We start from the raw sequence: 115,343 nt of genomic DNA, 5'->3' as shown, positions 1-115,343 counted from the left end.
TACAAGTACAACGGTAAGGAACTACAGGAGACGGGGATGTATGATTATGGAGCAAGGTTCTATATGGCAGACATCGGGCGTTGGGGAGTAATCGACCCTTTAGCTGAAACTTCGAGAAGATTTAGTCCTTACAACTATGCTTTGAATAACCCAATTAGGTTTATCGACCCCGATGGTAGACAGGCAGAGGATAAAATTAAAATACTTAACAATGGTAATATAGAGAGAACAAAAGATAATAATGCTTATGACACTGTTACCAATGAAGATGAATCTAAGTCTATCCAAATTGCAAGAACAAATGTATCAGAATCAAACCCTACAGGAGACTCTCAAATAGGAGAATTGGAAAATGAAAAGATTTCAATTGCAGGAGTTGGACCTGATTTCGGCTATTTCCAAATAAATGATTATAATACTGCTACACAAGTTTTCGAATTTATAGCGGACAATACTTATGTAGAATTTGGGCAGGATAAATTTGATTTTTCTGATGGATTTTCTACAAATGTAATAAGTACAAATTACAATGAAACTAAACACGCAAGTGCAGCTGATGTTTTGGCTAATCATAACCTAAGCATGGGGTCTGGCACAATGCATATAACAAAAGATGGTGTGTATTCTGAAGCTGTTCACTCCCATCCGGGATTTGAATATAACCCTTCTGGATTTGGTGAAGGAAATTGGAACAAAGGAAATCCAACATTTGGCGTAGCATACAAAGATGCTGGTGATAAAGGTCGTTCAAAAAGCAATAATGCAATATCTAAGTATGTGTATAATACATGGCTAAAAAATAATGGTGCAAGTGGTGGGTATGTAAAATATAATTACAATGAAGCGGTATATACAGGAAAGAAAAAATAAATTAATTTAAATCTATGAAAAAAATACTTTTAATTACTCTTGTTTTCTTTTTTACATTTAATAAAAGTGCTATTAAGAAACAAGATTTACACAATATTATCAAAGGATATATAGAATATATTTCTAAAAAACGAAAAATTGATAATAAGAATGAAATATTAGCAGTAGCTTTTCACGACCAAACAAAAGAGAAAGGTGAATATTCAATTGACGTAGCTTTTTTTAAACCTGAATTTATGGAAGGTGTTCAATACAAAAATGTTTTTATCTTCGAGGGATATAAACTCATACTACCTGATAATGAATGCAAAAGCATAGAGAAAATGTTTAAAAAAACCAAATATGAAAATTTCAATAAAAAAAAGCAAACAGTAATTAATGATGATTTTAAAAATTGGCATATTGTTTTAAACAAAAAAGATGAAATAACTTTTTTATCACCAGTTCCGATTTCGGGGTGTATGAAGTCAATTTTAATGAATAGGAAATTAAAATTCTCAGATACATACGAAGATATTACATTTTCTAACCCACCTGCAGATTGTTCGGCACTTACACATTAAGATTCTATACTTTAATTACTTAGTGTAAAATTCTGAATATGATATAAAGCCACCAAATTCGGTGGCTTTTTCCCCGCTACCGCACGAATCCCTTCGTGTGAAAGTTATATTACCAATTCGATATCTATCATGTGTGGTATTGATATATTAATTCAGAATAATAAAGAATTTCTGTTGAAAATATAAAATCATTAAAAAAAGCAAAAGTTTTTAGGATTTCAATCTGATGTATTGAACTATAATTTTTTAACCACACGAAAGGATTCGTGCGGTAGGAGGGGAAACAGATCCTTCAAATCCTTCAACAGTAAAGCAAAGTATGAAATTTGATAATCTAATGAATTCTGAAACAAAAGCGGTGAAACCGTAACAAAGGAACAACTAAGCGAAATTAAAAAGAATGTTCCTATAACGACTAAAGTGGAAGTAGAAAATAATCAATTTGTATCACCTTTTAATCCATAATACCTATGAAAAAAATTATTTTGTTTTTAATTATATCCTTTTTTTGCCAATGTCAACAAAGATATAATTACACAGTAAATCAAGAAAATACAAACCCCAACTTGACAGAATTGCAGAAAAAACTGGATATAAATGGAAATTTTATTAATATATTTTTTGAAAATTATTTTGATAACGAAAAGGTTTCTATGAAATGTGATTCTAAAGAGATTTTTAGTAAAAATATAACAACTGATAATACTATAAATTTAGCAGATTATTATTCGCAGAAATCAACGTGTGAAAAATTACAAATTAATATAGGGCCTCAAAAAATTATTTTGGAAAAAAAAGATATTAAGAATCATAAGTATCTTTATATTAGAAAAAAGAGTGATAGTCTCAATTTAACTTTATCTAATACACCAAGAATATATTATTGATAATTGACTAAGTTATATTTCATGAACCTTATTAAATCATTGAAAATGGTTCACTTTTATCATGTTGCTTTTGCCCGATCTGATATTTTAAAATATCTAGCAATATCTTTTGGATACAGATTTATCATGAAAGAAGGAAATGTTGAAATACTTAAGGACGAGGAGGAATAATTCTCAATTTAAAACTAAATTTCATGTTTGATAAAATATCTATAGAAAACAAAAAACTTTCTAACTATATTACAAATATTGTTGGTATTAATAAAATAATTGATCGTCATTATGACAAAGAAAAAAAGAATTTTATCGATATTTTCACCTGTGATGATCCTCTTTATCCTAGAATAAAAATTTGTGGTACGATAGGAGTATCTGATCACCCCAATAAAATTGAAATGAATGATAATAGCTTTAAAGACATTCCAATAGAGCTTTTAATTGGTGGATACAGAGAATTCAGAATGTTGCCAAATATTCTATCCACAGCAGGATTTTATATTACTAATAATGGGTGGGAATGCCAACCAGGTTCAGTATTTATGAGAATTGTTGAAATGTACTTTGAGACTTCTGAAATGAAACATATTATGTTTACATCACCATTTTTATGGGAGGACAAATTACAACCACTAAAACTTGAAACGAAAACAGTACATTGGCTTTTGTGTATTCCTATTTCTGATAAAGAACTCGAATATAAAATGGAAAACGGTACATCTGCATTAGAAGATATATTTCAGGAAAAAGATATTGATATATTTGATATTAATAGAAAATCAGCTATTTAAGAGCTTTATTTTAGTAGCAAAATTCAAATTGCCACATGAATCCTTTTGTGTGGCATTTTTCTGAATTTATTGATTAAATAATTCAAAATCTTACTTCCTAATGATAATCCTTAAAAATTATGAAGCTTTTAATTTTACTTTCCTTTGTTCCATTATTACTTGCTAATCCAAAAGAAATTATTTCTGGAAACCTATCTTGCAAAGATTTTAAAACCGGAAAATTTGTATTAATAAGTAAGGAGACAAACAGAAAATATCTTATACACAGAACCAAAACTCTTCAGATAGAAGAAGTTTTTGATCTTTCAACAAAGAAAAAAATACAGAAGGATAGATATTATAGAATATTATGGAAGAGTGACTGTCAATTTATATTATTATTAGACCCTACCAAAAGCGAGCATGATGAAACAGACAAGTATATTAACTCCCATGGTGGGTATCTTTGTACAATCAAAAAGATAGAAGGAAAATGTGCTATTATTGAAACTCAATTTGAAGGAGATGTTTTCGCATCTGAAATATGCAAAACCCAATAAAAGATAAATTTACAAACGTGTTGTTTATTTAGAGTATTATTTTTAATACCCTAAATTTAATAAAAACACTTTGCCAATCAGGTAGGAAACATCAGAGTTGCGTATTATAAAGATGCTTCCGGTAACGTTAAAGTAGACAGAACCACCCATTTTTATCCTTTTGGAGCCATTTGAAAGATACAAATATGTTATCAAAAAAATCGCCGATTGGGAGATATTTTACACACTTGTTAATAAAGAAGGAGAATATGTAATATCTGAAATAGAAGGTAAAACACTGTTCCCACTATGGAGTGCAGAAGAGTTTGCAAAATTATGTATGATTTCTGGATGGGAAGATACAAAAATTAAAAAGTTAGATCTTGATGATTTAGAAAACCAAATAATTGATTTTATAGCAGATTCAAACCACTTGATTAATGTTTTTCCAGTATATGATAGAACGGGGTTTGTTGTGACTTTGGATGAATTTGCAAAAGATTTAAATGAGGAATTAAAGAACTATGAATAATTGACTTAAGAAAATTTAATTTAATATTAATGGTAAAGAAATATGAGAATTTATTAAAAGATGTTTGTTCTGGATTTAGGGTATTGAAACCAATACCCTAAATTTAGAAAAAATATAACACCGATCAGGTAGGAAACATCAGATTAGCGTATTATAAAGATGCTTCCGGAAACCTGAAAATAGACAGGACCAACCATTATTATCCATTTGGATTGGAGTTTGGCGGAGATTTAAGTACTGCTAATTCTATCTCTCCGAATTATACCTATTCCTCCCAAGGGCAGGAAAAGCAGAGAGAAACAGGCTGGAGCTCTTACCGATGGAGAAATTATGATGCTGCCATGGGAAGGTTCTTCAATGTTGACCCGCTGACGGAATCATATAATACGTGGTCTCCATATGCTTTCAGTGGAAACAGAGTAGTTGATGCAAGAGAATTGGAAGGTTTAGAACCACATGTATTATTTAATACTAGAGAAAATGCCGCTATAAATTTTGGACAGCAATATAATGGCAAATCAATTAAACAATATAGAGAATATGCTGCGATTATTTATTCTGAAAAAAAATCTGACGGAAAAATTTATTATGCATATAACAAACCAACAAGAGGAGGTAATGCAGGAGCTACACCCAACCACAAGGTACCAAGTGGAACTAAAGCCGCTGCCATTATACATTCACATGGAGGTTATGAGGTTAATTATAATAATAACAATTTTTCTGGTTCGAATGGAGATAAAGGTTATGCAGAATATTATAATTTAGATATTTTTGTTGCTACACCAAATGGTTCACTCAAATATTATGATGTTAGTTCAGATACAGAAAAAACGGTTACGACTAAATTACCAAGCGATCCGTCTGATCCAACAAGACAAAACAAAAAACCACCAATAGAAAACCCAAATCCTTCAACTGGAGATTATAAGCCTAAGCCTATTAAGATATTTCCAGAGTTAGAAACCTCAATGGAAGGATCAAAACTTAAATTAGATGGAGGATTAAAATCAATAGAGGATAGAAAAGCAAATACAGTTATAGATAGATCAAATAAAAAAAATTAATTAATTATGAGACATTATTTTTTAATAATATTCACAATCCTCCTTGTTTGTTGTAAAAATGGAGAGTTCAAAAAAAATCCAGAAGAGAGCACGGATTCTAATATTGCAATTTCTCTTGCAGAAGAAAAGTGGCTTAAGATTTATGGCAAATCAGTAAATGAACAAAAGCCATTTGTTGCAGAAAAAAAAAATGACAGTATTTGGAGTGTTCAAGGAACTCTGCCTAAAAACAAACTGGGAGGCGTAGCTTATGCGGAAGTAAATGTAAAAACCAAAAAGGTAGTTAGTTTTACTCATGGAAAATAAGTAGAATATTTCAAGTTTGGAGAACTATCAATAAATGCCTTAAGAGAGTTCTCCAAATTTAATATGAATAGTAAAGAAATGCGAGGACTTTTGTAATATATTTTGATAAGAATATGTTTTGTGGATTTAGGGTATTGTTTTCAATACCCTAAATTTTAATAAAGCACTTTTAGTGATGATTTAGGAAACATCAGATTAGCGTATTATAAAGATGCTTCCGGAAACCTGAAAATAGACAGGACCAACCATTATTATCCATTTGGATTGGAGTTTGGCGGAGATTTAAGTACTGCTAATTCTATCTCTCAGAATTATACCTATTCCTCCCAAGGGCAGGAAAAGCAGAGAGAAACAGGATGGAGTTCTTACAGATGGAGGAATTATGATGCTGCAATGGGAAGGTTCTTTAATGTAGACCCTTTAAGCGAAAAATATGCTTATCAGTCACATTATAATTTCTCTGAGAATAGAGTTGTTGATGGTAGAGAGCTGGAAGGATTAGAAAAAGTTCAAATAAATGAGGAAGAACCATTATTAGCTAGAACGAAAAATGGACTTAATACTTTTTTTAATGGTGTTTCCAATTTTCTTAATGAAAAACTAAATATAGGTAGAGAAACACAAATAAGTAAAAATCCTAGTATAAGTAAAGAACTCATACTGCAAAGGAATTCAGCAAAGGCTGCTGCACTCGGAGAAATGGGACGTGGTTTGTCTGAAACTATGAAAGGAAGCGCTTATGCTTTAGGCGAAGTATTAGACAAGGGAGGTGAGTATGTTTCTACTACTGCTATAACTGTTGCACCAGTTACTGAAGGGGCTTCATTATCCGTAGTAGGTCCAGCAGAAATTATATCTAATATCGGTTGGGGTATAAAGTTTGGAGTTGACTTAACTGATGAAAAATATTCAGATTTACTTATCGAAGGATCTAAAAAATTAATAAGTACAGGAATTGGTAAAGTTGGCAATGGATTATTAGACAAAACATTTAAAGCTAATCCTACAATGACTAAAACTGAGAAAGCTATACATGAAACTGTCGTTGGAGGGACAGCAACTGCTGTATCAAAATCAGCAGAAAAAGTAGTTGATGAAAAAACTAAAAAGAAGTGATTATGAAAAAAGCTAAATTTAATTCTATTATTTTTTATTACTTTTTAATAGCATTATTTGCTCTACTTTTAATATATAATACTTATATATTTTTTATGAGCCATGACTATTATATAATAATTCCAATAATTATACAAATCTTTTTATTGATATTGATTTTTATAAAATATGTGAAAATTAAACTAATATTAAAAATATGGACTATAATTTTTTTAATCATCGCTCCTACAATGCAGTTAATAGGAAAACTTCTAAAAGATGCTTCGTATGACTATCAACATATTAATGTAAACATTTACATTATTCCTAGTTTAATGCTTATAGCAGGATGCCTAATATTTTATTTTATAGTTACAACTATTGATAAGAAAAATTAATTTATTAATAATGAAACAAATGCAATAAATTAATTCTAAAAGAGGCAACCTTGTAGATTGCCTCTTTTACATTTAAGCAATTATACCGATCAGGTAGGAAACATCAGACTGCGTATTACAAAGATGCTTCCGGTAACCTGAAAATTGACAGGACTACGAACTATTATCCGTTTGGGCTAGAGTTTGGCGGAGATCTGAGCACTGCAAATTCAATATCTCCAAACTATAAGTATTCTACCCACGGAAAAGAGAAACAACAGGAGACCGGATGGAGTGACTTTGGAACCAGAATGTATATGTCAGATATTGGACGATGGGGAGTACCAGATCCATTAAGTGAAAAATTTGCTGGAGTTTCAACTTATAATTATGTGTTAAATAACCCACTTCGATATGTTGATCCTGATGGTAATGCACCAGTTGATTGGATCAGGCAAACCGTTAATGGAAAATCAACTTGGACTTATAATGCAAATGTAAAAACAACATCACAGGCTTTAGCTGCTGGTTATAAAAATGTTGAAGGAGTTTATTCTTCTGCTAGGATTTCTAGCAACGGTTTTCAAGGTTCAGGATATGGTGGTTATGGCTTCACATTGAATTCAAACGGTTCAGTCACCAATCTTTTAAGTGGGACAAATGTTTATAATACCTTTGTTACAGATGCTGGTACAACTGTCAATGCTCCAGAATTTACATCTATTGGACAATGGAATAAGGATTTTATAGAAACTTTAGCGGGATCAGATAATTTTTTTGCAAAGCTTGGCTACAATATGATCAATGATGCGTATGTTACTGCTCAAGTTTTTGATGGTGGACTATTGGAACGACCTGAATGGGCAAATCCCTTGGGTGGAAACTATGGAAATTTGGATGGAACTCCAAATTATAATCAGGCAAATGGATTTGCAAATACTCTTGCTACAGCTTTTTCTTTTGCTAGAGGGGCAAAACCTGTAACGGAGGCTGTGACTCAAAGCTTGAATTTTGGGAAATTAAATGCAGCACAATTTTCCAGTACCTTCAAAGGAACTATTGTCTCAAGGGCTGCCCCAGCTACAAGAGGATTATTAAATAGATATTTAAATAAAGGAACAGGATTATTAAACGGACAAATGAAAAGCGGAACAAAGGCGGCTACAGCAGTAAAAGTTGTTGGCGGTTTGTTTAAACCAGAAGAAGAAAAAAAATCAAATTAATATGGAAATATTTGAAATTTTAATTAAAGGAATAATTATCAATTTTTTCGGTGTAAATACTAGATATTATTTCTTTAAGTTTTTTAATAAGGATTTAAAGAAGAAAGATTTTGAGAATAATCAAGAAGATATAGGTGGTGCTTTTTCTCAAGGATTTTATAATTTTTTTGTAGGTATGATAGTAGGTGGTATTTTCTTTTTTAGTATAGCTTATATCATGTATAAGTTAGGAATTTTATAAAAAACAGATTATACTTCAGATTTGTTAGTTTCTAATAAAGTAATTTAATAAACAGGTGATCTAATTGATTGCCTGTTTTATAAAATTAGTAGAAAAAATATATTTACAACTATACCGATCAGGTAGGAAACATCAGACTGGCGTATTATAAAGATGCTTCCGGTAACCTGAAAATTGACAGGACTACGAACTATTATCCTTTTGGGCTAGAGTTTGGCGGAAATCTAAGCACTTCCAATTCAATATCTCCAAGCTATAGATACTCTTCTCAGGGACAGGAAAACCAGATGGATACCAGATGGAGTTCTTACCGTTGGAGGAATTATGATGCTGCTATGGGAAGGTTCTTCAATGTAGATCCGTTGGCAGAAACCTATAATACTTGGTCTCCATATGCTTTCAGTAGAAACAGAGTTGTTGATGCGAGAGAATTGGAAGGTTTAGAACCCCACGTGTTATTTAATACAAGAGAGAATGCAGCAGCAAATTTTGGAGAACAATATAATGGAAAGTCGATATTAGATAAACGTGAAATAGGAGCATTAATTTATTTTAAGACACCATTGATAGATCGAAAACAATTACCACGTCACCAATAATTTATTTAAAATGAAATATTATACTTTTATATTATTAGTTTCTCTTTATAGTTGTGAACAGAGAATATCTAACAAAGGAGAAAAGACTATAACCGATAAAGAAATTGCCATTTCCATAGCGGAAACAAAATGGAAGGAAGTTTATGGTAAATCAGAAATAAATAAACAAAAACCGTTTGTCGCAGAAAAGAAAAATGACAGTATTTGGATTGTGCATGGAAATTTTCCAACACCACCGGTAATAGGTGGTGTTGCCTATGCAGAAATAAATGTAAAAACAAAAGAAGTGGTTAAATATACCCACGGAGAATAAAATTAATAATCTTTGGGATTTAAAAAGAGATACTTAGAGTAAAAATATAAGTTTGAAATATTGAAGCTTATAGCAGGTCTTTTCGTAAATAAAAATATGATAACATACAAAGGAATTCAAATAAATGTAGTAGATAATCTTTATGTGGAAACAAAAGAATTAGATTCTTATATTTCTAAAGAAATTAGAGTTACCATTGGTAGTAATCAACCTGAAGACTATGTAGATGTTATTAAATACATTATCGACTATATTGTAGATAGTAAACCAATTATTTCTAAAAATCAAAATATCGGCTATTATTCCTGGCTTTTACAATTCAGATTGGATGAAGATAATTGTTATGATCTGTATGAAGCAAACTCTGATGGTAGTGATTTTAATAAAGGTTGTGATACAGCAATTTCAGTTGTTAGACAGCAAAGTGAAATGTGTTTACAACATGATCTTATTCCTCTCTTTCCAAACTTCAATCAGTCAGTTGTTATTTCAGATGGAGTTTACGAAGGAAAAGATATTGAAGGAATCAGATATGATTCGCCTCAGGACGAAAGTGGTTGGTATCTTATCACAGACGACTATAACGACGATATTAAATCATTGAAAATGGTTCACTTTTATCATGTTGCCTTTGCCCGACCTGATATTTTAAAATATCTAGCAATACCTTTTGGATACAGATTTATCATGAAAGAAGGAAATGTTGAAATACTTAAAAACGAAGAGGAATAATTGTCTATTGAAATAATATTATTCAAAGATAATTTTACAAATATGCTGCTTATTAGGGTATTGCTTTTAATACCCTAAATTTAGAAAAAATATAACACCGATCAGGTAGGAAACATCAGACTGGCGTATTACAAAGAATTTAATATCTTTTTGGAGTAAAGCTGAATCTGAATATTATGTGGCTAATTCGTAAAAGTAGGCTCATTTTTATAAATATAAATTTAAACAAATGTTTAGATTTGCTTTGTGCTCTGAAACTGACCATTTGATCTTGAAATTTTCCATCATTCTCTTTAAATCAGTTATTTTCTAATTTTATGACCATAAATTCAGACTGTTGTAAATATTTCATTAAATTCGGTCAACAAAACTGCTTTTATGATACAACTTCCTTTATCAAAACTTTCCAATGTAGGAACTACTATTTTCAGTCAGATGACTCAACTTGCCAATGAAAATGAGGCGATCAACCTGTCTCAGGGGTTTCCTGATTTTATGCCCAATTCAGAATTATTAAATCATGTAGATCATTTTATTAAAAAAGGCTTCAATCAGTATGCTCCGCTTGGAGGCATGATTGGTTTAAAGGAAGAAATTGCACGAAAAATTGAAAACAGCCATCAGGCAATATACCATCCGGATTCTGAAATAACAGTTACGGCTGGCGGTACCCAGGCAATTTTCACTGCTATTGCCTCTTTTATTAAAAAAGATGATGAAGTGATTATTTTTGAACCGGCCTATGATTGCTACGAACCTACTGTAGAACTTTTCAGAGGTATTGTAAAACGATTTGAAATGAAAGCCCCGGATTATGAAATTAACTGGGCTGAAGTAAAAAATCTTGTCAGTGAAAAAACCAGGATGATCATTCTTAACAACCCCAATAATCCTTCAGGAAAAATCCTGAAAGAAAATGATATACAGGAACTTATCAAACTGGTAAAAGGAACTTCTATCCTTATCTTGAGTGATGAAGTGTATGAAAATATTGTTTTTGATGGGAAACAGCATTTAAGTATCTGTAAATATCCTGAATTGAAAGAAAGAAGCCTTCTTGTGGCCTCTTTTGGAAAACTTTTCCATGTTACCGGATGGAAAGTAGGCTATTGTGCAGCACCAAAAATCTTAACGGAAGAATTCAGAAAAGTACATCAGTTCAATGTTTTTTGTGTAAATACTCCCATTCAGCTTGCCCTGGCAGAATACATGAAAAATGATGAACATTACACTCACCTGAATCAGTTTTTTCAGGAAAAAAGAGACTTTCTGAGAACAGGCCTTGAAGGCACTTCATTTGAACTCCTTGATTGTGAAGGAACTTATTTTCAGGCGGTAAAATATAATAAAATTTCCGATAAAAATGATTTTGATTTTGCTTCAGAACTTACCATCAATCATAAGGTAGCCAGTGTTCCTTTCTCTTCATTTTATAAAAACAAACTGAATGAGAATGTCATCAGGCTCTGCTTTGCCAAGAAACAGGAGACATTAGAAAGGGCGATTGAGAATTTATCTAAAATATAATTTTAGGAGTAAAGCAAATATCAATAACCTTGGCGGCTCATTCTGAGCCGCCAAGGTTATTTTAGTTATAATAAATGTTATAAAAACATTCCTCCTGAAACTTCAATTCTTTGTCCATTGATCCATCTTGCATCTTCCGTACACAGAAAGGCAACTACTCCACCAATATCATCCGGAAGACCTACTCTTCCCAGTGCTGTAGCACCAGCTACCATGGCATTGATCTCTTCATTATCCCTTACCCTTCCGCCGCCAAAATCTGTTTCAATAGCTCCCGGAGCCACAACATTGGCTTTGATTTTTCTTGATCCCAATTCTTTCGCCATATATTTCGTAAGCATTTCTACTCCTGCTTTGATTGATCCGTAAACAGAAGATCCCGGTGTTGCAAATCTTGCCAGACCGGAAGAAATATTAATAATACCTCCTCCGTCATTAATAAATGGCAGTAATTTTTGAGTCAGGAAAAACACTCCTTTAAAGTGAATATCCACCACGTCATCCAACTGTTCCTCCGTAACTTCTGTAATGGGAGAATATAAGGCTGTTCCTGCATTATTGATCAGGTAATCAATATGAGTACTTCCTGTGTTCTGCTGTAAATGATCTGTTACGTTTTTCACAAATGCATCAAAGCTTTTAATGTCTTTTGTATCAAGCTGAAATGCAACAGCATGCCTTCCCAGTGATTTGATCTCATGGACAACAGCTTCTGCTTCTTCCCTGTTGCTTCTGTAAGTAATAATTACATCCAATCCTTTTTGAGCAATTTTAAGTGCTGAATTTCTCCCTAATCCACGGCTTCCTCCGGTTACCAGTGCAGTATTTGTTTTTGTGTTCATTGTATTTTGATTATTTTGATGGTACAAAGTTGGGATATTTTCAGACTGAAGTATTTGCTTGAATCAATCTGAAATTTGCAAAATTCAAATCAGGAACGAAATTCCAACGGAGTAAAAGTGGTTTTCCTTTTAAAGAAATTGGAAAAATGGGCTATCTCTTCAAATCCCAGAGCGTAAGATATTTCTGAAACATTCCATTTCGTCTGTTTTAAAAGTATTTTAGCTTCCTGAATAATCCGGTCAGAAATAAATTCTGTGGTTGTCTTTCCGGTGCTTTCTTTTAATCTTTTATTTAGATAATTCACATGAACTGCCAGCCTGTCTGCATAATCTTTTGCCGTTTTCAGTTGCAGCCTCTGTTCCCATGATTCAATAGGAAACTGTCTTTCAAGCAGCTCTATAAATAAAGAAACCACTCTCATAGAGGAATTATTGGATGCTGATATTTTGGATGCCGGCTGTAATTTCTGCCCATAATGAATCAGCTCCAGAACATAGTTTCTGATGAGATCATATTTAAACACATAATCTGAATCGATTTCTTTTTTTATCTTTTTAAAAAGTCCTTCAACCTCTTCTGCAAGTTCATCATTAATTTCAAAGACAGGAACGCCACCCGGCTGAAAAATAGGAAGATCTTCGAGATTGTAGTATGATTTATCTTTGATGAAAAAATCTCCGGTAAATACACAGAAACTTCCTGACTGATCGGGATCTTCAGAAACCCAGTGATAAGGAACTTTAGGGTTTGCAAATAACAGAGCGTTCTGTTGTATTGAAATGACTTTATCTGCATATTCTGCCCTGTTTCTTCCTTTTATAAAGCTTATTTTATAGTATTTCCTCCTGTTATAAGGCATCTCAGAAGTAGTCTTTGCCCTTTCTATTGTTTGGGCAATATCAAAAACATTAAAGTGACCAATGTCTTTGTGAAGTCCTTTTGGGAAAATACTTTCAAGATCTTTGCCCAGTTTGGCAGCCATCTCTTTATAAAAATCTTCCAGTGAGGTATGTGCTGCTTTTTCCATGGCAGATAATTTGTAAAATTCAAATATACAAACTTATCAACCAATCTTCTTTGAAATGAGTCCAGATTGTTTGGCGAAGCAAAAAAGTCTTTTTAAATCTCAAAAATAAAACCTTATTAATTTATTGAAAAATTCAGTGCATTTACCAATTATAGTTAATATTCATCATCAATATCATAATAAAATATTTAAAAAATTCTCCATTTTTTTCTAACGACAGTGATATACTTCATTTATTTTTATTACTTTCGTTAAAACTAACCCATTAAAAATCAAACCAATGGAAAACAAAAATTTAAATCACGGAAAAAAACTGAACAAAAAACAGTTGAGAGTAATTACCGGAGGAAAAGAAATGTGTCTGCTTCCAGACCTTACTTGTAAGAAATATTCTTTTGCCTGTGCAGAATTACAATGCCAGCCTGGTATTGAATTGTAAAAGCAAAAAAACTAAACCATAAAAACTTTAACGAATGAAAAATCAACATTTAAACAATGGTAAAAAACTGAATAAAAAAGAGTTGAAGACCATTAAAGGTGGTGTAATGATATGTAGTATACAAAATGGAACGATATGTACACAAATTCATCCTTCATGCTATGAGCCGCAGTGCCGAAGCGGGCAGGCAGAGTTAAGATGTACTGATATAGTTGGCAACTGTGTAGTTTTCTCCCCATCTTGTATGGAATCAAAATGCAGATTCGATACAGGTATTTAATTGTAAGATAAAACAACAAAGACTGCTCTCTGATTTCAGGGAGCATTTTTTATGCAGCGTATTTTTTCTGAATTTTAATTACACAATATAAATTCAACCCGATTTATATAAAAGCAAAAAACGCTCCCAAATACATGGAAGCGCTTTTTAATATAACTAACTTTAATACTTTTTCTTATACGTTGAATCTGAAGTGCATAATGTCGCCATCCTGCACGATATATTCTTTACCTTCTACAGAAAGTTTTCCGGCCTCTTTTACCTTTACTTCAGAACCGTAATTGACATAATCGTTATACTTGATTACTTCGGCACGGATAAATCCTTTTTCAAAGTCTGTGTGGATTACTCCTGCAGCTTGTGGAGCAGTCCATCCCTGTCCGATAGTCCAGGCTCTTACTTCTTTTACCCCAGCTGTAAAATACGTCTGAAGTTTCAAAAGATCATACGCTTTTCTGATCAAACGGTTAACACCAGGTTCTGTAAGCCCTAGCTCATCAAGGAAAATTTCTCTTTCTTCGAAAGTTTCAAGCTCGTTGATATCTGCTTCAATCTGAGCGGCTAATACTACTACTTCAGCACCTTCACCTTTAGCCATTTCTTCAATCTTAGCGATCCACTCATTTCCGTTTTTGATAGAGTTTTCATCTACGTTACAAACGTAAAGAACAGGCTTATTGGTCAACAATTGAACTTCTCCGATAATTGATTTTGTAAAATCATCAGTCGGAAATTCTCTCGCATTTTTACCATCTTCAAGAAATTTCTGTAAATTCTGAAGGGTTTCGTAAGTAAGAATATCTTCTTTCTTCCCTGATTTGATGAATTTTTTAGCTTTTTCCACTGCTTTCCCTACAGTTTCAAGGTCTTTCAGCTGAAGCTCTATATCAATAATTTCTTTATCTCTTAACGGATCTACGGAACCTTCTACGTGAACGATATTTCCATTGTCAAAACATCTTAAAACGTGAATAATCGCTTCACACTCGCGGATATTAGCCAGGAACTGGTTCCCCAATCCTTCTCCTTTGCTGGCTCCTTTTACAAGACCTGCAATATCAACAATCTCAACTACAGCGGGTAAAACTCTCTCTGGTTTTACGATTTTCTCCAGTTCAAACAATCTCTGATCCGGTACAGAAACCGTTCCAAGGTTCGGTTCAATAGTACAGAAAGGATAGTTTGCTGATTGAGCCTTTGCATTGCTCAGACAGTTAAAAAGAGTTGATTTACCTACATTCGGTAAGCCTACGATTCCACATTTCATATTGTAAAATTCAAAGTTTAAGGTTTAGGGGCAATCCAAGGTATTCTCAACTTTAAACATTGAACTCAGAACCTTGAATTACGAGTGTGCAAAGATAGTGATTTTTGAGGGAGTTTCATAATAAAAAAATCTGCCAGTATTCTGACAGATTTTCAAAAGGTTTAGTTTCACCAGGTGTTCTTACGGATTAGCTCCTGTTGCATTCTGAGCAAGCGGAACATCATTGGGTGCTTCCTGTAAAGTTTTATCTAAAGTAAATAAAGATTCATCAGTAGCTCTGTCGCCTCCTGCAATTTTTAATTTATCTATTAAATTCTGTGCTAATGTTTCTTCTTCAATCTGTTCCTGTACAAACCATTGCATAAAATTCCACGTTGCCCAGTCCTTTTCTTCCATAGACAAATCCACAATTTTATAAATGGCAGTGGTATTATCTACTTCATGTTTAAAAACACCATCAAAGCATGCTGTAAGTGTTTTAGGATCAGCTGGAGGAGCCGGAATAGCCGTTACTTTTGGTTTACCTCCTCTGTTTAAAATATATTCCATAAATTTAATGGAGTGATTTCTCTCTTCCTGGGCGTGTCGGTACAGAAAATTAGCAATCCCCTGATAGCCTTTATCATCGGCCCAGATTCCATAAGATAAAAAAATGTGTGATGCATGAATTTCCTTGTTCATCTGGTCACTAAGTGCTTTTTCCATGTTGGTGGAAAGTCTTTTAGTATTCATAATGTTATATTTTGGTGATTATGGGATTACTTATGCAAAAATGATTCCGACACAGTTTTCAACTTACTCAAAAATACACATTTCACTTAAAAACATAACTGGTTTTCAGTATTTTAAATTAATAATTTATAGTTATTCTAAAATAAAACCCGGTTCCAAGACAGAACCGGGTTTTAAATTTGTAATTGAGATTGCTTCACCTAAAGGTTCGCAATGACCAATTTAGAATGGATAGTATCCCAACTATTTAATCTTTCTTGCTGTATAATCACTCTCATTTCCTAATCTGTCGATGGCTTTGATGGCAACGGCATTCAATCTTTTCCCGTCTTTAGATTTGGGAATATCTTTTGAAAGCGTATCCAATGTCAGAATTTCTGTTTGCCATACTCCGTTGTACTGAGTGAAAAGTACCCATAAAAATACATCGGCTGTATTTTTGGTACTCCAGCTTGTCTGAGCAAAGCTTCCGTTATCAGCAATAAATAAGGTAGGAGTTTGTAACGGAACAGTTTTAATCCATGGAGATTTGGGAACTAATGCTTTTTCACGGTATGGTCCGCTTTTCAAAGCAGGCAGCATATTAGGATTTTTGGTAAGTCCGGCAATGCTCCAGTGAATTTCTCCGGCATCATTTTTAAGAATATTTCTGGAAATAGCAATCTGGTTTTTGATTTCAGCCGGACGGTCTGAAACTTTAATCTCAACAGTATTCAATCCCGGCCACAAGTGACGGTTCATTGTATTTTCAGACTGCCACCAGCTTAACAAGGCTTCAAAGCTTTGCCCTTTGGAATCTACCGGCCAGTACAGCTGTGGTGAGAAATAATCTACCCAGCCTTTATTTAACCAAAGTTTAGCATCTGCATACAGTTCGTCATACTGAGAAGACCCTACAATTCCTGCAGGATATCCGGGTTTCCAGATTCCAAACGGGCTAATCCCGAATCTTACATTATTTTTTTCTGCATGAATTTCTTTATAGATACGTTCTACAAATTTATTCACATTATCTCTTCTCCAATCTGCTCTGGATAAAGTACCTCCGTTGCTTACATAGGCACTCCAGCTTGCATTATCCGGAAAATCCGCACCTTTATTATAGGTAGCATACGGGTAGAAATAATCGTCGAAATGCACAGCATCAATATCGTATCTTTTTACAATATCTTTCACTACATTGGAAACATGGCCTTGTGTTTTCGGATTAGCGGGATCAAACCAGTACATTCCATTCTTTAGTCTTACAACAATATCGGACAGTTTGTTGGCCATTGACAGCTTATTTACTGCTCCACCGTTGGTATGATGGGCACGGTAAGGGTTTAACCAGACATGAAGTTCCAAGCCTCTTTTATGAGCTTCTTCGATCCAGAACTGTAGCGGATCATAATTTGGAGATGGAGCCATTCCTGTTTCTCCGGTCAGGAAATAAGACCATGGTTCGATATTACTTGTATAAAGTGCATCTGCAGAAGGTCTGATCTGGAAAATAGCCGCATTGAAATTATTATCTTTCAGCATATCAAGCATACTGATTGCTTCTGCCTTCTGCTGATCTACTGTAAGGTCATTTCTCGAAGGCCAGTTGATATTGGCTACACTGGCAATCCATGCTCCGCGGAATTCTCTTTTGATTTCGGGAAGATTGGTTCTGAAGTTTTCGTCAGTTGAGGCGGCAGTTCCTGTTGTCGGTTTTACAGCTACCGGATTTACTTTTGGTGGAGTTGTATTGTTGGTAGGTTTTGTCGGATTCTTCGTGGAAGGTGTTTTTACAACATTGTTCTGAACGGAACATGAGGTAGTGTAAGATGCAAAAACGCCCAATAAAACGATAAGTTTTAATTTTTTCATTCTCATAGTCACAAAACTGCTTTAAAAATTTACTTTTATTTTTCAGAGATTATTATGCCAAAATAAGCAATTAATGGGTAGGTATAGAAAAAAAGCCTCGAAAATCGAGGCTTTGATTTTATGTATAAGATTTTGATTATGCTTTTGCAGATCTTTCTACTCTTTTTCTTTCTTCTTCAGAAAGGATTTTCTTTCTCATTCTGATGAAGTTCGGAGTTACCTCAATCGCTTCATCACCCTGGATGTATTCCATACATTCTTCCAGAGAGAATAAGATTTTCGGAGCAACACCTGTATCTTTATCTTTTCCTGAAGCTCTCATGTTGTTCAGCTGTTTTGCTTCTACGATATTTACTACAAGGTCTCCAGGTTTGTTTTGTTCACCGATGATCATTCCTGTGTAGATTTCCTCACCCGGATCTACGAAGAACTTACCTCTATCCTGTAGTTTAGCAATAGAATATTCTGTAGCAGGACCTGTAGTTTTGCTGATCAGAACTCCATTGTTTCTTCCAGGAATAGCACCTTTGAAAGGCTTGTACTCTGTGAAACGGTGTGCCATGATAGCTTCACCAGCAGTAGCTGTTAACATCTGAGAACGTAATCCGATTAAACCTCTTGAAGGAATTTCGAACTCCATGTGCTGCATTTCACCTTTAGTTTCCATGATGTGAAGGTCACCTTTTCTCTGCGTTGCCAGGTCGATAACTCTTGAAGCAAATTCTTCAGGAACGTCAACAACCAAAGATTCATAAGGCTCACATTTCTCACCGTCTATTTCTTTGAAGATAACCTGTGGCTGACCAATTGTCATTTCATATCCTTCTCTTCTCATTGTTTCAATCAAAACTGATAAGTGAAGAATACCTCTACCGAATACAAGGAATGTATTGGCATCGTCAGTCTGCTGAACTCTTAATGCAAGGTTTTTCTCTAATTCTTTTGTTAATCTTTCTTTAAGGTGGTTAGAAGTAACATATTTACCGTCTTTACCGAAGAAAGGTGAGTTGTTGATAGAGAACGTCATGTTTAGCGTAGGCTCGTCAATTGCTGTTCTTTCCAATGGCTCAGGGTTTTCAAGATCAACGAAAGAATCACCAATCTGGAAAGCATCGAAACCTACTACAGCACAGATATCTCCTGCTTTTACTTCAGTTACTTTTTTCTTTCCTAATCCTTCGAAAACGTAAAGTTCTTTTACTTTTCCTTTTACGATTTTACCTTCTGCCTGAGCAAGACCAATCCATTGAGATTCTTTGATCTCACCTCTTGTAACCTTCCCGATTGCAATTCTTCCTAAGAAAGAAGAGAAGTCAAGAGAAGTAATCTGCATCTGAAGATTTCCTTCTGTTACTTTCGGTTCAGGAACATATTGTAAAATACCGTCTAATAGTGGTAAGATATCTTCAGTCTGCTCTAATGAAGTGTTGAACCATCCTTGTTTTGAAGATCCATAGAACGTAGGGAAATCCAATTGTTCTTCTGTAGCTTCAAGGTTGAAGAACAGGTCAAATACTTTATCGTGAACTTCGTCCGGACGACAGTTTGGTTTATCTACTTTGTTGATAACCACTAATGGTCTCAATCCTAATTCCAAAGCTTTCTGAAGTACGAATCTCGTTTGTGGCATTGGTCCTTCGAACGCATCCACCAACAAAATAACTCCATCAGCCATTTTCAATACTCTTTCTACTTCTCCACCAAAATCGGCGTGACCCGGAGTATCAATTACGTTAATTTTTGTGTCTTTATAAGTAACAGAAATATTCTTGGATAAGATAGTGATCCCTCTTTCTCTTTCAAGATCGTTGTTATCCATAATTAACTCCCCACTCTCCTGATTTTCTCTGAAAATGTTGGTAGCGTGAATGATCTTGTCAACCAAAGTCGTCTTTCCGTGGTCAACGTGTGCGATAATCGCAATATTTCTAATGTTTTGCATAAAAGATTTTTACGGGTGCAAAAGTAGTGATTTTTAATGAAAAAATATTTAGTTATCAAAATATTTAATAATTTGTTCAAAATACTTATTTACAAGACAATAAAAAAAGAGTGTTCAAAAAACACTCTTTATCCTATCTATATGCAGATCTGTACTTCGCATGGATCTACTGCAGGTGGTTCTCCGCATATAATATCAAACTCACCGCAATTACTGGAGAATCCGGTTCCCCAACCCATCTTACAGCACATGTATCGGCATCTTTATATCTTACCATTCCTTTAATAATTCCTCTTTGTAACAATTTCAATTTCAGTTCTGGAGATTTTTTTGAGATGTTTCATGTTGTTTGTTATTAGCATGATAAAAATATAACACCAAACGTAATATTAAAACATTTAACATTTTTAATATCAATGCCTTATCAATCGATAAAAAAACACCAGATTAATTAAAACCACAAGAACGAATTTCATTAGAAAGGACTTTTTGGAAACTTTGTGATTAAAAAGAATCATTCCGGAAGCAGCTCCTAAAATTCCGCCTAAAATTGAGAGTAATAAAAGAGTATTTTCTGAAATTCTCCACTGATGTTTTTGGGCTTGCCATTTATCAAAACCAAAGACACCAAATGTAATAAGGTTCATTATCAACAGAAAAGGAATCATTCTAAAATTAATTTACTGCAAAAGTAAAGCTTAATTTGTACATGGAACAACTCTAAAATTTATACTTATTTATCATGTTGCAGTTTTATCAGAATAAGATTTTTTTAAATTTGTCCTTCTTAAAAACAATTCAATGACGGTACAGGATCTTGCAGGAAGCTATTCAATTGAAGGAAGTAATCAGGAAGAGTCTTCCCATTCATCTTATCATGGAATATTAACCTTAACTATTGATGAAAACAACCGTATTATTGCCCAATGGATGATTGGCGACCATCAGCAAAATGGAACAGGATTTTACAAAGACCAGATTTTAGTGATTAATTTCAACTACAAAGGAGAAGATGATAAAATCTATAAAGGAGTTGCTGTTTACCGCTGCCTCAGCAAAGACGTTCTGGATGGATTCTGGTCTGAGAAACATGGCAATCCTTTGTATCTTGGAAGTGAATTTTGTGTAAGAATTCAGAATTCTAAGATTATCAATTAATTTTTTTATCTACTTGAGCAAAAAATCTAAAATAAAAAAGAGCTGCCTTCATGAAGACAGCTCTTGTTGTTATTAAAGTTTAAATAACTTATTTTTTAGCTTTTACGTCGATAGCAATCTCGATATCTTTGCTGATCATCCATTCTGCCGGATCTGCTTCAGAAGTACCGAATTTAAGTCCCCAATCTGCTCTGTTCACAGTAAACTTAGCCTGAATAGCTGCTGAATTTTCAGCTACCTCTACTTTCGCAGGGAAAGTAACATTCATTGTTTTTCCTGATAAAGTAAGGTTTCCGCTTACCGTTTTATTAGCTCCTGCTACAGCATCTTTTGGTGCTTCTTTCAAATCTGTAACACTTGTAATTTTGAAATCTGAAGTAGGGTTTTTCGCTACATCAAAGAAATCAGGATTTTTAAGGTGAGCTTCAAGATCAGCCGGCTTTTTATCTTTTTCTGTTACTGAAGCCGGGTCTACTTTAATAGAATTCATATCAATAATAAAATTTCCTGCTGCAACCTGACCTGCATCAACACTGATGTCTCCAGACTTTACCGTAAGTGTTCCCCAACGAGGTGCCATCCCTCCTTTGTGGAAAGCTTTCCAGTTCACTACTGAAGCTACTGTATCCACTGCCAGTATTTCACCTTTGCTTTCAGCTACTGTCTGCTCCTGAGCTGTCGCTGCAGACTCTGCTGATTTTTCTTTATTACATGATGCTAAAAGCAATCCTACTCCTACTAATGCAATTACGCTAATTTTTTTCATATTGAACTGTTTTAAAAAAGTTTATTGAAATTTTGTTGTTTTCGCGTACAAAAATAGAAAAACCTACTTGGAGATCCCTTAACATACATCAAGAAATGTGGTATTTTTATTATTTGTAATGATAAAAGCCATTTGCGGATATTCTTATCTTCGTGATGAGTCACACCTAGAAAAGTCGAAACCTCAGTTGTACGAAGGTTGTGAATTGCTTTCAAAAATTATTATCTTCGTGATGAGTCACAGCCCTGCTTTGTGTTTCCGAATTGCCTTATTGGTTGTGAATTGCTTTCAAAAATTATTATCTTCGTGATGAGTCACAGCTTCAGCAGCTGTAAACTTCATCCAGTCTTGGTTGTGAATTGCTTTCAAAAATTATTATCTTCGTGATGAGTCACAGCGAACTTAATAAAGCTTTACAAGAAGGAACTGTTGTGAATTGCTTTCAAAAATTATTATCTTCGTGATGAGTCACAGCAGAATAGAAATTTAAATACTCTTATGGAGGGTTGTGAATTGCTTTCAAAAATTATTATCTTCGTGATGAGTCACAGCAATAGCATGATAATGAGGGCGATAAGTCTGGTTGTGAATTGCTTTCAAAAATTATTATCTTCGTGATGAGTCACAGCTATATTAACTTTCGCAAGTTAAAGGGTAGGGTTGTGAATTGCTTTCAAAAATTATTATCTTCGTGATGAGTCACAGCCCTCAATTATACAAATCTTGCAACAATTAGGTTGTGAATTGCTTTCAAAAATTATTATCTTCGTGATGAGTCACAGCTTTGAATATAAAAACCAAAAGACCACCGGAGTTGTGAATTGCTTTCAAAAATTATTATCTTCGTGATGAGTCACAGCTATTTTTCATAATGTTTTAATTTGCTACTAGTTGTGAATTGCTTTCAAAAATTATTATCTTCGTGATGAGTCACAGCCTATAATAACGAATACTAGTGCATCTTCTCGTTGTGAATTGCTTTCAAAAATTATTATCTTCGTGATGAGTCACAGCAGCCTCCGATTTTAACAAATAGTCTTGAAGGTTGTGAATTGCTTTCAAAAATTATTATCTTCGTGATGAGTCACAGCTGCCTTATTTTTTCCTTGTTTTTCTCCCTGGTTGTGAATTGCTTTCAAAAATTATTATCTTCGTGATGAGTCACAGCTATTACGTCGGATACAAATCAAGTGGTATAGTTGTGAATTGCTTTCAAAAATTATTATCTTCGTGATGAGTCACAGCTTGCATCATCGATAATGCTGCCACCTTTTAGTTGTGAATTGCTTTCAAAAATTATTATCTTCGTGATGAGTCACAGCCATAGTATGGTGTAAGCCTCACGCTTATCGTTGTGAATTGCTTTCAAAAATTATTATCTTCGTGATGAGTCACAGCAGTATTCTAATAAGTAAACACACTGCTGTAGTTGTGAATTGCTTTCAAAAATTATTATCTTCGTGATGAGTCACAGCGATTTGATTGTGAGGAGCTTTAGGATCGTAGTTGTGAATTGCTTTCAAAAATTATTATCTTCGTGATGAGTCACAGCTTGGTGTGAAAACACCTGGCAGGATGCCAAGTTGTGAATTGCTTTCAAAAATTATTATCTTCGTGATGAGTCACAGCTTGGGAAGAAAATATTGCAACGTGGGAAGCGTTGTGAATTGCTTTCAAAAATTATTATCTTCGTGATGAGTCACAGCTTTAAAATTTCAGTTTGTTGTTCTTCTGAAGTTGTGAATTGCTTTCAAAAATTATTATCTTCGTGATGAGTCACAGCAACTCTCTTTAATAAATCATCAGAGAAAGAGTTGTGAATTGCTTTCAAAAATTATTATCTTCGTGATGAGTCACAGCGGTTTTATGAAATTATTGATTGGAGATGTGGTTGTGAATTGCTTTCAAAAATTATTATCTTCGTGATGAGTCACAGCGATCTGACTCATATGTCATTATCCTATTTGGTTGTGAATTGCTTTCAAAAATTATTATCTTCGTGATGAGTCACAGCAAAGGTTATTCCAAAGTTTGAAATAAAGCAGTTGTGAATTGCTTTCAAAAATTATTATCTTCGTGATGAGTCACAGCTCTAATTAAAAAACCCCCAGTAAAATAAGCGTTGTGAATTGCTTTCAAAAATTATTATCTTCGTGATGAGTCACAGCTGGTGTCAGATCATCAGATGCAAGGCTTCAGTTGTGAATTGCTTTCAAAAATTATTATCTTCGTGATGAGTCACAGCTGAATGGGTAGAGGATGAAGACAACAATAAGTTGTGAATTGCTTTCAAAAATTATTATCTTCGTGATGAGTCACAGCTTTACCTCTAATATAGTGAAAATTTGTTACGTTGTGAATTGCTTTCAAAAATTATTATCTTCGTGATGAGTCACAGCCATCAAATCTCACATTAGGAAATCCCCCTGGTTGTGAATTGCTTTCAAAAATTATTATCTTCGTGATGAGTCACAGCTAGCAGTTCCAATTACATTTCCCCACAACCGTTGTGAATTGCTTTCAAAAATTATTATCTTCGTGATGAGTCACAGCCACGTTCTTCAACTGGATTTGGTCGCATTCGTTGTGAATTGCTTTCAAAAATTATTATCTTCGTGATGAGTCACAGCCTCAAAAAAATAATCTACTGAAAATCAGTAGATTATTTTTGTATTTAGAATTTAAAATTTAGAATAATTCGAGTTGCTGAAAGGTAGGGGGCGGTTCTTCTTTATTTCTGGCAAAAAAGATCTCGATGTCTCCAAACTGTTTATCCGTAATGCACATAATAGCAACTTTTCCGGCTTTCGGCAACATAAATTTCACTCTTTTGATATGTACTTCTGCATTTTCACGGCTTGGACAGTGGCGTACATACATCGAAAACTGAAATAACGTAAAGCCATCATCAATTAATGCCTTCCGAAAGCGGTTTGCATCTTTCATATTCGCTTTCGTTTCGGTCGGGAGGTCATATAATACTAAAACCCACATAATTCGGTATGCATTAAACCTTTCGGCATTCATAGCAGTTGAGGATAAGAGATTAGCCGTTTTTCTCCTGTATAGCATTTGTAAAGTGACGAAGCCGTTGTTTTTACAGCAACCAGCAATGGCCTTGTTTTATCATCTATGCTCACATCTTTGGTTGCAATCTGCAGGATATGTGCTTTAAATTCTTTCGACAGTTCTTCCGTATCAGGATGAATTTTCAGCCACTGCATCACCAGTAAATCAACAAATGGACGGTAAGGTTCCATCAAATCGTCTGCAAGACAGTACGGATTGTATTTATTTTTATGAAAAATACCAAGAACAGGCAGCAATCCAGTTTCCACAATAGCTCTGGCGACAATACTTCTAAGAACCGCATACCCGAAATTAAAGAACTGATTGGGTGAATCTCCAAAACGCTGTCTCAGAAAATCCAGACTGATGAGATATTTCCAGTAATGCTGCGCCGCAATCCCCTCCATATTCGTTATATCGCCGGACTTTACGTTTCTCTGATATTCAATCATCGGTTCGTAATAATTCCCCAGTTTCATCAGAACATTTTTCTGATTTTCAATTTTACATTCCACCGTCTGTTTCCAGAGCTGCTTTTTCAGTGGTTCACTGGCTTCCAGCTGATCTTTTACCCGATCGGAATGTTCGGTATGTCCGTACAGCGGAAGCATTATTCCGTGCGGTAAATGATGGGCATCACAACTCACCACCACGACATTATTGCCCATCATTTTCTGAATCAGATGGTGCGAAATAGTAATCTGATAATGATCCAGCATCAATAATCCCAAATCTTCCACAGGGACACTCCCCTTTTCCGTTTTGGTTTCCGGGCAGAGGATTTTCATCTGCTCGTCTTTGAGTTTAAGATAAGCGGGATTGCCGATGTAGATGGAGCGGGTGATCATATTAGAAATTCCATTTTATTGTACCATCAATATACATCTCAAAATCTCTTCCTTCTATTGCAAAATTCCATTGTCCTTGACTTAGTCTTAGAAAAATTTGCTTTTCATCAAAATTAATAAATGAATATTCTGGATTATCTTTTTTGAGTTCTGTATCAATTCCTGCAGCCAAATGGTGTTTAAATTTTATTCTTCCATCTTTTTCAAACTGATACATTCTGAACATTCTATTAGATAATTCCTCTTTTTTCAAATCTTTTAATTCGTATATACTTTCTTTATAAAACAAGACTTTATCACCGCTTTTTAAAACTGAATAAAGAGGTAAATATGTTTTATTTTTCCCTTTTCCTGTTTCAAAATTTGAAAACTCCGGCTCGGTAAAAAGATTTTGAACATTTTTTAATTTAAGTTCCGCTATGTCTACTATAGAAAGAATTCTCATTGCTTTACCGGAATCACTTTTGTAAAACAGACAATACGTGTTCTCACCATTAGTCGCTAATGTAGATTTTTTGTAGTCTTTATCTGAGACAAAACTGTGATTATGAACTTTAATTGCCGTAGCATATTTTAATCCATTTTCGAAACAGCGTATTGTTCTGATTCTATTAACTTTATTACCTTTTTTATCAAGCATATAAACACCTTCTGTCAAAGCTGTTTTAAAATCTGTTTCTTCAGCTTGTCTTTTAATTATTTTAAACAAATCTTTATCAACAATTGCTTTTTCAACTTCTTCAAGGCTTTTGAATCCTGAAGAATTAGCATCTTTTTTATAAACCAGGGGTTTTCTGACAGCTAAATAAATTTCATCTTTAAGAATCATTTTTTTATTTTCATCAAACAAAATCTTATTATCTTCATCTCTTACAGGCTGTTTGATAGCTCCATAAAAGGTCTCTCCGTGCAGCTGTCCACGAATTGTATCACCTTTTGCAACTCGTTTTTTCCTGTTTCCTGATTTGTCTATATCATAAACTATTTTTCCTCTTTTTCTTATTATTTTAGATGTTTGAGTAATAGTTCGGCTATCCGTAAGGTTATTAATTAAAACCTTATCTTTTAGCTCCAAAATATAATTTTCAGAAAAGTTATCCCAATCCATAGGAAGTTCGTGATAGGTTTTGCCTGTTCTGTTATCAATTTCGTTTTGATAAGCTTTAATAATTCTTTCTCTATGAAAAGCATTTGGAATTAATGTAAGAATTGCGGCATCCTGAGCGTGATGACTGTGTATGCTTCTATCCTTTTTAGAATCTTTTGACTGTACTTTATAAACTTTCTTAAAGATATCAGTAACTCCACCTTTTTCCACAGAAACTCTTTTAAACAGAGTTTTAAAATATGGCAAAGCGTACTTGGTGATAATCTGAGTATCTCTCAACTGATTGTTTCTCCATCCTGCTTTATATTCTGTAATCGTAAAAGTGGCTAATTTGCCTTTTAAATAATCCAAATCCATTTTTATGGTATGATACTTTACAATACAAGAATCTTTGTACTCTTTTGTACTTGCATAGGAAGCCTTCTTTTTCCATTCATCAAATAGTTTTTCAAGCTCCTCAACCTTCTTCCAGGTAACTATTTTCTCTGTTTTACCTTTTAACTCTTTATATTCCACTTTTCTTTCTCCAAAAAGAAATTCGATATTCCTTAGTATCGGATTATAGCTTTCACCATTTATAACCTGTTCAGTATCATAATTAACTAATTGTGTTGGGAACTTTTTTCCTTTTTGTAAACGATTATAAGCCGAGTCAGCAATAGTGAGATTTTTCAATTCGTTATCGAAACTGATACTGGCAGGAATCGTATGCTCAAAATCATATTTGTTACCCATAATTAAATCAGAAAAAGAAATTGGTTTACCAGTATAAAGACAAATCTTATTTTGTTCGTGCCATAATCTGATTTTACGGACTAATGTATCTTCATCGATAAGATTAACATTAGGAAATTCTTCACGATAAACTGCCAATTCCTTTCTGTAAGTATCATTTTCTTTCTCCCTTTCCTTCTGCCAAATTTCAATGGCCTTTCTTTTATTTTTATCATTAAGCTCTCTGGCAATCTCAATCACCACTTTTGTATCTTCATCTATCTTTCCTGTCTGTAAAAGATAATTCACCAAATTTTTCAATTTATGGAGAGACTTCAATGCCATAGGATTTTTAAATCCATTACTTAATGGCTCCGGATTTCCTAATAATTTAATTTCCCGACCTTCAAACTCTGCATCAGGATTTCTTGTTAAGAAACCGCTTCTGTTTTTTTCTTTAACATAATATTTTTTCTTTCCTACCAAATATTCTAAATAATTTTCAGCTACCGCATAATTTTCCTGTTCAGACGGATGCCAAAGATATTTTTTCATCTCGTCTGAAACATGATAAGTTTCTTTTAAAAAATTAAATATCTTTTCATCAATTCTTTCAGGCTGTACAAAAAGGTTCTTTTTTTCAAAAAGTGATTTCTTTAGAAATTCAAGATATTTTGCTGAAACATAATCAATGATATTACCTTTAGTTTCTTCATCCAGTTTATCCCAGCTTTCCTGTCCGTAATTGTCAATAATACTTTTTAAAATAAGCTTGTTTTCAGTACTATCCAAATCTCTTTCATCGTTAATATAGTAGCGGTTTTCATCATTAACCATTTCTGATATCAAACTATTGACAATTGCCGCATTTTTTCTGTTCGCTGAATCCTGATTTAAAATCTGAGAAATCTCTTCAGAAAAATGATTAATCAATGTTTCTGAAATTTCATTTGCTCCAAGCATTCTATATAAATTAGCCATATATACTGCGTGGCTGTATAAGAAACCTTTTTGTAAATAGGGAAGAATTTTCTTAATCGCGGAAAGGCTTAAAGTTGCGAAGCCTTGTTGTAATTTGATTTTAGAAAATTTATTTGCTTTTTCTTCATCTAAATTCAGCTTTTCTAAAGCAAATTTCTTAAGATTTTCTTGTCCGTCAAAAGTCATTAGGACATGCCAAACATCTTCAAAAGTATATTCGGTATGAGATTTTTTGACAGGCTGTGAGCTTCTTTCTCCGTTGATATCCCATTTTAGTAGGTCTTTCCAGTCTTCTCCAAAAACATCCTGAAATTGTTTAAGTAATTTTACAGAAAGAACTTTAGTTTTTTCTTGATGCTTTGATGTCCTTTTAGCACCGTCTTTCTTTAGCTGCTTATCAATTTCAGTTAGTTCAAAATCAGGTTTTGATTTATAAAATAGTGGATAAATTTTAGTTTGAATGTACTCCTGTTTATTTTCATCTACAGGTGGAATAATATTTAAGTTATTAATAAAAACCCAGGTTCTATATTCCTCATACAGCGGATGGCTTACAGCCACCCGCTTTTTTCCCTTTTCATAAATACAGTTTCCAATTAATCCTTTCTGTGTTCTTAAAGGACGTTGCCAGATGATGGCTTTCCATAGTTTAGAATAGTCATCCTTAGAAATATCGTGTAAATCACAAATCCATTTTAATTCTACTTCACTGTCTTTTCTTAAGTTATATCTTTGTCTTATTCTTCCTCCGAAGTCTTTTTGATAATGATACAGTGCAGCGCCTAAAGTTTTATGTTTATCTAAATATTCCTCAATATCATTTCTTCCTTTTGTTCCGTTCTTATCACTTCCGGTTAACATCGTCTTAGCTTCTTCCTCATCTCTTCCTTTGAAACCTCTTCTTTGAACAAGCTGATAAAAAACTCTTCCTAAAATTTGAGGATCATTTGTAAATACATCTTTATATTGCGGATTGCCTGCGAAGGCTCTGAAAACGTAATAACTCTCGTTTTTGTCTTTTCCAAACAAATGAAAGTCCGGTAAACCGTCACCATCAAAATCAAATCTTATCCAATTCAGGAATTCTTCGGATTGAGGATACTCTCTTTTCTTTCCTTTTCTGTACGTTTTCCAATTATTAAAATTTTCGATAGGCAGAGGACACATATTTCTTTCAATAAGAAATTGCAAAATTCCAAACTTTCTGTATTTTTCCGCCTGATAATTCCTTCTTTTACCTCTGCTCTCTGTTCTTTTCTGAACTTTAGGAAACTCGTTACCTTTTTCTGAAGCAACACCTTTCTCAAAAGTAATAACTCCAAAATCTTCTATCTGATTGCCTTCTAAGTCTAAATTTCTAATTGCCCATCCAGAACTGTTACTTCCAAGATCAACTCCTAATATTTTACTCATGATGATTAGTTTTGATATTTTATAAAAATAAATAGAAAAATAATAAAATTTATACGGTTTCCCATAAAACCAGATTAAAAAAACTTTTCTATATTTGTATTAATAATTTTGAAAAGCAATTCACAATAAGGCTAAAAGCCGAAGAAAATCTTTAATCCTGCGTACTCCGTGGGATTTTTATTTTACTAGATATTTAAAAAAGCAATTCACAATAAGGATTATTCCGTTGTGAAAACATTCAAGGCGGGGCAACTCGCCTTTTTTCGTTTTAAAATGCTATTTTAGCTATCCGAAAACAGAACAATGACGACCGTAGAATTTATCCAGAGACATCTCAATATTTCCGAAAAGAGCATCAACAATACGTTACAACTATTATCTGAAGATTGTACCATTCCTTTTATTTCCCGTTATCGAAAAGATAAAACCGGAAACCTTGATGAAATTCAGATCGAACAGATCTCAAAGATCAGTAAGCAATTTGAAGACATTGTCAAGAGAAAGGAATCTATTTTAAAATCAATAGAAGAACAGAATGCATTGACTCCTGAACTGCAACAGAGAATAGAAGAAAGCTTTGATATCCAGGAGCTGGAAGACCTTTATCTGCCTTTCAAAAAGCGTAAAAAAACCAAAGCGGATGCTGCCAAGGAAAAAGGGCTGGAACCTTTAGCCAAAATCATCATGAGCCAAAAAAATAACGATCTGCAGTTTTTGGCTTCAAAATATATTAACAATGAAGTTAATTCAGAAGAAGAAGCACTACAGGGAGCGAGAGACATTATGGCAGAATGGATCAATGAAAACATGTATGTCCGCAAGAACCTTCGCAGACTATTTCAACGCAAAGCAGTAATTACCTCCAAGGTGGTAAAAGCTAAAAAAGATGAGGAAGAAGCACAGAAATTCTCCCAATATTTTGAGTGGGAAGAAAGCCTTGGCAGAACACCTTCTCACAGGCTTCTGGCCATGCTGAGAGCAGAAGCAGAAGGTTTTGTAAAAACAAATGTAGGCATAGACAAAGAAGAGGCTATTGATTTTATTGAAAAGGCTATTATCAAATCCAATAACGAAAGTTCAGAGCAGATTGCACTGGCAATAAAAGACAGCTACAAAAGACTTCTGGAACCTGCGATTTCCAATGAAGCCCTACAGGAAGCCAAAGAAAAAGCAGACCAAAAAGCGATTGAAATTTTCTCTGAGAACTTAAGCCAGCTCCTTCTTGCCCCACCTTTAGGAGAAAAAAGGATTCTGGCAATAGATCCCGGCTACCGAAGCGGATGTAAGGTAGTGTGCCTGGATGAAAAGGGAGACTTACTGCACAACGAAACCCTCTACCCTCACGCTCCACAGAATGAAAGCGGAATGGCTATGAAAAAAATCCGGTCCATGGTCAATGCTTATAATATTGAAGCTATTTCTATTGGTAATGGAACAGCAAGCCGTGAAACAGAATTCTTTATCAAAAAAATTGCATTTGATAAACCTTTGCAGGTTTTTGTAGTCTCAGAGGCTGGAGCATCAGTCTATTCTGCAAGTAAAATTGCAAGAGATGAGTTTCCTTCGTATGACGTAACGGTACGCGGAGCAGTTTCCATCGGAAGAAGACTTTCTGATCCTCTGGCTGAATTAGTAAAGATTGATGCCAAATCTATTGGTGTTGGACAATATCAGCATGATGTAGATCAGACTCAACTGAAAAATGAGCTGGATTCTACGGTGATGAAATGTGTAAACTCTGTGGGAATTAATTTAAATACCGCCAGTAAGTCACTTTTAAGCTATGTTTCAGGAATCGGAGAGAAAATGGCAGAAAACATTGTGAATTACCGTACTGAAAACGGCGCATTTGAAGACAGAAAACAGCTTAAAAAAGTTCCAAGACTTGGAGAAAAAGCCTTCCAGCAAGCCGCTGCTTTTGTAAGAATATCTAATGCACAAAACCCGTTGGACAACTCTGCTGTACACCCCGAAGCTTATGGAATTGTTGAGAAAATGGCAAAAGATTTAGGTATTAAAACCAATGAACTGATAGCCAACAAAGAAAAAATAGCCTTGGTAAAACCAGAAAACTACATTACAGGCGAAATAGGAATTTTAGGAATTAAAGATATTTTAAAAGAACTTGAGAAGCCAGGACTGGACCCAAGAAAGGCGGCAAAAGTATTTGAGTTCGATCCGAATGTTAAAAGCATCAAAGATCTAAAAGCAGGGATGATCCTTCCAGGAATTGTCAATAATATTACCGCTTTTGGGTGTTTTGTAGATCTTGGAATTAAAGAAAGCGGACTGGTTCATATTTCCCAGCTTAAAGACGGTTTTGTACCCGATGTCAATGAAGTGGTAAAACTTCATCAGCATGTTCGCGTAAAGGTAACGGAAGTGGATGAAGCAAGAAAAAGAGTGCAGCTGAGCATGATTTTGTAGTTTTTAACCGTTATATATTTACATTAATCCAACAACTATCATTTTGAAAACAAAAAATCTAATCTTCGATCTGGATGGAACATTATGGGATTCCAGAGCTACGATCATCAAAATATGGAATGAAATATTGGGTAAACATCAGCTGATCAAAAAAGCCCTGAAACCTGAAGATATGGATCAGTATATGGGATTATTAGCGCACGATATTATAAAAGATATTGTTCCCGGTATTTCGGATCTGCAAGCCAGGAAAATCCTTTCTGAAATTGTAGCAGAAGAAAATAAAACACTTCACCAGGAAGGCGGAATCTTATATGATGGTGTGGAAGAAACTTTAAAGAGTCTGTCCAGAACCTGTTCCCTTTTCATCGTAAGCAACTGTCAGGATGGGTATATTGAATCATTTTTAGAGTATTATCAATTCAATGATCTGTTTGTTGATTTTGAGTCTCACGGACGAACCCAAAAAAATAAATCTGAAAACATACAGCTTCTCATGGAAAGAAATCAATTATCCATTGAAAACTCAGTATACATTGGCGATACTCAAACCGATTATGATTCAGCTAATTCCAATGGATTACCATTCATTTTCTGTAAATATGGTTTTGGAAAGCTCACCAATCCCTTGTATGAACTAACAATTACTAACTTTTCAGAGCTGAAACTTCAAATTTCTGACATTACAAAGTAAAAAGCTTCTCTTTAAGGAAGCTTTTTATTTTCAAACAACTTATTCCTAAAAGTCCCGTCAAAATCTCCAAAATACTATTTGGAACTTAGACCTTGTAAAAAAAAGTAAATATCCACGTCGGATGGAATATTTAATTTTTTTCGTAATCTGTTTTTCTTTGTTTGTACTGATCTGTGCTGCATAAAACTATATTGAGCGATTTCTTTAGAAGAAAAACCCAGGTGTATCATGGCACAAAAAGAAAGTTCGTTTATTGACAGCTTTGAATTAATTTCAAAAAGCCTTTCAATTAACCCAGGATAAACACTTTGATATTCATTAAAAAATAAAGGATCATTTTTCTTGGCTAAAGATATCAGCCTTTCATCATTAGCAGACATTTTTTTTATTAAAAATTCTGTCTCTAATTCTTTCTTCTCTATTATTCTATGTTTTCTCGCAATTCTTTTACGATAGAAAAAATACACAATTACAATAGTACCTAATAATGCAAAAACGATTATATTGTATATAATGATGGAATGCTGTTTTTCTATATCATCTTTCTCCTTTTCCTGGGTCATTTTATCAACAGAAGTATTTATTGATTCATCCCAAACCTTTTCCAGACTATCATTTAATTTAGTATATTTCTCCAGATAATACTTTTCTTTTGAGCCGTTGTTTAATTCTTTATAGGTCTTAGCAATAGCTTGGTATAATACGGGAACCTGATAAATTCTTTGGGTTTTTTTGAGTATTTCTACTGATTTAATATAATAATCTAAAGCCGAAGTATAATCCTGTCTTTCAAATAAAAAATTCCCATAATAGAAATAAGTAAGAGCTCTCTGAGGATCCCAGTACTCTCTTTGTTTTAAAAGAGAAAACGCTCTGTTAAAATACATTTGTGCCGAATCCTCATTTTTAGCAAAAAGCAGATAGTGATTAGCAATCGTGGAATTGATAACCGGTGTAGGTTTTATCTCTAAAGCTTTATGTAAATAGATTAACGAAGAATCAATTGAATTGGTTTCTCTTAAAAAGTCAGCCCTGTTTGCATAAACCACCGATAAAATTTCTCGATCGCGCTTATTCTTTATTTGTTTACCATAATAAATTGATTTTGAATTATACTTAATTGCTTTTTTATAAAGACCTATCACATAATTGGCCTGACCGTACTCCTGATATAATTTTGTATGCACATAATAATCATCAACTCCTTCTAGATTTTCTTCAGCAATATGCAGATATTGGAATGCTTTCTCATACATTCCAACGGTAGCATAAATATTCCCCAAATTAATATATGAAAGTACCTCTCCTTTTACATAATCCTGCTTTTTACTGATATTGCAAAATTTATTATTAAGGTTAATCAATTCTTTCTTTCTACCGCTTACCCTTAAATCCTCATTAACTTTTATCAGCATACTATCTATATATTGAGGAGTATAGGTCTGAGAATAGAGTAAATTAAAAAATGGAAGGTATATCAGGCATATTAGGATGCTTAGCAATATTTTCGAAAATTGATTAAGCTTTAGTGTTGGCATAGTAAATTTTATAATAAGTTTCTAAAGTGACAAAAAGTGACATCAATACTTAATACATAAAAACAACTTAACAGGATATGTATAATAAATTTTTCAATCCAATTACACATTGCAATTCCGCTTCCATAAAATTATAAAAAAACACCTATACAATTGAAAAATTTTCACTAATTTTAGTTAAAACAAAAAACTTTGCTACTACAAATACAATATACCAATCAATTAATCAATTAAAACATCACAAATAATAGTACTAAAACAATAACAAATTAAAAAATCACAGAATTTGATTTATAAGGAATAAGTTCATTGAATTACTATAGAACCCTAATAAAACCTAATGTTTCTCAATCAAAAAAAAATTTCATTACCCAGATGTCCTATTATTAAAGTAAAAAAATCGATGATGTACTTTTGATGTATAAATAATTTTACATAGCTGTAATATTAAATATAAATTCAAATTAAGAAAATTTATTGACACATTGGGTATATAAAAACAAAAGCACCTCATTGGATTGAGAATTTAGCTAAGGTTTATCTCTTACAACAAAATAGATTTTTAATATTTTAATAACAAAATCAGTTTTCATTTTTGATTTTATAGAGATCTATACTACTGATCAAAGTTGCTACTCCCGTTTTTCGGGAGTTTTTTTGATCCTACATGTATGATAGAAAATGATGTACTTATGTTGTATGGCTATTTTAGTATAAGAAAATAATCAGTGCTAAATTTGAACAAAAATGATAAAAAATGTTATCTGTTATTATCTCAATCTCAAGTAGGAATTAATATCATCTGTCTGCTGTGTAGTGAAAACATTCACGATAAATTCAGACGCTTTTTTATCATCAACCCAATGAAAACAAGTCCCAAGACTTTACTTTTTTTGCGAGAATAAATTTTAATCATATAATACTTTTTATTTTGAACTTTAAAAAAATACATATTGGTAGTACTATTAAAGCTAAGTTTCAAGAAGAAGCATTGGACATGCAGAGAGTATGTAATTTTATGAAATGTACCGAATCTGAAATTGAACAAATGTTCCTTGAAGAAGATCTTACAACTGACAAATTATTGAGGTGGAGCAAACTGTTAGAATATGATTTTTTCCGAGCCTACTCACAGCATCTCATACTCTTTTCTCCTCCGAAAAAGGAAATTCCTGCTAATGCTTCTCATAAAAAAAGATCTTCCTTGCCTGAGTTTAGGAAAAATATCTACACTAAGGAAATCATAGAATTTATCCTGGAACAAATTGAAACCGGAAAAAAAACGAAGCTAGAAATAATAAATGATTATAAAATCCCAAAAACTACACTATATAAATGGATAGCAAAATATACAGATAAAAATAGTTGAGATATCCATTTATATTTTGTATAGTTATAATTAGTTTTATTGTGAAACACTCTATTTTAAAATAATATTCAATAAATATTTGAAAAATAGAGTGTTTTTTTAGTTAGAAGTTAAAATAAAACTATGGAACACTATAATCCGCTATTTTGGCCATTTTAATAGGAAAATAGGTGTTAATTCCGATTTGGGAAGAATAGTATAAGGAACAAAAAATGCTTGTAATAGGTTACTTTTTAATAATGCATCTTTTATTTTATAAAATTTTTATACAGATCTATAACACCACATGCTTTTATAATAAATATACATTGAAGATACTTCATTAAAAAACAGCCTCTACAAAACTCTAGACCCCAGTACATATCTATTTCAAAGAAGTCATTACTCCTACCTTGATTTATTATTCTCCACCCAATCATCAGAGAGATTTTTAAAGAAAAGATACAGATCAACATCTGAAGAAATATTTATTTTTTTCCTAAGCCTGTACTTTTTATTCTGAACAGACCGATGTTCCACAAAAGTATATTGTGCAATCTCTTTTGATGTAAATCCCAACAATATCATTGCACAAAAAGTTAAATCAGATTTTGACAAATTAGAATTTATTGCAAGCATCTTTTTAACAAAGTCCGGATATGCTTCCTGAAATTTATTGAGAAAACCAGGATCATTTTTTTTAGCCAGATTAATGATACAATCGTAGGAATTATTGAGTTTTTCTTTTAAAATATCCGTTTCAAATTCCTTCTGCTTTATGATGTCTTTATTCTTTTGATCATGAATATAGACAAAGAGCAAAATGACAACAAGACAAAAAATTACAATATTATAAAATAAAAATATATTCTTTTTTGAGATATTTTCAGATTCATTTTCTCCTATAATTTTATCAATTGAAGTATTTACACTTTCATTGCTTATCCTGCTTAAACTATCTTTTAGTTGGGTATACTTTTCAAGATATTCTTTTTCTTTCTCTTCATCATTTAAAACCCCATAGGTACTCGATATTGCACTGTATAGCAAAGGAATGTTATACACCCTCTTGGTTCTTTCCAGAATAGCAGCAGACTTTTTATAATACAGCAATGCTTTTTCATGCTCTTTCATTTTACTAAGAAAATTACCGTAATAGTAATAGGTCTGCCCTCTTTGAATATTCCAGTAATTCATTTTCTGCAGTAATTCCAATGCATTATTCAAATAATACGAAGACGAATCTGTATTCCTTTTATAAACCATATAATAATCCGCTATCAATGAATTGATTACCGGGCTTGATTTTATTTTTAATGCTCTGTGCAAATAAATCAGTGACGAGTCATCCCTGTGAGTATTATGTAGAAAATCTGCCCTATTTGCATAAATACCTGATAATATTTCCTTTTCGTTATCACTGGAAATCAGCTTACCGTAATAAATAGACAGTGCGTTGTATTTTAAAGCTTTTATGTACAAACCAATAGCATAATTAACCTGTCCGTATTCCTGGTAAAGTTTTGCAGATAAATAAGCATTATTGATTTTTTTAATTTTTTTTTCAGCCTTCTGCAAATAATAAAAAGAATTTTTATAGTCACCTACAGTTGCATACATATTAGCAATATTGATATACCCTAAAATCTCTCCTTTTAGATACTTTTGATTTTTCGAAATAATAATGTATTTTTCATTTAAACAAATTAATTCCTCTTTTTGGCCTCTTATTCTAAATTTTTCAGACTTAGTTATTAATGCGCTATCTATTTGCCCTGGAGTATAATTTTGTGAATATAAGACAGTGAAAATAGACAGACAGGAAAATACCATTATTAAAGATTGAAATATTCTTTTTATGCCCACTCTGATCATATTGTATATTCAATTACTGTTCTGTCGATATTACGTTGAATCGATATGGAAATAATTCCAGTCATTATTCTTTTATTTTATGATTTTTTTTGAATTTGGTTTTTGAATGATAATAATCGTGTTGGGAATAGTCATAAAACTATGCTGAACTCCTTCGATCACTTTGTAATGCTGCACTATATTCCATTCGTTTTCCTGAAGACTTCTGTACGTACAGTAGAACCATTGAAAGTAAATCTGAGTTCTACTCTTACATTAGAGGATTAATTACTGTATCGTTGGTAGTGTCGAAATTTCCGTAGTTCAGTTCTATCCATACTTTACCATCAAAGAAAAAGTGAACTGAGAAAGTTACATTCACTGTTTGAACAGTAACAAAAACTTCTCTTTCGGAAGAGGTATATTTTATTTTAAGCTGAGCTCTCGTAATTCTTGGTGCAATAATACTGTCTGGTATAGTTAATTGCATTGGACCTCTACTATATCTAGAGTAATTTTAAGACCAGAAGTACTAATCCCGACTTGGGAATATATACCCTACAGATATATTACCAGCAAGGTTAATACATTTTTTCTCCATCCTTTTTTTGTTTTGCCGCAAAAGTATAAAATAAGCATTGCGATCCACCAAATAACATATACATCAAAAATACAACACAATGAAACACGCATATTTTCAAGTAAATAACTCTGTTTTGACTTTTGGGAAGTAATTAACTCGTATGGGTAGCAGATTTCTGTATTTTTTACCATTCAACAAAAGCTGTATACATGATGTATCCAAAACATTGGAGTATATAGAATAGAAAATATACTTTTACATGAAAACACAAACTACATACTTTTTATTAGCTAGCAAATCGTTTAGTTGATATTAAGACCAAGTACTAGAGCCGTAAGTGGTATTAAAGGATACATCTGTTGTAAAGTTCAAAAGCAGTTTACTTTATTATCTTCAGATATTGAAAGCATTCTTATGATTGTTTGAGAAACCTTCTTTAATTAATTTAAGAACTCTGGTATTTATTTTCATTCAAATACAGTTCATTAAAAAGGAACTATAAATTGATAAAATCTACATCATTATATTACAATTATATTACAAATGGATCATCACAAAAAATCTCCCTCAATGACACCTGATTATAAAAAAATTTACAGTGATATTGTCGATCTGAAACATCCGGAAAAGAAGCATGAATGCGCAAGGATTTTAGCCAAGAAAAACCTCTCAGCGTTTGATGTGATAGAAATTAATAGAATCATATTTAATTATAACCAGAACCTTAAGGTTAATCAGTCCCACCGTTCTTACAATAAAGAAACGATCTACAAAATTCTTGAATATCAAAAAAAGAATTGCCTTAATAATACAAGGCTTGCTTTACATTTTAAGCTGAGTCGTAATACCGTAGCAAAATGGAAAAGTTTATTCAGTATTTAATCAATTCACATGAAGGATAACAGAATTTTATCTCTTTCCTATTTAGTTTCAGAGGAGAAGAAACATTCTAATTCTTAGAAAATTCATAATTAAAAATGCCGTTATTGGCTAAACATATATTATTTAATTATAAATAAATGGTTTAGCCAATAACGGCAAAAAAGAATAAGATATCAGAATATCACATTTATTCTTTTATTGTTTTGAATCAAGAAAACTATTTATAGTCCTTAGAGCTTCTTCTAGGCTCTTTTAGTTCAGGCCATTTTACAGTCTCTCCTTTTTCATCCTGAGGCATTGCTCTTTTTTCTCTGTTGCTGAATTCAGGATCTTCGGATGCCATGTAAGCTAATGCTGCGGTTAAAATTACATTATTTTTCACCTCATCAAAAACGATTTTGTCATAAGTATCTTTCGTTGTATGCCATGTATATCCAAAATAGCCCCAGTTCAGAGAACCTAAAGATATTCCGGGTACTCCTGCTGCCACGAAAGAAGCATGATCAGAGCCGCCACCTCCAGGCATTCCTGGAAAATCAGTTTTAATATGACTTCTTACCGCTTTTGGAACCCCATCCAGCCATCTTCCTACATAGTCATAAGCTTTTACAAATCCTTGTCCGCTGATGTTGACAACACGTCCTGTTCCGTTATCCTGATTAAAAGCAGCTTGTACTCCTTTAATGATCTGAGGATTATCTGCCACAAAACCTCTAGAACCATTGAGCCCCTGTTCTTCACTTCCCCAAAGTCCGATTACAATTGTTCTCTTGTTATCAGGATAATATTTCTTCAGAATTCTCATGGTCTCCAGCATCGTGATCGTTCCTGTTCCGTTATCTGTAGCTCCCTGAGCTCCGTCCCATGAGTCAAGATGAGCGGAAAGAATCACATATTCATCAGGCTTTTCTTTTCCTTTGATCATTCCAATTGTATTGAAACTTTTAGCCTCAGGAAGTACTTTTGACTGAGCATCAATTTTAATTTTAGGCTGAGTTCCTTTTTCTGCCATTCTATAAAGCATTCCATAGTCTTCCAAATCAATGTCGATCATTGGAATTTTGGTTGTTTTCGCACCAAATATTCTGTTAGCTCCCATAATACCAGTCCAGTTTGAAATGGCAATACCTGCCGCTCCTGCTTTTTCCAATGCTTCGGGAAGCGTGTTATTATCATACCCGATATTCTTTATATATGCTGCAAAATCTTTGGCAGCCTGATCTTTTTCAGCTTTAAGCTTTTCATACAATTCTGGCGTTGCAAATTCTTTGATCTGCTCATCAGAACGTCCGATTTTCTGGTATTGTGCCATCAGCACAATTTTTCCTTTCACCGATGGTAGCCATTGATCCAATTCAGCTTTAGAAGATACTTTCGGAAGAATAATCACTTCTGCCTCAATCGCTTTTTTGGTAGCCGGACTCCACGCCAGCTGTGTTGCAGAAAGGGATTTTATGCGTGGATAGGTCATATCAACATGAGTAGTTCCTCTCTGCCATCCTTTCCATGTTCCGAATTGCTGAAGATTCGCATCTACTCCCCAGGAGCGAAGTTTATTGGCACTCCATTCATTTGCTGCCAGCATTTCGGGAGTCCCTACAAGGCGGGGGCCTATCCCATCCAACAGTTCAGAGGCCAGGTTTTCCAGCTGGGAATTATTATTAACTTCATCTACAAAACTTTTTACGACAGGGCTAAGCCTTTCTTTTGGGTCAACCTTTACCTGAGCCCATGAAAACTGAGCAGCCAGCACTACTGCAGGCACTGCAAAAAATCTATTTATCCTCATAATATATATTGATTGGTTTAAAGATAAAAGAAATCAGGGAGATGATGAAAAATTAAACCTAAAAAAGAGGCTTTTCAATTATTTTTATCAATATTTTATTCAAAAACAACAATAAAAATTCATCAATAACTATAATCTACAAAAAAGGTCATCAATCCGACAGCCTTTATGATTTTTAGAAGTGGCAATTCACTTTCTGTAAGAATAACCTATTTCAAAGAAAATACCATTGAAATCAGTATATAAAAAAACCGGCTTCAAAAGCCGGCTAAAGGTGAATTATTTCTTAGCTTCTTCTACAGAAACTTTTCTGAATTCTTTGAACAATTTGCTTAGTTCTAAAGCTGCTTTACGAGCTCTTGTACCAGCTGCTTTGTTTCCTTTTTCCGCTTGTTGGTTTGCCTCAGTTGTGAACGCTTCAAATTCTGCGTTGATTTTTTCAATTAGTTCTTTCATTTATTTAAAAATTTAGGGTGCAAATATAGGTTTTATGGTGATTCCAGCCTAATTGTGTCGAAAAAAAATAGCGGATTCAATGATTTTTTTTTGTCTTTTTCAAATTCAATTTAATTTTTAAAATAAAATCAAATTATTATAGAATATAAGCCGTGTAATTGGATTTCATACAATGCGTGAGTTGAGTTCTAAGTAAGTCATTAAAAATCAACACCAATCGATAAGATTATGATAATTCTGTATTACAATATTCTTATATACATCACTTGATTTTATACAATTCTTCTTAATAACTTTATAACTCTTAACGCTTTAAAATTGCAGCTCTATTCTATTTCTATCAGTATTTTATACTAAAAATTTAATGATACAGGATATTTTAAACAAATAATTTCTGTGCCAGTGGTATTTTCACCAACTGTATCCTTTTTGGATGAATTAATCCTTATATTTTTAAATAAAAAAGATCCCATGGATATCATTTCAAAATTTACAGTAGGTTCTGAAGAGGGAATTTCTGATCTTATTCCTATTATTGATTCTTCTCTTTATGCATTACAAAAAGAATGTAAAAGCCGGACCTTTTCAACTGCCGTCTCATTATTTTGGAACTGGAGATTAATAAAGGTTAATCAAGCCACTTTTTAACCATAGATGGTATAGATATTTGCATATATAATAGTGTACATCATTTTTTAGTCTTGCAACTATTGAGGAAGGCTATCATCCTAATTTCTATTATCTCATTTAAAATTATTTTGAGTGAATAATACTTTACCTATCTTTGATTTTTATAATTTCTACTTATGAGTGATCAGCTGGAAACGATAGAAGATTATTACAGACGCATCCGTAAAGATCAGATCAAGATATTTGATTCTGAGGATTTTGAAACCGGAAAATCCCATTTTAATATTTCCATGCGGAGATACTGCAGCTTTAAAAGTCCTTACAACCGTCGTGATTATTATAAAATAAGCTTTATCATTGGAAAAGGAACTATTCATTATGGCGCACATCAGTTGTTTATAGATGGTCCTGCTTTATTTTTCCCTTCTCCAAGCATTCCTTATTCATGGGAGTGCGAAAGTGATTTTCAGGAAGGGTATTTCTGTTTGTTCAACCAGGAGTTTTTTAATGGAAATTCAGAATTTAATCTGTTTAAAAAAACTTCCATGTTCAAAGAATGGAGCAAACCTGTTGTTTTTCTCAATGAAGAACAGACCCAGCTGGCCACTTTGTATTTTGATCAGATCTACAGAATGAATAATTCTACGTATCCTTTCCGTTGCAGCAGTATCAAAAGCAATCTTGCCTCTGTAATGCATCTGGCACTGGAAAACCGTATGGAAGATATCAATCCTAATGAGCTTCCCGCCAATGTACGTCTGTATAAATTATTCGATGAATTGCTCAACAAACAGTTTCCTCTGGACTCTCCTGCTTATCCGCTGGCCTTAAAAACACCTTCTGATTTTGCCGCACATCTAAACGTACATGTCAATCATCTGAACTCGTCCGTAAAATCTGTAACCAATCTTACAACCACACAGATTATTAAAGAAAAAATGTTTGAAGAGTCTAAAAATCTGCTGAAGTATACCAATTGGGATATTGCCCAGATAGGCTATACTTTAGGGTTTGATCAGCCTGCTCATTTTAATAATTTTTTTAAAAAGCATGCCCGGACTTCGCCCTTAAAATTTAAGAATCTCTCTTAATATTTGATTTTTGTAATTTTTACTTTGTCTTTTAAAATTCACTTTTATATTTCCTGACTTATTTTTGCAATGTAAAAAATGAATGAATATGTTGAGAGAAGCATCTGAGCAACGAATCAGATTAATTACCATTATGGCTTTCGTGTCTATCCCGCTTTCCGGGTTTGTCACGGATATTTATTTACCATCGTTCCCTTCTATGGCCAAAGAAATGATGGTTTCGGAAAAAGATATTCAGATTACCCTAACGTCATATCTGTTGAGCTACGGGATTTCCCAATTGTTTGTAGGGGGAATTCTTGATAGCATTGGTCGTTACCGTCCCAAATTGATAGCATTATTTCTGTTGATTCTGACCAGTATTTTAATAACGATGACAAACAGTATTTTACTGATCTGTCTGCTTCGTATTCTTCAGGGAACTGCAGTTTCAGTACTTGTTGTGGCTACGCGTGCTATCTTTGTGGATATTTATGATGCGGAAAGGGTAAAGCATTATCTGAGCTACTTCACCATTGTATGGTCCTGCGGTCCTATTCTGGCTCCTTTCCTTGGAGGATATCTTGAGAAAATCTTTAACTGGCATGCGAATTTTTATTTTTTGGCCGCTTATGCAGGATTTTTGTTTCTTTTTGAGTGGTTTTTTAGTGAAGAGAGTCTTCCCCAGAAAAAGAAGCTGGATCTTTCAGAGAATATAAGTCTTTACAAAATGATGTTGAAAAACAGGATTTTCATGTTGGGGATTTTCATTTTAGGACTGAGCTACTCTATCGTAATGTTATTCAATATTACCGGACCATTTATCATTGAAAACACTTTTCATTTTACTCCGGTAGTGATTGGCTACTGTACCCTGATCTTAGGATTCTCCTGGATGATCGGAGGATTTATAGGAAAACGCAGACTCACTTTGGATTTTAAACCAAGAATTCTCCAGCCTATACTTTTACAGCTGATTCTGATTGCAGCGTTGATCACCACCAGCTATTTTGCAGAAAGCCTTTTCATTATGATTCCTTTTGCCTTTTTCATTCATATCTGTTCCGGAATTTTATTTACCTCTTTTTTTACGACAAGTATGCTTTACTTTCCTAAAAATGCAGGAACAGCCGGAGGTTTAATGGGTGGATTGGTATATGTGATCACTTCGGTAACCAGTTTTATTATTTCTGTAAGTGGCACTGTAACTGATCAAATGGGGCTGTCCTGGCGATATCTGATCATTGCATGTTTCCTTTTGGGAATTATCCTTATTATGTATCAGACTGTAAAAAAAGAAAAAGCAGGGAATTAATCTCTGCTTTTTTTATTTCTGTTTTACCCATTCATCAATGCCTTTTCTTATTCCATTCCATCATCATCCTACAATGCTGATTTCTATAGGTTTAATTGGCTGTTTTATCTTTTTGACAGAATATTTCACCCTCAATTAGTTTTAATTAAAACTAATTTTCCGTATATTTGATAGGAGAAGTTTACTACAAGACCTATTAAGATAAAACTTATCCTATACAATCATTATTATCAAAATATAATGTCTGCAAAACAAAATAACATATCAGAACTGGCCCTGGAACTTGGTCTGGCGATGAGCGAAATGAAAAGCCGTCTCCGGCAGAAAATACAGAACAGCATTAATGAATATGATCCGGATCTTTCTTTTGAACTGATCGAAATTCTGGGATTACTTTCACGAAATGACGGAATCAATCAGCAGGAAATAGGAAATAAAGTGAGTAAAGACAAATCAAGCATTACGTATCTCATCAACAGCCTTGTAAAAAGAGATTTGGTGGAAAGAACAGCTGATAAGAATGACAGGAGAAATAAACAGATCTTTTTGACTCCTAAGGGTAAACAGATTGTAGAAACAGTTTATCCCTGGGCATTGAATCTTTATAAAAAAGCTGTTGACGGTATTGATGAGGCAGAGGTCAGCAAAGCACTGCTTTTGGTAAAAAAAATGACAGCCAATCTGGAAGAATAAGCATTAAAAGATGATACAAAATGAGAACAATTCTTGTACCTGTTGATTTTACATCAACTACGGAAAATGCAGTAAGCGTTGCCGCAGACTGGGCAAAAACCTACGAATATCAAAATATTATCCTACTCAAAACAGCGGGAGAATCTGAGTTTGATTATCTGCACATCGCAGAAGGACATTCATTTGTGAATGAAGAAAGTGTGAACAACCTGTTACAAAGGACTGAATTGTTATTTGATCAGCTAGCGGATATCATCGCTGAAAAATCAACTGAAATAAAGGTTTCCAGGGTATTGAGTGATTGGACACTGACAAGGAGTATCAATGAGCTTTTAAAAAACCAGCCTTCTGTAGAGCTGATTATTCTGGGAAGTGATGATCAGACTTCTTTCACTGAGAGTTTTGTTTCTGAGAATATTATCAGTATTGCCAGAACAAGTCCTGTGAAAACATTAATTGTTCCTAACAGTTACCATTATTCGCCTATTAAGAATATATTTATTCCCTGTGATATTAAGGGTATTAAAAGACTAGAAAGACTGTTCCATCACAAATCTGTTATTCATAAACAAGATGTTCGTCTTTCATTTTTAAACATCAAGACCTCCGAAAAAGAGGATAAGAACCAGAAAAAAGAACTTGAAGATTATATACGTGAACATCTAACGGAAATTCCAAGCAGTATCCATTATTCTCATGATGAAAATATTATACAAGGTATCTTAAACTTTGCGGCATCTGACAAATCAGATCTTATTATTGCGCTCCCCGGTAAACACAGCTTTTTGTATTATCTTGCAAGCAGAAGTATTTCCGAAGGAATTTACCAAAATACCTGCCAGCCTGTTTTAATTTTAAAATAATCAGAAAACTGAAAATAAATTACCAAAAGCTAATAATAAATTTTTGTACTTTCAATTTTAACCATCTTCTGCACTTCCATTTTCTTGACATACCGGATCACTGTCTCCACCCGAAGACCGGTTAAGGTTGCTATTTGCTGCCTGGTGTAGGGAATCAGAAATGAATAGGCTTCTTCAAATCCGAAATACTTTTTAATATGATCAAAAAGCTTCATGAGTTTTATAATAGGATCCGAAATTGCCAGAAAGCTGGAAATCATATACCTGAAATGCATTCTGTCCGCTATATATTTATTAATTTCAAGTAGTAATTCAGGATTTACCAGTAGTATTTCGAGAAGTTTGGTTCTGGAAATTCTAATAATTTCACAGCTGGTAACCGCAATAGCATTGATGGCATAATGATGATCGGTAAATAAATAGCTTTCACCAATGCAATGTCCATCAAAAGGAAGTCCATGAACAAATTCTTTTCCATCTTCCAAAAACGTATTCAGTTTTACTGTACCTTGTCTGATCTGGAAATAATATTTTGCTGCGACACCTTCCTGAAAAATGGCATCTCCTGCCTCATAACTTTCCAGAGTGGCTCCGTGGGAAAATAATAATTCTTCGCTTATGACCATTTTCTTATTATTAATTTGAGTAAAAATATTTAAAGTGTAAGCAATACTGTAACTTATCAAATACCAACAAACAGTATTTTCTAATGTCAACACTACTCTTCTGCTCTGATATCAGGCTGTAATTTTCTTTTTATGCTTTGCTCCCCAATCTGCCAGTGCTGCAATAACATCTTTCAATGACTTGCTATATTCCGTGGGAACATATTCTACCAGAACCGGCTTCTGATCTGCAGTAACGGTTCTTTCTACCAAATGATTAACCTCCAGCTTTTTCAATTCACTGGATAATACTCTTGCTGAAATTCCACTGATGGTTCTCTGCAGTTCATTGAAGCGTGTATGGCCGCCCAGAATAGCAATCATTACCCGGATGGTCCATCTGCCTCCCAAAACATACAAAGCATCCTCTGTAGCAGACAGATGGGTACTGCATTGCGGCCTTGAATACACTATTTTTTCTTCTTCCATTGTCTTTGTTTTCACAAATTACTAACCTAAATGTTATTACTAACCTTTTAGTAACTACTATCTTTTTATTAGTAAATATAAATAATTTTAAAACATCAATTTATTATTATTTTTAAGGATATTAATTTCCCGATATTGAAATCCGGTTCTATATTCACTACCACACTATTTAAATTAATTCTAAACTAAGTGAAAATAAAACCTCTTGAAACTACTTTACGTAAAGGTTTTATTACAAAAAATTAAAATCAAATAAAAACAAATTACGTAGAAATACTGAATCGTATCTGATGGGATCTGATTAATTTCGGATAAACAAAATTGATAACTATGGATCGCTTGAAATACATTCAATCATTTCTGAAAAAGAGGTGGTATCTGAAAAATTGGCAGCTGTAGATCAATTGGCTTGATCATCTTCCGATAAAGGGAGTTGAAGATATCTAACCCAAATTTTTTTACGAAATGAATATTATTAACAAAATTCTCAACGTCGACGATTATTATTTCGACGTGTTTATGTCTATCTCGGAAGCGCTTACCGGATTTACGGTGAACGAACTTCAGTCAACGGGGCTTGCAGAAACTTATTATACCTATGTTTTAAAAAGCCTGGAAGCCGCAACTTTCGTGGAATTCCTTACCGTTTCTAAAAATATTCTTGAAAATTCTTCCGGTGAAGAGGGATTAAAAAAAGCCATTCAATCTGAAATTATCAGCAACCCGGGAATGAATGACATTTCTGGAAAAGTAATTACCATGTGGTATCTGGGAACCTGGGAAGGGGCCTATATCAATGATCTTTCTTATAAGGAAGGTCTTGTATGGAATCTGATGCACTCCCACCCTCCGGGAGCCAAACAGCCAGGATATAAATCATGGAATATTAAACCCGTAAACACCCACTCATGAGCCAGATTAATAACAAAAAAGATGTGATCATCGTAGGAACGGGGATCGCAGGATCATTGATCGCAAAGCTATTGTCCGATCATGTATTTGACGTAACCAAAGGAAAAATGGTCCATCGTGCAGATGCCGGAAAATCGGATAATGTCAAAGAAATATCAATACTCATGTATGAGGCGGGGCTGGAAGCAGGTATTGAATTAGATTCCGTATCCTCAATGACCACTTATAATGAATATATCCGTACTTTTTACAGAGAGGAAGCCAAAGTTCCCAATTCTCCTTATCCAAATTTAAAGCAAGCCCCTTCTCCAAATGTTCTCGATATGGAACATATTGTTCAGCCATATCCCGATAAAAAAGGCTATCTGGTACAATTTGGGCCTATGCCATTCGCAAGTGATGCGATAAGAGTAGGAGGCGGAACTACGCTTCACTGGCTGGGAACTACTCCAAGAATGCTTCCCAACGATTTCAGGCTTACTGAAAAATACGGCATTACTATTCCAAAGCCGGATTCTGATGAAAAAACTCCTGTCGACTGGCCGATAAGCTATGAAGAATTAAGACCCTACTATGAGATGGCGGAATTTGAAATCGGAGTTTCCGGAGATGTTTCCAGACAAGAATATCCTATTGATGAGAATATGGAAGAGTATTACGGAAATTATGTATTCCCGATGGAAGAAATTCCTCAGAGTTATATGGATCATAAGATTATTGAGGGACTTAAAGGCACCAGCGTGAAACTAAGTTCCGGAGAGATTCCTTTAATGATGGTACCTTCTCCACAGGGAAGAAATTCTATTCCGAATCCAAAATACGGAAAAACAAAGATCATCAAAGCCGAACCAAAAGATTCAGGATATCAACTGGTTCTAGATAGTTCTGAAAAAGAAGAATACAAAGCTCTTGGTTCTGTATGGAATCCTTACATGGGAGAACGTTGTGAAGGAAACGCCTCATGTGTTCCTATCTGTCCGGTTCAGGCGAAGTACAATGCCTTAAAAACATTGAAAAAGGCTTTATATAAGATGAATGATAATGATAACCTGAGCCGTAATCCATACATGCAGATTCAGGCACAGAGTGTGGTTTACAGGCTAAGCATTGACCCAAATGATAAAGATAAAATCTCCAAGGTTCATTTAAGAAGATATACTTCAAAAGAGAAAACAGATTTTATTGAAGAATCCGTTGATACCTCAGATGCTATTGTGATTTTGGCTGCTAACGCTTTTGAAAATCCAAAAATTCTACTGAACTCCAAATATACCGTTAACAACATTGTAAAAACAGCCGCTAACAGCAGTGACCAGGTAGGAAGAAACCTGATGGATCATATGGTAATGCTGACATGGGGACTTTTCCCTGAACCTGTTTATCCTTACAGAGGCCCTGGTTCTACCACAAACATTTCGTCTTTCCGCGATGGAAATTTCAGAGGTGAATTTTCAGCATGGATTTCTCCGCTTGACAATTGGGGATGGGGCTGGCCCGCATTTTCTCCAGGTTCTGACGTGGCCTACTTTATCAAACAAAACCGTTTTGGGACAGAATTAAGAAAACTGCTCACTGACAGACTTTCAAAGCAGGTATTATTTCATTTTGAAATTGAACAGCTCCCGAATCCAAACAATAGGGTAACCATTAATGATGAGTATCTGGATGTGCTTGGAATTCCACGACCTGTTATTCATTATGAACTGACAGAGTACGAAATGAAAGCAATGGAGCAGGCAAAAGATGCTTCGGATCAAATGTTTAAAAGATTAAACATTGAGGATTTCACAAAATATACAGAGGAAGACAAAAACTCTGTGATATACAATAAGAAAAGATATTCTTACAACGGAGCCGGCCATATCGTAGGAACTCACAGAATGGGTTCTAAAGCTGAAGATTCTGTAACCAACAGCTATTGCAAAACCTGGGATCATCCGAATTTATACGTCGTAGGAGCAGGAAATATGACCACGCTGGGAACTTCAAACCCTACTTTAACATTATCAGCATTCACGATCCGTTCGGTGGAATCTATCCTTGCTGATCTTGAAATTCTACTAAAAAAATAACAATATGAGACAAAGACTTATCAATAAAACAGCACAGCCGCAGGAAACGTTATTAACCGCAGGAAGAATGGCAGCAAGAAGCGCCGTTGTTACTGAAGGTGTTTCATTATCTTCTTTATTATTTGATTCAACATTGAGCAAAGAAGACTGGATAGAGGGATTAAAACATCAAAGCAAAACACTGACTAATCTTTTATTGAATGATCAGATTGAAGATTTTAATGCCTATCTGGAAGCTCAGTTCGGTTCATTAACTCCGGAATTAAAAAAAGGGGTAACAGAAATTGATTATAAACCGGTTTTACAAGACCTATTGCAAACGGCCATTCTTATTGAACATTCTACCATTCCTCCTTACCTTACGGCTTTATACTCAATCAAGGATGGAACTAATGCTCTGGCTTCACAAATTATCAGAAGTGTGGCTGTAGAAGAAATGCTTCACCTGATTATGGTTTGTAATGTTCTGAACGCTATTGACATCCAGCCTTCCGTTAATAAACAGGAGAACTACCCTACCTATCCGATGAAATTACCAATGAATGTGGATTTCTATGTAGGGCTGGAAACATTCTCAAGCAACAGTATTGCTACATTTATTGCAATTGAAAGCCCAAGTCAGCCTTTGGTAAAAGCTCCCAAATATGATCACGAAACCGATTCTTCCGCATTATATTCTCAAAGGGCAGCATTACAGGAAAACAACTTCTGGACTCTTGAAAATATGAAAGGTTTCATCATGGAAAATGTACACACCATCGGTGAATACTATGATGTTCTATTCTTCTATATTGTTATCTTCCAAATCATTGCTTACTACAAAGCGCACGGAACCCTACCGACGAATTTTGAAGAATTAAATACAGGTGGAATTTTTACAGGAGATTCAAAAAAGCAGATCCGTCCGGAACAATATTATGGAAGCGGAGGGAAATTACACTCTGTAGAGGCTTTGGCCGGAGTCATTGCTGTTTTCCAGGAAATCAAAGGGCAAGGTGAAGGTGCTGATGACTCTATTTTTGATGTAGATCCGTCCCAGTTTGAAGAAGGGGTTGAGCTGGCACATTATTTCAGGTTTAAAGAAGTTTTCCATGAGCATTTCTATCTGGGAGGAAACTATGAGCCTTTCATGGATGAAAACGGGATGATGCCTGTAACAACGCCGCCTACAGGAAAAGATCTTCCGGTAGACTGGAACGAAGCCTATCCTATGAAACCTAATCCGAAGATGGAAGACTATGTAAAAAACAAAGAATTACATGCACAGGCTGTTGAGTTTAATAAAACCTACAGACGTTTATTAGACGCTATACAAAGTGCTGTAGAAGGAAATCAGAGAGAACTGGAGAAATCTGTTATGTACATGTATGCTTTGAAAGAACAGGCTGTTAATCTGATGAAACAACCATTAGATGCGCAGACTAATGCCGGGCCAACATTCGAATACATCAATCTATAACCATAAAAACGATATATCATGCTTAAAAGAAAAAAAGAAAGTCCGGAAGCGGGAGGAGAACAGTTATTCCGCAAAATGCCGGGTCAGAAGGAAGTTAATCTGGCTGAATTAATGGATGGATATTCAAAACTTCTTATTGATGATCCGGTGAGACCTTTCAGAGAAGACAATCTGCAGGCCATTGAAAATAATGTAGATTATGGAGTTCTGGCTGCACTGGATGGTACCTGGGTAAGCTATAATGTCAATTACAATAAAGATATTCCAAAACCATCATTAGCAAGCGGAATACATACCACCATTATGCCTTCCCCCGGAACCAATTCAGGAACGATACCCGGAAAATTCGCTTTTGACAGTGAAGAATATATTGAGAAACTGACATTTTCCATCGTTCCCGGAGGAGTACGTAACCGTGGCGGAGCCAGTGAACTTTTCTGCGGAGCAGTTAAATACGAACAAAGCATTAAAAGTGTTAATGCTATACCAGGACAGGATGGTCTGAAATATACACCCATCCACGAAGAAAACGGAATGTACCTATGGCTGAGTGATGTCTATAATCATGTAGCAACGAAAGAATCTATTGAAAGAGACCGTGGTATTCATGCCGTTTCAACAGAAGATGCCAAATACGGATATACCGGCGAGTACAGAGATGAGCCTTTGTTAAGGATAACACCGGACGGAGATGCCAACCCACAATATATTCTTCAAAGCCAGCTGCAACCGGGACAGCTTTATTATGAAATTATTCCGGCCCAGGAAATAAAGCCTGGAGCAGGGCTTGATGGTCCTTATTTTATTCCGGACTACTCTATCTCCCGAAGCGGAGTTATTCCTCATGGAAGTACCATTACTTTGCTTGGAGATATCATCCCTCAGAATAAAGATAAAAAAACGTACTATTTAATTGAAGGTTCTCCTCAGTTCCCTTATGGTAAAGAAGCATGGGAAACCAATCATCTTTCGATTTCACGTACAATGGGAAATGCAGGAGTAACGCCAGAAGAAATCATTGACCTTGATAAACCTGCACCGGATTGGGTTCATCAAACACTGGATGACAAGAATGATCCGGGTTCAAACAAGATTTATACCCAGAGAATACTGGCTGATGATTTATATCCTTACTCTGTGCGCCCTGATCTGAGACTTAGGGACACATTAAGAGGTCAGAAAGTCAGTAATTATGTTCATGTGAGAATGTCTTCCAAAATGAAAACCGGAGCACAGGGAGGAGTTCTGAATGTTCCTTTCGTAAACCGTTTTGTTCCTACTGTTGAGGTGGATATGGATATGTGGATAGAGACTGTGATTGAAGATGGAAAAGAGATTCTTCAGCTTCAGTATGAGCAGATCGTATTCTTTGAATTTGATTTCGGAAACGATGGAGGTACTACAAGCTGGCCTCACATCCAGGTAAACACCCTTCGTAAGATACAGGATATTCCTGAAGAGCAGAGAAAGGTAATTGAAGAGCAGTTCTTTACTAGTGATGGAAATTCTGTTACAGCTTCAGGCTGTCCTTATCATAAAGGATAGAATACTCATCAATAACATAACAAGGGGCAATGATTTGCCCCTTGTTATGTTATTTACGATTTATCTTTATTAAAGGATTAAAGGTTATCATAAGTCTGGTCTACCATAAAGGATATCGCTTTTTTGATTTTTTCGCGTCCTTCAGGAGTGTTGATATCTATCCCACAGAAAATACTTCCGTTCAGAGATGAAAACATATTGAGATAATACAATCCTGAAACCATGATGGCCATAATAGAACGGTAGGTATCCATTTTATCCTTGAAATGAGACTCCATTAATAAATTGAAGATATATTCTCCGTTTTCTTCCTGGGTGTCTATAAGTTTTTTCAATGACTTTCTGGGTTCGGATATGGTCCATAACAAGAGCTTCTGAGCTTCTTTATTGGTGTACACATAATCAAACTGGGAAAGCAGCATATGCTCAATAAATTCTCTTCCGCCATCTTCAAGATTCGGCTTCATTTTTTCTACTTCTTCACTGGTTGCTTTCACCCAAAAATCTTGTGTACGGACATATTCGTCCATCAGGCCATCCATTCCTCCAAAATAGGTGTAGATCATCTTCTTATCCACCCCGGCAGTAGCAGCAATATCATTAATCTTCAACCCCGCATGTCCCTTCGTTTTCAGTATTTTTCCAACAGCATCCAAAAACTTCTTTTTGCTGCGTTCCTTATTCCTAATACTACCTGATGCTGACTTTCTTTCCATGATTAAACATTCAATATACAAGTTTAAGAAATTTTTTTATCATTTTAAACACCAACAAGTGTCTAATTTAATCTATTTGTACAAACTAAAACCATTATATATAAAAACACTATCGAAGTTAAAAAATTAAAAACTATTCAGATTGCATCGTTAGTTCCCTCAGTTTAAAATATTTCGAACATCAACGACTGAGGTAAAAAACAACCAGCAGTATCATTTTTCCATATTGATACTATTTTTTCATCTCAAAAAATGGAATGATATTAAATAAAATACTTTTTTATATCTATTTTTTATCACTTATTCTTTTTAGGAAGCACACACTTACTATAAAATAGAAATTCTGTTGTATTTTACAGGTTAAACCTATTGAAAAATATTAATTAATAGAAGTTCTTACTCTTATAACAAAAAATAATATACTGAAATTCAAATAATTAAATAAAATTAAGAAAAATTTTATCATTTTACACACTCCACAGTGTCTTATTTTATATATTTGTACAAACTAAAACCAACTATATATTTTAAAACACTATTAGGTTGAAAAATAAGACAATCAAATTGTATTATTGAGTTCCCATACTTTAAGACAATTTCAAACACGAAACAACTAAGGTAGAAACACAACTTATAGACAGACCATTAGATTTCTAATGGTTTTGTTTTTTACAGGAAGTTCAATTTTCAAAATTAAGAATTATAGAGGTTTTCGTAGGTATGATGCAACATGAAAGTAATGGCTTTTTTGATCTTATCTCTTCCTTTAGGCGTGTTGACATCTATTCCACAGAAAATGCTTCCATTAAGAGAGGAAAACATATTCAGGTAATGAAGTCCTGAAACCATAATGGCCACAATAGAGCGTACATCTTCAGCATTATCTTTAAAATGTGAATCCATCAAAAATTTAAAAATATACTCTCCGTTTTTTTCCTGGGTTTCTGTAAGTTTTTTTAAAGATTTGCGGGGTTCCGATAAGCGCCAAAGAAGGAATTTTTGCGCTTCTTTACTGGAATAAACATAGTCAAATTGAGATAAAAGCATTTCTTCCATGAAAGACTTCCCTCCATCATCCAATTTGAGCTTTATTTTTTCAATCTCTTCAATGTTTACTTTGCTCCAGTAATCCTGTGACCGGATGTACTCATCAATCAAACCGTGTATCCATCCAAAATAAGAATAAATCATTTTCTTATCCACCCCGGCGGTAGCAGCAATACTATTCACGTTCAAAGCAGTATATCCTTTTGTTCTCAGTATTTTTCCAACCGCGTCCAAAAATTTTTTTTTACTGCGTTCCTTGTTCCGGATACTTCCTGCAACAGACTTTCTTTCCATGGTAAACTTTCAAACCTACAAGTTTATGATTTTTTTTCATTTTAGACACTTTTTAGTGTCTAAATTTATATATTTGCAGAAACTAATAACCATTTTATATAAACAGACAATCAGAGTTGTGAGGTTGAGAGAGCAGATTGTACCGTTAGTTCCCGGAGTATAAATATTGTAATATTCTATTACTGAGGTAAAACATTACTCCCGCAGCATCATTATCATATAATGGTGCTGCTTTTATTAATAAGCACGCTTTTTTACCCATTACACATAATAAATTCTTTATTTCTTGGTTGTAGATTTACTTAAACCTAATTTTCAGAATTTTGTTATTCTCTTACAACACCCTATTAGAAAGGATTTTTTTCACGTTTTAAAAAATTTTTATTTTTTTTCCGATTTTAGACACTACCTAGTGTCTTATTTTGTATCTTTGCTCCAAACTAATAACCATTTTATATAGAAACACTATTTGAGTTGGAAAAATTAAAAGTTTCGAACAAAAAACAACTAAGGTAAAAACACTAAATGCAGCAGCGTCATGAATTTTCTAATGATGCTGTTTTCATTTAGCATGCTTTATTTTCGTTTTAATCTACAGAAAATTGTATGTACCGGGAATCCGGTACCAGAATAGTTGATATGAAGAGAGACTGTCCAAGGACAGTCTCTTATTTTTAAAGATTGAAATGTATTAACCTCTGGCCTTTTCGTCTGTAAAAAACTGAAATCCGTCCTTCTTCTCAATAAGCTGCATTGGATACAATGAAGGATTATATTCACCATTCAATACTTCATTCAGTGCATGTTTTTTGGATTCACCAAATGCAATAGCCAGAATATTACCAGCATTGTTGATTATTGGTGCAGTCAATGTGATTCTGAACATTTCCTGAGACTTAAGATAATAGGCAGATACCCATTTTTCTTTTTCATTTAGCACTTCTTCCCCTGGAAATAATGAGGCTGTATGGCCATCATCTCCCATTCCCAGCAGGATAAAATCAAAAACACCATCATCACCAAGAATGGTTCTGATCTGCTGCTCATAAGCTTTTGCATAATCTTCAGGAGCTATTCCTTCAGCATACATAGGAAAGATATGGTTTTGATCTATCGGAACCTGGCTGAGCAGTGTCTCCTCCGTCATCCGGAAGTTGCTTTTATCATCATTTAAAGGAACCCAACGTTCATCAACCCAAAAAAAGTAGACTTTATTCCATTCAATCTGTTCTTTATATTCCGGTGTTGCCAAAAGTTTGAAAATGGCTTTGGGAGAAGAACCTCCACTTAATGCTACCACAAAACGGCCATTTTTCAGAATAGATTTTTTTGAAAGGTCAACAAATGCATCTGCAGCCTTTGTGTACAGTTTTTCCAGATCGTCAAATACTGTAATATTCATTTTCTGTTTTTTTAAATTTATATTGTTTTATACCCAGCTGTGTCCCTGTCTTTCTACCAAAGCATTAACGTCTTCCGGCCCCCAGCTTCCCGCTTTGTAATTGGGGAAAGAAAGATCTTTATCATTTTCCCAGGCTTCCTGTATGGTTGTGACAACATCCCATGCTTCTTCCACCTGGTCGGAACGCATAAATAAGGTAAGATCTCCTAAAAGAGCATCCTGCAGCAAAGTTTCATAAGCTTCCGGAGTATCTTCTTTACAGGCAAAATTATCGAAAATCATTTCCGCAGGTTTCAAATCCAGCGTCAGTCCCGGTTTTTTGGTCATGAACTGTAATCTGATATCCATCATGGGCTGAATATTAATAATCAGCCTGTTAGCAGATAAATGATGCGGACTGTCTGAGAACGTTGAGTGAGGAAGCGGTTTAAACTGAATGGTAATATAAGAATGCTTTTCTTTCATTTTCTTTCCGGTACGGACATAAAAAGGAACATCCTGCCATCTTTCGTTATCCAGATAAAATTTAATCGCTGCAAAAGTTTCTGTATTGGAATCCGAAGCAATTCCGTCTTCCTGACGATAGCCTTTCACTTCCACTCCATTGATAGTTCCTTTTCCATACTGGCCTCTTACTGCATAATGTTCAACCTGGTCGGAAGATATTCTACGGATAGATTTCAGAACGTCAACTTTTCGGTCTCTGATTTCACCGGACTGTAATGAAGCCGGTGGTTCCATAGCCACCATACACAGAATCTGCAACAGGTGGTTCTGAATCATATCCCTTAACGCTCCTGTCTGTTCGTAAAAAGTTCCTCTTGTCTCTACCCCCACTTCTTCCGCTACTGTAATCTGTACTGATTCTATGTATTTATGATCCCACAAAGGTTCAAAAATAGAATTTCCAAATCTGAATGCTAATATATTCTGTACGGTTTCTTTCCCCAGATAGTGGTCGATACGATAGACCTGTTCTTCTTCAAAAGTTTTAGCCAAAAGGCTGTTCAATTCAATCGCCGACTGTTTATTATGTCCAAAAGGTTTTTCAATAATAATACGGTCTTTCTTAGGATCAGAAGCCAATGAAGTCGTTTTGATATGATTGGATATGGTAGCAATAAAATTAGGCCCGATGGATAAGTAAAACAACCTGTTTGCTCTTACCCCATATACGGAATCAAAATCCTGTAATTTCTGCTGTAAATTGTGATAAGAGCTTTCTTCATCCAGCTGATGCTGAAAATAAGTAATATGAGCCTGAAAACCAGCCCAGTCTTCAGAAGTTACTTTTTTTCTGGAGAAGCTCTCAAGGTTTTCTTTGATATAATTTCTGAAATTTTCGTTGGTATTTTCTGCCCTTCCCAATGCTACAATATTAAAGCCTTTGGGCATTCTTCCATCGATATATAAGTTATAAAATGCCGGAAAAAGTTTTCTTTTTGCCAGATCTCCTGTAGCACCAAAAATAACGATAGTTGTTGGCTGCAAGATTCTATTTTGATTCATTTCTTCCGATTTTTAATTGTTTGCACTTTGCCAAGAAGTATGAAAAACGCCTTCTCTGTCAATACGCTGATAGGTATGAGCTCCGAAATAATCACGCTGAGCCTGGATCAGATTCACGGGAAGAGATTCTGTGGTATAGGCATCAAAATACCCCAAAGCCGTCTGGATTCCTAAACTTGAGATTCCGTTGGTAACGGCATATCCTGCTGTTTTTCTTAAAGCTTTGATTTTTGATTTTACCAGTTCTGAAATATCATGATCAAGAAGAATATTAGAAAGGTTAGGATTTTGGGTATACGCTGAATAGAATTTTTCCAGCAATACAGAACGGATAATACATCCTCCCCTCCAGATTTTCACAACATCTTTCAGAGGAATTTCGAAACCATATTCTTCAGATGCTTTTACGAGTAACGACAGACCTTGTGCATAGCTGATTAAGGTAGAAAGGAAAAGAGCATCGCCTACTTCCTTAATGAATAATTCTGTATTTTCGGGCTTTGCAATTTCGCTTTCAGTATATATTTTTGAAGCCTGAACTCTTTCGTTTTTATAGGCAGATAAAATTCTTGAAGTTACCGCAATATCAATAGTAGGAATAGAAACCCCGATTTCCATGGCCTGTTCGGAAGTCCATTTTCCTGTTCCTTTTGCTCCTGCTTTATCTAAAATCTGATCTACAAGATAGCCATCTGTTAATGAGTCTTTCTGGGTAAAAATATCTCTGGTAATTTCAATAAGGAATGAGTTCATTTCGCCATTATTCCATTCTTTGAAAACCTGATAGAGCTGTTCATTATTGAGACCAGCTCCTCTTTTAAGAAGATCATAAGCTTCACTGATCAGCTGCATAATCGCATATTCAATACCGTTGTGTACCATTTTCACATAGTTTCCGGCAGATCCTTTCCCCATATAGGCCGTACATGCTTCGTTGTCTACTTTGGCTGCAATGGCTTCCAGCATCGGCTTCAGAAGTTTGAATGCCTCCGGATCACCTCCCGGCATTATACTCGGACCTTTTCTGGCTCCTTTTTCACCTCCTGACACTCCCATTCCCATAAAATGCAGTTTTTTGGATGCCAGATCAGCAACACGTCTGTTGGTATCTTCAAAATAAGAATTTCCTGCATCAATCACGATATCGCCTTCGCTTAAAAGTGGGGTAATATTTTCCAGCACAGCATCTACAGGTTTTCCGGCAGGAACCATAAGAATAATTTTTCTTGGGACTTCCAGTACGGATACAAAATCTTCTAAAGAAACTGTACCTTTCACCTTCATTTCTGAAGCAGCTCCGCTTTCTAATTCTTTCACTTTTTCCTGATCAAGGTCAAATCCTGCGATTGAGAACCCATTATCAGCGATATTATAAAGCAGATTCCGCCCCATTACTCCAAGGCCAACCATTCCATAACTATATCTTTCCATTATATTGGTATTAATATGAATTTTGTTATACAGAGAATAAAATTACGCAAATGCCTATAATGAAAAAAATAAAAGGATATAAAATGTTTGCATCACAATTGTTTTGTCCTCATTTATAAGCCCCTAATATTCACATTTTCACATGATTTTGTTTTTACAGAATAAAATTCGATCATTAATATGGGAATGATCTATTAAAACAGTCTGTTTTTTGGCATAATTAAACTTATATTTGCCAAAATTTATAAAGTAATGAACTATAAACTTGAACTCAACACTCAGGAGCCTAATTCTAAAATCGTTTTTAATAATATCATATTTGATTCGTTCAAGATTAATATAGTTGAAAGATATATCGGGTCAATGAAGGCTCGTCCTACATTATGTGAGGTTTTATTTAAGGTAAGAACTTTAGATAATGTCATTATCAACAGAAAAGATGGTCATATAAGAGTAAAGGTAAAGGGTGATGATTTTGAAACATATCAGAAATTATCCCGAGACCTGAATTCTTATGAATACAAAAACAAACTGATTAACAGAAAAGAGGTTGAACAGAATTATGTTCATTTCATCCTGAGTTTAGTAATTACAAATTATCAGCTTAATTAAGCTGTTCCGGATATTCTCCTTCTATAATTTTACAGAGGGAGAATGTTCAGGAAAACAATACACAGAAAGCCATCGGTTTTTTAATTAAAAACTGTAAGTTATACTGAGCATTCCATTTTGATTCTCAGCGGTTTCGAGCTGATTTTTTTTAAATATAGTTTCAATCAAATTATTCGTTATTACTTAGCATATTGCTTCGATGATTTTTTTCACTCCAATTCTTTCAAACAATTTGCTCCTGCAAAATTTTATTTGCCTGTACAGAAATTACCCCAAGCTCTAAATATCAGTTTAATTATGAAAAACTATTATTTTCTTGTGCTTTTATGGGGAATACTTCCTGCTCAAAAAACAGGGAGGTAAAGTTTGCCGTTTATAATACCGCCGCTGGAACTGCCAGCAATATTGAGCTTAAAGAGGCCAACGACAACAATGCATCCATATTTCCACCCTAAAAATTAATGACAGGTTTTTAATTTATTGACCCTTTTAAATAATAGTCGAGATTAATCATTAACAAAGGTTTTCTTATTGAGAGTCCTTCGACAGGCTCAGGGTAGAAAATCGAATACCACCCGAAATTTTTGAGCGTTTTCAGGCTGAGCCTGTCGAAGCTGGTATTACTAAAAGGGATAGGTCGATTAATTTAAAAGCAGGGACTATTTCATTTCGAAACAGTCTCTTTTTATTTCAATAATTTAGAAAACCATACATAGATATCCATATCGCCGGGAATATTCATTTTCTTCCTTAGATTATACTTTTTGGTCTGCACCGTTCTTACTGAGGTGAAAGTATATTCAGCAATCTCTTTGGTAGAAAAATTCAGATAGATATATGCACAGAACCTTATCTCTGATATTTTTAAAGGAGAAATTTTCAGCAGCTCTTCTGAAAAATGTGGATAATATTCATTGAAACGGGTTAAAAACTCAGGATTATTTTCTTTGGCAAGCTGTATAATTTCTTTAAAAGCACTTTCATCTACAGATGGCTGATGAGGAATATCAATTTTATCCAGATTCTTGCTCTTGTGTTTTCTATAGTAATACAGGAAAAGAAAGATGAAAAGAATACATACAGCAACACTTACTGATAATATAAAAAAGAGGTTTTTTGTTTCTTTTTTTATTTTATTGGTTTCAAGTTCGTTTTGTTTATCAACGGTGTCATTCAATAGCTGGTTTTGGTTTTTGTTTGAAGACTCTATCTCCAACAGCCAATTGGAGTAATAGGCAATGCTGTCTTTTTGTCCCGTACTTTCATACAAGCTCTTTAGCTCCATAGCCACCGACTTTTGATAATTTTCGCTTTTATAATAATTATTAGCGACATTTTTACAGATCCATAAATGATGCTGGGCTTCAGGAATTTGCTTAATGGATTTAAAATACCTCCCAGCATAATACGAGGTAATGTATCGTATTCCTATTTCATCTATTTTTTTTTCATTCTGAATGGCTTCCTCAATATATATTTTTGCAGAATCAGGTTTATTGAGTTCCAGATATATTCCAGCAAGATAAGGTGAAGTTTTATAGCTGTTGCTCAATCTATTCTTATCTATTCTGTAAAGTTTACCTTTATTTTCTCTGTAAATTTTGGAGTATTTGTATGCTGTTTTATAATGTTTTAATGCTAATTCTTTTTTATTAATTTCATTATATATTCCTGCATACTGCCAGTTGATAAGATAAATAAAGTAAGCATTATTGGTTTGCATCACTTTATCATACATTTCATCCAATTGTTTCAAAGAGGTAACTCTTTCTCCTAATTTCTGGTATAGCAACGACCTTTGAAGATGGAGATAAAATATGACTTCAAAATCTGTATCTGAATTGATGAGGTTTTCTTTTTCCACTTTATCTGTGTAATAAAAGGACCTCTTCATATCACTGTTCCGGTTATAGATATTGGCGATCTTCAGATACCCTAATGCCACACAATCATTGTAAGAATTTTGCTTACATACTTTAATAAGGCTGTCAATTTTCTCAATTTCTTTTGGCCCGGCAGTAGAAAACTCTATATCAAAAAGAATATTCTTCATTTCTTGTTCTGTCTGCTGTGAATAGAAAAGGGAAGAAATCAAAAAGAATAAAACAGTCAGTTTTTTCATCATAATATTATCAATATAAAATGCAATATTAATACTACATTATCACCACATAGGCTAAAATACATACGTATCACATACACAATGTAAATAAATCGCAATATAACATTACTTATAATACAAAATTAGCAATTACTTTTGAATAACCGAATATTATATTCATTCTTTACACTACCACTATTTAAATACCTAATTTTTAAAATGAGAAAAACTCTATTATCATTATTTCTGATATCAGGCTTCTGTCTTTCCAATGCCCAAAGATGGGAATCTGCTTCCCAGAAAACATCTGACATCAGAAGAGAGGTTAAAATCAGATTTGCTTACAAAACTGATATCAACGCATTAATACAGTTATTAAAAAATGCTGAAGAAACAGGGGCTAATGCACAAGCTGTTACAATCCAGCTGCCCACTGCCGAGGGAACCATAGAAAAGTTTGCCGTATACAGCAATCCTGTCATGGAAAAATCTCTGGCAGAAAAATATGGATTAGGATCTTATGTTGGGATTGGAATTGACGATCCGTCCAAATATGTCAGGTTCAGTACATCACCTACAGAAATGCAGTCTATGATTATCAAGGATGGTGTTTTTCAGTTTATAGAACCTATCACAACGGATAAAAAAACCTATGGAGTGTTCTATAAAACCCAGAGAACAGATTCTGAACATGGTTTTAGCTGCAGCATGGAAGGCAAAAAAGAACTGGATATCAAATCTTTAAGAAATTCAGGAAAAAACAAACTTGCCGGAATCAATATTACCGGAAGACCAGCTGCATCAATGTACAGAACTTATAGGCTGGCTTTGTCTGCAACCGGCGAGTATACAACACTTTTTGGAGGTGTTGCGGGCGCACTTGCCCAGATGAATAATACTATGACCCGTGTAAATGGTGTTTTTGAAAAAGAATTTGCCATTCATCTTACAATACAGAATCTTCCCAATATCATTTATGCTAACGCAGCAAATGACCCTTACACTAATGATTTGAATGGGCAGCTGCAACAAACCTTAACCGCCCAGGTGGGTAATGCTAATTATGATATCGGACACGTCTTTAATGCTGCTGGAGGAAATGGAAACGCAGGCTGTATAGGCTGTATATGTACGAATCCTACAGCAGCAGAGCCATTAGGTAAAGGGTCTGCATTTACCCAAAACCAGAATCCTGTGGGAGATACATTTGATATTGATTATGTAGCTCACGAGATGGGACATCAGCTTGGAGGCAACCATACATTTTCTACAGTTACAGAAGGTTCGGATGTCAATGTAGAACCTGGAGGAGGTACAACCATTATGGGGTATGCGGGAATCACTGCCAATAATGTTCAGATGAACAGTGATGCGTATTTTCATTATTCATCAATCAATCAAATCCTTACCAACCTTGAAAGTAAAGTTGGATGTGGTGTAGCTGAAAATATTGCCAATAATGCTCCTGCTATCACTCCGCTTATTTCTTATCATATTCCCAAAGGAACAGCATATTACCTGGATGCCAATGCAGTTGACGCCAACGGAGATCAGTTTACCTATAACTGGGAACAGTATGACAGCGTGGGCTCAACCAGTTCAATCTCCGGAGATAGCGGCTGGGGATTCAATCCCGAAGGTTCTCTTACCCGTTCTTTCCCTGCAGTGGCTACCGGAAGAAGATATTTTCCAAGCCTTCCTATTGTGATGGGCGGTAAATTGACCAACAAAAACACCTGGGAAACAGTTTCATACATCCCCAGAGTCTTACATTATGCTGTATCTGTTCGTGATAATAATCCGAACAGGCCTTTAACTATTTCTGCTGAAAATACAGTAACTGTAGGAAATGACGGACCTTTCAAATTCAAAGGATTAAGCGAAGCTACTATCTTATATAATAATGCTTCCAATACTATTTCCTGGGATGTTGCCAATACAAACTTGGCTCCCTATAATGTTGCCAATGTAAAGATTGAATATACAACTGATCTGAATAATGGATCAGCATGGACAGAACTGGCATCCTCAACACCTAATGACGGCAGCTTTGAAATACAGATGCCTGCTGCATTACAGGGAAACATTAAACTGAGAATTTCAGCTGTCGGAAATATATTTTATGCTATCTCACCTTCAATTACCGTAGGAAGTGCTCCTGCTTCATTAAATAATCCTCCAACGGGGCTTGCTGCTTTTGAAAATGATATATTAAAAACTTCAGCCACCGTTTCATGGAATCATGTACCGGGAGCAACCTATTCTGTGAATTACAGAAAAATGGGAACAGCAAACTGGTCTAATGCTGTAAGCCCAATTAATTCTGTATTGCTGAATAATCTTGAGGATGAAACATCTTATGAAGTTCGTGTTGCGTCCGTGATTAATAATGTTGCGGGAGAATTTTCACCGGTTTATAATTTTAAAACTAAAGGATTACGCACAGGATATGATTACTGTCTGATGACTACAGGAGGAAATACGACAATCAGTCCGTATTTCAGCGGAATCTTGAGAGTAACTTTAGCCAATGTGGATTTAGCTGGAAATGGGACAACCGTTCAGCATGCTTATAAAGACTATTCGGAAGACCCTGCGAAACTGATTCAGCTTACTCAGGCTGCACAATATAATATGAACTATATTGTGTATGCTAACCGTGCAGGAGGAAACTTTCAGGATTGGGTACAGGCATGGATTGATTACAACAGAAACGGAGTATTTGAGGCTTCGGAAAGAATAGGAATTAACGGAGCTGCTCCGGACGCCAATAAAAGACATCAGGGAAGCTTTGCATTTGCAGTTCCGGCCAATGCTTATAATGGTGACAAAACATTAAGAATGAGAATAGCCAGTGGCTTTTTCAATGCTTCAGCTGATGCATGTACAAGTCCATCTTTAAATGATAATGGTGATCTTTTCTCAAGAGGTTCGGTATGGGATTTTTCTGTAAAAATCAATGCGGCACTTGGGGTTAAGGAATCCGTTCAGTCATCTTCTGATCTTGAAATCTACCCTAATCCGGCAGATACATTTGCAGAAGTGAAGAATCTGAAAGGCAAAGCCGATTACAAAATCTACAGTGCAGACGGAAGACTTGTTCAGGAAGGGAAACTGGATGGCCAGAGAATCAATGTAGCTTCATTGATTAAGGGAGTTTATGTGATCACTGTAAAGGATGACAAGACTACTTACAATACGAAATTAATTAAGAAATAGTAATAATTAGTACCGTGTACCTGTAGGTTAATCGTGATACCTGCAGGTACTTTTTCTCAACATCTTTTAAAATAATACAGCCCAATCAATAACTCATAGTAAATCAAAATATCTAACAAAGTAAATACATTTTCATTTAAACACCTTTTAATGTTGTACCTGCAGTATAGATTGGGTTTTCTGCAGGTGCTTTTAAAAAAAGTATACTTAAACAGGGATGTAACATTATATTTATAAAACATTTTTTAATCATCGTTTGTGTTGTGTACCTGCATTAGAAGTGGTTTTCTGCAGGTACTTTTATTAAAATAACAATTTAAAAAATCTATATGATAAAAAAACTACTCTTTCTGATATGTACTGGTTTTTCAGTTTTATCATTTTGTCAATCCGATGAGGTTCTGTTCATCGGAAACAGTGTGACCTATTTTAATGACATGCCTGAAATTTTCAAAAATATAGCGGCTTCAAAGGGGAAAAATCTGTCTGTAACAACCCATACTCCCGGAGGAACCGGATTTGTGAATCATGTTGATGATCCTTCACTGTATCAGAAAATAAGGTCTAAAAATTATAAGTATGTTATCATGCAGCCCGGAACTGGTGAATCTGCAGGTCATTCTTATCCTGTTTCCGTAACAGCTGAGCGCGGCCGTAAAATAAGAGATTCTATTCGTAAATACAGTCCTTGTTCTAAAATATTCCTGTATGAAATTCCTTATGGAGTACCCTCTGCCAATGATTACAACACCTATTTTGCTTTTCAGCAGAAAATTAAGGATTCCATTACAAAGATGTCTAATCTGATGCAGGTGGAAATGGTACCTGCGGGAGAATCTGCAAAACATTACTATAATTCTTCCCAGGATCTGGCTCTTCACGGATCTTATAACGATATTCATCCGGGGCCTAAAGGAAGCTATCTTGTGGCGGCTTCTATGTATTCTGCAATTTTTCAGGATCATGTCTTTCCATCCACTTTTTATAACGGGCTGCCTCAAAATACCGCTGAAAATTTTCAGAATATTGCAGATCTTGTTTTTTTTAATAATCCGGCGCAATGGAACACTAACACGTTTCATCTTCATTCGGATTTTATAGCAGGAATTAATGGTACGACTGTAAGTTTTACCAATCATTCTGCAAATTATACTTCTGTATCATGGAACTTTGGAGATGGCACCACCGATTCGACATTGAATCCGATTCATCACTATACCGCTCCGGGAAATTATACGGTCTCACTTACTGTCAGCAAAAATTCCTGTGCAGAAACTTTCAGTAAAGCAATTACTATTGGTTCTCTGGGAACTTCAGATATTAATATACAGCCTGAGCTTATATTTTATCCTAATCCTGTGAAAGACGTTGCCTATATCACAAGTAAGGAAAAGATAAAAGAAATAATCATTTACAATAGTGAAGGAAGAAGGGTATCCAACATCTCAGATACAGAAATTGCTGATCATAAAATAAATTTTTCACAGTACCCGAAAGGAATGTATATCGTGAATATCATTTTCAAAAACAATCAACAGAAAAACATTAAAATAATTAAATAATATATTGATGACAAACAGATTAAACAAAATCTTCATTTACTCCTTAATTTTCAATGCATGTATGCTGAATGCCCAGCAAAAAGGCACTTCAGAGATAAAGATAGGATATGGTGTGCTGTCTTCCAACGAAATTGGCAAAGTCTTTTCAGATATTATAACTGCACCATTTTCTTACGCTGAACCGAAAGCCACTGATGAAAAACATTCCGGAGCTCTTTTTATTGGTTACAATTATGCCATTAAAGATAACTGGACTATCGGTACAGACCTTGTGTATGAAAGATATACAGCTTCCGTTAAAGAGCAAAACCATATTGTTGCCAGCCAGAAGAATGATATTTACACAGTGGCCGTAAACAGTACTTACTCCTATATCTCAAAGCCTAAGTTCAGAATGTATTCAGGGGTTGGTTTAGGATATACTTTTTCAAATGAAAAGCTTAGTCCTAATCAGTCAGAGGTTCAAAGTATGTCTTCAAAAAACAGTTCTTTCAACTTTCAGGTAATAGGAGCTGGTGTAAGAATAGGCGGAAAAATTGCAGGATTCGCAGAATTAGGATTCGGATATAAAGGTATAATTAATTTAGGGATCAGCTATCAGCTTTAATTATTAATCTTATTCTGTTTATCATGATTGTAAACAGAATAAGGTTTTTAACCTTGTATTCCTTATTTCAAGTTAAAAACAGGTATTTACAATCATAACAATTTATGCTAAATACCGACAAAATATCTTACCGTAGGGATTCTGGCTCTTTTATCGTTGAGGTTGTTCAAACTTTTATAACCATTATTTCAACCATAAAAGACACAAAAGTTTTAAATACTTAATTTTATTAGAAGAGAATATACAATTTGGATATAAAAGTGTGTCTACTTAGCTGCCGTAGTAATTTTATTAAATGCATAAGGCACTACTCCTATTCCCAGTGTAAGTAAAACACCAACGAGGTCATTCAGATTGGGAAAATTATTTACATCAAAATAGTTCCAGATGGCAAAGGTGGTGAGAACACACGCCAGACCTACAGACACTAACCCGCTTATAAATGCAAGAAAACGGCTTACACTTGTGTTAGGTTTTTCGGTATTGGAATCTGAAGTGCTGTTAAGTGCTGCCGCAGCATCCATCATTGCCTGCTGGCTTCCAAACGAAGCGGCTAAAAAAGCCTCTTTTTGCTTTGTTTTTTCTTCTTCTATCTGAACATTAGCATCCTTATCCAAAAGAAGATCCTTTAAAGATATCTTGTCTTTTTTCAGTTTAAAAAATACAATACATGTAATTAAAAGAAAGAGCAAAATGGGAGAAAGTGCAATCCACTTTTCGGCATCTGTTATAGGAATTGCCTTGGGTACAGAAGATGTGGCAGAAGGTTGTTGTGCAAAAAAACCGAAAGATGTAAAAAATGTGGTCAATAATACAAGAAAATTCAATGGTTTCATCGGGATTAGTTTAAAGGTTGTTAATGATTTGTGTTGAATTGCATCTGAATATATTCTACAGCCTACAATTTATTTTATAACAAATATTATAATTATATAACAACGTGTCAATTACCCATTTGGGTAATATCCTATCCCTGTTTTAAAATTTATAACCTGAAAAGCGATGTATTTTCAGGTTGTTAAGTTTCCGGTTTGATTTTCTATCATCAATTTCCAAAATTGACAAAATGAGGAACATCTGTTGCAAAACTGTTCAAAGGTAAAAGATTATTTCTGTTACTGTTAAAATCAAAAACAGAATTATTATCAAAAGGAACGCGTGGATAATACATGAAAGAAATCTGAATCCTGTTGAAAACCAGATATGGATTATTAATTAACACACCTATTCCGATTTTTGTATTGACTTTGGTCTTCAGCAGTTTATCATCAGGCATTCCCAGCCAGCCCACTGCGGTAGTTAAATAAGGACTGAAATGGAAATTCTTCCAGGTTTTATTAATAAACAACTGAAGCTGATATCTTAATACTATTTTTTTCGTCCCGATATAATCTGAATTGTAAACAGGAAACTCGTCTGCAGAAGAAAGGTTGATCCTATCCTTATAAGAGTAATTATGCTGTGGATTTCCAAGTGCCAGTGTCGGAGAGAAAAAATGTCTTGCTTTGGCAAATTTCCAGTCCATCAGGTTGGTAAAATAAGTTCCGTCAAAGCGGAAAGATTCTCTGTTCTGGCTATCTTCATTAAAAAACCTTCCAAACTGTGCTTTCACTGTGAAATATCCCAACTTTGTAAAACGTCCGTAAGATGCAGAAATCCCCACATACGGATTCACTTCTTTATTTCTTGATAAACCTCCGGCAATGACGTTCAGAGAATTACCATAAGCTACATCCTCCGGCAAATCATACTGGAAAATATTCTTCTGAACTGAAAAGTTTCTCTGAATAAACCCAACAGACATCAGAAAACTGTTATAAGAACTGAAATATTTATACTTGTCAATTCCTGGACTGTCTTTGTACTGATAGTTCTGAAATCTTCCTATTATGGCAATATTACTGGATATCTTTTCACTGGGATCAGATGAAACCGGAATCTGATAACCACCCCATACATCTTCCCTGTACACTTTGATCTGAACTTCAGGAAATGGAGTATCTGTTTCTGTCGGAAGCAAAACTTTCCGCATAAAATATTCGAATGTAAAACCGCCCGCCCATTTCGTTAAAGGTGAGAAAAAGTCTCTTCTGAGGCTGAAATTGATTCTTTCATTTTTCGAAAAATCCCGTTCCCCAAGAATCTGGGCATTGATATAAGTACCAAAAAGATTATATGTGGTATAGCTTCCTAAAAGATAATCCTGCTTTTCTTTGGAGTCATTTCTGTAAAGAAAGTCTAAGGTGTGCCCCAGTCCCAGTACATTCTCTTCAGTAACTCCCAAACCAATCTTGCTTCCTGAATAGCTTATTCTTGGCTTCAGACTCCAGGAATCAAGAACCCTTACAACAACATCTATAGAATCTTTACTGGAAATACTATCAGAAACACTGATATTAACTCTGTTTATAAAAGGCATTGTTCTGAGCAAACGCTCAGATTCGTAAAGTTTTTGGGCATTGTACTCTTCTCCTTCTTTAAAAAGCAAAAAATTATTAACTGTAGATCTTCTGGTACTGGAATGAAGGCGATCCTTTATCCAGTCATACCATTTGCCTATTTCCTTACTGTCTTTAGAGCCATATCCAAAAGGGTCAATGGTTTCTATCCTGACATTTCTGATAATTCTTTTGTTATAAGTGTTTTGCGAAAGTTTTTCAGTATTGGACTTAACAGAAGTTGAATCCGGTTCTCTACGAAATATAAAGCGGTGAATGAATTTGGTAACTTTTCTTTTGTCAGAAAATTCTTCAATTTTATAATAAAGTGAATCTTTCTTCTCCTGTGCATTTAAAAAGAAAAAACCACTTAAAAAGAAAATCAGAGTTACAGTCGTTCTAGTCATTAGTCATCAAAATTCAATTCAGTTTGTAGTATCAATTTATACGCCAATAGGGCTTAAACACCTGCCACATTTAGGATTTTTTTCTATTTACAGCTTACTTTATTGAATATTTTCATATAGAAACAAAAGAACACCTCTGTTTTATTGTCATTGTCAGATAAGACCGAACATTGTTATTAAATTCAGCGTGAAAGAAAACAATAATACAACAAACAATTCTTTCAAAAAACAATTCTCTTTCTTGTAGAACTTGCTTATTGTTAATGTTAACCATAAAAATAGTAATCCAGCCACCGTCAAAAAAACACTTCTGACTATTAATGCCCGAATAAATTCATTTTCTATCATCTGATTCCAATTTTCATTTGATCCTATCCAAAGTCTTGACATCCCTAGTAAGCTTAGAAATCCAACTGTATAAATTACAATTTTTAAAAGAAAAAAAGTATTTGCTTTATTTATGTGTACTGCATTCAGATTATAAAATAATACGCTAAAATTAAAAAAATCCTTCTATAGCTTAAAAAAGAAATAAACCACTGCTGCCCATTCCTTTTTAACAGCTCTGGCATAACCTATTGTACTGTGGCTCGTATTTTCAACAGTTCCGTCATCTTTAATATACCCTAAAGTAGAACGGCTGCTATTTTCTACTGTTCCATCTTCCTTTACATAACCTACTGTAGAACGGTTTTTATTTTCAATAGTTCCGTTGTTCCTGATATAACCAATCGTGGAATGACTGCTGTTTTCAATAGTACCATCACTCCTGATATAGCCTAAGGTGGAACGACTGCTGTTTTCAATAGTTCCGTCACTTTTAATATATCCTATCGTAATGCGGCTGCCTGATTCAATAGTTTGTGCTTTCGTTACGATCATACCTAGTACAGTGAACATAAAAAATATTATTTTTTTCATTTATTCTTATGTTTTATATAAATCTAAGTTAAGATTCTCTTTTTAATTTTACAGAAAACCATAAAGTTAAACGAAATATAATTGTAGCTTGTGACAAAAGTTTTTATTATCCCCGCTGTTTTACAATAATTTTTTATTTCACTTTTATTTCCAGAACCACATCCATATTCTCAAAACTAACTTAAATCATAAAATAAAAGCATCCGGAACAACCTTTTTTGTTTATTTTTACTCATTATAAATAAAAATAACACATGAAAAGATTCGTACTTACGGGAATAACAGTTATAGGTGGATTTCTAACAGCCAATGCGCAGTGTAAAGCCGTAACCGCTATTGCAGAAAGTTTTGATACCTGGAAAGATATCAATAAATGCTGGAGTGTACAATCCGGAAAAGCGATGCTTTATGCCAGTGAAAAAAGAATTATATTCTATTCTATGAACAGTCCCCGAGAAAATATGTATCTGGTAACTCCGGAAATTAAAGCCGGAATCTATACACTGTCTCTTGACCTTTCTGATAATGGAGGAGAAACCACCTTAGAACTTTTCTCAGTAGATACCCCTTCTGATATAAAGACTTATATTTCGATCACTAAACCTTCCAAAATAACAGGAGAGAAAAAAACATTTACAGTTTCTTTGAAAAAAGATTCACATTTAGGCTTGAAAGTCTTGCTGAATGGCGTTCATCAGGCCGTTTATATGGATAACTTATCTCTACAGGCAAAGAAATAGATTTGGGATAAAGTCTAGTGCTCACGAGTTTACTATTCTACAATACAATCCCAAAATAGTTATTATTCAAAAAAACAGTCTAATATATTAAGATATAAAACTTAGAATGAAAAATTTCATTCTAAGTTTTATATTTTTTAATTTTTAGGAAGCCTTAAAATTACTCTGTAATATTTAATCATAAATCTTATTAAGTTTCAAAAAGTACTGTTTGAAATCAAACATACTGCCTATAAATTTAATGTCTGTAAATAAGAGTACTAAAGCTATTAATTTTTTCATGCTATTGAAATTAATAATAAATATTGCTGAAGGTACTCTTTAAAAACTTAGATAAAAACAAAGTATTCTACTGTTAATCTGATTAATTTAAGATAAAAAATCAGATTATACTAAAAATATACGCTTCCACTTTGTAATGGTATTTCTGCTTAATTTAAAATGCCTGGCTAACTGACTATTATTTAATTTATACTTTTTTTGATAATCAAGAATTTCAAAAATAGTTTGTTTATCATAGGATTTGAATTTCTGATTTTCAGATAACCTATCGTAAAATATAATATTATTAACTTTCAAAACATCAGATAAAGACATTATTTCTTTTGATAGATATCGCTTTACATATTTCAATTTATCCGGGCATTTAGACTCTATAAAATCATGATAAATCCTTTTATAATCAGGTCCTGTATTTATTGTCTGTACTTGCTTATCCATTTATTCAATGTTGATTTGGGAATCCTGTATTGATTGATGATTTCTACAGGAGTCTTCTTTTTATCTTTCAAGAGCTCCAGTATATAGTCTATAATTTCCTTTGTATATAAACTTTTCCGGAACTGAGGTAGTTTTGATTTCACTTCATTTCTATTGTGTCTGGAGACCGGAGCGTATAGGATTAAATGGGTGGAATAGAGACGAAAAAAGTCATATCTCAATAGTTTTGACCATTTTAGAAGCACATCCACATCCAATGATTTCATAGAATACATTTCCAGAATCTCATTTTCTGTTGAATGTAAGAATCTACAAATTCTGCTCATATCAATATCTTGTTCATTTACATGCTCATATACCAAAGCACCAATATGAATATCTTTGAAATTTTCCATTTTTAAAATTTATCTGTATTCAAAAAGCAACGTCTTTTACTTTTATAAGAAGTAAGTTCCTGATTTTTCTTTTACTAAATTGTTGGATATATCTCCTAAAAGCTGCTGAGTTTCATTCTCATTACAAAAAGTAATATCAATATTTCTTCTTAATATCCTGCCTGAAGAATTTGAAAAAAGAATTATTAAATATTTCCGAAAAGTCCTTTCTTTTATTTCTATCCTTACAATTTTTTTTTGTGGCATTTCAAAGACCTGATATTTTTTCCCACCTGAAAACCATCGATAACTTTTAATGGAAATCACCTGTCCTGAATTCTCATATTCGAATATAAACTGGTTTTTTAACCGTCCATATGTGAGTACCAGTAATGCTATTACGAGTAAAATTACTAAAACAGAATTGTACCCCAAATACAAGTGAATAGTAATAGTCAATAAGAGCAACGCCAATATAATTAACTGAAAAGTCATATATTGATTTACTCTTTTTTTATTATTTATTTTCATTAACCTTCAATTATTAAAATTTTCTATTCTTATTTATATCCTATCTATATATTCTTAAAACCAAATGGCGGAAAGTATTATGCTACTCATTCGAAACTGTAATTAAAAATCTTAATTCATGTACTATATCCTTTGGATTGTACCCTTCAATTTTGCATAAAAACCGGGTTGGTAAGATTTTGTCCTGATGAAAATTTTCTCATCCATATAGCAATCCTACACTATCAAATTTGTGTACAATAAAATCGTTTGGATCAACAGGTTTAATCTTTTCTGCATTTCTGGCAGCAACCATAGGAGTTTAGCAGTAATAAGCGGCAGATCTCTAACAGGTGACAGTCTGTTTATATGGAATGTTTTAGAAATAATATTATATTAATCCCTATACTTCCAGTTTATGCAAAAAATGCAGTCTGGTATCTGTAGTGTGTGCTGTCCAACATGTAATTTTTTGCGATCTTAATCATATCCATTCTTCTTCATATTTATATACTTATTGTTCATCTTTTCTTTTTTTAGGATAAATTTATTTTAACCCAAAATTTAATCATGTAAACTTGCTATTTAATTAAACAAACGAATTAAAATCACAAATAAGTGAAATAAAATTAAAATTTTACTTAAAATTACATGAATAAATGATTAACTTAAATCACTAAAAGAAAGTAATAAATTCATACTGCAAATATCTGATAACATTGACAAAACATAAAATAATTACTGTAAAGATAGATTACTAACGTTGTCATTTTTAATCTAACCGCATGTAGTTTATAAATGTCATTTAATTCTTTAAACAATGAATAATTTTTACTACATTTATATTAATTGAACGGAGTAAACACAAATGCATCAACTACTTTAATTTATACCAATGTCTTTTAAAGCATTCATATTGCTATTCCTATTATGGATACAACTTTGTTATAGCCAAGAAGCCGCTTCTGTATGGTATGACACAGATAATGGCCTTCCCCAGAATAGTGTAAAAGATATCATTAAAGATAAATACGGATTTATATGGCTGAGTACGGAAAACGGCTTAGTACGCCATGATGGATATAATTTTGTAACCTACAATCATCTTAAGCTTAAAAACAACAGGTTTTCTGCATTTTTTGGAAATATTGAAAAAGATTCCATTTATAATTTTACGGCTTATACTGAAAACATAGTTTTACTTAGCAAAAGAAACGTAAGCACTTTAAATCATCAGAACAATTACACAAAAAGAGCATTACATGAAATCAAGTTGTATGGATTATTTGTAAAAAATGGAACTCAGGAAAAAACAGATCATAAAGACGTCTTCATTTATTTTGATAAAAAGAACTCCTATCATCTATTTAATAATGGAACTATACTGTATAATGATAAAAAAATAGTCCACATAAAGGAACTTCACAAGCATTATATTGCCAATACATTTTGTTTTGGACAAAATATTTTTATCATTTCAAAGGCCTTAAAAAAAATTATCAGAATTTCGTCAGGAAAAGTTGATTATCTGGCTACTTCAGAGATTTTCTTCCATAATAACGTCAAAGTATACTGGAGCCAAATTAACAATCAGTGTTTTATCCTTCATGATAATACTTTGTACAAAGTTTCCTATCAAAACAATGTAATCAGTTTAAAAAAAATGATACATTATAATCTTAATGAAAATTCTTTAGCTTCTGTGTATTATGATGAGATCAATAATAAAGTATATCTGGGAACTTTATCAGACGGACTGAATGTGATAAAATTCAATAATTTCCATGTAGCCAACCGATCCAATAAATCTTATGAAAATATTTTTTATTCAATACTTCCTTTTGAAAATGATAAAGTAATTACTTCATTAGGAGATGTATACAATGAAAACGGGCTGGTAAAACAGTATCATTTTACTACAACAAGCAAATATTTTTTATTTTATGACAGCAAAAAAAATATTCTTGTCCAAAACGGCAATTCATTGCTCCGTTTTTTCAGAGATTCCAATTATTCAAAAAATGAATCTCTGTATTTCACAAAAACAACACCTTATGTTTTTAATATCAGCCATCACTATATTATGGTGTTTCATCTACCTTCATTACGGTCTAAACTCATCTTCTATAAGGATTCTACTTTTAAAAATCCTTTTTTACAATTTTCCATTCCTAATATTGTAACCACTGTTCATGAATATGACCATGATAAATGGCTGGTAGGAACCAGAGATGCTTTATATTCAATAGAAGGACCCTCTTTTAGTCCTAAAAAAATATCTGCTGCTTCATTACATGTAAGAGAAATTACAAAAACTGAGGATGGGAATGTCTGGATCATGACCCAGGGAAATGGGTTCTTTCTATACAAAAAAGGCAAGCTCATCAAAATGCCCGAAGATGAAAACGGATATCTTTCATTTTCACATACCATTCTTGAAGACAAAAAAGGGTTTCTCTGGATCAGCACCAATAATGGATTATTCAAGATACTTAAAGATAACCTGCTGCACTACTCTAAAGACAGAAAAACCTTTCCCCACTATTACCGGTACAGCAAAGAAGACGGCTTTAATACCAATGAGTTTAATGGAGGAGGCTCTCCGGGTGCTGCGGTTCTTCCAAATGGAAATTTTGTATTCCCTTCTATCAAAGGTCTTGTATTTTTTGATCCTGAAAAAATAAGAAGCTATTACCCTAAAAACTTCTTTTTGGAACGGGCTGTATTTTATGATTCCAAAAGCAGTATAAAAGAACAGAATATTAATCTGGAAAACAATTTTTATAAAGCGGTCATTTTAATAGATGTTCCTTATTATGCTAACAGAGTTAATCTGGTTATCGAAGCAAAACTGAAAGGTTCTAAGAATGAAAAATGGGAAAGGGTAAGCAGTAAAGGCAAATATTACATCTCAAACCTGGAGCCGGGACAATATCAGCTTATGGTGAGGGTATTGACTTCTCCACTAGGGAAATACATCTATAAAACCATTAATATCAATGTAAAATACTTATTTTACCAGACTCTTATTTTCAAATTTTTTATTGTTTTACTATTGGCTTTTGTTCTATTTACACTCTTTAAAATAAGACTAAAAAGACAAATACTAAAAAAGAAGGAACTTGAAGAAATTATTGCAATAAGAACCCGGAAACTATCAAAAACAGTTTCAAAACTGGAATATACCAAGGAACAGCTCCGAAAAGAGAGTGTGCAGCAGAAAAAGCTATTGGAGACAATAAGCCATGATATTATTACTCCCATAAAGTATTTATCCATCACAGCCCGAAAGCTCTATGAAACTGACGAACATGACCATTACATACAAAAGAAATATTTCGAAAGTTTCTACACATCCTCTGTAGAGTTTTACAATTTTGTGAAAACCCTAAAGGAATACGCTGAAATTTATAACATTTCTGAAAAAAATGAAATTTATAATATTTATGAGGTAGTAGAAGCTAAAAAAGCTCTTTTTGAGGTCGCTGCCAAAGAGCAGAACACGCTTATTATCAACAATATTAAAGATCCTACTTACTCAAAAAACAATCAGAATGTGATTGCTGTTATCATCCATAATCTCATAGACAATGCGGTTAAAAACACCACTAATGGAATCATAGAGCTTTCTACTAGTGAGGACAACAGGAACTTCTTTCTGGAGGTAAAAGATACGGGGAAAGGAATGAGCAAGGAACAAATGACCTATTATGAAAAACTTCAGGATAATATTGAAAATGAAAAACTGGTTTTACAAAAATACAGTTTGGGATTACATCTTATTCTTCAGCTACTCATGATGATCAATGGTAAAATTGAATTTAAAAATAATACACCCAACGGAACGATAATATCAATTAAAATAAAAAAACAAAAAAATGACTAGAAAAATTATTATTGCAGATGATCACTTCGTGGTAAGATTAGGTACTACCCTAATTCTGGAATCTCACTACAAAGATGTAACAATTTCCTGTGCAGAATCCTATACTGAACTCACAGAAAAACTATGCGCAGAGTCGTTTGACCTGCTCATCTTAGATATCAATATGCCGGAAAGCAAATATTTGAATATGATTGATGAAATAAAAATAATACAGCCCAATCTCAAAATCCTTGTTTTTTCAGTATATGACAATGATATTGCTGTACAGTATATCATTGAGGGAGCTGATGGATATATTAATAAACTATCGGATGAAAACAATATCCTGGAAGCCGTTCAGCAAATATTTGAAACAGGAACGTATTACTCTCAGGATATTGTAAAAAAGCTGGTTTTATCAGCTAAAAAAGACACTCCCATTAATCCGCTGGAAACTTTATCCGAAAGAGAAAAGGAAATATTTGATCTGCTGGCTAAAGGGTATGGGAATATTGAAATATCGAATGAGCTGAACCTTCATCTTTCCACTGTGAGTACGTATAAAGCAAGAGTTTATAAAAAACTGAATATTAAAAACACCGTTGATCTGGTAAGGTTAGGAGATAAAAACCAGACACACAAACCTAAATAAGCACCCAATATTTAACTTGCTGAAGAATATATTGAGGATAAAAAAAACGGAATAGATATTCCGTTTTTTTTATCCTGTATTCTATCAGAATAGTAAAGTTATTATAACAATTGTTACTAATGCTTTTTTGACTTAGTTTTCTTTTGTAATTGTTGGGTCAGGTTAATTAGTTCATTAATTTGTTTTCTTTGAGAGTCAATCTGTGCTTGCTGCTTTATAACATGCAAATAAAGTTCTTCTACCTTCTCCAGGGTCTGGGTTGAAAGTTCTGATAAATTAAATGAATAAAGCCCATTTTCCGTTTTTGCTAAATCATTAATAGAAGTTACACCAGGTAAATGATTGTTCTCTTTGATAAATTTTTCAGTATCATAAATATTCAAAAATTTATATTTAGAATTCAGTAAGGATTTCCCAGTATAATATTCTTCAAATACATAATCAGGATAAGTGGCTGTAGCAGTTTTAATACTTCCGTTTACTTTTAATTTCTCACCTGCCGCAAAAGTAGTTGTTGAATATCCAATACCAACATTTTTAACAAAAAATGAGTTTCCATCTGGTTCAATACTTACTTGCGTATTTCCAGTATCTCCCGCAACTGGGGTAGTAATAAACCTAATACCTGTAGGTGCTTTTGTAGAACCTGTCCCAATAGTAAGTCCAGTACTGTTTCCTGTAGCTGAAATTTGTGCTTCCGAATTGGTATCACAATAGATAAATAAAGAATAATTTCCATTATTGGAAAACCCCATTGAAGATCTTGTTCCTATACCAGAATCCTGCACTATACCAAGACCGGCACTATTATTAATGGTTGTCTTTTGTTCATTCACGAATCTGAGATCATTTCCATTTTGGGTAACCGTTCTGGTATTGGTAAGAGTACCATCTGCATTATAAATATTAGTATTGGTCAGTTTTTGCCATACTGTACCATCAAAATAGTAATATCCAATGCTGTCGATATTAAGTCTGGTTCCTGTATTATCACCATCTGAAATATCTGTAATATATATCAATGCTCCTTTTTGATTGGTTCCGTAAAGAGCATCTCCTTTAGCAGAAAGCTGCGCGCGGGTAAGTCTTGGTGCCTGAAGTCCGTCAATATCAGTATTTCCTAGTTTTCCATTGACATCCAATGTGGAATTAGGTGTTGTAGTATTAATCCCTACACCTGCTGTCTGTGCAAAAATGCCAGAAGAAGCTACCAATAGGGCTGCTGTTAATAAAGTTGTTAAATTTTTTTTCATTGCTTTAATTTTAGTGTTTAAACTTTTGAAGTGAAAAATATAGAACTAGTAAGTAAATCCAATTGTACTTGGCCAATACCAGCACAAAACTGATAAAACCTTTACATTGAAATAGAATAAGAAAAAATGAGATTTTTTGTTTAAGAATAAACAAAAAAGTGGAATTAAAATCTTTATAAAGGCCATATAATTTTAGATAGATGTAGTGTTCTACGGATGGCTTTTGTTACTATTTTTTGAGAGTTTAAATATATTTTATTTTTCTTCTATTTGCATTTTTATTACTGAATTAATGGTTCTCTTGTTTTCAAGAATTAAACTCATTCATTTTGATAGTGCAAATTTAAAACAGAGTAAACTAAAAAAATAAGCTTACTGTGTAAAAATAAATTACCATATATGTAGTATTGCATCTTATGTATGTAGTTTTAAAACTACATAATTCTGTAAAACGTGAAATATAAATGAAAAATTATAAGACATATTAATAAATGACAATTTAAATTGTATTTTATGTAGTTTTATAACTACAGATTAGGAAAACTCATATAAGGAACATTTATGTACTTTTGCGGATAATATGTATTGACATTATAGTGACACCAATAATAGAGAGTTACTATCAATTTTTAGGAGAATTCAACTTCTCATTTACATCGCAGCTACTTTAACAGGATCATTCTTTACCTAGATACTCAGTTAGTGATTACAGATAACAGCTTTACATATAACAATATAAATATCAAAAACTTACAGATACATAAAAAACGTAGAATTATAATGCAAAAGGCACTTTCACTAATGATCCTTGGTATTTTGACAGCATGTACTCAAAAAGAAACTACAGAAGTAAATCCGGAGTCTGTATCAGACAACAATGTCCGGATGACTGAACTTGTAGGAAAATGGATTCAAGCTATTCCGGGGCAAGAAAACGAAAAGCAAGGTATTGAACTTCATGAAAATGGTGTTGCAAGATCAATAAATATGAACACATTACTGTATGAACAATGGGAAGTTTCTCACGATACATTATTTTTATGGTATCACACTGAAGGTATAAGACAGGTTTCAAGTGATATTGACAAACTACTGATTAAAAAACTAGACAATACATCTTTAACTATTTTATCTTTAGCAGGAAATTCTAAATCCAACATTGAACAAACTTACAACAAGGAAAAAATAAATTCAGGACTCTGATAATCCAACAATTAAAATTTTCTTTAGCAGAATACACAATCCGCGAAAAAAACAAAATAGATTCTAAGTCTATTTTTTGTTTATTGATGATTCATCATCCTTATTATTCTGTTTCAAACAGTTACAGTTAAAAATCAGAAATTTCTTTCTGCCTGTGATATTTCTGATACTATCTTTAAAAATTCCAGACGGCTTTTAAAATGTAAAAATAGGCTATTTATTTTCGTCTGACATCATTGATTTTATTTTACCATAAATACAACAAATGTTATTTATTTTATCATTAATATCAAAAAAACAACCCAACAGAATATTAAAACAAATAAGCTCTGGATTTATCACAGAATACAAAGTTCAGGAAGTATTTAATTAGCATCTACAGTTTAGTCTAAAAGCCTTTATAAATTGATAAAATCATCTTTTTAAATTTAAAAGCATGTAGTTTTAAAATGACACTCAGCGCTTCTGTTAGCTTTTAAAATTTGCTGAATTTTATAATTCTACACCAGGAATACCTTATAATTACAAGTATTAAAAATGTTTTATAATAAAATTATATTTATATTTTTCATAAATATACAATTGTATTATTGCCAGCAGCCCGCATCGGTATGGTATGATACAGATAAAGGACTTCCTCAGAACAGTGTGAAGGATATTATCAAGGATAAGTACGGATTCATCTGGATCAGTACAGAAAATGGTTTGGTACGTTATGACGGAAATAATTTTGTCACCTATAATCATCTCAAATTTAAGAATAACAGATTTACTTCTTTTTTGGGAAACGCTAAGAAAGACACTATTTACAATACAACAGCATATAATGAAAATATCGCATTAATATCTAAAAGAAATGTAAGTATTCTAAGTCATAAATTAGGCTGCCTGCAAAGAGTATTACGTGAAAGCAGATCGAACTTTATTTTCACCAAGAATGCAATACCAGAGCCATTTGAAAATACAGATTTCTTTGTTTATTTTGATAAGGAAAACTATTATCATCTGTTGCACGATGGAACAATACAATACAAAAACCACAAAATTAAAACGCTGAAAAACCTGCGTAAACGCTATATCTCAGATACATTTTGTTTTGACCAGAATATTTTTATCATTTCCAGATCTTTAAAAAAAATAATTAAAATTTCTCCATTCCAAATAACTTATATGGATGCACCTGAAGTATTTTTTAAGAATGATATAAAAGTATACTGGAGCCAGATAAACAACCAATCTTTTATTATCCAGAATCATGAATTGTATAGAATACATTATGAGAACAATAGCTTTAGCTTAAAAAAATTAGCAGATTATGATCTTAATAAAAATTCCTTATCTTCCATCTATCATGATGAAGCTAACAATAAGCTTTACCTTGGTACATTATCTGATGGATTAAATGTGATAAAATTCAACAATTTTCATGTATCCAACAAATCAGATAAATCTTATGAAAATATCTTTCACTCAATACTTCCCTTTGAAAATGATAAAGTAATTACTTCATCAGGTGATGTATACAATGAAAACGGACTGGTAAAACAATATCACTTTAACACAACCAATCATTTTTTTTTACTGTATGATAATCAACAGAATATTCTTGTCCAGCGGGAATCCGGCTTATTACGCTTTTTTAAAAAGTCTAATTATTCTAAAAAAGAAAATCTTGCTTTTAAAAATGAGCCCTCTCATGCCTGGAAACTGAGAAATTATTTTATTGTAACATTTCACAAACCTATTTTAAAATCTTCTCTTTCCTTTTATAAAGATTCCGGCTTTAAAAATCCTTTTTTACAGTTTTCCATTCCTAATATTGTAACCACTGTTCATGAATATGACCATGATAAATGGCTGGTAGGAACCAGAGATGCTTTATATTCAATAGAAGGACCCTCTTTTAGTCCTAAAAAAATATCAGCCGCTTCATTACATGTAAGAGAAATTACAAAAACTGAGGATGGAAATGTCTGGATCATGACCCAGGGAAATGGGTTCTTTTTATATAAAAAAGGCCAACTTATCAAAATGCCCGAAGATGAAAATGGATATCTTTCATTTTCACATACCATTCTTGAAGACAAAAAAGGGTTTCTCTGGATCAGCACCAATAATGGATTATTCAAGGTGCTAAAAAGCAGTCTGCTGCAATATTCTGGAAACAAAAAAACTTTACCTAGCTATTACCGGTACAGCAAAGAAGACGGTTTTAATACCAATGAGTTCAATGGAGGATGTTCTCCCAGTGCTGCAGCTCTTCCAAATGGAAATTTTGTATTCCCTTCTATCAAAGGTCTTGTATTTTTTGATCCTGAAAAAATAAGAAGCTATTACCCTAAAAACTTCTTTTTGGAACGGGTTATATTCTATGATTGCAAAAGCAATATACAAGGACAGAATATTAATCTGGAAAACAATTTTTATAAAGCGGTCATTTTAATAGATGTTCCTTATTATGCTAACAGAGTTAATCTGGTTATCGAAGGAAAGCTGAAAGGTTCTAAGAATGAAAAATGGGAAAGGGTAGGCAGTGATGGCAAATATTACATCTCCAACCTGGAGCCGGGCCAATATCAGCTTATGGTGAGGGTATTGACTTCTCCGAGGGGAAAATACATCTATAAAACACTTGATATCAATGTAAAACACTTGTTTTATCAGGTACTCATCTTTAAGCTTTTTATCCTATTTATTATATCAATCCTCATTTTAAAATTAATAAAATTCAGACTAAAAAGACAAAAATTAAAAAAGAAGGAACTTGAAGAAATTATTGCAATAAGAACCCGAAAACTATCAAAAACAGTTTCAAAACTGGAATATACCAAGGAACAGCTCCGAAAAGAGAGTGTGCAGCAGAAAAAGCTATTGGAGACGATAAGTCATGATATTATTACTCCTATAAAGTACTTATCCATTACAGCCCAAAAGTTGTATGAAACAGACGAACATGACCGTTACATACAAAAGAAATATTTCGAGAGTTTCTACAAGTCTTCTGTGGAGTTTTACAATTTCGTGAAAACTTTAAAGGAATACGCTGAAATTTATAACATTTCTGAAAAAAATGAGAAATATAATGTCTACGAAGTTGTGGAAGCTAAAAAAGCTCTTTTTGAGGTCGCTGCCAAAGAGCAGAACACGCTTATTATCAACAATATTAAAGATCCTACGTACTCAAAAAACAATCAGAATGTAATTGCTGTTATCATCCATAATCTCATAGACAATGCGATTAAAAATACCACCAATGGGATCATAGAGATTTCTACTAGTGAAGACAGCAGAACCTTTTTCCTGGAAGTAAAAGATACGGGGAAAGGAATGAGCAAGGAACAAATGACCTATTATGAAAAACTTCAGGATAATATTGAAAATGAAAAACTGGTTTTACAAAAATACAGTTTAGGATTACATCTTATTCTTCAGCTACTCATGATGATCAATGGTAAAATTGAATTTAAAAATAATACCCCTAAGGGAACTGTTGTGTCCATTAAAATTAAAAAGAAATATGATTAAAAAAATTATTATTGCAGATGATCACTTCGTGGTAAGATTAGGTACTACCCTAATTCTGGAATCTCACTACAAAGATGTAATAATTTCCTGTGCAGAATCCTATACTGAACTCACAGAAAAACTATACGCAGAGTCGTTTGACCTGCTCATCTTAGATATCAATATGCCGGAAAGTAAATATTTGGGTATGATTGGTGAAATAAAAATAATACAGCCCAATCTCAAAATTCTTGTTTTTTCAGTATATGACAATGATATTGCCGCACAGTATATCATTGAGGGAGCTGATGGATATATTAATAAACTATCGGATGAAAACAATATCCTGGAGGCTGTCCAGCAGATCTTTGAAACCGGAACGTACTACTCTCCGGATATTGTAAAAAAACTGGTTTCTTCAGCTAAAAAAGAGACTCCCATTAATCCGCTGGAAACTTTATCCGAAAGAGAAAAGGAAATATTTGATCTGCTGGCTAAAGGGTATGGGAATATTGAAATATCGAATGAGCTGAACCTTCATCTTTCCACTGTGAGTACGTATAAAGCAAGAGTTTATAAAAAACTGAATATTAAAAACACCGTTGATCTGGTAAGATTGGGAGACCGAAATCAAGCTCATAAAAAATAGTTAAAATATTGTATCTATTTTAAAAACGATGCTACATAATTCTTTAAGCATCCCAAAGCTGTTCTTACTGCAGTAGGGCTAACATTAGAAGGAACACTGCTATTCGATTCCTATACGAGATATATGCAAAAATTTCTGGTCAATACGATGCATCTTAGCAAAGAACAATACATTGATATCATTTATTTCTTTCCGCATATTGTGGCTAATCAGGAGAATCAACCGCGCAAGAAGCAACTTCAGCTGTGTCTTAATTATCCCAATAAAAGCTTTATTGAATAAAAATAACTTTATTTTGGAAAAGCCCAGCTTTAAACTTTAAAAACAGGGCTTTTTACTATTCTAAATCCTTAATAATCACAATTAAAAATGTCAGATGCGTCATTAAATAACTACAGTTCAGATACCCTTTTAAGCGATATAATTGTATAGCTTTGCTTCATAAAAAGAAATAATATTAAAAGTTATTTTGCTTATAACTATTCTTATTGACACGCTTTACATAAGAATTCATTAAACATTCATTCTATTTAGCTACCTGTATTTTTACGATGATACAGGATTAAGATGGGCTCATTGAGCTCATCTTTTTGCTTTTTATTCTACCCTAAAAATCAAAAACTACGTCATATGGTAATCTATAACTTCATTGATGTGGTTTAATATCTACAACTTATATTTCTCATTACTTAAGCTATTTCAATACTTTTGTTAAACATTAAATTGTTTATGTATACTCTACTAATAATGAAAATCAATAAAAGTTAGAAGAAGATCTTTGAGTGCAAAAAACTATATCTGCCTGGGCAATTTCCGATTTTTAATATTATCCCATTATTCATAATACTAAATTTCATCATTTTAAGCTTTAAGTTATCTAAATCGGAATAAGCCAGGAAACTATTGAGGATATAGCTTATTATTAGTATTTAAGTGTACAATGAAAGATGGGCAAAAGCCCATCTTTCTCTTTTCATACCCAATTATTCCAGCTGCCTGAACAGCACTTTGTATGATCTGAAAACAGGCAGAACTAAAAAGCATCTGCTAAAGAAATATAAACGATATTGAATACCGAATGCTAGACGAGGTATATCCTGATGTTTGTACTTCAAAGTTGAGGAGAACTCAAAAGCCCTTAACAAGACTATTTATTTAGCCGTAGGTAAAAATCATGAGGAAAAAATAGTTCCGGAATGTGGCTTGAAAAGAAAGAATTTTGGAAGAGTATGCTCACCTATTTGAAAGCCCATAGCAATAAAAGACATATCACCCATACCCATAATTTGAATGGATTTATACAGGCTATTTGCTAATTTCAAACATCAATCCGTGTTAAATATCAAATCAGGAAAACCTGAAAATATATTGTTTACAAAAACATAAATTCTTTTCATATCTACTGAAAAGAATTTATGTTTTTGCAAAGGAAGCAGCCAAAGCCACTTTGGATAATTTTGTCTCCCAATAGGAAGCTAAATATTTATATGCTATCCAATCCTGAAGAAAAAATTGAGACCCCTAGAAACTAATAAGAAATATATTTAATATTTTACTGTCAAAATCTAAACCTTCTATCTATTAGTTTAAAATACCTGTTATTTTGAGATCAACAACACTCATTATTTGATACATCTTTATCTTTCTTTATTTTGGATGTAATATTGTTCGCCGATATAGTTCCACAAAGTAGTATTTATAGGTCTTAATATATTATTGCAGGTGTTGGAAGCATTTTCTCTAAGCACGATGATGGCTGCGTGCTTTGACAGTTGGTCACCAGATTCAATAACTTTCAATAGATATGCTGTTACCACTTTATTTACAAATCCGTCCATCAATCGCCAGATTTCTGGAGATACTGTTCTTTCTGCAGACCATCTTTCATGAATATAATCCGTGGCGATGAAAACCAGCTTTTCATTTTTGCGCAGATCCAGATTGGTGATCAGATAGAGCGGGCGTTCCATGAAAAGAGCTTTAAGAACCAACTGATTCCAGGAATCCAAAGGCAGGTATTTGGCTGCAAAGGGATTTAAAAGAGCTATGGCATCAAAAACAGAGGTGATATTGGTTCTGATACCTTCTTCAATGAGAGGAACAAACTCACAAGCATTTTCAAGAAAGAAAATTCCTTTGTAAATACTAATAAGTTCACTGATGTCTGCTGACTGTGTTAGTCTTTTTATTACAGCTACATTCTGATCTTCAGGAATATAACTCATCAGTAAACATCGGCATAACTGCTGAAGGTTCCATTGGCCGGAGGTAAGGTCCGGATACAGTTGTTCAAGGTTAATTTTTTCAGATGAGCTCCATTCTGGCGATACGGATGAAATCATTCTTGAAATCATTCCGAAGTTCTTAAAGAAAAGGGTCTCATTTTCAAATAGCATAGCTGTTTTCATCCAATCCATCTGGGTTTTTGAAAGCCTGGATTGCATCAGTGAGTATAATATTTCGCAGGAATTATTTTTAAAAGTGTTCTCTGTCATCTCAGAGTTGTGTTTTTGAATTGTTATATAATAATAGCTTCGACAGGCTCAACCTGACAACGCTTAAAAATTTCGGTTGGCATTCGACTTGTCACCCTGAGCCTGTCGAAGGGTTAGCAATAAAAAAAACCTTTTTTAATCATTAATCTCGAGTATTAATTAAAGAAATGACTAGTCCTAAAATAGGTTGACAAGTTATTTAATTAAATACCAATCCGAAGGATTTACTATTTCCCCCTCAATTTACTATAGGCTTTTCCAGGTAAACCTCTTAGAACAGAACCGGCTCTATTACTAAATTTATTACCTGATTCAGGATCTACCAATAGATTAGCAAATTGCGGAACTTTTAATATCATAAGTATCATAATAACCTGGAAAGCAATAGAAAGAAGAACATTCGTAAATTCTGTATTTCCAACAGGTAAAAGAACGATAATTACTTTCATAATTGTTAATATGGGTTCCCATAGCAGTATAGATAAGAATCCAAAGAACCATGACATCAGAATTTTTTCATTAGATACAATGAGTGAAAACGGTAAAACAAACATTCCCAAAATATAATAGATAAATATCATCAATAATTGTCTCATTAATACATATCCCCCAACAACAGAAGCAACAAAATAAATAATGATGTGGAAAAGTTCTAAAAAAGGATTAATCTGCAGTAGATCATACACTCCATTTCCATCTGCTCCTGTTCCCTGCACATGGGTAATCCCCCTTTGAAACGCCTCCTCAAAATCTGCGGGGCTTCGTCCTGTCACTTTATAGGCACCGTGTTTTACTATCTCTGATAAAATATCTACTGTATCAAATAATAGTAATTTTACCAAAGGAATGTATAATGTAATAGCCATAAGAGTAAGAATGGGCCTTAAAAGAGCATCGCGACCAATTTTTTCATCCGGATCAGACATTGCTTTCATTACTTTATACCCTACAAAAACAAAAGTAAATGTAACGGCAATGAGAAGAACATACGGTCTCGACTCGTTAATAAACAGATCAAATCTGGTTTGAAGAATTGACCTATATTGATTTAAAATTTCTTGTATTGTCATTTACTTTGTATTTTTAAACATCATTAATTTTTGCATTTTGCTAATCCTTCTATTACTATTTAATTAAGACTTTATTGATTACCGATATGGATTGCAGATCTTTCTTTATAGACAAAACAGTAGCCCTGATTTTCAAAATCCTTGTTAAAAGCTTTCCCAAGACTATATAAACATGCCCCAGCCCTCCGGAAAGAATTCCTGATGCCAAATATCTGTAATAGTCTGATTGGGCTTCATCTAAGTATCTGTTTTCAATGGCCAGATCCTCAGATTTCTTTCCCAGTGAATGTTTAATAAACAATGGATTGTATTTTATGATATTAATAACATTTCTGATATTTCTTATATCTTTTTTGGTATCTTCAATCATAATAAGAGAAGTGGAAGCAAGGACAAGGCTATTTACGCTTTTAATAGTTTTTTTGTTATCAATCTCTTTTTCCAGCTTGGTAAGCTTTTCAAACAACTTATTTTGCTCGTCCTTTAGATAAATTTCTGCTCCTAAACCTGCAATAATTAAGGCTTTGGTTCCTGCAACGGTATAATCATTAATATCAAAAGCCCAGGTTTGTGTATAAAAAAAATCAAAGCTAAAAAAAAGCAAGAGTGTGAATATTGATTTAATATGTTTCATCTTCCAGTGTTACTCTAATTACTTTATCTAATGCCTGCTGAATTAAGCGCAGCCGTTCTCCCTCAGGAATATAGTTGGCAGCATCCAGATAATTGGTGATGTTTTCTTTCTCAGAATCAAATTTCTTTGAGAATCTTCTTCTTACCAAAAGATTTGAAACTTTACCACTTGAAAGCGGGGAAACAGGTACTATCGGATATTTATACTTTATATAATCATAACTTGTTGCGGATACAAATTTCAAAATATCGCCTTTTTTTGAAGTTAAACCGGATGATATACGGGTAAGCTCCTGATTAGGCTCTATATAAATATCTTTTGTTCTTTTCATAAGAACTGTTTTTCCTATGGCATACACCAAATTTAGCTTTCTATGTGATGAGGCCATATCCTTGTAATATTTCTTTGACAGGATATCATTAGCTGTCCAGGGTATAGTGACATTAATTACAATTTGAGCTTTGGGAAGCATAGATAATAATAATGCCCCTACGAAAAATACCTTAACACTAAATGATCTGATATATAGTATATTCATGACTTTTAAAATTTTACATTCATTATTTAGCAAACTGCTGCACAAATTTCCTCTTCAGCGTACTCTCTTTGATATTTTCTTCTACCCGATCAAGCTTCCGGTTAATCGCAGACAGCGATACTCTCAGGTCTTCATACAGATTAAATTTTTCTCCCAGAATGGCAGCTTTTTCACCATTTAAAAAATGGGAAGACATATTCTCAATCTGGCTGTCTGCTGAAAGCAAATAGACTCTGTTCTCTTTCTTTTTAGAATAATACAGGAAAGAAAGCTTTTCATTATCCTGTCTGAGTTGACGGGATCTGTCTTTAACATTATTGATAATATTATTTACCGTAGACAGCCAGAAAAAACCACCATAATATTGAAGCCTTTTTCTATACTCTTTTAAAAAATTCTGAGTTCTTTTCTCCGTTGTTTCTTCTCTTCCCTTCAACAAATGTTTTTCTACAATAATTGCAACTGATCCAAGATTCGATGGAACATCCGAAATTGGGCCAACAGGGTTATTGGCAAAAGGTTGAGAATAAGCTTTTATGGAAGTAAATACTAACAGTACTATCAGAAACTTATACATATTGAAATAGATTTATCATTGTTGTACAAACAAAATGGTATAGAAAAACTAAAATATAATTTCAAGGTTCTTGATCAATTTGATGAGCCCCGGATTGCTTTGTATGAGAAATGCTAAAGCAGGCAAAGCCATCACACCAAAAACTTCCTTATCATTTTTAGAATATACCCTTACCAGCTGATCGCGGATTCTATAAATTTCCTGTCTTTCAGACGCCTTTATTTTAGAGGCATCAACATTCTGGAGAGAAAGAAGTACTAATTTATCCAGTGCCAGAGATTGTAAATAATCATTCTTAACATTGGTTATATAAGGAAGTTTTTTAAACTTATTTAATATAACCGGCCCTACACCTAAAGCCCCGGACTTTATAGAATTAGCAATAAAGCCATTTTGCTTATCAAATTTATCTGACTTTTTATAATTCCTTTCTAAAAATTCTTCATCATTCTTAATCATTTCTTCCAGGTAATCATTTTGAAGCTTTAGTTGTATAGCTCTTGCACCCGTATGTAAAAGAATTTCTGCAAGCTTTTTCCTTGTATCTGAATCGGTATTATTCAAATGAATAGCAACATGTACAAACTGAGCTGAAAATAGCTGAAATGTTAAAAAAAACAAAAATGGTAATGCTTTCATAATACTGTATTATTAAAACTTATTATATATGGATAAATATTGATGCTACTTGGGTATGAGGCCTAATTTGTAGAATAGATTACTTTGTTCCGCCTTATACTTCATGTCTTCCAATTCCTGAATCAGAAAATTTAACGTATTCATAAATCCTGCATCCAGCTTTTCTCTGTTCCCGCGGTTAATGTTTATCCCTACCCCTGCTATAAATGCATTTTCCAATATGCTATTCGCAGCTTTAATATATTCCAGTTTCTTTCTGCACTTGCTTTTTTTAACAGGATTAAAATAAGGATTACAAACGTTGGAGTACTTCGCAAAGTTGATAAGGTTCTTTTTAGAAACAGTAGTCCTCGCTGCATTTTCGGCTTCATTGACAGCCGCAATCTGCCCCAGCTCATCCAGGCTTTTTTTGGTAGCTTTTTCATAATCATTAGTGGCATTGTTCTCTAAAATTCTTTCCACTAAACCTATGGGATCAATGTAGGGCAGCTGTCCTTTATATTGCAGTGAAAAAAACAGCAATAGCAGAATCAGATATTTCATAACTGAATATGTTAAATAGGTTTATATGTATTCCGGAAATAAAAGTTTCTTTCTGGGAATACGGATATTGACACTTCTTCCTCCGGCATATTCACCTACTTCAAGACTCAATATCTCATCTTCGTTTAATGTGAATTTGTCGAAGATGAAGGTAATAACCCTTGTTTCACCCAGTCTAATATTTCGCTGCTCGCCACAGGTTTTTACGGGGGTCAGTATTCTCTCCTGATAGACATAATCTTTTTTTGCAGCATTATTATTCTTAAGTTTTGATCTGAAAAGAATCTGGTCTATATCCAGAGTGATTTTAGAGGTATTATAAATTTCTACGCGTAAGACAATTTTATTCTGAAAGTTTCTGTAATAGATTCCGTTTAAAGTCAGGTTCAATCCATCATTATTATCTTTAATTTTTACGGTAGAAGGAGCACTTTCAGATAGCATACACAATTCCTGAAGATCTTGTGCTGTCCTTTCTTCCTTTTCAATTTTATAGATACTCTCCTTTGCAAAATAATCTATCGTAGTAATGGTTTCAATCGCCTTATAGGTTGTTATATCCGGATTTCTGTTATAGTCCATATCAATAGAATAATAGCTTCCTTTGCCATTAATCACGGTAAGATTCGCCTGCTGGCTCTTTAAGTCCTCCAGCTCTTCACCCGTATGCTTTAATTTGAGCATATTACCAATGGTATCTGCAACGAAATAAGTAGATCCTACATCCACATACTTTATTTTTTCATCAAAAATAATGTGGGTTGTCTTCACATCCGAAACGTCAATGGACTGGCGCTGAGATAAGGGTTCCAATATTTCCTGGGCGAAAGATCCCTGAGAACAGATAAAAAATAGAATAAATAATATAATGTGTTTTTTCATTTCTTTTGAGAATTTAAATCAATAAAATCGTTAATGGCCACAGACATGTTTCCTTTAGCTTCATATATACCCCTGATTACTTTATTTTCATCAGCATTGGAAGAATAGCAAGCATATCTTTCAGGAGATACTTTTACTTTATATACATTAGACATACTTCCTACTTTAACATACACCTCTCCTTTGTCTGTAGAATAAAGTTTTTGAAGATCAGCTTCACTCAATGATAAATATTTGGAAAACTTATCTTTAGATGCCATTTTCTTTTTATGAGAAAGCATAATCAGAGTATCTGTATTATTCACCATAGCAGGCCCGGCAGCAGTATCTAAAATATCTTCCAGATCCTGGGTAGCAATAGCAACTTCTCCATAAAACTTACGAACGGTTTTATACAAATACTTGATAAACTCCGCCATCTCTCCTTTGGAAATAGGCTTCCAGCACTCGTCTATAAATATTGATTTTTTCACTCCGGGAATCTTCTGAATCTTAGTCATCACCAGATTAATACACAACATGGTAACCAAAGGAAACAATGTAGGATGATCTTTGATATTGTCCATTTCGAATACGATAAAACGCTCATGAATCAGGTTGGCAGGTTCTGTTGCATTGAGTATATCTTTATAATGCCCGTCGTAAAAATCTCTAAGGGAGAGTTTAAAGCTGACCTTGTCAAAATAACTTGATTCTTCTTCAACAGCCGAATTTTCCGATATAAACTCATAGAAAGTAGACATGGAAGGAAAAATATCATTATGAATGATATGCTCGTAATAAAGGTCAAGATAGGTGGACAATATTTGTTTTTCTTCTCTTGAAGCTCCCTCTTCTCCTTTCCATAAGAAAAAGATCAATGAAAGGAGAAAGGTTTTCTTATCTATGTTAATTTCATCTTCATCATAGTAATAGAAAGGATTAAACTGTAGAGGAGAGTTTAAGTCATACGTAAAGTAAACCCCTTCTACCAGTTCGCATAGCTTTTTATAAGAGTTTCCAATATCTATCATTACAATATGATGACCCTGCTCATAATACTGACTCGCAATATGATTGATCAAAAATGATTTCCCGGTTCCTGAAGGCCCGAAAATTAATCTGTTTCTGTTCACGATGATTCCTTTTTTAACAGGCTCGTCCCATAAATCAAGACGTAAAGGAGATTCGTTTTTACGGTCACAGAAAAGAATTCCATCTTTATTGCTCTCGTAATAGGACTCAAAATTCAGTAATGAAGAGGTTTGCTCGGAGATACCAATAAATTTATGATTCTCTGAAATATAAGCAGATGCCCCAGGGCAATTGTTCATATATAATTCATTGAGAGCATACTTCACCTGATAAGGCGTAATTCCCAAATCCCTGAAAGCATTTTCCAATAAGTTGACATCATTTTCCAATTTCTTTTGTGAAACATTCCAGACAATTACGCTAAAATGCTGATAAACAAACGTTAACTCCCTTTCCAATACATCTTCTACAAGATCTTCCATCTGAGAATAAGTAACCTGATTTTCTCTTGAAAGTATCGCCATACTTTTAAATTGATTCATCTTGGTCTTAAGGGAAGAAAAAACTTTTTCTGAATCCTCAATAAAAATCACCTGATTGTAGATATGGTTTACATCCAGCCCTGTAGATACCGGCTGTATAAAAGGAATTCTAAAATCAGTCTTGGGTGTAGAATATTCAATACTTTTTATTGTACTATTAATGGTAATAGGAAGTTGATTATTAGAAGATATGGTATACAATTCTGCAAATTTATTTCCTATCTGTAAGTTCTTATCAAAGAACATATCTCTCAGGTTAGTCTCCCCTTCTTTCGAAAGAGACAAATATTTTCCTAAAAGAGTAATAATCTGTTGATTTTTCAACCTTTCTACGGTAAAAAAGCTTTCTTTCGTTAAAAATGAAAGACTCGATTCTACAGCCTTGATAAAATCATCTATTCCATCTAGATATTTATTATATTGGCTGGAATTATTAAGTATACTTACTTTACTTTTGGAGTCCTTTATTATAGTGATATAACACTCATGACTCATTGTCGGCTTTTCATGGAAAAACCTATTATCACTTGCTGCTAAAAAATTAGGGCTGTCTGATACATGCTCTTTGATAGAGTCTACAAAAAACAAATCCTGTTTTTGCAAGATTGTTCCGGCCGGTAAAGATCTGATTACTTTATCAAAAATAACGCTAATCTGCTCAATCTGCTCGCTATCAAGCGAATATATCTGAGGAAGCATAACCTTATAAACCAAGCCAACATCTCCTTTTTTACTAATTAACAAATCATCGTCTACTGCCAATATGTTAAAAGTTGTTTTGATATCTATATCTTTCATAATCTTAGGAAATAATTATTAAACCATTTTACTTCACTTCTCAATAAGAGTATTCTAATTAAAACCAGAGCCATTATTGGAGGACTTTATATTGATCCACAATTGGTATTTTTTAGGTAAAAACACTCTCTTTTTCTCAAATACTTCTTTGCTTATTTCTTTTCCTGCTGATAAAATGGCAAGGTTTCTGGCCTCTTTTAAATCTATCCCGGTATTGGTACCTCCACCCAAAACAGAACCGCCGGCATTTGTTCCTCTTTGAATGGCATAATCAAAGACATCCTGCGATACTGTGGATGGAATTTTCAGCCAGGAATGATTATTCATATGAATACCTTCTCTTCCATCGTAGTCATAAACTCTAAAGTTTAACAGATACAGCACATTATCTTTTTTATAACTTTCAATATCAATACTGATCCGGTCTTCCTTTAGAGATATCCTTCCATAAACAATTGTATTCTTAGGAATTACCAGCCCACCCGGCATATCTGAAAGCCTCATATCTTCTTTTATTCTGATAGGAATAATATTTTTATCTAATATTCTCTTCTGTTCTATAGTTTCTGAAGGAATCAGCTGTAAAATCTTCTTATTACTTCCTCCTGTTGTTCCCTGGAAAAAATTCTTTTGATTACGAGCTTCATTTTTAATTAAATCCTTTTTACTTTCCCTGGTTTTTAAAGTATCCTCTGAATCCGGAGAATTACGAGAGGCCGCTCCTTCCGTTAATCCTGAACGGATCTTATCCTGAAGCTCAAATATTTTGTTCAGACTACTTTCAGAACCAAGATCATAACCGGAACTATTACCAGAACCGGAAGGATAACTTCTTTCCTGTGAAGAAATAGTAGATAAAGCCTTCATATAACGTTCCTGCCTTTTGGCATAATTATTTTCTTCAGTTCTGCTATCAAAGTTCTGAAGCTGTTCCTGCAATAATTTTTCATCTTCAGGAAGCTCTGTATCTATGCCGTACTTTCCATCTTTTGAAAAGTACTTCTTTAAATCCCTCTCATCCTGATTATAAATTTCTAATTTTGATTTTTCTTCAAGCTGTTTCTCATCAACATTAGGAGTTACAATCAACTTGTCATCTGACTCCTTCATTTTTGGGAACAGTATCAGACTCATAATCAAAGTAAGAATACCTAAAGCAGCCACGAAAACGACTCCAATAATGATCTTCTTTTTTTTGTCCAGATTTGCAAACATATTTTATAAACTATTTTTACACATAATATTCAGAAACAATAGAGGGTCAATTCTTTTACCTTCAACTATTATTTCATAATGTAGATGAGGACCCGTAGAATGTCCTGTATTTCCACTTAATCCTATCAACTGTCCGGGTGTTACATATTCACCCTTTCCAACAAATAAGGACATTAAATGTCCATATCTGGTTCTAAAGCCTCCCTGGTTATCAATTAAGATGGTATTTCCATATCCTCTTTCATACTTTGAGCTTAATACAATACCGTAATAGGTAGAAAATACAGCAGTTCCTGTAGGTACAGAAAAATCAACACCCTGATGTTTTTTAAGTATTCTATCAATAGGATGTTTTCTATAACCATAATTGGATGACACAATTTTGCTATAGGAATCCACCGGCGGTATCATCTTTTGTGATTTTAATCTTTGATAAGGAAATATTATAAAGAAAATAAAACATACAGGAAGCATCCTATTTCTTTTACTAAGTACTCTATACATAAGAAGTTACATCATTTTACATTTTCTCAATTACTAAAAATCAATTCTATTGAGTTTCCACCTGTGATGATGGCTCAGTGCCCATATCAGCTTCTTCCTCCTGGGAAATTCTGTATAATTCGTTTTCAATAAGAATATCTACCTCTTTTACAATTCTTTCAAAATTTCCGTTTAAAACCTCATTGATCATTTCTCCTTCTATAATTGTTGGGATCTCCTTCTTTATCTGATCAGTACGCTTCTCTACTTTTATTTTCCCTCTGAAAATCTTTCTGTTAATTTCTTCTCCGAAATTATCGGCAACCACCCCTACAAACTCTCCTTGAGAAAGCTGAGATATAGCAGATACCGGAATTGCATACTCTAAATTCTCATTGATGGAATATGAGTTATTGGTATCAATGGTTACATTTTTTAATTTTTGCTTTTTCTTTCCAAATATTTCCTGAAGCTTACTTGCCGTCTCACTTCTTACTGAGCCACTAAAAATATTACCTACGATATTAAATATTGTTTCAGCTACTTTATCACCATAATCACGCTTCAGCTGTTCAAGATCCTGCATTCCAATGGTTGTAGAAACTTTGTTGGATCTGGCAGTTGCAATCAGGTTATCCAGCCCCATAAAATACATGGTTGGCAACTCATCCAATATGACTGAACAAGGCTGTCTTCCCTGCTGATTAATTTCTTTAAGAAGTTGGGTAACCACAAGCCCTAAAGCAGGAGAATTAGTTGTTTGGGTACTTGGTGAGTTGGCAATAATTAATATGCATGGACTTTCGGGATTATTGATACTTAATGAAATATTCTCTTCAGGAAATACATTATTGCCCATTACCCAAAACAATTCCTTTGTTGCCAACTGAGACAGAGGTATTCTTGCAGATGCTGTCTGACCTGAAAGCTGCTCATAAGCCTGCTTGGCCAAGGCATCTGCAAAAGGAGTCATAAAGAATCTGAGTTCCGAGTATTTACCAAAAACTTTAAACACTTTTTCATCCGGTAAAGAAGCTAAAGATATGGCATGAGGCAGCGTACAAAACTTCCCGTCTTCATAAATTCTCAGGAAATAAATACAGGCAGCGAAATAAGAAATAGCAGACTGAGCGAAGAAGTCTTTTTCAGTAATCCATTCTTTATTCAAATTAAATAAGATGGTTTGTGATGCTTCGATGGCATCTGCTGCTTTCCGAATCAACTGAGGATCCAGAGGATTCACAAAATTAGATTTCTCCAAATCATCTAAAGAAACCACACAAAAACGCGGTTCAATTTTGTATTTCCCTTTATAGTATTCATAAAAAGCAAATGTTTCTTTGGCCAGTGCAGGAAATTTGAAATCATACACCATCATCGAAAACTGCTTTTGAATATGCTGCCGGATATACTCTTCAACCACAGAGTAGGACTTTCCCGATCCCGGAGTACCCAAAACCATAGTGGCTCTAAAGGGATTCACCACATTAATCACTCCATTTTCTGTTTTAAAATTTACAGAATAAGGATTTTTCTTAACTACCTTCTCTTGTTCAAAGATTTGATTTTTATCATTAAACTCATCCTTCTTATCATAAAAATTGAAGAATTTTCTCAATTTTAAAAAACCAACGATATAAATAATATAAGAAACAAAAGATATGATTGTATAAGATATAATCTCAATCCTCACCACGGATATGCTTAAGAAAATGATAAGAGATGATCCTACTATCACAACATTCCTCATAAAAGAAGAATTTTCTCCTACTTCTCTCTTAACTTCAAAACCAAAGCAACAAAAGGTAACAATAGCAAGACTTAAAGTTCGCAGTAATAAAGGATTCTTAATGAATGGGAAGATTCCAAATAACTTTATGATGAATATATTGATATATTCGTTACCCAATTCTTTCTCAGCTACATAACTATATTTGGAATAATAAATATCTACTAAAACCAATAGTATACTTATTAAAAAGGAAAATATAATTAAAATATCTAAAGAATATTTATCATTTTTCATTATACACAAATTATAACAGAATCCCGTTATTGAAATTCCCGATTATTATCAATACTTAGCAATCTAAAAGGATTTTAAAACACTATATCGTATCAATTTTCCTCAGCCCTCTGAGAACCTTCTGTTTCCTCTTGTCTACTATTACCAGCATCCTGAGCGGAAGTATCTTCAAACCCTTCACTTTTGAATAGATAATTTTCAACAAGTAAACCATGAGGATTATTTTCCGTTCTTGCCACGTTATATACATCAAATGAAGCATAGAACAGGTTTTTTGTACTCACGTTCTGATCAACTCTGGAGACATTGAGTTTTCCGTAAACAGATGCGTGATAAGGATATTGTTTATCATTAACTTTTATAGAATCTATATCTAGTTTTTGAACCAGATTTTGAGATTGTATTCTCGCAAAATGCCCGTTTGCTTTAAGAGACAAGTACAATTGCTTTCCAGAGTTTCCAATCAGATAGAGAGCCTCATTGATATTCTTATCATAACTAAATTGATCATATCCATAAAATAATCTGTGAAGCACTTTAATATGATTCTTAATCTCAGGCAGTCTATAATTTTCATAGTCCTGATCATTATTCATAGAGTTTGCAATGGCAGCCTGCCCTTTTTCAGTGATAACATATATCTTTTTAGTAAAAACCTTACTTACATACACCGCCCAGACTGAACTGGAAACGATAGCTATTAGTGTAATAAAAAAGCTGAGAAATAATGCTTTTTTAACTAAAGAATAAGTAGAAGGAATCTCACGTAATTTTTTTAAATCCATTGTTTTTTAAATATTGATAATTTATGATACAGATAACTGAAAAGCATTCTATCTGAATATTTTAACTTTAAAAGAAGCTTTTCTACAATTTTCACATAAGGGATATTGATTTTCATCTTTGTTTTCTGATATAGCAGCAATATTAGCCACCTTAACATTCTGGTCTCCTTTACACCTTACACACAACAGTTTATTGCTATTCAATAAGTTAGTATTAGTTGTTAATGCATTATTTCCAACTTTTGCTGAAGCCAGCTTCACTCTTTCTTCTTCACTATTCGAAGGTTCAAGAAAAGATTTAAATTCCATAATTAAATTAAAGACGTTCTTAATGGGCATACTATTAGAATACATGCCAAACAAAATTTTAGGAAAAAATTGCAAAAAGATGATATTGGATAATTTTATGCTTTATTCAATATTCCTGCAGAGGTAGAGAGTGTTGATTTTAGATTTAAGCTATACCTGTTAAGGAATCTATAGCTTAAATCTAACAATACTAATTAAAGAGCTATAGACTCTAGATGAATACATTAGCAATAACATCAACCAGACCAAAAATGGCTAAACCTATTACAAAACGGACAAAATTCTTTTGAGCCTGTTCGTTACCCTGCATATACTGAACAAATATTAGAAAAGCACCCACCACTGCAAAAGCAGTAACTCCTGCATTCAATGACGTTTTAAGAGTGGTTGTCCATCCGGTAATTTTCGTTTCAATTGTTCCTCCACCTCCTGCTTGAGAATATAATAAACTACCCATTGGTAATAATAATGCAATTAAATTCCTTCTATTAAATTTCAAATTTTTCATTTCTACTCTATTTTAAAACTAAATTTTAATTTTTGTTTGTTTATGTTTATTTGTAACTGGAATATTTGTTGAAAAAGCAGTATCCTATTTTTGTTACCATCATGCCGCAGAATTATGACAGTCTGCCAAAAATCTTTTGATAACTGAGCCATGGGATTTAAGCCAGACAATTCAACTGATATCAATTAAAAAACTGAAAATGATTCAGTTATTCCTTAAACCTCCTTTTTGTCTTTTGAATTTATATTAATCAAATTTTCTAATTTCTCATCAAATCTGATACATTGTACTCCCATCTTAAAATCAAAAAAAAACTCTTTAAATTCACCTTTTCTAGGGTATTTTTTTATGATGTATAAATACAGTATGGGAATTACTAAAAATACTAATGATAACAGTACTTTTTTAAATACAATAAAAAGAAACAACATTAAACATATAACAACTATCATAGCGGTAATTACGGGATAACCAAAGACTAAAGGTGTTCTTTCTAACGTTTTTGGGGTTTTATATTCCATACAAGTGTTTTTATTTTACTTGAAAAAGTTCTTTACATTACAAAAAATTCACTTTAGAGACCTATTTTGATCCTAAAGGATGGGCAGGCCGATGACAAAACATACACTATTTTTCTCAGCCTGCTCATTACCCTAACCTATATTGAGTGAATACTAAAGGGCTTTAAAATTGCAAAACTTTTCAGACTAAGCAAGGACAGATTTATCTCACAACTTCTGTCCATCCGGCTTTTTACTGTCCTGCTGTGAATCCTTTGAGTGTACAGCAAATTAATGATCATATAGAAATACTATTTTTAATTCCAGAAGTACCTTATCTATAGTACATTTTTGCTTGTGCCTTTATTGATTAAATATCTTTTAACGCATTTTGGGTGATTTAGGAGGAAGTGCAGGAGCAACGTTAGCCTCGGCTTTAACAGCTCTAGGAGAGAGTTTTGGTAATCTAGGAGGAAGCCTTGGTGCTACTTCAGGTTTATTCTGAGTTTCTGTGAACTTTGAAAGGTCATTTTTACTTGATCTAAATTCACTTGCATTTGCATATATACCTTGATTCACATTTGCATATACATCATCTACATATGATGCGTTTTCCTTATTACGTTGCTTAGATATTGCCGCTTGCTGCTCAAGCGCTTTTTCTATCGCATTATTAAGCTTTTCCATAAGTTCCTTATCAAGACCTTTCGTTGCTAACATCCCGATACTATTCGGATTTTTACTTTTGGTAAATACTTCAATATTTTCCTTACTATCATCAACAAAAATATTTTTAACATCAATCAACCCTTCAATACTTGCTCTTTGTGCTCTTTCATATTTTTGTATTTCTTTATTCTTATCCTGAGCCATTTTAAGCTTATTTTCCTTGGGAGTACCATTACTAGCAATAGGAACAACAATCATGGGAATATCGTTTAAATGCGTTAAGCCCTTTATTTGATTTATTGCATTAATTGCACCCGGAAACATGGAGGCTGTTAATATAGCAACATCAACACCTTGATCTTTACGTTCTTTAACAAGTTTATTCAGACTCTGTCCTTCAAAAAAATCAAATGTGTGTTCAGGTTTTGCAGGTTTTCCTTCTGCTTTAAGTTTTTCATTTGTTTCTTTAGCATCACTTTGAGCCTTCTTCAATGCGAGCTGTACTGCATACTTAGAAGTTGGTGTAAGAGGGGCTTCACCCTTAAGCTCCTTTATTAACTGATCTTTTGTTAATTTCGGCTCAACTTTTTGTAATTCATGAAGAATGTCATCAGATTTATAAAAATATTTCATCATAGTATTATGAAGATGGCCATCGAATTGTGTGTTATCGAAGTCTAAAAAGACATTTGTTTTTGTTTTCATTTTTTATACTTATTTTTTAAAACTAGTTATTAATATTATTGCGATCTATAAGACTCTGGAACCCAGACAAAAAAAATACTCAATATGTTTAAAATCAACGTTTTACATCATTCAAAACAGAAAAGAAAATATACTTATACAATACAAGCCTGAAGAAACAACAGAGACTAACTTCTTTATTGAAAATATCAATTTAAAAACAGCTCCAAATAAGTCTATTTTAAGAGGATCATTATTGCACAAAAATGTAATAAAAACATCCTTATTGCTTAACTATTAATTATTTACAAAATTAGATGTTTTAATAATTCACAAAAAATTAATACTGTAAGAATAGCCAGCCAGGCATGTAGTTTTTATTTGTGTTGATAAGCTGAAAAAAAATTACATTATATATAATAAATATCCTTAAGAGTCAAGATATTTTTTTACATCCCAATATTCTGGCACGCCACAACATTCAACATAGTGTGAGCAATTTTTAATAAAAATTGCTATTATTTTAGATTGATTACGAGATGAAAAATCAATAATCTGAATATTTTAGGAACTCGAGTATAAACAACAATTAAGATTGTATTGTTGATATTAACTGAATATATCGCATATAAAGTATATTTTGATAAATAAACAGTATGACTATTCTTATTTTACCAACTGTAATGTTCCGTCTGAAGGACTATACAATGTCCCAACAATTTTTATCTTTCCATTATCCTCCATTTCCTTAAGGATCGGACTTTTTTTTCGTATGTCGTTGAGGGCTATTCTAACATTATTTTCAGAAACGAACTTTACAAACTCATTATTTTTTGAGTTTTTCATTCCTGTATAGCTCAGACTTATATTCACCGCTGGTCTTATTTTGTAAAGTGTCGCTGTAATATTGCCTAGCTTAACATTGTCAATTGCTCCTTTTACAGCTCCGCAATGCTGATGTCCCATTACTATTACAAGTTTGGCACCTGCTACTACACAAGCTAATTCAATACTTCCCAATAAATCTTCATCTACAAAATTTCCAGCTACTCTTCCCTCAAAAATATCTCCCAAACCCTGATCAAAAATATCCTCCACGGGAATACGATTATCTGAACAACTTATAACCGCAGCTTTAGGAAACCGGCCCGTTACAAGCTTTCTTGAATGTTTTGTATGATCTCTCATCGTTACAATTTCATTCTGGAATCTTTTATTTCCCTCTATAAAATCTTTCAGAACTGCTTCACCGGTCAATTTATCCTGCTGTTCTTTTGTCATTACCTTAAAAGAGTTCTTTGATTGGTTTTCTTTATTTTCTGCTTTTTTGCACGAAACCGCCAATCCACATACTAACAGGCTTAATAAAATCATTTTATTCCAATTAGTATTACGGTTATCAAATTCCGATTGCAACCTTGCTGTCATTCCCAATTCCGTAGGACATACAGGAGTAAAATCTGTGGGATGAGAAAATAAAATTCCCCATGAATTCCCAAGATGATTATAGAAATCTATTATTTTACCAACAGACGAATCGGCTTGAAAATTTGGAGCAATACCACCTAATTTAATTGACATAATTGTTTTTATTTTAATTGATCATATTACTTCTATCCCAAAGTAAGTTCTGTAAATGTTTTATTATTGTTTTGAATTATTTGCAAAATTATTTATAAACTGATGGATTAAATAATGTGGCTCGTAAACATTACACTATAACAATGTAAATATTAATTGCAGGAATGAACAAAAACGCTAAAAATAAAAGGACAAGGCATAAAAAAAGCTCCTAAAAAAGGAGCTTTGTGACCGCAGAAGGATTCGAACCCTCACTGTCGGAGCCGAAATCCGAAGTTCTATCCATTAAACTATGCAGCCGTATTTATCAGTAACGAATGATAAGTAATGAGTAATACGGATTACTTATCATTCATTGTTTTGTATATTTTAGAAAGTAATTTTCACGCCTCCCAGAATCTGTGCACCCAGGACTTTATAGCCTTTGTACGTCTGGTATTTTGAGCTCAGAAGATTATTTCCGAGTGCGAAAATACTGAAATTTTTGTGAATTTTATACTCTGCGGAAAGATTTAAATCAGCATAACCACCAACTTTATCGTTTGTATTCTCTGTAGACTGGAAGATTACATTAGGAGCACCTACCCCCTCGATTGCATAAGAGTTTGTAGTTCTGTCACTTGCAAAGATTCCTTTGAATCCAAGCAATAATTTCTTGTCAAGCATCGTATATTTTGCTCCGATGCTCGCATTGAACAAAGGAACGTTATAAATATTGTCGTAAGTCTTCAGATCGTACTTTGTGAACCTTAATTCTCCATCGATAATAAGATTGGCCAATGGGAAATACTGTACACTTCCTTTGATATCGCTTACATTACCGTCATCATAAACCGCAGAGAATGTATTGGCGAAATTGTACGCAGAACGATTAACAGAATTGTTATCAAAAAGACCGTTAGCCTTAAAGAACATAATATCTCTCATTTTTCCGTACCCTGCAGAGAAGTCATATTTCAGCGTTTCATCAATGTCCCCTCTCAATCCTACATAAAAATGATATTTCGTCTCTGTAGGCTTTAAAAACTGGTCAGAAAGAATAAATGGGTTGGTCTGTAACATATCTCCATACGTATTCAGCTTCAGACCACCGTCTACCCCTCCATAGAATTTAAATTCATTAGCTGCAGCAAACTGAAATTCTGCCTGTGGAAACCAGTAGGTTTTATTGTTTTTCACTTGTTCCATCTGATCGTTGGAATTCTTAGCATTCAGGAAAGAGAATGAAGAACCCAGCATCAAATAAGAGTCTCCTTTTCTGAACGTCACTTTCGGAGTCAGATTAGTATTGAAGAAATTGGAAGAGTTTTTATCTCTGATGGCAAAGTCTGTCTTCACAGCATCTAGCCCTACTCCCAGATCAGCATTCAGATTGATTCCAGATTTTCCTAATTCAACAGCATGCTTGGAGAAGTTAGCAAGAATGGAAACCTGGTTTTCCGAAGCATCAAAATGATCTTTCAGGAATGATGATTTTACTCTTACATCATTTAAGATTTCATTGGAGTAAAAATCATAGTACCCGTTTACTTTAAACTGATTGACCTTTTGCTTCAGATCAAGCTCCCCGGTAGGCTGCATGGCATAAATTCCATAGTAATTATAGCTGTCTAAGCCATATTCAGCATTAAGGTTGAACTTCCCCTTTTCTCCGTAAGAGTTTAAGAAAGCACCAACATTGGCTGAAGTCTGCCCGGATTTCCAATCGTAATCTTTTTTAAGACCATTGGTGGAAAGAAAGTGAACATCTGCTCCTACTTCAAGCTTATTTTCAAGGGTTTTTGAAACATTTCCGTCTACCAGAACTTTCCCGTAATTACCCATTCCGAACTGGAAATAGTTATTCTGAGCGGTTCCGTCAAATTTTGGAGCTACATCTTCTCCCTGAATGGTTGATGTTTTGAAGTCTGAAACAGCAGGAACATCCGTGATGGTATATTTCACAGGAGTCTGCGATTTCTCTTCCGGCGGATAATTTTTGATGGTTTCCACAGAAGTCTTCTTCTTCTCGATCTTCTTCACTTCCGGTTCTCTCTTTTTGTTAAGAACCAGTTTTTCCTCCTTGATCTGGGAAAACGCCACTGACGAAATTCCTAAAAATAATATGGATAATATTTGAATCTTCTTGTTCATATTTTCTTTATTTGAAAAAAATATATAACGGGTCTTTATTTATTGGAAGCCATATAACTTCCTAATAAAGCTTTGCCCGACTGTTTTGAAAAAGTTCTCCCCAGTCTGAATATATTAAACAGCCAAAGGCTTTGATAAACTTGTAATTTGTATTGATAATTTTTCGTTGTATTGTTCTCAGCAACATCATAACTGTAGGAAATAGTATACGGAAATCCCGAAGGCAGTAATCCGACTGTGAGCATACTTCCAATCATTGGGTTTCCACAAGGAGGAGTATAGGTTTTCATCGGGTGCAGTGTTATTTTAGCTGCATAACTGCTGTCTTCTACAATTTCATAAATGTCGGAATGTTTTAAAATTTTAAATTCTTCCTCAAGATCCTTGTTCACCACAAAAGCTTTTTGCTTTTTGAAATCAGCTTTTGCATGGTTATACTCCCTGGGATATGCAATATACGATGGAATGCAGCTCCAGAGAGAAGTAGAAATCAAAAAAGAATATAGGGCAATTTTAAACACCTTCATGTATTATTTCTTAATCAGTTTTTTAACTTCTTTAGCTTCTGCTACGATCTCAGGGAAATCTTTGTAGTTCGCAATGATCTGATCACAGGTATAACTTGCCTGATAGTTATCCTTCAGGCCAATATAGTTTTTCGCCATCAATACAAGGGCTTTTGCTCCCCAGAATTCTTCCGAAGCATAGTTATTGGCAAGCTTGAAGATCGTTTCATTAGAAGACTTAAATGCTTTTCCTTTGTTCTGATAATAGGCTTTAGCATACAAAGCTTCCGCCGCTACCGAAGTATTGGATGATTTTTCAAGAGAAGCATAAGCTGCCTGGGCATCTTTATCTTTTCCTGAGTTCATCAGACTTCTTGCTTTGATTACTTTCGCAGTTTCAATAACGGCTGCTGAATTTTTAGAATTGGAGATCACCGCATTGGCTAATTTTTCAGCTTCAGAGAAATTATTTTCTTGTGCGTACAGTTTCATCAGCTCAACATTCGCATAGTTTTTAATGCTGATGTTGGAAGAGTTTTTAATGCCTTCAAGGTACTTTTTCGCTTCCGCAGTATTACCTTGTGCAATAAAGATCTGAGCTAAACGAGTTTGTGCATCATCCTGGTAATCATTTTGAATTCCAGCCACTTCCTGAAGAACAAGTAAAGCTTTGGTTGAATTGTTAGTCTGATAGTAACTTTCTCCCAATTCATATTTAGCCTGATATAATCCTTCACCTGTTGGATTCTGTGTCAGATACTTTTCGTAGTAAGAAATGGCATTTTTATAATCTTTCTTAGCAAACAACTGCTTACCTGTAGATAAGTTGATCTCATCAATTTCAGCAGCATCTACATTTACCCCCATATTTCTTGCGAAAGTTTCATATCCTGAAACATCTCCGTTTTTCGTGAAGATCGGTTTGACAGCCTGCACCACTTTCTCGGCATAGGCTGTATTTTTATACTGCTCACCCAGAGATTTAAGTTCAGAAAGTGCTTTATCATTCTGATTCTGATCGATGTAATTCTGCGCTCTGTAGATAGAAGCATTCGCAATCAGATCTTTGTCAGAAGAACCTTTAATTACTTTTCCGAAATAATCATTGGAATTGGCAAAATCATCCTGAGCTGCATATGCTGTTCCTATTTCGTATTGAGCATCATCATAATATTCGGAATCCGGATATTTGGATAAAAGATTTTTAAGGTTAGTAATCTTCGCCTGAGTGTCTCCTTTGAATCCTAAAGCCATCGCTTTCTGGTACAAAGTATAATCCGTAGCATCTTCATTTTTATCATAGATGGCAATGGCTTCGTTCAGATCATTGTTGGCATAATGGATGTCTGCAAGACGAAGTTCTGCATCGTTTTTAAACTCCGGTTTCGGATTGGCAAGATACTGTTTGAAATAAGTAGCAGCCTGATCAAATTTCTTGGATTTGAAATAGGCATATCCCAAATCGTAAGGAAGCTGCTGTTTTTCAGGGAAATTTTCAGTAAGAAGCTTTTCGTAACGAACAATGGCGGAAGGGTAATTTCCTTTCTGGTAATATACCTGTGCCAGCCAGTATAAAGCTCTGCTGTTGAATTCTTTATTGATATTAAAACCAAGACTTCTTAAGAAATATTTCTCAGCTTCATCATAATTTCCTTTGTTGAACTCTTCGGTTCCCAATAAATAAGAAACCTCCTGGTCTACTTTGTTGATCTCAGGAGTTGAACTCTGCAGCCTGTCAATCGCATTCAGCGTTTCTTTATAGTTTCCGGAATACAGATAAGATTTCACCAATAATGATCTCATTTCTGCAGCATTGGCTCCGTTCTGATTTTCGTTGATATAACTTTGGATTACCGCCGAAGGACTTTCAAACGGGTTACCGATATCGTAACTTAATTTAGCGTACTGCTCATGAGCCAGTTTTTTCACTTTCGCATCATAATCCATCTGATAAGAAGAACGGAATGCAGAAAGCGCTTCCTGCTTTTTATCTACAGCCAGATAAGCATTTCCTAACTGGTAGTAAGCATTTTGAGCTAAAGCAGAGTTGCTGTTCAGAAGCTGGTTGTAATAAGAAACCGCTTCATCATATTTTTTCAGCTGTGCTGCCACAAATCCCATCTCATACAAATCGTTTTCAGAAGGATTCTGCTGTACGCTCAGATAATCTTTTAAATGTGGATAGGCAGAAGTATAATCATTCTTCATGAAATAACTCTCCCCGATGATCTTATGAACTTCTGCTTTATAAGAATCTGAAATATTTTCGTTTAACAAAGCATTTCCTTCCGTGATCGCCTGGTCGTAATTCTGATCATTATAATACATCTGCACATAATAAGGGCGTACCAGTTTGGAGAACTTATCCTGATCTTTGATAGAATCAAAATACTGGAAAGCTTTATCACTTTGTCTGTTGCTGTAATATAAATGCCCCAACATATAAGCAATATCTCCTTTTTGAGATTGATCTGCTGTTTTATAAGCTTCTTCAAGGGCATCAGTAGCTCCTTTAGAATCACCTGTCATAAATTTTGCATATCCAAGCTTCAGAATATACTGGGTATTTTCCTCTTTTGAAAGCTGATACTGATTCACTTTTTTCAGGGTTTCCAACGCTTTGTCAAAGTCTTTTTTTGCTAAATAATAATCAGCCAGCGGAAGATTAGCCTGAGCAAAATAAGCAGAATTAGGATATTCTTTCATGAAAGCCGTTAATCCTTCTTCAGCATGATTTTTCTGAAGAATCACACCAATCACATTATCAAAAAACTGCGCAGCTTCCTTTTTTGAACGGGACAAATTCTGATTGTAGAAATATTGTCTTGCATATTCGTATTGGGAAGCATTGTATATTTTGGTCTGATAAAGATTTTCGGCTAGATTGAACCTGTAATTTTCTTTCTGGGTAAAATATTGAGACTGTTGAGCATCGGAGATTCCGAAATAAATTACAGCAGCCGCTAAAAGTATTTTTTTTGATTTCATTCTTCTTGATATAAGAAAATTAGTCTAAATAAGTTAACGAAAATATTAAAAACTTATTGTTTAAGCAAGTTTTAACAGCGTTAATGGATGTTAATACTTATTTCATAACAATGAAAATTTTCTCACTATACAATGATAAAATTTACTACTTTCGTTTGATAAAATGTAAACAATTTTAATAAACAGTTATCAAAAACATACGTTAATTTGATACTTTTTCAAAAGCAGCTAAAAACATACCATAAACACACCATCTCATGAAATTTAAGATTCTTTTAGCATTAATTTTTGTAAACCTTCTGCAGGCACAAAAATTTTACTTCCCAAAGACAGCTGTAAATGACTCTCTTATATTGGAAAAGCAGATACCCGTACTTGCCCGGCAAGTGATTCCCCAACTTCAGTCCGCAAAGTATAAACCTGAAAATACGGTTGACCTTATGGATAATCTTTTCCGTTTGCAGATGGTCGCTCAGGATTATAAAAATTCACTGGTTTCTCTATCTGAAAATCGTAATCTCTTCGCAGATCATAATATGGGAGACTACAGATATATCGGATTTGAACTGTACAGCCTTTCGAACATGGAACAAAAAGAAAGTAACATTTCTTTTTCCAATGCACTAAAAAAAGTATTCAACCAAAAATATGAAAGCCTTCCGGAAAAATTAATTCCCAGACTCGGGCCTGCTCTTGATGGAGATGTAAGAGAATCCAGAAAGCAGCTGAAAAAAATACTTGACAAACAAAAAGACAAAGACAGTATTGATTACAGGACTGCCCTTGCTCTGTGCAAAAGTTATTTAAGCTATAAAACCTATTCGGGAATTAAACCTCGGGTGATGCAGCTGCTGGCGTCAAAAGACAGAGAAAGATTCATTATTGAAACCAGAGACCTTACTATAAAAAATGGAAATACCTTAACGATCACTATTATTCGGAAAAAAGAAAATACTTCTCCACTTCCTGTTATTCTCACCAATAATATCTATGCCGGTCCGTTTGATGAATTCTTTGGAAAGAGAGCCGCTGCTTATAATTACGTAGGAGCTGTTGTTAATACCCGAGGTAAGAGAAACAGCAATAATGTGAACAATCCCTTTGAGCATGAATCACAGGATATCTATGAAGTAATCGACTGGGTAAGCAAACAACCCTGGTGCAATGGAAAAGTCGGAATGATCGGTGGAAGTTATTTGGGTTTCAGCCAATGGGCAGCCGTAAAAAAACTTCATCCGGCATTAAAAACAATCGTTCCTCAGGTTGCTGTAGGAATCGGGATTGATTATCCTGCGCAGAATAATATTTTTATGAGCTATATGCTGCAATGGATTCAGTATGTAACCAATAATAAGTTTACCGATGAAGCGGATTTTACCAATGCTGTAAAATGGGATTCTATTTATACAAAATGGTACAAAAGCGGAAAAGCATTCAGATCTTTGGATACAATAAGCGGAAAACCTAGCAAAATATTCCAGCGATGGCTGGATCATCCGGGATACGATGAGTACTGGCAGAAAATGGTTCCCTACAAAGAGGATTTTTCTAAAATCAATATTCCTATCCTGACAACGACAGGATATTATGATGATGATCAGATTGGTGCACTGTATTATTTTAAACAACACCATCAGTACAATAAAAATGCAGATCATTATCTGGTAATAGGTCCATACAATCACGGAGGAGCCCAAAGCTTCGGATTTACTTACGTGAATGGTAAGCCTATTGATCCGGTGGCCCGAATAAATATTGATGACCTTGCTTTCTCCTGGTTTGATTATATCCTTAAAGGAGGTAAAAAACCGGAAATTTTAAAAGACAGAATCAATTTTCAGGTGATGAACACGAATACATGGAAACATGCGGGTGATCTTGATAAAATGCATAATTCTTCTTTGAAATTCTACCTTCAGGACAAAAAAAATACATCTTCAGTGTTTAATAAACCGGAAACCAGAAATTTCACCAATCAAATTGTTGACTTTAAAAACAGAGATCAGAAAGACACTTACTATACAGTCAGCAAAAAAGACAGTATAAAAATGACCAATTCCATTGCTTTTGAAAGTGAAATTCTTGACAAGGATATGATCATCAGCGGAAATCTGTCCGGCGTATTGAATGTTTCCATCAATAAAAAAGATTTTGATACGGATACTTATCTGTACCAGATTCAGCCGGATGGGAAGTCTTCCTTACTATCCACTCATATTGTGAGAGCCAGCTATGCGAAGAACAATGAAAAACGACAGCTCCTTGAACCGAATAAAACGGAACAGATTCCCATTAACAATTCGTATTTTATGAGTAGAAAGATAGAAAAAGGAAGCAAGCTGCTATTATTAGTTGGGGTTAATAAAAGTCCCAACTGGCAGATCAATTATGGTTCCGGTAAAGATGTAAGTGATGAAACGATAAAGGATTCCGGTGATCCTCTTGAGATAAAATGGTACAATGACAGCTATGTGGAAATCCCTGTTTATAAAGACTAAAGCTTTTTGTTTGAGTATTTTTACCCAAATGTTCTTAACAACTGTTAACATCAAAATAAAAAATCATTACATTTGCTTTTTTTCAAATCAAATATAGTTATTGAATGAGTCAACTTTTTAGAAGAAAAATCTATTCAGATACAGATACTTCAACGGGGCTTTTAAGAGTCTTGGGTGTATGGGACATTGTATTTTTTGGTATTGCGGCTATTATAGGAGCTGGGAGTTTCAGCAGTTTGGGAGAAGCCGTTTTCAGAGGTGGTCCCGGTGTTATCTTACTATATTTGATTTGCGGTTTTGCCTGTGGATTTACCGCTTTATGCTACGCTGAATTTGCCAGCAGGATTCCTACTGCAGGTTCTGCCTACACGTATGCTTATGCCAGTTTTGGAGAACTGATTGCCTGGGTAATCGGATGGGCTCTGATCATGGAATATTCTTTCGGGAATATTTACGTAGCCTTTTCGTGGTCGGATTATTTTACGAGTTTCTTAGGACGTCTCGGAATGCATATTCCTGATTATCTGACCTGCAGCTATACTGAAGCAAGGAAAGCCGTTCAATATGGTTCAGAAAACAAAGAACTCTTAAATGCATGGAAGACAGCACCATTGATTGGAAGTTTGAAATTCATTGTAGATATTCCGGCATTGGTTATTAACGGTTTAATCACATGGCTTTGTTATGTAGGAGTAAAAGAAAGTAAAAACTTCAACAACTCTCTGGTTATCTTAAAGCTTGGAGTCATTCTACTGGTTATTCTGGTTGGTTTTGCTTATATCAATACTGAAAACTGGACACCGGTAAGCCCAACAACCGGAACACCATCCTTCATGCCGAATGGTTTTGCCGGAGTAATGAGCGCCGTATCCGGAGTATTCTTCGCCTATATCGGATTTGATGCTTTAAGTGTACTTTCTGAAGAGACGAAAGACCCGCAGAAGACCTTACCAAAGGGAATGATCATTTCTCTTGTACTGTGTACGGTGATCTATATCGCTTTGACGTTGGTATTAACAGGGATGGTAGATTACAAGAAATTTGATGGTGTAGGAGATCCTCTTTCATTCATATTTGAAAAAACAAATGCCAATGTAGCCTGGATGGAGCTTGTGGTTTCGTTCGTTGCCATTGTAGCTATTACAACCGTATTATTGGTTTTCCAGATGGGACAGCCGAGAATCTGGTACGCTATGAGCCGTGACGGACTGATGCCTGCAAGATTCCAAAAGGTACATCCAAAGTATAAAACGCCATCATACGCAACTATTGTTACGGGGATTGTGGTAGGTATTCCTATCCTGTTTACAGATAAAACTTTTATCCTTGATTTTACAAGTATCGGAACTATTTTCGCCTTTGTACTGGTATGCGCGGGAGTACTTTTACTTCCTGCCAAGGAAAAAATCAAAGGCAGATTTCACCTTCCTTATGTGAATGGTAAAATTATTTTCCCGGTTATTTTCATCGGTGGCTTACTGGCTTTCCACAAATGGCAGCCGGAGTTTTTTGACAATCTAATGAACTGGTCAGATCCTAATGAAGGAGAATTCAGAGCTTCTATTTTCTTCTTTATTATCATCAACCTGATTCTATGTGTTGTAGCTTTTATCAAGAATTTATCATTAATTCCATTGATTGGATTAAGTTCATGTCTCTACCTTCTTACAGGAATGAGCCACGAGAACTGGTTCTGGTTTGGAATGTGGTTCCTGATCGGTATGGTTATTTATTTCTGCTACGGATACAAAAACAGCAAGCTTGGAAAAGAGCTAAAGAAGAGTTAAATAAGCAATAAACAAAATTGCGAAAAGGCAAAATGGCAGAAAGGTTACTCTGATGGAGAAACTGATTTGCGATTTTGCCTTTTTTATTTTTTTACCCTCTGATAAAAATCGGCAAAATTATTGCTTTAGCTTCATAAGAACCCATAAACTAACCACCATGGCTGAAAGAATCAAAACATACAGAGAGTTTTACCAGTTTTATCTTACTGAACACAGTAAAACAGGTACCCGCATATTTCATTTTATCGGAACGTTTCTCGTATTTTTCGTTATATGGTATGTCATCAGTTCCGGAAAAGAAAGATTTCTTTGGTATATCCCGATTGTAGGCTATGGATTTGCCTGGTTCAGTCATGCTGTGATTGAGAGAAACAAACCGGCTACTTTTAAATATCCTTTATGGTCTTTAATTTCGGACTTCAGACTGTTTTTTGAACTATTAATCGGGAAGCAGAAATTCTTTACCTTCAATAACCAGCCTCAAAAACAGGAACAGCCTTAAAGTTTTTTGTTCTTCTTTTTAGTTTTGGAAAACGCAGAGCCACGAGAACATTTCGATTTGCTCAATGTGAGATTTTCAGCAAGCGATACGGTATTATTTTTCTCGCATATGATGGAGATTTCGCAGATTTTTTTTAATAATATCTGCCTGGTTTTCAAGAACTGTAAAGGATATTAAACCTAAAGTTTAGATTCCTTGCTCTGCCCGGAATGACAAAAATGCTGGTGAAAATGTCTGTGTCATTTTTAAAGAAGTACAATTTTATCAGAGATAAAATCTTTGTGTCTTAAAAGCATATAGTTTGTAAAATTCTTGCACCATTGCGTTTTCCAACTAGCAGCTTGAATAATATTGAGATTACTTCACCTTCGGTTCGCAATGATTATAATTCAGTGGGATTTTGATTATTTGTATGCAGCCTCTTCCCTATTAAATATCCCAATGAAGGCAAGATAAATGATAATATGACAGGCATTATTAATGACAAACCCGATCCCTCAAGAATAACCGTTAGAGGAAAAAGATAACCGTTATAAACAATAAGTGCCAATGTAAAAAGAAAACTATCACTGTTACTTGTAGAAAGAATATTAAAATCGTTTCCAAACTGATCAAACAAACCGGAAAAAACGAATAAGAACACATTCACAAAAAACATCCACAGAACGGTTCTGTAGATCATCCTTTTCTTTGCATTCAGATATCCGCCGAAGATCAGAAAGAGAGATAAAGTTCCGGAAACAGCATAATCCATTCCTGATACATCAACTTCACTACCCGTTCTTCCAAAGAAATACATGGCATACAATATCAGATTCACGAGATAGATAACCGTTACATAATTCATACATCAAAAATTTTACGTTTATAATCAATATTGTTTTTCAAGAATATCATAGTGAACCGTGTTGGCTATTTTTTCAGCGAAAGCATCTCCATTTACTTTTTTCTGTTCAGGAATATAGCTGGAAAAGGTTATCGTATGATCTTTATTCATTGTTACTTCCACTTCTTCAAGGATATTTTTATCATCTACATAAAACTGGATTCTGTTTTCTACAATCCTCCAAAAAGAAAGCCTCGGTTCTGAAGGCCTGCAATCGCCAGATTTTCCTTCTATATAGTTATAAATAGCAAAACCATCTTCCCTGATCGCATAATTCCTCATTAAACGGCAGTTATCAAATTCTTTTACCACTTTCTTTTGATCTTCATAAAATCCGGCTTCCTTCAGTTTCCAGAATCCTGTAACATTCTCTTGGGTTAACTTTTGAGCACTGACAAGAGAAACAGCTATAAAAGGAGCAAGAAAAAATATCTTATGCATAATGAAATTTGTGCTTTTTGATTGTAAATGAATAATGAAGGTTTCGGGTTTTGGGGGGGGGGGGGGGGGGG

101 protein-coding genes, 1 tRNA gene and 1 CRISPR repeat array (1 of these 103 running past the window's edge) are annotated in these 115,343 nt (G+C 33.9%); of the genes, 46 read left to right on the top strand and 56 right to left on the bottom strand.

Features of this window, described 5'->3' with window-relative positions:
* The 16 genes from ACODR7_RS13050 to ACODR7_RS12975 form a co-directional block, all read left to right on the top strand.
* Positions 1-870 carry the 3' portion of an RHS repeat-associated core domain-containing protein gene (locus ACODR7_RS13050; RefSeq protein WP_488839610.1) on the top strand. Its footprint begins 204 nt before the window's first position, so 870 of the gene's 1,074 nt are visible here — the last part of the coding sequence; its start codon lies off the left edge, out of view; the stop codon is at positions 868-870.
* Positions 871-884: 14 nt separating this feature from the next.
* Entirely contained in the window at positions 885-1,433 is a 549-nt protein-coding gene (locus ACODR7_RS13045) for a hypothetical protein (RefSeq protein WP_488839608.1), read from the top strand.
* Between the two features lie 470 nt (positions 1,434-1,903).
* Positions 1,904-2,320: a hypothetical protein gene (locus ACODR7_RS13040; RefSeq protein ID WP_488839607.1), complete on the top strand. Its 417-nt coding sequence runs from the start codon at positions 1,904-1,906 to the stop codon at positions 2,318-2,320.
* A 21-nt stretch (positions 2,321-2,341) separates the two neighbouring features.
* Positions 2,342-2,491 carry an immunity protein Imm33 domain-containing protein gene (locus ACODR7_RS13035; RefSeq protein ID WP_488839605.1) on the top strand — a complete coding sequence of 50 codons (150 nt, stop codon included), beginning with the start codon at positions 2,342-2,344 and terminating at the stop codon, positions 2,489-2,491.
* Positions 2,492-2,514: 23 nt separating this feature from the next.
* A complete protein-coding gene (locus tag ACODR7_RS13030; protein WP_488839604.1) occupies positions 2,515-3,108 on the top strand; it encodes a suppressor of fused domain protein in 594 nt (197 codons plus the stop codon).
* 119 nt (positions 3,109-3,227) lie between these two features.
* A complete protein-coding gene (locus ACODR7_RS13025) occupies positions 3,228-3,647 on the top strand; it encodes a hypothetical protein (protein ID WP_488839602.1) in 420 nt (139 codons plus the stop codon).
* Positions 3,648-3,807: 160 nt separating this feature from the next.
* Positions 3,808-4,158, top strand: coding sequence for a DUF2750 domain-containing protein (locus ACODR7_RS13020; RefSeq protein WP_488839600.1), 351 nt, complete (start codon positions 3,808-3,810; stop codon positions 4,156-4,158).
* 137 nt (positions 4,159-4,295) lie between these two features.
* Positions 4,296-5,225, top strand: a complete 930-nt coding sequence (locus ACODR7_RS13015) for a DUF4329 domain-containing protein (RefSeq protein WP_488839628.1) — start codon at positions 4,296-4,298, stop codon at positions 5,223-5,225.
* 6 nt (positions 5,226-5,231) lie between these two features.
* Positions 5,232-5,531, top strand: a complete 300-nt coding sequence (locus ACODR7_RS13010) for an NTF2 fold immunity protein (protein ID WP_488839598.1) — start codon at positions 5,232-5,234, stop codon at positions 5,529-5,531.
* 189 nt (positions 5,532-5,720) lie between these two features.
* The gene (locus ACODR7_RS13005) at positions 5,721-6,647 is read left to right on the top strand and encodes an RHS repeat-associated core domain-containing protein (RefSeq protein ID WP_488839627.1); all 927 of its coding nucleotides are present in this window, start codon (positions 5,721-5,723) and stop codon (positions 6,645-6,647) included.
* Between the two features lie 433 nt (positions 6,648-7,080).
* On the top strand, positions 7,081-8,226 hold the full coding sequence (locus ACODR7_RS13000) for an RHS repeat-associated core domain-containing protein (RefSeq protein WP_488839625.1): 1,146 nt from the start codon (positions 7,081-7,083) through the stop codon (positions 8,224-8,226).
* Between the two features lies 1 nt (position 8,227).
* Positions 8,228-8,467: a hypothetical protein gene (locus tag ACODR7_RS12995; RefSeq protein WP_488839596.1), complete on the top strand. Its 240-nt coding sequence runs from the start codon at positions 8,228-8,230 to the stop codon at positions 8,465-8,467.
* Between the two features lie 101 nt (positions 8,468-8,568).
* A complete protein-coding gene (locus tag ACODR7_RS12990) occupies positions 8,569-9,066 on the top strand; it encodes an RHS repeat-associated core domain-containing protein (RefSeq protein ID WP_488839623.1) in 498 nt (165 codons plus the stop codon).
* A gap of 10 nt (positions 9,067-9,076) precedes the next feature.
* Entirely contained in the window at positions 9,077-9,379 is a 303-nt protein-coding gene (locus tag ACODR7_RS12985; RefSeq protein WP_488839594.1) for an NTF2 fold immunity protein, read from the top strand.
* 60 nt (positions 9,380-9,439) lie between these two features.
* Complete coding sequence (locus ACODR7_RS12980; protein ID WP_488839592.1) at positions 9,440-10,111, top strand: immunity protein Imm33 domain-containing protein; 672 nt, start codon at positions 9,440-9,442, stop codon at positions 10,109-10,111.
* A gap of 378 nt (positions 10,112-10,489) precedes the next feature.
* A complete protein-coding gene (locus ACODR7_RS12975) occupies positions 10,490-11,638 on the top strand; it encodes a methionine aminotransferase (RefSeq protein WP_488839590.1) in 1,149 nt (382 codons plus the stop codon).
* Positions 11,639-11,715: 77 nt separating this feature from the next.
* Here the strand turns inward: ACODR7_RS12975 and ACODR7_RS12970 are convergent, their stop codons facing one another.
* Both ACODR7_RS12970 and ACODR7_RS12965 read right to left on the bottom strand, forming a co-directional pair.
* Positions 11,716-12,480: an SDR family NAD(P)-dependent oxidoreductase gene (locus tag ACODR7_RS12970; RefSeq protein ID WP_488839588.1), complete on the bottom strand. Its 765-nt coding sequence runs from the start codon at positions 12,478-12,480 to the stop codon at positions 11,716-11,718.
* Between the two features lie 89 nt (positions 12,481-12,569).
* On the bottom strand, positions 12,570-13,508 hold the full coding sequence (locus ACODR7_RS12965; protein ID WP_488839586.1) for a helix-turn-helix domain-containing protein: 939 nt from the start codon (positions 13,506-13,508) through the stop codon (positions 12,570-12,572).
* 280 nt (positions 13,509-13,788) lie between these two features.
* On the opposite strand from ACODR7_RS12965, the gene ACODR7_RS12960 reads away from it, so the two are divergent.
* Positions 13,789-13,947 (top strand): hypothetical protein, encoded by a 159-nt coding sequence (locus ACODR7_RS12960; protein ID WP_185144379.1) that lies wholly within the window; start codon positions 13,789-13,791, stop codon positions 13,945-13,947.
* A 34-nt stretch (positions 13,948-13,981) separates the two neighbouring features.
* Positions 13,982-14,227, top strand: coding sequence for a ComC/BlpC family leader-containing pheromone/bacteriocin (locus ACODR7_RS12955; RefSeq protein WP_488839584.1), 246 nt, complete (start codon positions 13,982-13,984; stop codon positions 14,225-14,227).
* A 175-nt stretch (positions 14,228-14,402) separates the two neighbouring features.
* Here ACODR7_RS12955 and ychF read toward each other — a convergent pair whose 3' ends face one another.
* The 6 genes from ychF to ACODR7_RS12925 form a co-directional block, all read right to left on the bottom strand.
* Positions 14,403-15,494 carry a redox-regulated ATPase YchF gene (gene ychF, locus ACODR7_RS12950; protein ID WP_488839582.1) on the bottom strand — a complete coding sequence of 364 codons (1,092 nt, stop codon included), beginning with the start codon at positions 15,492-15,494 and terminating at the stop codon, positions 14,403-14,405.
* A 180-nt stretch (positions 15,495-15,674) separates the two neighbouring features.
* On the bottom strand, positions 15,675-16,226 hold the full coding sequence (locus tag ACODR7_RS12945; protein ID WP_488839580.1) for a ferritin: 552 nt from the start codon (positions 16,224-16,226) through the stop codon (positions 15,675-15,677).
* A 243-nt stretch (positions 16,227-16,469) separates the two neighbouring features.
* Positions 16,470-18,086, bottom strand: a complete 1,617-nt coding sequence (locus ACODR7_RS12940; RefSeq protein ID WP_488839578.1) for a glycoside hydrolase family 10-like protein — start codon at positions 18,084-18,086, stop codon at positions 16,470-16,472.
* A 130-nt stretch (positions 18,087-18,216) separates the two neighbouring features.
* Positions 18,217-20,022 (bottom strand): translational GTPase TypA, encoded by a 1,806-nt coding sequence (gene typA / locus ACODR7_RS12935; protein ID WP_488839576.1) that lies wholly within the window; start codon positions 20,020-20,022, stop codon positions 18,217-18,219.
* A 166-nt stretch (positions 20,023-20,188) separates the two neighbouring features.
* Positions 20,189-20,332, bottom strand: a complete 144-nt coding sequence (locus tag ACODR7_RS12930; protein WP_488839575.1) for a hypothetical protein — start codon at positions 20,330-20,332, stop codon at positions 20,189-20,191.
* 103 nt (positions 20,333-20,435) lie between these two features.
* The gene (locus tag ACODR7_RS12925) at positions 20,436-20,669 is read right to left on the bottom strand and encodes a DUF1294 domain-containing protein (protein ID WP_488839621.1); all 234 of its coding nucleotides are present in this window, start codon (positions 20,667-20,669) and stop codon (positions 20,436-20,438) included.
* 154 nt (positions 20,670-20,823) lie between these two features.
* Here ACODR7_RS12925 and ACODR7_RS12920 point away from each other — a divergent pair, with 154 nt between their 5' ends.
* Positions 20,824-21,180, top strand: a complete 357-nt coding sequence (locus ACODR7_RS12920; protein WP_488839573.1) for a hypothetical protein — start codon at positions 20,824-20,826, stop codon at positions 21,178-21,180.
* A gap of 88 nt (positions 21,181-21,268) precedes the next feature.
* Here ACODR7_RS12920 and ACODR7_RS12915 read toward each other — a convergent pair whose 3' ends face one another.
* From ACODR7_RS12915 to cas9, 4 genes are all read right to left on the bottom strand, one after another.
* Positions 21,269-21,946, bottom strand: a complete 678-nt coding sequence (locus tag ACODR7_RS12915) for a YceI family protein (protein WP_488839572.1) — start codon at positions 21,944-21,946, stop codon at positions 21,269-21,271.
* A gap of 197 nt (positions 21,947-22,143) precedes the next feature.
* Positions 22,144-24,576: direct repeats of the CRISPR family, unit length 47 nt; unit sequence GTTGTGAATTGCTTTCAAAAATTATTATCTTCGTGATGAGTCACAGC.
* 58 nt (positions 24,577-24,634) lie between these two features.
* On the bottom strand, positions 24,635-24,973 hold the full coding sequence (gene cas2, locus ACODR7_RS12910; protein ID WP_007842732.1) for a CRISPR-associated endonuclease Cas2: 339 nt from the start codon (positions 24,971-24,973) through the stop codon (positions 24,635-24,637).
* Positions 24,970-25,863: a type II CRISPR-associated endonuclease Cas1 gene (gene cas1 / locus ACODR7_RS12905; RefSeq protein ID WP_488839570.1), complete on the bottom strand. Its 894-nt coding sequence runs from the start codon at positions 25,861-25,863 to the stop codon at positions 24,970-24,972. Before cas1 ends, cas2 begins: the two co-directional genes overlap by 4 nt.
* 1 nt (position 25,864) lies before the next feature.
* Positions 25,865-30,079: a type II CRISPR RNA-guided endonuclease Cas9 gene (gene cas9 / locus ACODR7_RS12900; protein WP_488839568.1), complete on the bottom strand. Its 4,215-nt coding sequence runs from the start codon at positions 30,077-30,079 to the stop codon at positions 25,865-25,867.
* Between the two features lie 303 nt (positions 30,080-30,382).
* Here cas9 and ACODR7_RS12895 point away from each other — a divergent pair, with 303 nt between their 5' ends.
* Both ACODR7_RS12895 and ACODR7_RS12890 read left to right on the top strand, forming a co-directional pair.
* Complete coding sequence (locus ACODR7_RS12895; RefSeq protein ID WP_488839566.1) at positions 30,383-32,506, top strand: Tex family protein; 2,124 nt, start codon at positions 30,383-30,385, stop codon at positions 32,504-32,506.
* Positions 32,507-32,549: 43 nt separating this feature from the next.
* Complete coding sequence (locus ACODR7_RS12890; RefSeq protein ID WP_488839564.1) at positions 32,550-33,200, top strand: HAD family hydrolase; 651 nt, start codon at positions 32,550-32,552, stop codon at positions 33,198-33,200.
* A 74-nt stretch (positions 33,201-33,274) separates the two neighbouring features.
* On the opposite strand, the gene ACODR7_RS12885 is transcribed toward ACODR7_RS12890, so the two are convergent.
* Entirely contained in the window at positions 33,275-34,615 is a 1,341-nt protein-coding gene (locus tag ACODR7_RS12885) for a tetratricopeptide repeat protein (protein WP_488839562.1), read from the bottom strand.
* A gap of 1,054 nt (positions 34,616-35,669) precedes the next feature.
* Between ACODR7_RS12885 and ACODR7_RS12880 the strand changes: the two genes are divergently transcribed.
* Positions 35,670-36,107 carry a transposase gene (locus ACODR7_RS12880; protein ID WP_488839560.1) on the top strand — a complete coding sequence of 146 codons (438 nt, stop codon included), beginning with the start codon at positions 35,670-35,672 and terminating at the stop codon, positions 36,105-36,107.
* Between the two features lie 387 nt (positions 36,108-36,494).
* On the opposite strand, the gene ACODR7_RS12875 is transcribed toward ACODR7_RS12880, so the two are convergent.
* On the bottom strand, positions 36,495-37,706 hold the full coding sequence (locus ACODR7_RS12875) for a LuxR C-terminal-related transcriptional regulator (RefSeq protein WP_488839559.1): 1,212 nt from the start codon (positions 37,704-37,706) through the stop codon (positions 36,495-36,497).
* Between the two features lie 396 nt (positions 37,707-38,102).
* On the opposite strand from ACODR7_RS12875, the gene ACODR7_RS12870 reads away from it, so the two are divergent.
* Positions 38,103-38,228, top strand: coding sequence for a hypothetical protein (locus tag ACODR7_RS12870; RefSeq protein ID WP_488839557.1), 126 nt, complete (start codon positions 38,103-38,105; stop codon positions 38,226-38,228).
* Here the strand turns inward: ACODR7_RS12870 and ACODR7_RS12865 are convergent.
* Positions 38,212-38,430, bottom strand: coding sequence for a hypothetical protein (locus ACODR7_RS12865; protein ID WP_488839555.1), 219 nt, complete (start codon positions 38,428-38,430; stop codon positions 38,212-38,214). The genes ACODR7_RS12870 and ACODR7_RS12865 overlap by 17 nt on opposite strands.
* Before the next feature lie 636 nt (positions 38,431-39,066).
* Between ACODR7_RS12865 and ACODR7_RS12860 the strand changes: the two genes are divergently transcribed.
* The gene (locus tag ACODR7_RS12860; protein ID WP_488839553.1) at positions 39,067-39,405 is read left to right on the top strand and encodes a helix-turn-helix domain-containing protein; all 339 of its coding nucleotides are present in this window, start codon (positions 39,067-39,069) and stop codon (positions 39,403-39,405) included.
* Between the two features lie 217 nt (positions 39,406-39,622).
* On the opposite strand, the gene ACODR7_RS12855 is transcribed toward ACODR7_RS12860, so the two are convergent.
* Positions 39,623-41,194 carry a M28 family peptidase gene (locus ACODR7_RS12855; RefSeq protein WP_488839551.1) on the bottom strand — a complete coding sequence of 524 codons (1,572 nt, stop codon included), beginning with the start codon at positions 41,192-41,194 and terminating at the stop codon, positions 39,623-39,625.
* A 279-nt stretch (positions 41,195-41,473) separates the two neighbouring features.
* Complete coding sequence (locus ACODR7_RS12850) at positions 41,474-41,650, bottom strand: histone H1 (protein ID WP_002978882.1); 177 nt, start codon at positions 41,648-41,650, stop codon at positions 41,474-41,476.
* Between the two features lie 429 nt (positions 41,651-42,079).
* Here ACODR7_RS12850 and ACODR7_RS12845 point away from each other — a divergent pair, with 429 nt between their 5' ends.
* The 5 genes from ACODR7_RS12845 to ACODR7_RS12825 all read left to right on the top strand — a co-directional run bounded on the left by ACODR7_RS12845 (position 42,080) and on the right by ACODR7_RS12825 (position 46,221).
* Entirely contained in the window at positions 42,080-42,298 is a 219-nt protein-coding gene (locus ACODR7_RS12845) for a hypothetical protein (protein WP_488839548.1), read from the top strand.
* A gap of 158 nt (positions 42,299-42,456) precedes the next feature.
* On the top strand, positions 42,457-43,371 hold the full coding sequence (locus ACODR7_RS12840) for a helix-turn-helix domain-containing protein (RefSeq protein ID WP_076597884.1): 915 nt from the start codon (positions 42,457-42,459) through the stop codon (positions 43,369-43,371).
* An 88-nt stretch (positions 43,372-43,459) separates the two neighbouring features.
* Positions 43,460-44,665, top strand: a complete 1,206-nt coding sequence (locus tag ACODR7_RS12835; protein WP_488839546.1) for an MFS transporter — start codon at positions 43,460-43,462, stop codon at positions 44,663-44,665.
* Between the two features lie 240 nt (positions 44,666-44,905).
* Positions 44,906-45,358, top strand: a complete 453-nt coding sequence (locus tag ACODR7_RS12830) for a MarR family winged helix-turn-helix transcriptional regulator (RefSeq protein ID WP_488839544.1) — start codon at positions 44,906-44,908, stop codon at positions 45,356-45,358.
* Positions 45,359-45,378: 20 nt separating this feature from the next.
* Positions 45,379-46,221: a universal stress protein gene (locus ACODR7_RS12825; RefSeq protein WP_488839542.1), complete on the top strand. Its 843-nt coding sequence runs from the start codon at positions 45,379-45,381 to the stop codon at positions 46,219-46,221.
* A 29-nt stretch (positions 46,222-46,250) separates the two neighbouring features.
* Here ACODR7_RS12825 and ACODR7_RS12820 read toward each other — a convergent pair whose 3' ends face one another.
* Complete coding sequence (locus ACODR7_RS12820) at positions 46,251-46,847, bottom strand: Crp/Fnr family transcriptional regulator (RefSeq protein ID WP_488839540.1); 597 nt, start codon at positions 46,845-46,847, stop codon at positions 46,251-46,253.
* Between the two features lie 111 nt (positions 46,848-46,958).
* A complete protein-coding gene (locus ACODR7_RS12815; RefSeq protein ID WP_488839538.1) occupies positions 46,959-47,315 on the bottom strand; it encodes a winged helix-turn-helix transcriptional regulator in 357 nt (118 codons plus the stop codon).
* Between the two features lie 465 nt (positions 47,316-47,780).
* Here ACODR7_RS12815 and ACODR7_RS12810 point away from each other — a divergent pair, with 465 nt between their 5' ends.
* The 4 genes from ACODR7_RS12810 to ACODR7_RS12795 are packed head-to-tail and all read left to right on the top strand — an operon-like array spanning position 47,781 to position 53,303.
* Entirely contained in the window at positions 47,781-48,227 is a 447-nt protein-coding gene (locus ACODR7_RS12810; RefSeq protein WP_076597890.1) for a hypothetical protein, read from the top strand.
* On the top strand, positions 48,224-50,299 hold the full coding sequence (locus tag ACODR7_RS12805; RefSeq protein WP_488839536.1) for a GMC oxidoreductase: 2,076 nt from the start codon (positions 48,224-48,226) through the stop codon (positions 50,297-50,299). Before ACODR7_RS12810 ends, ACODR7_RS12805 begins: the two co-directional genes overlap by 4 nt.
* Before the next feature lie 4 nt (positions 50,300-50,303).
* A complete protein-coding gene (locus tag ACODR7_RS12800; RefSeq protein WP_488839534.1) occupies positions 50,304-51,758 on the top strand; it encodes a ferritin-like domain-containing protein in 1,455 nt (484 codons plus the stop codon).
* Between the two features lie 18 nt (positions 51,759-51,776).
* On the top strand, positions 51,777-53,303 hold the full coding sequence (locus ACODR7_RS12795) for a peroxidase, FMP-type (RefSeq protein WP_488839532.1): 1,527 nt from the start codon (positions 51,777-51,779) through the stop codon (positions 53,301-53,303).
* Between the two features lie 77 nt (positions 53,304-53,380).
* Here ACODR7_RS12795 and ACODR7_RS12790 read toward each other — a convergent pair whose 3' ends face one another.
* From ACODR7_RS12790 to gndA, 5 genes are all read right to left on the bottom strand, one after another.
* Entirely contained in the window at positions 53,381-54,019 is a 639-nt protein-coding gene (locus ACODR7_RS12790) for a TetR/AcrR family transcriptional regulator (RefSeq protein ID WP_488839530.1), read from the bottom strand.
* 693 nt (positions 54,020-54,712) lie between these two features.
* Positions 54,713-55,360, bottom strand: coding sequence for a TetR/AcrR family transcriptional regulator (locus ACODR7_RS12785; RefSeq protein ID WP_488839528.1), 648 nt, complete (start codon positions 55,358-55,360; stop codon positions 54,713-54,715).
* A gap of 691 nt (positions 55,361-56,051) precedes the next feature.
* Complete coding sequence (gene pgl, locus ACODR7_RS12780) at positions 56,052-56,762, bottom strand: 6-phosphogluconolactonase (protein ID WP_488839527.1); 711 nt, start codon at positions 56,760-56,762, stop codon at positions 56,052-56,054.
* A 27-nt stretch (positions 56,763-56,789) separates the two neighbouring features.
* Entirely contained in the window at positions 56,790-58,271 is a 1,482-nt protein-coding gene (zwf, locus tag ACODR7_RS12775) for a glucose-6-phosphate dehydrogenase (RefSeq protein WP_488839525.1), read from the bottom strand.
* Positions 58,272-58,283: 12 nt separating this feature from the next.
* Positions 58,284-59,702: an NADP-dependent phosphogluconate dehydrogenase gene (gene gndA, locus ACODR7_RS12770; protein ID WP_488839523.1), complete on the bottom strand. Its 1,419-nt coding sequence runs from the start codon at positions 59,700-59,702 to the stop codon at positions 58,284-58,286.
* A gap of 252 nt (positions 59,703-59,954) precedes the next feature.
* Between gndA and ACODR7_RS12765 the strand changes: the two genes are divergently transcribed.
* Entirely contained in the window at positions 59,955-60,314 is a 360-nt protein-coding gene (locus ACODR7_RS12765; protein ID WP_488839521.1) for a prevent-host-death protein, read from the top strand.
* Between the two features lie 685 nt (positions 60,315-60,999).
* Here ACODR7_RS12765 and ACODR7_RS12760 read toward each other — a convergent pair.
* A complete protein-coding gene (locus ACODR7_RS12760) occupies positions 61,000-62,439 on the bottom strand; it encodes a helix-turn-helix transcriptional regulator (RefSeq protein ID WP_488839520.1) in 1,440 nt (479 codons plus the stop codon).
* A gap of 195 nt (positions 62,440-62,634) precedes the next feature.
* Here ACODR7_RS12760 and ACODR7_RS12755 point away from each other — a divergent pair, with 195 nt between their 5' ends.
* The 3 genes from ACODR7_RS12755 to ACODR7_RS12745 all read left to right on the top strand — a co-directional run bounded on the left by ACODR7_RS12755 (position 62,635) and on the right by ACODR7_RS12745 (position 67,803).
* On the top strand, positions 62,635-65,634 hold the full coding sequence (locus ACODR7_RS12755) for a reprolysin-like metallopeptidase (RefSeq protein WP_488839518.1): 3,000 nt from the start codon (positions 62,635-62,637) through the stop codon (positions 65,632-65,634).
* Positions 65,635-65,963: 329 nt separating this feature from the next.
* Positions 65,964-67,196 carry a PKD domain-containing protein gene (locus ACODR7_RS12750; protein WP_488839516.1) on the top strand — a complete coding sequence of 411 codons (1,233 nt, stop codon included), beginning with the start codon at positions 65,964-65,966 and terminating at the stop codon, positions 67,194-67,196.
* Positions 67,197-67,203: 7 nt separating this feature from the next.
* The gene (locus tag ACODR7_RS12745) at positions 67,204-67,803 is read left to right on the top strand and encodes an outer membrane beta-barrel protein (protein WP_488839514.1); all 600 of its coding nucleotides are present in this window, start codon (positions 67,204-67,206) and stop codon (positions 67,801-67,803) included.
* Between the two features lie 266 nt (positions 67,804-68,069).
* Here the strand turns inward: ACODR7_RS12745 and ACODR7_RS12740 are convergent, their stop codons facing one another.
* From ACODR7_RS12740 to ACODR7_RS12730, 3 genes are all read right to left on the bottom strand, one after another.
* On the bottom strand, positions 68,070-68,639 hold the full coding sequence (locus tag ACODR7_RS12740; protein WP_488839512.1) for a hypothetical protein: 570 nt from the start codon (positions 68,637-68,639) through the stop codon (positions 68,070-68,072).
* Between the two features lie 209 nt (positions 68,640-68,848).
* Positions 68,849-70,648, bottom strand: a complete 1,800-nt coding sequence (locus ACODR7_RS12735; RefSeq protein ID WP_488839511.1) for a hypothetical protein — start codon at positions 70,646-70,648, stop codon at positions 68,849-68,851.
* A 513-nt stretch (positions 70,649-71,161) separates the two neighbouring features.
* Complete coding sequence (locus ACODR7_RS12730; RefSeq protein WP_488839509.1) at positions 71,162-71,569, bottom strand: 5-fold beta-flower protein; 408 nt, start codon at positions 71,567-71,569, stop codon at positions 71,162-71,164.
* Positions 71,570-71,823: 254 nt separating this feature from the next.
* Between ACODR7_RS12730 and ACODR7_RS12725 the strand changes: the two genes are divergently transcribed.
* Entirely contained in the window at positions 71,824-72,309 is a 486-nt protein-coding gene (locus tag ACODR7_RS12725; protein ID WP_488839507.1) for a hypothetical protein, read from the top strand.
* A gap of 387 nt (positions 72,310-72,696) precedes the next feature.
* Here ACODR7_RS12725 and ACODR7_RS12720 read toward each other — a convergent pair whose 3' ends face one another.
* The 3 genes from ACODR7_RS12720 to ACODR7_RS12710 are packed head-to-tail and all read right to left on the bottom strand — an operon-like array spanning position 72,697 to position 73,934.
* Entirely contained in the window at positions 72,697-73,029 is a 333-nt protein-coding gene (locus tag ACODR7_RS12720) for a helix-turn-helix domain-containing protein (RefSeq protein WP_488839505.1), read from the bottom strand.
* Positions 73,005-73,424, bottom strand: a complete 420-nt coding sequence (locus ACODR7_RS12715) for a transposase (protein ID WP_488839503.1) — start codon at positions 73,422-73,424, stop codon at positions 73,005-73,007. The genes ACODR7_RS12720 and ACODR7_RS12715 overlap by 25 nt, the downstream gene beginning before the upstream one ends.
* Before the next feature lie 42 nt (positions 73,425-73,466).
* Positions 73,467-73,934 carry a hypothetical protein gene (locus ACODR7_RS12710; protein WP_488839501.1) on the bottom strand — a complete coding sequence of 156 codons (468 nt, stop codon included), beginning with the start codon at positions 73,932-73,934 and terminating at the stop codon, positions 73,467-73,469.
* An 874-nt stretch (positions 73,935-74,808) separates the two neighbouring features.
* On the opposite strand from ACODR7_RS12710, the gene ACODR7_RS12705 reads away from it, so the two are divergent.
* Together ACODR7_RS12705 and ACODR7_RS12700 are read left to right on the top strand one after the other, a co-directional pair.
* On the top strand, positions 74,809-77,799 hold the full coding sequence (locus ACODR7_RS12705) for a ligand-binding sensor domain-containing protein (RefSeq protein WP_488839499.1): 2,991 nt from the start codon (positions 74,809-74,811) through the stop codon (positions 77,797-77,799).
* Entirely contained in the window at positions 77,792-78,430 is a 639-nt protein-coding gene (locus tag ACODR7_RS12700) for a response regulator (protein ID WP_488839497.1), read from the top strand. Before ACODR7_RS12705 ends, ACODR7_RS12700 begins: the two co-directional genes overlap by 8 nt.
* A 116-nt stretch (positions 78,431-78,546) precedes the next feature.
* Here the strand turns inward: ACODR7_RS12700 and ACODR7_RS12695 are convergent, their stop codons facing one another.
* Entirely contained in the window at positions 78,547-79,683 is a 1,137-nt protein-coding gene (locus ACODR7_RS12695; RefSeq protein ID WP_488839495.1) for a hypothetical protein, read from the bottom strand.
* 780 nt (positions 79,684-80,463) lie between these two features.
* Here ACODR7_RS12695 and ACODR7_RS12690 point away from each other — a divergent pair.
* From ACODR7_RS12690 to ACODR7_RS12680, 3 genes are all read left to right on the top strand, one after another.
* Positions 80,464-80,886 carry a lipocalin-like domain-containing protein gene (locus ACODR7_RS12690; RefSeq protein ID WP_488839493.1) on the top strand — a complete coding sequence of 141 codons (423 nt, stop codon included), beginning with the start codon at positions 80,464-80,466 and terminating at the stop codon, positions 80,884-80,886.
* Between the two features lie 582 nt (positions 80,887-81,468).
* Entirely contained in the window at positions 81,469-84,411 is a 2,943-nt protein-coding gene (locus ACODR7_RS12685; protein ID WP_488839491.1) for a ligand-binding sensor domain-containing protein, read from the top strand.
* Positions 84,404-85,039 (top strand): LuxR C-terminal-related transcriptional regulator, encoded by a 636-nt coding sequence (locus ACODR7_RS12680; RefSeq protein ID WP_488839489.1) that lies wholly within the window; start codon positions 84,404-84,406, stop codon positions 85,037-85,039. Before ACODR7_RS12685 ends, ACODR7_RS12680 begins: the two co-directional genes overlap by 8 nt.
* A 1,637-nt stretch (positions 85,040-86,676) precedes the next feature.
* Here ACODR7_RS12680 and ACODR7_RS12675 read toward each other — a convergent pair.
* The 22 genes from ACODR7_RS12675 to ACODR7_RS12570 all read right to left on the bottom strand — a co-directional run bounded on the left by ACODR7_RS12675 (position 86,677) and on the right by ACODR7_RS12570 (position 109,158).
* Positions 86,677-87,534: an EboA domain-containing protein gene (locus ACODR7_RS12675; protein ID WP_488839487.1), complete on the bottom strand. Its 858-nt coding sequence runs from the start codon at positions 87,532-87,534 to the stop codon at positions 86,677-86,679.
* A 227-nt stretch (positions 87,535-87,761) separates the two neighbouring features.
* Positions 87,762-88,604 (bottom strand): hypothetical protein, encoded by an 843-nt coding sequence (locus tag ACODR7_RS12670; protein ID WP_488839486.1) that lies wholly within the window; start codon positions 88,602-88,604, stop codon positions 87,762-87,764.
* A gap of 55 nt (positions 88,605-88,659) precedes the next feature.
* Positions 88,660-89,238 carry a hypothetical protein gene (locus tag ACODR7_RS12665; RefSeq protein ID WP_488839484.1) on the bottom strand — a complete coding sequence of 193 codons (579 nt, stop codon included), beginning with the start codon at positions 89,236-89,238 and terminating at the stop codon, positions 88,660-88,662.
* Positions 89,225-89,776 (bottom strand): hypothetical protein, encoded by a 552-nt coding sequence (locus ACODR7_RS12660; protein WP_488839483.1) that lies wholly within the window; start codon positions 89,774-89,776, stop codon positions 89,225-89,227. Before ACODR7_RS12660 ends, ACODR7_RS12665 begins: the two co-directional genes overlap by 14 nt.
* Positions 89,777-89,798: 22 nt before the next feature.
* On the bottom strand, positions 89,799-90,353 hold the full coding sequence (locus ACODR7_RS12655) for a hypothetical protein (RefSeq protein ID WP_488839481.1): 555 nt from the start codon (positions 90,351-90,353) through the stop codon (positions 89,799-89,801).
* A 48-nt stretch (positions 90,354-90,401) separates the two neighbouring features.
* The gene (locus tag ACODR7_RS12650; RefSeq protein WP_488839479.1) at positions 90,402-90,992 is read right to left on the bottom strand and encodes a hypothetical protein; all 591 of its coding nucleotides are present in this window, start codon (positions 90,990-90,992) and stop codon (positions 90,402-90,404) included.
* Positions 90,993-91,037: 45 nt separating this feature from the next.
* The gene (locus ACODR7_RS12645) at positions 91,038-91,535 is read right to left on the bottom strand and encodes a hypothetical protein (protein ID WP_488839477.1); all 498 of its coding nucleotides are present in this window, start codon (positions 91,533-91,535) and stop codon (positions 91,038-91,040) included.
* A 21-nt stretch (positions 91,536-91,556) separates the two neighbouring features.
* The gene (locus ACODR7_RS12640) at positions 91,557-92,417 is read right to left on the bottom strand and encodes a DUF4138 domain-containing protein (RefSeq protein ID WP_488839476.1); all 861 of its coding nucleotides are present in this window, start codon (positions 92,415-92,417) and stop codon (positions 91,557-91,559) included.
* A complete protein-coding gene (locus ACODR7_RS12635) occupies positions 92,414-94,771 on the bottom strand; it encodes a TraG family conjugative transposon ATPase (RefSeq protein ID WP_488839474.1) in 2,358 nt (785 codons plus the stop codon). The genes ACODR7_RS12640 and ACODR7_RS12635 overlap by 4 nt, the downstream gene beginning before the upstream one ends.
* Before the next feature lie 54 nt (positions 94,772-94,825).
* Positions 94,826-95,986 (bottom strand): conjugative transposon protein TraM, encoded by a 1,161-nt coding sequence (gene traM, locus ACODR7_RS12630; RefSeq protein ID WP_488839473.1) that lies wholly within the window; start codon positions 95,984-95,986, stop codon positions 94,826-94,828.
* A 3-nt stretch (positions 95,987-95,989) separates the two neighbouring features.
* Positions 95,990-96,397 (bottom strand): M23 family metallopeptidase, encoded by a 408-nt coding sequence (locus ACODR7_RS12625; protein WP_488839471.1) that lies wholly within the window; start codon positions 96,395-96,397, stop codon positions 95,990-95,992.
* Between the two features lie 139 nt (positions 96,398-96,536).
* Positions 96,537-98,495, bottom strand: a complete 1,959-nt coding sequence (locus tag ACODR7_RS12620) for a type IV secretory system conjugative DNA transfer family protein (protein ID WP_488839469.1) — start codon at positions 98,493-98,495, stop codon at positions 96,537-96,539.
* Between the two features lie 92 nt (positions 98,496-98,587).
* Entirely contained in the window at positions 98,588-99,280 is a 693-nt protein-coding gene (locus ACODR7_RS12615) for a hypothetical protein (protein ID WP_488839467.1), read from the bottom strand.
* Positions 99,281-99,328: 48 nt separating this feature from the next.
* Complete coding sequence (locus ACODR7_RS12610; protein WP_488839465.1) at positions 99,329-99,589, bottom strand: hypothetical protein; 261 nt, start codon at positions 99,587-99,589, stop codon at positions 99,329-99,331.
* Positions 99,590-99,800: 211 nt separating this feature from the next.
* Positions 99,801-100,097, bottom strand: a complete 297-nt coding sequence (locus ACODR7_RS12605; protein WP_488839463.1) for a hypothetical protein — start codon at positions 100,095-100,097, stop codon at positions 99,801-99,803.
* 215 nt (positions 100,098-100,312) lie between these two features.
* Positions 100,313-100,618 carry a hypothetical protein gene (locus ACODR7_RS12600; protein WP_488839461.1) on the bottom strand — a complete coding sequence of 102 codons (306 nt, stop codon included), beginning with the start codon at positions 100,616-100,618 and terminating at the stop codon, positions 100,313-100,315.
* A gap of 360 nt (positions 100,619-100,978) precedes the next feature.
* A complete protein-coding gene (locus ACODR7_RS12595; RefSeq protein WP_488839459.1) occupies positions 100,979-101,971 on the bottom strand; it encodes a hypothetical protein in 993 nt (330 codons plus the stop codon).
* 645 nt (positions 101,972-102,616) lie between these two features.
* Positions 102,617-103,531, bottom strand: a complete 915-nt coding sequence (locus ACODR7_RS12590) for a carbonic anhydrase family protein (protein WP_488839457.1) — start codon at positions 103,529-103,531, stop codon at positions 102,617-102,619.
* A 228-nt stretch (positions 103,532-103,759) separates the two neighbouring features.
* A tRNA-Arg gene (locus ACODR7_RS12585) sits at positions 103,760-103,831 on the bottom strand.
* A gap of 69 nt (positions 103,832-103,900) precedes the next feature.
* On the bottom strand, positions 103,901-105,664 hold the full coding sequence (locus ACODR7_RS12580; protein WP_488839455.1) for a TonB-dependent receptor: 1,764 nt from the start codon (positions 105,662-105,664) through the stop codon (positions 103,901-103,903).
* Between the two features lie 35 nt (positions 105,665-105,699).
* The gene (locus tag ACODR7_RS12575) at positions 105,700-106,191 is read right to left on the bottom strand and encodes a hypothetical protein (RefSeq protein ID WP_488839453.1); all 492 of its coding nucleotides are present in this window, start codon (positions 106,189-106,191) and stop codon (positions 105,700-105,702) included.
* Positions 106,192-106,194: 3 nt separating this feature from the next.
* Positions 106,195-109,158: a tetratricopeptide repeat protein gene (locus ACODR7_RS12570; protein WP_488839451.1), complete on the bottom strand. Its 2,964-nt coding sequence runs from the start codon at positions 109,156-109,158 to the stop codon at positions 106,195-106,197.
* Between the two features lie 257 nt (positions 109,159-109,415).
* On the opposite strand from ACODR7_RS12570, the gene ACODR7_RS12565 reads away from it, so the two are divergent.
* The 3 genes from ACODR7_RS12565 (at position 109,416) to ACODR7_RS12555 (ending at position 113,945) form a co-directional block, all read left to right on the top strand.
* Positions 109,416-111,656, top strand: a complete 2,241-nt coding sequence (locus ACODR7_RS12565) for a CocE/NonD family hydrolase (RefSeq protein ID WP_488839450.1) — start codon at positions 109,416-109,418, stop codon at positions 111,654-111,656.
* A 104-nt stretch (positions 111,657-111,760) separates the two neighbouring features.
* Positions 111,761-113,443 (top strand): APC family permease, encoded by a 1,683-nt coding sequence (locus ACODR7_RS12560; RefSeq protein ID WP_488839448.1) that lies wholly within the window; start codon positions 111,761-111,763, stop codon positions 113,441-113,443.
* Between the two features lie 157 nt (positions 113,444-113,600).
* Positions 113,601-113,945 (top strand): Mpo1-like protein, encoded by a 345-nt coding sequence (locus ACODR7_RS12555; RefSeq protein WP_488839446.1) that lies wholly within the window; start codon positions 113,601-113,603, stop codon positions 113,943-113,945.
* A 382-nt stretch (positions 113,946-114,327) separates the two neighbouring features.
* On the opposite strand, the gene ACODR7_RS12550 is transcribed toward ACODR7_RS12555, so the two are convergent.
* Both ACODR7_RS12550 and ACODR7_RS12545 read right to left on the bottom strand, forming a co-directional pair.
* The gene (locus tag ACODR7_RS12550; RefSeq protein WP_488839445.1) at positions 114,328-114,792 is read right to left on the bottom strand and encodes a hypothetical protein; all 465 of its coding nucleotides are present in this window, start codon (positions 114,790-114,792) and stop codon (positions 114,328-114,330) included.
* A gap of 24 nt (positions 114,793-114,816) precedes the next feature.
* A complete protein-coding gene (locus tag ACODR7_RS12545; RefSeq protein ID WP_488839443.1) occupies positions 114,817-115,272 on the bottom strand; it encodes a lipocalin-like domain-containing protein in 456 nt (151 codons plus the stop codon).
* Positions 115,273-115,343: the final 71 nt, after the last annotated feature.

Source organism: Chryseobacterium sp. FG46 (assembly GCF_057809135.1).
This window is presented reverse-complemented; position numbering and strand designations above follow the sequence as displayed.

What these genes read in the sequence shown, in the direction of transcription:
- ACODR7_RS13045 (WP_488839608.1), top strand. Translation starts at nt 885, where the DNA reads ATGAAAAAAATACTTTTAATTACTCTTGTTTTCTTTTTTACATTTAAT.
- ACODR7_RS13040 (WP_488839607.1), top strand. Translation starts at nt 1,904, where the DNA reads ATGAAAAAAATTATTTTGTTTTTAATTATATCCTTTTTTTGCCAATGT.
- ACODR7_RS13035 (WP_488839605.1), top strand. Translation starts at nt 2,342, where the DNA reads ATGAACCTTATTAAATCATTGAAAATGGTTCACTTTTATCATGTTGCT.
- ACODR7_RS13030 (WP_488839604.1), top strand. Translation starts at nt 2,515, where the DNA reads ATGTTTGATAAAATATCTATAGAAAACAAAAAACTTTCTAACTATATT.
- ACODR7_RS13025 (WP_488839602.1), top strand. Translation starts at nt 3,228, where the DNA reads ATGAAGCTTTTAATTTTACTTTCCTTTGTTCCATTATTACTTGCTAAT.
- ACODR7_RS13010 (WP_488839598.1), top strand. Translation starts at nt 5,232, where the DNA reads ATGAGACATTATTTTTTAATAATATTCACAATCCTCCTTGTTTGTTGT.
- ACODR7_RS12995 (WP_488839596.1), top strand. Translation starts at nt 8,228, where the DNA reads ATGGAAATATTTGAAATTTTAATTAAAGGAATAATTATCAATTTTTTC.
- ACODR7_RS12985 (WP_488839594.1), top strand. Translation starts at nt 9,077, where the DNA reads ATGAAATATTATACTTTTATATTATTAGTTTCTCTTTATAGTTGTGAA.
- ACODR7_RS12975 (WP_488839590.1), top strand. Translation starts at nt 10,490, where the DNA reads ATGATACAACTTCCTTTATCAAAACTTTCCAATGTAGGAACTACTATT.
- ACODR7_RS12970 (WP_488839588.1), bottom strand. Translation starts at nt 12,480, where the DNA reads ATGAACACAAAAACAAATACTGCACTGGTAACCGGAGGAAGCCGTGGA.
- ACODR7_RS12965 (WP_488839586.1), bottom strand. Translation starts at nt 13,508, where the DNA reads ATGGAAAAAGCAGCACATACCTCACTGGAAGATTTTTATAAAGAGATG.
- ACODR7_RS12960 (WP_185144379.1), top strand. Translation starts at nt 13,789, where the DNA reads ATGGAAAACAAAAATTTAAATCACGGAAAAAAACTGAACAAAAAACAG.
- ACODR7_RS12955 (WP_488839584.1), top strand. Translation starts at nt 13,982, where the DNA reads ATGAAAAATCAACATTTAAACAATGGTAAAAAACTGAATAAAAAAGAG.
- ychF (WP_488839582.1), bottom strand. Translation starts at nt 15,494, where the DNA reads ATGAAATGTGGAATCGTAGGCTTACCGAATGTAGGTAAATCAACTCTT.
- ACODR7_RS12945 (WP_488839580.1), bottom strand. Translation starts at nt 16,226, where the DNA reads ATGAATACTAAAAGACTTTCCACCAACATGGAAAAAGCACTTAGTGAC.
- ACODR7_RS12940 (WP_488839578.1), bottom strand. Translation starts at nt 18,086, where the DNA reads ATGAGAATGAAAAAATTAAAACTTATCGTTTTATTGGGCGTTTTTGCA.
- typA (WP_488839576.1), bottom strand. Translation starts at nt 20,022, where the DNA reads ATGCAAAACATTAGAAATATTGCGATTATCGCACACGTTGACCACGGA.
- ACODR7_RS12925 (WP_488839621.1), bottom strand. Translation starts at nt 20,669, where the DNA reads ATGAACCTTATTACATTTGGTGTCTTTGGTTTTGATAAATGGCAAGCC.
- ACODR7_RS12920 (WP_488839573.1), top strand. Translation starts at nt 20,824, where the DNA reads ATGACGGTACAGGATCTTGCAGGAAGCTATTCAATTGAAGGAAGTAAT.
- ACODR7_RS12915 (WP_488839572.1), bottom strand. Translation starts at nt 21,946, where the DNA reads ATGAAAAAAATTAGCGTAATTGCATTAGTAGGAGTAGGATTGCTTTTA.
- cas2 (WP_007842732.1), bottom strand. Translation starts at nt 24,973, where the DNA reads ATGAATGCCGAAAGGTTTAATGCATACCGAATTATGTGGGTTTTAGTA.
- cas1 (WP_488839570.1), bottom strand. Translation starts at nt 25,863, where the DNA reads ATGATCACCCGCTCCATCTACATCGGCAATCCCGCTTATCTTAAACTC.
- cas9 (WP_488839568.1), bottom strand. Translation starts at nt 30,079, where the DNA reads ATGAGTAAAATATTAGGAGTTGATCTTGGAAGTAACAGTTCTGGATGG.
- ACODR7_RS12895 (WP_488839566.1), top strand. Translation starts at nt 30,383, where the DNA reads ATGACGACCGTAGAATTTATCCAGAGACATCTCAATATTTCCGAAAAG.
- ACODR7_RS12885 (WP_488839562.1), bottom strand. Translation starts at nt 34,615, where the DNA reads ATGCTGATAAAAGTTAATGAGGATTTAAGGGTAAGCGGTAGAAAGAAA.
- ACODR7_RS12875 (WP_488839559.1), bottom strand. Translation starts at nt 37,706, where the DNA reads ATGTATGCAACTGTAGGTGACTATAAAAATTCTTTTTATTATTTGCAG.
- ACODR7_RS12870 (WP_488839557.1), top strand. Translation starts at nt 38,103, where the DNA reads ATGCTGAACTCCTTCGATCACTTTGTAATGCTGCACTATATTCCATTC.
- ACODR7_RS12865 (WP_488839555.1), bottom strand. Translation starts at nt 38,430, where the DNA reads ATGCAATTAACTATACCAGACAGTATTATTGCACCAAGAATTACGAGA.
- ACODR7_RS12860 (WP_488839553.1), top strand. Translation starts at nt 39,067, where the DNA reads ATGGATCATCACAAAAAATCTCCCTCAATGACACCTGATTATAAAAAA.
- ACODR7_RS12855 (WP_488839551.1), bottom strand. Translation starts at nt 41,194, where the DNA reads ATGAGGATAAATAGATTTTTTGCAGTGCCTGCAGTAGTGCTGGCTGCT.
- ACODR7_RS12850 (WP_002978882.1), bottom strand. Translation starts at nt 41,650, where the DNA reads ATGAAAGAACTAATTGAAAAAATCAACGCAGAATTTGAAGCGTTCACA.
- ACODR7_RS12840 (WP_076597884.1), top strand. Translation starts at nt 42,457, where the DNA reads ATGAGTGATCAGCTGGAAACGATAGAAGATTATTACAGACGCATCCGT.
- ACODR7_RS12835 (WP_488839546.1), top strand. Translation starts at nt 43,460, where the DNA reads ATGTTGAGAGAAGCATCTGAGCAACGAATCAGATTAATTACCATTATG.
- ACODR7_RS12830 (WP_488839544.1), top strand. Translation starts at nt 44,906, where the DNA reads ATGTCTGCAAAACAAAATAACATATCAGAACTGGCCCTGGAACTTGGT.
- ACODR7_RS12825 (WP_488839542.1), top strand. Translation starts at nt 45,379, where the DNA reads ATGAGAACAATTCTTGTACCTGTTGATTTTACATCAACTACGGAAAAT.
- ACODR7_RS12820 (WP_488839540.1), bottom strand. Translation starts at nt 46,847, where the DNA reads ATGGTCATAAGCGAAGAATTATTATTTTCCCACGGAGCCACTCTGGAA.
- ACODR7_RS12815 (WP_488839538.1), bottom strand. Translation starts at nt 47,315, where the DNA reads ATGGAAGAAGAAAAAATAGTGTATTCAAGGCCGCAATGCAGTACCCAT.
- ACODR7_RS12810 (WP_076597890.1), top strand. Translation starts at nt 47,781, where the DNA reads ATGAATATTATTAACAAAATTCTCAACGTCGACGATTATTATTTCGAC.
- ACODR7_RS12805 (WP_488839536.1), top strand. Translation starts at nt 48,224, where the DNA reads ATGAGCCAGATTAATAACAAAAAAGATGTGATCATCGTAGGAACGGGG.
- ACODR7_RS12800 (WP_488839534.1), top strand. Translation starts at nt 50,304, where the DNA reads ATGAGACAAAGACTTATCAATAAAACAGCACAGCCGCAGGAAACGTTA.
- ACODR7_RS12795 (WP_488839532.1), top strand. Translation starts at nt 51,777, where the DNA reads ATGCTTAAAAGAAAAAAAGAAAGTCCGGAAGCGGGAGGAGAACAGTTA.
- ACODR7_RS12790 (WP_488839530.1), bottom strand. Translation starts at nt 54,019, where the DNA reads ATGGAAAGAAAGTCAGCATCAGGTAGTATTAGGAATAAGGAACGCAGC.
- ACODR7_RS12785 (WP_488839528.1), bottom strand. Translation starts at nt 55,360, where the DNA reads ATGGAAAGAAAGTCTGTTGCAGGAAGTATCCGGAACAAGGAACGCAGT.
- pgl (WP_488839527.1), bottom strand. Translation starts at nt 56,762, where the DNA reads ATGAATATTACAGTATTTGACGATCTGGAAAAACTGTACACAAAGGCT.
- zwf (WP_488839525.1), bottom strand. Translation starts at nt 58,271, where the DNA reads ATGAATCAAAATAGAATCTTGCAGCCAACAACTATCGTTATTTTTGGT.
- gndA (WP_488839523.1), bottom strand. Translation starts at nt 59,702, where the DNA reads ATGGAAAGATATAGTTATGGAATGGTTGGCCTTGGAGTAATGGGGCGG.
- ACODR7_RS12765 (WP_488839521.1), top strand. Translation starts at nt 59,955, where the DNA reads ATGAACTATAAACTTGAACTCAACACTCAGGAGCCTAATTCTAAAATC.
- ACODR7_RS12760 (WP_488839520.1), bottom strand. Translation starts at nt 62,439, where the DNA reads ATGATGAAAAAACTGACTGTTTTATTCTTTTTGATTTCTTCCCTTTTC.
- ACODR7_RS12755 (WP_488839518.1), top strand. Translation starts at nt 62,635, where the DNA reads ATGAGAAAAACTCTATTATCATTATTTCTGATATCAGGCTTCTGTCTT.
- ACODR7_RS12750 (WP_488839516.1), top strand. Translation starts at nt 65,964, where the DNA reads ATGATAAAAAAACTACTCTTTCTGATATGTACTGGTTTTTCAGTTTTA.
- ACODR7_RS12745 (WP_488839514.1), top strand. Translation starts at nt 67,204, where the DNA reads ATGACAAACAGATTAAACAAAATCTTCATTTACTCCTTAATTTTCAAT.
- ACODR7_RS12740 (WP_488839512.1), bottom strand. Translation starts at nt 68,639, where the DNA reads ATGAAACCATTGAATTTTCTTGTATTATTGACCACATTTTTTACATCT.
- ACODR7_RS12735 (WP_488839511.1), bottom strand. Translation starts at nt 70,648, where the DNA reads ATGACTAGAACGACTGTAACTCTGATTTTCTTTTTAAGTGGTTTTTTC.
- ACODR7_RS12730 (WP_488839509.1), bottom strand. Translation starts at nt 71,569, where the DNA reads ATGAAAAAAATAATATTTTTTATGTTCACTGTACTAGGTATGATCGTA.
- ACODR7_RS12725 (WP_488839507.1), top strand. Translation starts at nt 71,824, where the DNA reads ATGAAAAGATTCGTACTTACGGGAATAACAGTTATAGGTGGATTTCTA.
- ACODR7_RS12720 (WP_488839505.1), bottom strand. Translation starts at nt 73,029, where the DNA reads ATGGATAAGCAAGTACAGACAATAAATACAGGACCTGATTATAAAAGG.
- ACODR7_RS12715 (WP_488839503.1), bottom strand. Translation starts at nt 73,424, where the DNA reads ATGGAAAATTTCAAAGATATTCATATTGGTGCTTTGGTATATGAGCAT.
- ACODR7_RS12710 (WP_488839501.1), bottom strand. Translation starts at nt 73,934, where the DNA reads ATGAAAATAAATAATAAAAAAAGAGTAAATCAATATATGACTTTTCAG.
- ACODR7_RS12705 (WP_488839499.1), top strand. Translation starts at nt 74,809, where the DNA reads ATGTCTTTTAAAGCATTCATATTGCTATTCCTATTATGGATACAACTT.
- ACODR7_RS12700 (WP_488839497.1), top strand. Translation starts at nt 77,792, where the DNA reads ATGACTAGAAAAATTATTATTGCAGATGATCACTTCGTGGTAAGATTA.
- ACODR7_RS12695 (WP_488839495.1), bottom strand. Translation starts at nt 79,683, where the DNA reads ATGAAAAAAAATTTAACAACTTTATTAACAGCAGCCCTATTGGTAGCT.
- ACODR7_RS12690 (WP_488839493.1), top strand. Translation starts at nt 80,464, where the DNA reads ATGCAAAAGGCACTTTCACTAATGATCCTTGGTATTTTGACAGCATGT.
- ACODR7_RS12680 (WP_488839489.1), top strand. Translation starts at nt 84,404, where the DNA reads ATGATTAAAAAAATTATTATTGCAGATGATCACTTCGTGGTAAGATTA.
- ACODR7_RS12675 (WP_488839487.1), bottom strand. Translation starts at nt 87,534, where the DNA reads ATGACAGAGAACACTTTTAAAAATAATTCCTGCGAAATATTATACTCA.
- ACODR7_RS12670 (WP_488839486.1), bottom strand. Translation starts at nt 88,604, where the DNA reads ATGACAATACAAGAAATTTTAAATCAATATAGGTCAATTCTTCAAACC.
- ACODR7_RS12665 (WP_488839484.1), bottom strand. Translation starts at nt 89,238, where the DNA reads ATGAAACATATTAAATCAATATTCACACTCTTGCTTTTTTTTAGCTTT.
- ACODR7_RS12660 (WP_488839483.1), bottom strand. Translation starts at nt 89,776, where the DNA reads ATGAATATACTATATATCAGATCATTTAGTGTTAAGGTATTTTTCGTA.
- ACODR7_RS12655 (WP_488839481.1), bottom strand. Translation starts at nt 90,353, where the DNA reads ATGTATAAGTTTCTGATAGTACTGTTAGTATTTACTTCCATAAAAGCT.
- ACODR7_RS12650 (WP_488839479.1), bottom strand. Translation starts at nt 90,992, where the DNA reads ATGAAAGCATTACCATTTTTGTTTTTTTTAACATTTCAGCTATTTTCA.
- ACODR7_RS12645 (WP_488839477.1), bottom strand. Translation starts at nt 91,535, where the DNA reads ATGAAATATCTGATTCTGCTATTGCTGTTTTTTTCACTGCAATATAAA.
- ACODR7_RS12640 (WP_488839476.1), bottom strand. Translation starts at nt 92,417, where the DNA reads ATGAAAAAACACATTATATTATTTATTCTATTTTTTATCTGTTCTCAG.
- ACODR7_RS12635 (WP_488839474.1), bottom strand. Translation starts at nt 94,771, where the DNA reads ATGAAAGATATAGATATCAAAACAACTTTTAACATATTGGCAGTAGAC.
- traM (WP_488839473.1), bottom strand. Translation starts at nt 95,986, where the DNA reads ATGTTTGCAAATCTGGACAAAAAAAAGAAGATCATTATTGGAGTCGTT.
- ACODR7_RS12625 (WP_488839471.1), bottom strand. Translation starts at nt 96,397, where the DNA reads ATGATACCGCCGGTGGATTCCTATAGCAAAATTGTGTCATCCAATTAT.
- ACODR7_RS12620 (WP_488839469.1), bottom strand. Translation starts at nt 98,495, where the DNA reads ATGAAAAATGATAAATATTCTTTAGATATTTTAATTATATTTTCCTTT.
- ACODR7_RS12615 (WP_488839467.1), bottom strand. Translation starts at nt 99,280, where the DNA reads ATGGATTTAAAAAAATTACGTGAGATTCCTTCTACTTATTCTTTAGTT.
- ACODR7_RS12610 (WP_488839465.1), bottom strand. Translation starts at nt 99,589, where the DNA reads ATGGAATTTAAATCTTTTCTTGAACCTTCGAATAGTGAAGAAGAAAGA.
- ACODR7_RS12605 (WP_488839463.1), bottom strand. Translation starts at nt 100,097, where the DNA reads ATGAAAAATTTGAAATTTAATAGAAGGAATTTAATTGCATTATTATTA.
- ACODR7_RS12600 (WP_488839461.1), bottom strand. Translation starts at nt 100,618, where the DNA reads ATGGAATATAAAACCCCAAAAACGTTAGAAAGAACACCTTTAGTCTTT.
- ACODR7_RS12595 (WP_488839459.1), bottom strand. Translation starts at nt 101,971, where the DNA reads ATGAAAACAAAAACAAATGTCTTTTTAGACTTCGATAACACACAATTC.
- ACODR7_RS12590 (WP_488839457.1), bottom strand. Translation starts at nt 103,531, where the DNA reads ATGTCAATTAAATTAGGTGGTATTGCTCCAAATTTTCAAGCCGATTCG.
- ACODR7_RS12580 (WP_488839455.1), bottom strand. Translation starts at nt 105,664, where the DNA reads ATGAACAAGAAGATTCAAATATTATCCATATTATTTTTAGGAATTTCG.
- ACODR7_RS12575 (WP_488839453.1), bottom strand. Translation starts at nt 106,191, where the DNA reads ATGAAGGTGTTTAAAATTGCCCTATATTCTTTTTTGATTTCTACTTCT.
- ACODR7_RS12570 (WP_488839451.1), bottom strand. Translation starts at nt 109,158, where the DNA reads ATGAAATCAAAAAAAATACTTTTAGCGGCTGCTGTAATTTATTTCGGA.
- ACODR7_RS12565 (WP_488839450.1), top strand. Translation starts at nt 109,416, where the DNA reads ATGAAATTTAAGATTCTTTTAGCATTAATTTTTGTAAACCTTCTGCAG.
- ACODR7_RS12560 (WP_488839448.1), top strand. Translation starts at nt 111,761, where the DNA reads ATGAGTCAACTTTTTAGAAGAAAAATCTATTCAGATACAGATACTTCA.
- ACODR7_RS12555 (WP_488839446.1), top strand. Translation starts at nt 113,601, where the DNA reads ATGGCTGAAAGAATCAAAACATACAGAGAGTTTTACCAGTTTTATCTT.
- ACODR7_RS12550 (WP_488839445.1), bottom strand. Translation starts at nt 114,792, where the DNA reads ATGAATTATGTAACGGTTATCTATCTCGTGAATCTGATATTGTATGCC.
- ACODR7_RS12545 (WP_488839443.1), bottom strand. Translation starts at nt 115,272, where the DNA reads ATGCATAAGATATTTTTTCTTGCTCCTTTTATAGCTGTTTCTCTTGTC.